Origin of the sequence: Nocardioides sp. CCNWLW216, from assembly GCF_037120545.1 — a bacterium.
Classification (GTDB): Bacteria; Actinomycetota; Actinomycetes; order Propionibacteriales; family Nocardioidaceae; genus Nocardioides; species Nocardioides lianchengensis.
Map to the genome: position 1 here is coordinate 1 of NZ_JBBBBJ010000006.1, position 113,832 is coordinate 113,832.

The window sequence follows — 113,832 nt, forward strand, 5'->3', positions numbered from 1 at the left end:
GCGCACGGGGCGCGGCTGCGCGGCGCCCCCCCCCCCCACCCTCCCCGGCCCCCCGCCCGCCGGGGGGGCCCCCCCCGGGGGCGGCCCCCCCCCCCACTCTTCTGCTCCCCCGGTTGGACTCGAACCAACAACCCTCCGATTAACAGTCGAATGCTCTGCCAATTGAGCTACAGGGGATCGGTGCAGCGCGGGAAACCCTAGCAAGACGCGAGCGGCCCGACGAAATCGAGGTGGGTGGTCAGCCGACCTCGGCCTGCGCGGCGGCCAGGGCCTCGGTGGCCGCGGCCTGCACGGTCGGGTCGTCGGGGTCGACGCCCTCGTCGTACTCGTAGAGCCAGGCGAGCGGACGGTCGCCGCGCGGCGCCCGTCGGGCGATGACCCGGAAGCCGCGACCACCGTCGACGGCGACGTGGCGCTGCAGCACGATGCTGGCCGTCACCCGCTCCCGCACGAGCTCCAGGAGCCGGCCCGGTTCCTCGATCGACAGCCGGTGCTCCCCCCTCGGGGCGCCCCAGCGGCCCACCTCGCTGACGGTCAGGGTGGACTCGTCACGGTCCCAGTCGGCGGCCTCGACCTCCTCCCAGGGCAGCCGGGTGCCGTCCGGGAGGTAGAGCGCGTCGCGGGTGGCGCCGACGACGCCCTCGGCGCTGTCCGCCGAGGCCAGCAGCCGTTCGCCGCGGTGCACCGCCACCGCCGGAGGGGTACGGCGCAGCCTCACAGGGTCGAGCCCCCGAGCCGGTCGCGCAGCGCGCGACGGTGCGCCTCCAGCGCAGCCAGCTCGCCGAACATCCGGTTGAACTCCTCCGGGTGCTCGACCGGGTTGGTCCGCTGCAGCTTGGACTTGATGTCGGCGATCCGCCGCGCGGCCGTCAGCTCCAGCAGCTTGAAGACGTGCTCGGCGACGTAGGCCGCGTCGGGCTCCTTGATGGTGCGCAGCGGCTCGACCGCGAGGGCGCTGATCGCGGCCGAGACCTCGGGGTCGCTCGCGCCGTCGCGGATCCGGCCCGCCCACCCCGGGTCGCCCGAGCCGGCCGCCGGGCCGCCGGCGGCGGCCACCAGCTCCCAGACCGCTCGGTACGTCGGGTGCAGGAAGTCGTTCCCGCCGATGTCGCCGGTGGTGCGGCCGATGGCCATCGGGTGCTGGATGACCAGCTTCAGCGTCTCCCGCTCCAGGGCGAACCGCGGGTCGCGCAGGTCGGGCACCTGCCGGCGCGGGGCGGGCGCCGGCGCCGGCTCGGGCTCCGGCTGGCGGGCCCGGCGGTCGTCGGTGCGGGGCGGCTGGGCCGGGCGCTTCGCGGCCCGTCGTACCTCGTTGCGGGCGTCCTCGGGGTCGGCGCCGACCATGCCGGCGAGCTCGCGGGCGAAGGCGTCGACCTTGGACCGGTCGCGGATGCTCGAGACCAGGCGGGCGCCCTCGCGCAGGGCGTCGACCCGGCCGTCGGCGCGGTCGAGGTCGTACTTGCCGACGACGTTGCTGAGCACGAAGCGGTAGAGCGGGACCCGCCGGGCGACCAGCTCGCGGACCGCGGCGTCGCCCTTCTTCAGGCGCAGGTCGCAGGGGTCCAGGCCGTCCGGCTCGACGGCGACGTAGGTCTGGGACACGAAGTTCTGGTCGCCGGCGAAGGTCTTCAGCGCCGCCTTCTGCCCGGCGGCGTCTCCGTCGAAGGCGAAGATCACCTCGCCCCGGAACTCCTCGTGGTCGTGCAGGAAGCGCCGCAGCACCCGGGAGTGGTCCTCGCCGAAGGCGGTGCCGCAGGTCGCCACCGCGGTGCCCACGCCGGACAGGTGGCAGGCCATCACGTCGGTGTAGCCCTCGACCACGACCGCCTGGGAGGACTTGGCCATCTCCTTGCGCGCGAGGTCGATGCCGTAGAGCACCTGGCTCTTCTTGTAGATCGAGGTCTCGGACGTGTTGAGGTACTTGGCCTCGATCCGGTCGTCCTCCAGGATCCGGCGGGCGCCGAAGCCGATGGTGTCGCCGCTGGCGTCGCGGATCGGCCACATCAGCCGCCCGCGGAACGCGTCGTACGCCGAGCGCCCGAGCTTGACCAGGCCGGCCGCCACGACCTCCTCCTGCGAGAAGCCGCGCTGGCGCAGGTGGCGGAAGAGCTCCTCGCCGCCCTGCGGGGAGAAGCCGATGCCGAACATGTCGGCGTGCGACTGGTCGAAGCTGCGCTCGGCCAGGAACTGCCGGGCCGGCAACGCCGCCGGCGTCGCGAGCTGCTCGGCGTAGAACTCCTGGGCGACCCGGTGCGCCTCCACCAGCTTGCCGCGCTGGGGACCACGCGGCCGGTCGTCGCGGTCGTCGCCCTCCTCGCGCTGCAGCTGGACGCCGTACTTCTCGGCGAGCCGCTCGACCGCCTCGCCGAAGTTGAGTCCGTCCAGCTTCATCACGAAGCTGATGACGTCGCCGCCTTCCCCGCAGCCGAAGCAGTTGCCCGTGAGGATGTTGTCCTCGAGCGTGAAGGCGTGGCCGTCCTCGACCTCCGCGCAGTACACCTCCTCGACCCGATCCGTGGCCTCGACCGACTGCACGACCCAGCCGAGTCGGGCGAACCTGTTCTCGGCCTCGACGAAGCGCTGGCGGTGCGTGTCGAGGAGGAAGAAGTCCTCGGTCAGGTCGTCGTTGACGAGGTGGACCCGGAACAGGTCCGAGGGTCCGGCACCGAGACCGACACGGGACTGGGAGGTGATCCCGTAGGTCGCGATGCCCAGCCGGGTGCAGACGGTGCGGACGAACTCGAGGTCCTCCCGACGGGCGGAGTTGAGGAGGACAGTGCCGTCCGCCGCCACGCACCCGTCCGCTGCGAAGTAACCGGCCAGCCAGCCGTAGAGGTAGGAGACCGACTCGTCGAGCGGCGGCAGGTCCTTGAAGAAGGAAGGCAGGTCGTGCACCAGCAGGTTGACGCCGGAGGCCGTGGTGCGGCTGTTGGGGAACCACTTCAGCATCGCCAGGTCCTTGGGCGGGCAGATCAGCGCCCTGCTGCCGGTCCCGGAACGCGTGCCGTCGCCGTAGGTGAACCCGTGCGCGATCCCGAACGGCGAGGGGGTCGTCCGCTGGATCCTCGACCGCGGGAAGGTCGCCGACAGCCGGTCACCCAACTTCAGATCCGTCGTGAGCACCTCGCGGCGCTTCGACCGGTCCCCACCCGCCCGCACGAACCACCGGTGCCCGTCGGTCGCGTAGAGCTCCTTGCGCTGCCGGTTGCGCGTCACCACGATCCGGTGGAGCGGCTGGACGCCGTACGACTTGAACGGCGCGTCCAGCCAGTCGCCCCGCGCTCCGAGGACTCGGTGCGTCCCGCCGGCGAGATCGCGGATCTCACGCGGGCCGTCCCACGTCAGGACCCGGGTCTCGCCCGCGAGGCAGTGGTAGAACCCCCGGCTCGGGTTGACGTTGAACGACGGCGACTTCTCGTCGTGGAAGGGGCACAGGCCCTTCTGGGAGCCCCCGCCGGCGTGGCGCAGGGTGACGTACTGGGAGACGACCTCGTCGATGCGCGCCTTCTCGCGCACCTCGACGATGCTCTGTTCGCGAATCCGGCCCGGCACGTGCCGATCCTACGGGCGCGTGGGCGCGCTAGTACTCCCCGGACATCACGTTGTGGAGCGGCTCCCCCGCGGCGAAGCGCTGCAGCTGGTCGCGGACCAGCCGGTGGGCACGCGGCCACATCGCGCTGCTGGCGCCGCCGACGTGCGGGCTGATCAGCAGGCCGGGGGCGTCGTACAGAGGGCTGTCGGGTGGGAGCGGCTCGGTGTCGGCCACGTCGACGGCCGCGGTGATGCGGCCGGTGCCGAGCGCGGCGACGAGGTCGTCGGTCACCACGACGGCGCCGCGGGCGACGTTGACCAGCAGCGCGCCGTCCTTCATCCGGGCCAGGAAGTCGGAGTCCACCAGGCCGCGGGTGGCGTCGGTGAGCGGGATGATCAGCACCACGACGTCGGCGTCCGGGAGCAGGTCGGACAGCTCCTCGACCGGGTGGACGCCGTCGCGGGCGGTGCGCGCGACTCGGACGACCTCGGTCTCGAACGGCCGCAGCCGGGCCTCGATGGCCTCGCCGATGGCGCCGTACCCGACGAGCAGGACGCGCTTGTCGGCCAGTGCGGGCCGCCAAGCCGGGCTCCACTCGCGCCGGTCCTGCTGGCGCACGAAGTCGGGGATGCCGCGCAGGCTGCTCAGGATCAGCGCGAGGGTCAGCTCGGCCGTCGACGTGTCGTGGATGCCCCGGCCGTTGCACAGCGTCACACCGTCGGGGATCCGCGAGCGGACGTTGTCGACGCCCGCGGAGAGCGTCTGGACGACCTCGAGGCTCGACATCCGGCCGAGCACCTCGCCGATCGAGGACCCCATCTGGTACGGCGGGACGTAGAAGCGCACGTCCGTCACGCTGTCCGGCACCTGCTCGGTGGGGTCGACCACCTCGTAGCGCAGCCCGCTCGGCGGGTCGCCCAGGAGCTCGGGTTCGAAGGGCAGCCAGACGAGGGGTTCGCTCACGCGCCCGAGCCTAGGCTCGCGGGCCTACCGGGATGTGAGCCGGGTGTGCCAGGCCACGGCACTGGCGTCGGTGAGCGAGGCGACCTGGTCGACCACGACGCGCAGCCGGGCGGCGTCGTCGGCTGCGGCCCGCCAGTCGTCGCCGAACGGGCGCTGGAGGACGTCGGGGCCGCGGTCCAGCAGGACGGCGACCAGCTCGGCGACCAGCTCGCGCTGGCGGACCATCAGCGCGATCCGGTCCTCGGCCTGCATGACGTAGTGCGCGGCGATGCCCTTCAGGACCGCGATCTCCAGCCGGGTCCGTTCGGGGACGACCAGGTCGGCCTCGTAGCGGGCGAAGGGCCCGTCGCCGGCCGCGAAGGTGGCGTGCTGGGCCGCACCGCAGAAGCGGCCGATCAGGTCGCTGGTGAGGTTCTTCAGGGCGGCCTGGCCGCGCCGCGACCCGTCGTACGACGTCGTCGGCCAGCTCTCCTGCGTGCGCAGCCCGGCCAGTACCTCGTCGAGCTCGTCGTCCGTGGCGTCCGGGAGGTACCAGCCGCGGACCGTCTCCCAGACCGCAGCCGGGTCGAGCCGGGTCAGGTCGACCCGCTCGGCGACGATCCCGTCCTCCACGTCGTGCACGGAGTAGGCCACGTCGTCGGCGAGGTCCATCACCTGCGCCTCCAGGCACTGGCGGGTGCCGGGCGGCGCGGGCGCCCGCAGCCAGCCGAAGACCGGCAGGTCGTCGGCGTAGACGCCGAACTTGCCGGAGGCGGGCGCCTCGGCGCGGGTCCACGGGTACTTGGTGCAGGCGTCCAGGGTCGCCCGCGTGAGGTTGAGGCCCACCGAGGCACCGTCGGCGTCGAAGGTCTTCGCCTCCAGCCGGGTCAGCAGCCGCAGCGTCTGGGCGTTGCCCTCGAAGCCGCCGCAGTCCTCCGAGACCGCGGCCAGCGCCCGCTCGCCGTTGTGGCCGAACGGGGGGTGTCCGAGGTCGTGCGCGAGCGCCGCGGTCTCGGCGAGGTCCGGCTGACTGCCCAGCGCCCGCGACAGGTCTCGCGCGACCTGCGCGACCTCCAGGCTGTGGGTGAGCCGGTTGCGCACGAAGTCGTCCGCCCGCGGGTCGACGACCTGGGTCTTCGCGGCCAGCCGGCGCGAGGCCGCGGCGTGCACGACCCGCGCCCGGTCCCGCTCGAACGGCGCCCGGGTCGGGGCGTCCACCCGCTTGGGGGGCTCCGCGACCAGGCGCTCGCGCGCTGCCTCGTCGTATCGGCTCAGGACGTCCATCGGGGACGACCCTACTGAGATGGGTCAGTAGGTCGTGACGTGGACGTGGTCGTAGTGGTTGGCGGTGGTGGACCCGCGGTCCGACATCCCGCGCCAGCCCTCGCCGGAGCGCTCGACCGACCAGATGTTCTGGGAGTAGATGACGTAGCTGACGCCGAGCTCGGAGTAGTTGGCGCGGACGAACTCCGCGACCTTCCAGCCCTCCTCGCCGCTGACCATAATGTCCACCGCGATGCCCTGGGCGTGCTCGCCGTCGCCGCGGAAGGTGCCGTACGTCGAAATGTCGGGGAACGCCGCGCAGACCGCGGCGTGCACCTTCTTGATGTTCTCGCTGACCCCGGCGGGCACGGAGGTCCCGTTGGTGCAGTCGCCGCCGATGACCAGCGGCTCCTCGTCGGTGAGGTAGCCCTCGGTGACCCAGCGGGCGACGCCGTCGACGACGACCTCGACCCGGCCGTCGAGCTCGCGCCCGGTGACCAGCAGCTTCTCGCCGGCGTCGATCTCGCCGACCTTCTCGGCGTCCTCGCCCGGCTCGGCCCACAGGTTCAGCGCCTCGCTCGTCCACAGCCGGGTGTCGGCCTGGCGGACGGCCACCCGGGTCGCGGCCGGGGAGGTGACCTTCTCCTCCTTGGACAACGGCTCGATGGTCGCCCGGCGCGAGCTGCGGGAGATGACCTGCTGCCGCGGCGCGACCGGAGCGGCGGCGGCGAGGCCGGAGGAGGCGTCGGCGGCCAGGAGGTCGCGGGTGCCGGGGTCGCTGGCCAGGACACCCAGCGTCACGGCGGAGGCGGTCGCCAGGACGGCGAGCGGGCCTGCGACGACGGCGGCGCGGGGCATACGGCGGGCCGGGGTCTCCCGCTTGTGGCGGTGTTCTGCCACAGCGTCGATCCTTTGCTGTTGCTGACAGGGGACGGCCGGGTCCGAGGTGACGGCTCCGGCTCGGTTGACGACTAAACCACAGCCCCGGTGACCTGTCCCAAAACCGGACGGCAAATGTACGGCGTGTTCCCGCTCACCCGGACTGGGTCAGCTCAGCCGCCGGTGGTCTCGCCGGCGTCCTCCTGCACGTGGCTTCCCGCCCCGTCGGCGTCGTCGAGCCAGCCCTCGGGCAGCGCGACCTTCTGGCGCGGCGAGCCCTGCCGGCCGCGCGGCGTCCCGAGCTCGGAGACGGGGAACGACTCGTCCGGGTCGAGGTCGGCGAGCAGCGCGTCCAATGCGGCGAGCGAGTCGACCAGGCCCAGCGACCGGCGCATCTCCCCGCCCGCGGCGAACCCCTTGAGGTACCAGGACACGTGCTTGCGGAACTCCTTGCAGCCCCGCTCCTCCCCCATGTGCTGACAGAGCAGCTCGGCGTGCCGGCGCATCATCGCCGTGACCTCGCCCAGCCTCGGGAGGGTCGCGACCTGCTCGCCCGCGAACGCGGCGGCCAGGTCGCGGAACAGCCACGGCCGCCCCAGGCAGCCCCGGCCGACCACCACGCCGGCCGCCCCGGTCTGCTCGACCATGCGGAGCGCGTCGGCCGCCTCCCAGATGTCGCCGTTGCCGAGCACCGGGATGTCGACGTGGGCGACCAGGGCGGCGATCGCGTCCCAGTCGGCCGCGCCGGAGTAGGCCTGCGACACCGTGCGCCCGTGCAGCGCGATCGCGGCGCAGCCGGTCTCCTGGGCGATCCGCCCGGCGTCGAGGTAAGTCAGGTGGTCGTCGTCGATGCCCTTGCGGGTCTTCATCGTCACCGGCACGTCGTACGGCGTCGCCGCGGCGACCGCGTGCTCCAGGATCTCGCCGAGCAGCCCGCGCTTCCACGGCAGCGCACCGCCGCCGCCCTTGCGAGTCACCTTGGGCACCGGGCAGCCGAAGTTCAGGTCGATGTGGGCGACGCCGTACTCGGCGCAGAGGATCTCGGCGGCCTTGCCGACGTAGACGGGGTCGGTGCCGTAGAGCTGGACCGACCGCACCGTCTCGCGCTCGTCGAAGACGAGCATGTCCTTGGTGTGCTGGTCGCCCTCCACCAGCCCCCGGCTGGTGATCATCTCGCAGACGTAGAGACCGGCGCCCTGCTCCGCGCAGAGCCGCCGGTAGGCGGCGTTGGTGATGCCCGCCATCGGCGCGAGCACCACGGGGGTGTCGACCCGCAGGGACCCGAGGGTCAGCGACACCGACGGGGGCACGGCCAGGACCATGGGTCCATTCTCCGGTCGGGCCGGCCGCCGGACGAAATCAGGAGCTCTTCTTCTTGTCCTTCGTCGAGGACGCCGCCGCCGGCTTGGTCAGCTCGCCGGTCCAGGTGATCGGATTGACCTCCTGGGTGGGCCGGAAGCTCACCGCGGTCAGGTCGCCGCGGTCGGGCACCAGGTAGACCAGGCAGAACTCGGCCGTCGTCCCGGGCGCGAACGCCTCCGGGAAGTCGGTGCTCGCGCACGGCTTGAAGGAGCTGCCGAAGCCGGAGTAGTCGACGAGCCGGTTCTCGCCGTCCACCGCGTAGAGCGGGACCCGCTGCCCGCCCAGGTCGGTCTCGCCGGTGTTGGTGATGGTCGCGCGAACGAAGTAGGGGCGCGTCTTCAACGTCGTGTCGTCGATCTTCCAGCCGGCGAACGACCGCTTGAACGAGGTCTGCTCGAGTCGGTCGACCCGGATGTCGAGGACGCCGACCGTGTCCTGGACCGGCTCCCACGCGACGGTGGCGGTGTCGCCCACCGCCAGCGAGGTGCCCTGCGCGGTCAGCTCGACCCCGTCGGGGACCGGCAGGTACGACGCCGCGGCCGACGGGCTCGCCGAGGAGCTCTTCTCGCCCGAGCCGCTGTCGGAGTCGTCCGAGCAGCCGGCCAGGAGCGTCGTACCGAGGAGCACGGCCAGGAGCGCGGCGGAGGTGCGGTTCAGCATCCGGCCATTGTGCATCGCGGATCCTCAGCAGCCGACGAGCCGCTCCGCGAAGAAGCGCGTGATCCCCTCGAGCGGGATCCGCTGCTGCTCCATGGTGTCGCGCGAGCGCACGGTGACGGCGTCGTCCTCGAGGGTGTCGAAGTCGACCGTCACGCAGAACGGCGTCCCGATCTCGTCCTGGCGGCGGTAGCGACGCCCGATCGCGCCGGAGTCGTCGAAGTCGACGTTCCAGTTCCCGCGGAGCTCGGCGGCCAGGGCCTTCGCCTTCGGCGACAGGTCGGCGTTGCGCGACAGCGGCAGCACCGCGACCTTGACCGGCGCGAGGCGCGGGTCGAGCTTCAGCACGGTGCGCTTGTCGACGCCGCCCTTGGTGTTCGGCGCCTCGTCCTCGGTGTAGGCGTCGACCAGGAAGGTCATCAGGCTGCGCGACAGCCCGGCCGCCGGCTCGATGACGTACGGCGTGTAGCGCTCGTTGTTGGCCTGGTCGAAGTAGGACAGGTCGGTGCCGGAGTGCTTCGCGTGCGTCGTCAGGTCGAAGTCGGTGCGGTTGGCGATGCCCTCGAGCTCGCCCCACTCGGACCCGGCGAAGCGGAAGCGGTACTCGATGTCGACGGTGCGCTTGGAGTAGTGGCTCAGCTTCTCCTGGGCGTGCTCGTAGTGGCGCAGGTTGTCGGGGTCGATGCCCAGGTCGACGTACCACTGGGTGCGCTGGTCGATCCAGTACTGGTGCCACTCCTCGTCCTCGCCCGGCTTGACGAAGAACTCCATCTCCATCTGCTCGAACTCGCGGGTGCGGAAGATGAAGTTGCCGGGCGTGATCTCGTTGCGGAAGCTCTTGCCGATCTGGGCGATGCCGAACGGCGGCTTCTGCCGCGAGCTGGTCACGACGTTGGCGAAGTTCACGAAGATGCCCTGCGCGGTCTCGGGGCGCAGGTAGTGCAGGCCGGACTCGTCCTCGATCACGCCGAGGTAGGTCTTCAGCAGGCCGGAGAACTGGCGCGGCTCGGTCCATGCGCCGCGGGTGCCGCAGTTGGGGCAGGCGACGTCGGTGAGGTCGACGTCGTCGGGGTTGTCGAGGCCCTTCTTCTCGGCCACGGCCTCCTGCAGGTGGTCGGCCCGGAAGCGCTTGTGGCACGACTGGCACTCGGTCAGCGGGTCGGAGAACGTCTCGACGTGGCCGCTGGCCTCCCACACCGGGCGCGGCAGGATGATGCTGGAGTCGAGGCCGACGACGTCGTCGCGGCTCTGGACCATCGAGCGCCACCACTGGCGCTTGATGTTCTCCTTCAGCTCCACGCCGAGCGGGCCGTAGTCCCAGGCCGACCTGGTGCCGCCGTAGATCTCGCCGCACGGGTAGACGAAGCCTCGCCGCTTGGCGAGGGAGACGACGTGGTCGACGGTGGATGCGGGCGGCTTGGCCACGGGGTTCAGCTCCTGGTGCAGGGGGCGGTCGGCTGGCTGCCGACCGAGGGGGAAGGTCGAGCGGTCAGCCTAGCGAGCGCGTCGCCTGGATATTGAGGTCGGCCCCGGGCTCGACCGGCTCGTAGGCGCTCGGCTCGTCCAGGGCGCGTCCGAGCAGCGGGACGGCGTGCAGCTTGACGTCGTACGACGAGAGCGCGCGGCGGTAGGCGCCGACGTGCTCCCAGGTGGTCGTGAGCACCCACAGCTCGGGATCGTCGAGGTTGCGACCGATCGCGCCGCCGACGTACCCGGGCCGTTCGGCGAGCGTCGCCCGGGCCAGCTCGACGTCGACTCGGAAGGTCTCGCCGTCGCCGACCGGGACCCGGAACCTGTTCACGACCAGCACGTCCTCACCCTACCCACGGCTGATTTGACAACGATTCTCAATCGCCATGAGAATCGTTCTCATGCAGCGTTCTCGCCTCCTCGTCCCCGCCCTCGCCGCCGTCGGCGGGCTCTCCCTCACCGGCTGCGCCGCCTTCTCCGACGACAGCGAGGCGGCCGCGGACTCGCGGACCGTGGCCGTCGGCCTCTACCCGTTGGAGTACGTCGCCGCCCGCGTGGCCGGTGACGCGTTCGACGTCCAGAACCTCACCACCCCCGGCGGCGAGCCGCACGACCTGACCCTCGACGTGAAGGAGACCGCGACCATCGCCGACTCCGCACTGCTGGTCTACGTGGACTCACTGCAGCCCGCCGTGGACGAGGCGGCCGAGGAGGTCGCGACCGGCCAGGTGCTGGACGCCGCCGACGTCGTCGACCTGCTGCCGTTCGCCGAGGAGGAGGGGCACGACCACGCCGAGGAGGAAGGCCACGAGGGCGAGACCGCTGAGGAGCACGCCGAGCACGCCGACGAGGAGGGCCACGCCGAGGAGGAGGGCCACGTGCACGGCGAGGAGGAGCACGACCACGGCGAGTACGACCCGCACTTCTGGCAGGACCCGCTCCGGATGGCCGAGCTCGGCGACGCGATCGCCGGCCGGCTCGGCGAGATCGACCCGGACCAGAAGGACACCTTCGCGGCCAACGCGGCCGACCTCCGCACCGACCTCGAGGAGCTCGACGCGTCGTACGCCGACGGGCTGGCCCAGTGCACGATCACGACGGTGGTCACCAACCACGACGCGTTCGGCTACCTGGAGAAGTACGGCCTGCACCTGGAGTCGATCACCGGCATCACCCCGGACGCCGAGCCCACGCCGGCCGCGCTCGCCGACCTGCAGGAGCTCATCAAGTCCGACGGCATCACCACCGTCTTCTCCGAGAGCCTGGTGAGCCCCAAGAGCGCCGAGACCCTGGCCTCCGACGTGGGCGTGCAGACCGAGGTGCTGGACACCCTCGAGGGCCTGACCGACGACACCGCGGACGAGGACTACCTTTCTCTCATGCGGCAGAACCTCACGAAGCTCGAGCAGGCGAACCGCTGTTGACCCGTCCGACCGAGCCCGTGGTCGAGCTCAGCGACGGCGCCGTGGCCATCGCCGGGCGGCCGGTGCTGCGACAGATCGACCTGACGGTCCGGTCGGGCGAGTTCGTCACGCTGCTCGGTCCCAACGGATCGGGGAAGTCCACCCTGGTGCGGGCCCTCACCGGCCTGCGCCCGCTCTCCCGGGGGCAGCTGAGCCTGTTCGGCACCCCGTTCGAGTCCTTCCGGGACTGGCACCGCCTCGGGTTCGTGCCGCAGCGCTCCAGCGCGGCCAGCGGCGTCCCGGCCTCGGTCGCCGAGGTCGTGGCCTCCGGCCGGCTGACCCGGCGCCGGCTGCTGCGGCCCCCGAGCCGCGCCGACCGCGCCGCGGTCGCGGCCGCGCTCGATCTGGTCGGCCTCGCCGACCGGTCCCGCGACAGCGTGGCCACCCTCTCGGGCGGCCAGCAGCAGCGGGTCCTCATCGCCCGCGCGCTCGCGGGCGAGCCCGACCTGTTCTTCCTCGACGAGCCCACCGCGGGCGTCGACCTGCCCAACCAGCACGCCCTCGCCGCCGCGCTCTCCGCCCTGTCGCGGTCCGGCAGCACGATCGTGCTCGTCACCCACGAGCTCGGCCCGCTCGCGCCCCTCGTCGACCGCACCGTCGTCCTCCGCGACGGCCGTCTCGTGTACGACGGCCCGCCGCTCGCGCTCGACGACGCGCACGGCCACCACCACCCGCCGCAGGGCCGCCACGACCACCACCCGGGCGTGATGGCGCCCCTCGACCGGACCCCGCACCCGCACGGCGAGGAGGCCTCCTGGTGATCGAGCTGCTGCAGTACCAGTTCATGCAGCGCGCGCTGCTGGCGGCGTTCGTCACCGGCCTGGCCGCGCCCGTGATCGGCACCTACCTGGTCCAGCGTCGCCTGGCCCTGCTCGGTGACGGCCTGGGCCACGTGGCCGTCACCGGAGTCGCGCTCGGTCTGCTGACCGGCGTCGCCCCGACCTGGACCGCCGTGGTCGTCGCCGTCCTCGGCGCCGTCGCCATCGAGGTGATCCGCGAGCGCGGGCACACCAGCGGCGACCTCGCCCTGGCCCTGCTCTTCTACGGCGGACTCGCGGGCGGCGTGATGATCACCGGCCTCGCGGGGCAGACCGGCGCGAAGCTGCAGCAGTACCTCTTCGGCTCGATCACCTCGATCTCGCGGGCCGACCTCTGGTTCACCCTGGGCCTGGCGGCCGTGATCCTGCTCCTCGGCCTCGGCCTGCTTCCCCAGCTCTTCACGGTCTCGCAGGACGAGGACTTCGCCCGGGTCGCCGGGCTGAACGTCCGCGCCTACAACCTGCTGGTCGCTGTGCTCGCCGCAGTGACGGTCACCGTGGCGATGCGCACGGTCGGCCTGCTGCTGGTCTCGGCGCTGATGATCGTGCCGGTCGCGGCGTCCCAGCAGCTGGCGCGCTCGTTCCGCGCGACGGTCGCGGGCGCGGTCGTGGTCGGTGCGGGCGCGGGCGTGGGCGGGCTGCTGGTCTCGGCGTACCTCTCCACCAGCCACGACCTGACCGTCGCGCCCGGGCCGGCGATCGTGCTGCTCGCCCTGGCCTGCTTCGTCGCGACCTGGCCGGTCGGCGCGCTGCTGCGACGCCGGGCCCGGCTGCGCCGGCCGTTCCCCGCGGTCGAGGCCGAGGAGCACACGGCCACCCACCAGGTCTGCGACGAGCAGCACGCCCACGAGCACGGACCGGACTGCGGGCACCCCGCCGTACCCCACGGCGACCACGTCGACTACGTCCACGACGGCCACCGGCACGCGGTCCATGGGAGGCACTATGACGAGCACTGACGCGACCCCGCCGCTGCGCCCGACCCGGCAGCGGATCGCCGTCGCGGAGGCGATGGCCTCCTTCGACGACTTCCGCTCGGCGCAGGAGATCCACGAGCTGCTCGGCCGGCGGGGCGAGCACGTCGGCCTGGCCACGGTCTACCGCACCCTGCAGCGCCTCGCCGACGCCGGCGAGGTCGACATGCTCCGCACCGAGGACGGCGAGGCGATCTACCGCCGCTGCTCCGACACGCACCACCACCACCTGGTCTGCCGCTCGTGCGGACGCACGGTGGAGGTCGAAGGCCCCGCCGTCGAGCGCTGGACGCGCGCGATCGCGTCCGAGCACGGCTTCACCGACGTGAGCCACACCCTGGAGATCTTCGGGACCTGCCCGAACTGCGGCTGAACCCGCTCAGCGCTCGAGCGGGAGCCGCACCCGGAAGACGCTGCCGGTGCCGAGGACGCTCTCGACCTCGATCCGGCCACCGTGGGCCTCCACGATCTCCTTGGTGATGCTCAGGCCCAGGCCGACCCCCGGGATGGTGCTCTCGGCCGCCGAGCGGGTGCGGAAGAAGCGGGTGAACAACCGGTCCCGGTCCGCGGAGGAGATGCCGATGCCGCCGTCCTGCACCTCCAGCTGGGCGCGGTCGCCGTCGAGGGCCACTGACACCTGGACCCGGCCGTCGCGGTGGCTGTACTTGACCGCGTTGGAGAGCAGGTTGTCGACGACCTGGCCGATCCGGCGCGGGTCGGCGGACATCGGCAGCCGGGGCGGCGCGGTCAGCTCCAGCACCACGCCCGCGGCCTCGGCGGCCGGCGAGGCGGCCTCGACCGAGTCCCGGACGATCACGGCCAGGTCGGTGTGTCTCCGCTCCAGCTGCGGGCCGCTGGCGTCGGCCTGGGCCGCGTGCAGGAGGTCGCCGATCAGCCGGAGCAGCCGGTCTCCGTTGCGTGCCACGACCCCGAGCTGGCTCGCCGCCTGCTCGGGCAGGTCGTCGCGCTCCTGCAGGATCTGGACGTAGCCGGTGATCGAGGTGAGCGGGGTCCGCAGCTCGTGGGAGACCGAGGCGACGAACTCGTCCTTCACCCGCAGCGCCCCCATGAAGTCGGTGACGTCCTTGTAGGCCAGCACCGCCCCGGCGAAGTCGCCCTGCTCGTCGCGCACGGTCCGCGCCGAGACCGAGATGGCCCGGCGGCTGCGCGGGTCGGTCCCGATCCACAGCCGGCAGTCGTCGAACTCCTCCCCCGTCATCGCGCGGAACGTCGGGGTCAGCTCCCGCGCCAGCGGGGTGCTGCCGTCCTCCTCGAAGACCGCCCCGGTCTGCCCGGCCACGCCGTCGTGACCGTCGGGGTAGCCGACCCGCATGAAATCCTCGTGCCGGCGGTTCATCCGCTCGTAGGTGCCGTCGCGCCCGAGCAGGACCAGGCCGACGTCGACGGTGTCGAAGATCGCGTCGGACATCCGCTGCTGGCGGCCGATCGCCTGGACGGCGGAGGCCTTCGCGACCGTCGCGCCGACCGCGACCAGGGCCGGGAGCACCGAGCGGGAGAGGTTGGCGCCGGCCAGCTCGCCGTACACGAGGCCGGGCAGGGCCTGGAACAGCCCGACCGCGAGGAAGCAGACGACCGCGCCACGGACGGCGCCGTACCGCCCCAGCCACAGGGCCGGGAGGAGCAGCAGGATCGCGATGCTGCTGCCCTCGGGGCTGAGCCGGCCGGTGCCGATCACCGCGATGTCGAGGACGGCCAGCACCCCGAGCGCCACCGACGGCATCCGGTCCCACGGCAGCAGCAGCGTCGCCGTGGTCACGACCGCGAGCAGCACGACGGCGAAGACCGGCCAGGAGACGAGGTCCCAGCGCGCCCCACCCTGGATCCGGAAGGCCAGGTCGAGGGTCACCAGCAGCGCGAACGCCGCCTGCAGCAGGCGCGGATCGTCGTCGTCGACCGCGCTCCAGCCCAGCTGTCGCATCATCCCCCCGGCCCCTCGGCTCAGACCTGGTTCGGCAGCGCGCCGCCGTAGCGTCGGTCGCGCCGGGCGTACTCCTCGACGGCCGCCCACAGGTGCCGGCGGTCGACGTCGGGCCACAGCACGTCGGAGTAGACGAACTCGCTGTAGGCGGCCTGCCAGAGCATGAAGTTCGAGAGCCGCTGCTCCCCCGACGTGCGCCAGACCAGGTCGGCGTCGGACTGCTCGGGCACGTAGAGGTGGCGGGCGAAGACCTTCTCGTCGATCTTCTCCGGCTTCAGCCGGCCGGCCGCGACCTCCCGGGCGATGCTGCGCGCGGTGTCGGCCAGCTCGGCCCGGCCGCCGTAGTTGACGCACATGGTGAGGGTGCAGACGTCGTTGTCCTTCGTGAGCTCCTCGGCGACCTGGAGCTCCTTGATGACCGACTTCCACAGCCGCGGCGCGCGCCCCGCCCACCGGACCCGGACGCCGAGCTCGTGCATCTCGTCGCGCCGGCGCCGGATCACGTCGCGGTTGAAGCCCATCAGGAACCTCACCTCGTCGGGCGAGCGGCTCCAGTTCTCGGTCGAGAAGGCGTACGCCGAGACCGCCTTCACCCCGATCTCGATCGCGCCCTCGACCACGTCGAAGAGCGAGCTCTCGCCCTGCTCGTGGCCCTTGGTGCGCGGGAGGCCCCGCTCCTTGGCCCAGCGGCCGTTGCCGTCCATGACGATCGCGACGTGCCGGGGCACGAGCTCCCGCGGGACCGGGGGCGGGGTGGCTCCCGACGGGTGCGGGGTGGGCTGGCGGACGCGACGCTTCACGCCCCGGAGCCTAGTGGCGCTCAGGACGCCAGCCGCTCAGCGACGTGCAGCGGGAGGACGACGCGGAACTCACTGCCGCGGCCGACCTCGCTCTCCACCTCGATCACGCCACCGTGGCTCTCGACGATGGACTTGGTGATCGACAGGCCCAGGCCCACGCCCTGGATCGCGCGCAGCGTGGCCTCGCGGGTGCGGAAGAAGCGGGTGAACAGCTGGTCGTGGTCCGCCGGGTCGATGCCGATGCCCGTGTCGCGGACCCGGATCACCGCGCTGCCGCCCTCGACGCCCGCCCGGACCTCGGCCCGGCCGCCGGCCTCGGAGTACTTGATGGCGTTGGAGATCAGGTTGTCGACGACCTGGGCCAGCCGCTGGCCGTCCCCCGTGAACGGGATCGACGCCGGCACGTCGGCGACCAGCTCCACCGCGGAGGCGGTCGCGTGCGGACGGGCCGCGGCGACGCTCTCCCGCACGATCTCGGCGAGGTCGGTGGTCTGGTCACGCAGCGAGGCCGGCCGCCGTTCGTGCTGGACCTCGTCGAGCAGGTCGCCCACCAGGCGCTCGAGGCGCCGTCCGTTGCGGGCCACCACCTCCAGCTGCTTGCGGAGCACCGGGTCGAGGTCGTCCTCGTCCAGCGCGATGGCGACGTACCCCACGATGGAGGTGAGCGGGGTGCGCAGCTCGTGGGAGACCAGCGCGATGAAGTCGTCCTTGACCTGCGCGGCCCGCATGAACTCGGTGACGTCGGTGTAGGAGACCGCCGCCCCGAGCAGGGCGCCGTCGGAGTCCTCGACGCGCCGCGCGGAGATCGACATCGCCCGTCGGGTCCGCTCCTCCGCGCCGATCCAGACCCGTACGTCGTCGAACTCCTCGCCCAGCTGCGCCCGGACCGTCGGCACGTCGTCGAGCGACAGCGGGACCCGGCCGGTCTCGTCGAACACCCGCGCGTGGCTGATGTCGCCGCCGGGGTAGGCGAGCTCCGAGAACTCGGTGAGCCGGTGGTTCATCAGCATCGGGGGCCCGTCCTTGTCGAGCAGGGCCAGCCCGACGTCGACGGCCTCGAAGATCGCGTGCGCGGATCGTCGGTTGCGCTCGATGATCTCCAGCGCCGCCGCCAGGTCGGCCTCGCGCGCCTCCGCCCGGGCCTGGGCGCTGCGCGCCGCGACCAGCCCGGCGGTGATCGACGCCGCGCCGACCCCGGCCACCACCGGCAGCACCACGAGGCGCTCCAGCGTCAGGGCGTCGACGCCGTGGGCGAGCAGGCCGGGGACCGTGATGAAGGCCAGCACCGAGCCGACCGCGAGGGCCACCCCGCGCAGGCCGAGCTCCAGGCCGAGCCAGAGGGAGGGCAGCAGGAGCAGCGGCGACGCCGTACCCAGGTCGGAGCCGGCGGCGAGCATGCCGAGCGCGGCGATGTTGACCACGGCCATCACGCGCGTCAGGAACGGCACGCAGCGGTCCGGCGCCGCCAGGACCACGGCCGCGCCGAGGACCGACAGCCCCACGCCGGCGGTCGGCCACGAGAGGACGCCCTCCGAGCGGCCACCGGCATCGCGCAGCACGAGCACCCCGACCAGGGCCAGCGTGAAGCCGATCTGGAGGACGCGGGCGTCGGGCTCGCCGTCGTTCCAGCGCAGGTGGGCGAGCACCCACCGGCCGCGTCGACCCCAGCCCCTCATGTTCTGACCCCTCATCCGTCAGGGTGAGGATCGGCCGGTCCGCGCGGGAGTTGAGGCTCAGCGCTCGACGTAGGCGAGCGAGCGCAGGCTGCGCTCCAGGTGCCAGGCGAGGTACGCCGCGACCAGGCCGCTGGCCTCCTTCAGGTGCCGCGGCTCGGAGACCTCGACGCTCGGCCAGTCGCCGGCGAGCAGCGCGCCCATCAGCCGCAGCGTCTCGGGGGCGGGGTTCGCCGAGCCCGGCACCCGGCAGGTCGCGCAGAGCACCCCGCCCATCGAGTGGTTGAACCAGCGGTGCTCGCCCTCCAGGCCGCAGCGCGCGCAGTGGTGGAACGACGGCGCGTAGCCCGCGACCGCCAGCGAGCGGAGCAGGTAGGAGTCGAGGACCTGGCTGGGGGTGCGCTCGCCGTTCGCCAGCACCCGCAGGCCGCCCACGAGGAGCAGGAACTGCTGCAGGGCCGGCTCCTTCTCCTCCGAGACCAGCCGCTCGGCGGTCTCCAGCATCACCGTGCCGGCGGTGTAGCGGTCGTAGTCGAGGCCCAGCCCGGCGTGGAAGAGGGTCAGCGTCTCCGCCTGGGTGACCGTGTCGAGGTTGCGCCCCTCGGCCAGCTGCAGGTCCACGTGGGTGAACGGCTCCAGGCGCGAGCCGAACCGGGAGGTGGTGCGTCGTACGCCCTTCGCGACGGCGCGGACCCGGCCGCGGTGGCGGGTCAGCAGGGTGATGATGCGGTCGGCCTCCCCCAGCTTGTGGGTGCGCAGCACGATCGCCTCGTCGCGGTAGAGAGGCACCTCGCCATCCTCCCGCACGGATGGTCGGCAGCCGGGACCCGTCGGGCAGACTGGGGCGCGTGTCGCCGCCACCCGCCCTCGGCCGTCTGCGGCGGCAGCACCGGATCGGCGCCGGCGCGTTCGCGACGGTGTGGCTCTACCGCGACGAGGACCTCGACTCCGCGGTGGCCGTGAAGCTGCTCGCCGACAACTGGACCGGCGACACGGCGATCCGCGAGCGCTTCCTGGCCGAGTCGCGGCTGCTGCGCCAGGCCCGCTCGCCGCACCTGGTCGACGTCTTCGACATCGGCGTGACCGACGACGACGTCCCCTACTTCGTGATGGCCTACGCCGACGGCGGCTCGGTCGCCGACCTCGTCGACCCGGCCGCGCCGGTCGCCCCGGAGGTGCTGGTCGACGTGGTCGCGCAGGCGGCCGAGGGCCTGGCCGCGCTGCACGCGCACGGGATCGTGCACCGCGACGTCAAGCCGGCCAACCTGCTGCTCACCCACGACTCCGACGGCGGCCGTCGCGTGATGGTCGCGGACCTCGGCGTCGCCTGGGCCGCCGGGCCGGAGGTCACCCAGGCCGTCGGGACGCCGTCGTACATGCCGCCCGAGCAGCGCGCCGACACCGCCGACCTGGACCCGCGGGCGGACGTCTACGCGCTCGGGGCCGTCGCCTGGGCGCTGCTCGCGGGCCGGCCGCCGCGCAGCCCCGCCGGACCCGACGACCGGGTCGAGCCGGTCGGTCGCTGGCGGCCCGTGCCGCCGGGCGTGGAGGCCGTCGTCCAGCGGGCGCTGGAGCCGGACCGCGCGCGGCGCTGGCCCGACGTACGCGCCTTCGCCGCCGCCCTGCGCGACGCGTGCGAGGGCCGGACCGTGCTGCTCCCTCCCCCGCCACCCGTCCGGCGGCGTCCGGTCTCCCCCGTCCGCCTCGCCGTCGGCGGACTGGTCCTCGCACTCGTGGCGGCGGTGGCGACCCTCGTCGTCGTCCTCACCCGGGGCGGCGACGATCCCGGCGACGGGACGGCCGCCTACCGCGACGCCGCGGTCTCGTACGTCGAGCTGCTGCAGCAGGACCGGTGCGAGGAGGCCCTGCTCTACGCCGACGGCGGCAGTGCCGACGAGCTGTGCGCGAGCGTGCACCACAGCGTCGCCCAGCGACTCGACACCAGCGGCGAGATCCGGGTGGAGATGATCGGTGAGGACCGGGCCCGGGTCGTCTTCGTCGACCAGGGGTACGTCGAGGTCGTCCGCGGGGACGACACCCTGATGCGGGTCGGCTACGTCAGCGGGTGACCCGTCGTACCCGCCCGCGAGGCCGCCAGCACTCGAGGGCGAACGCGGCCGCCTCGGCGTCCAGCCGCTCCGGGCGGAGCCGCCACTCCAGGATGCTGCGCGCCCGGACGAAGGTGGCGTTCGGCAGCTCGGCGGCCAGCATCGCCGCGTCGGCCGCCGGGTGGATCGGGTCGGCGGGGTGCCCGACGACGAGCGCCGGCGCCTGGATCGCCCGGCGCTGGCGGGAGGGCGGCGCGACCCGCCCGAAGAAGAGGCCGTGCACGACCGCGGCGACCGACGCCGGGCGCTGGTCGAGGGTGTCGAGGGCGATCCCCGCCCAGAACGGCACGATCCCGCGCGGCACCGGCCGGGTGAGCAGCCGGACGCCGGTGACGGTGAACGGCACGAAGCGGGCCGCGAGCATCAGCGACCCGAACGCGACCACACCCGCCTCCAGCGCGTTGTTCAGCACCGGCATCTCGGCGATCAGCCCCCGGACCCGCTCCGGCGCCAGCACGGCCACCTCGAGCGAGACGTTGGCGCCCAGGGAGGTCCCGCCGACCACCGCCTGGGCCGCACCCAGGTGGTCGAGCAGCGCCAGCACCTGCTCGGCCCAGGCCTGCACCGAGTAGGCGTGCGGGTCGGCCGGCCGGTCCGAGCGCCCGTGGCCGAGCAGGTCCAGGGTGACGACATGAAGGCCCTCGGCGGCCAGCGCCCGGGCCAGCGGCTGCTGCATCCGCCGCGGCATCAGCTGGCCGGGCAGCAGCACGACCCAGGCGTCGCCCGTGCCGTACTCCGTGTACTCCAGGCGGTCGCGTCCTGTCTCCGTTTCGAGGAAGAACTGACCGATCCGCTCGGATACCAACATGACCGGCAATCTAGTCCGCGCGTCCCGAGCTCCGGTGCGACACTGTCCGGCATGCCAGCCGCAGGTCACCGGTACGTCGGCTGGCCCGTCACGCTCCTCCTGCTGGCGATCGTCGTCGGGGCCGGCGTCTCGACGGTGCTGGCCGACCCGGGTGACCCGCTCGCCCTCCGCTGGCCGGTGGCCGGCGTCGCCGCGGCCGCCCTGGTCCTTGCCCCCTCCCGTCGCTGGCCGGTCGTCACCGTCGCGGTCGCCGGCGCGGCCGGCGCCACCCAGCTCGTCGACGGCCAGGACGTTCCCATCGCCGTGGCCCTGGGCGTCGCCGCGGCGGCCGGCTCGCTCACGGGCGCGGTCGTCGTACGCCGGCGACGGGACGGGGCCGAGCCGCGCCTCGCGACGCAGGAGGACTTCGTCCGGCTGCTGCTGGCCTCGACCGCCGGCGGTGTTGTCGCCGGTGCGCTGACCACCGTGGCGGTCGCGGCGCTCGCCGACCAGACCGCCCCGCTCTCGGCCTTCGGCCGGACGTACGGCGCCCACTCCGCCTCGCTGCTCGTCACCCTGCCGCTCGCCCTGACGCTGCGTGCCCGCCGCGAGTCGGACCGCACCGGCGAGCTCCTGCTCCAGGCGGTCGCGACCGCCGCGGCGACCGCGGTGGCCTTCGCCCCCGACCAGCAGCTCGCGCTGGTCTTCCTGCCGCTGCCCCTGCTCGTCTGGGGCGCCCTCCGCTTCCCGCTGCGCACCGTCGCCGCCGAGGTGCTGCTCCTGTCCGCCGTGGTCACCGTCCTCACGGCTCGCGGCTTCGGCCCGTTCAGCGCCGCCCGCGACGCCGGCCTCGTCGACCAGGCCGGGGTGATCGGCATGTCGCAGGCGTACGTCGTCTGCGCCGCCGTGCTCGCGATCCCGTTGGCCGTCGCGGTCCAGCAGCGCGCCCAGCTGCTCCAGCGCGTCTCCGCCGACGAGCGGCTCTTCCGGCGCAACTTCACCGAGTCCCTGGTCGGCATGGTCCTGATGCGCCAGCACGAGCAGGAGCTCACGATCGTCGACGCCAACGAGACCGCCGCCCGGATCCTCGGCAGCGACCGGGACTCGCTGGTCGGACGGGCGCTGGAGTCGCAGCTCACCGTGGAGGGCAGCACCCCGGCGCTGATCACCCGGGCCCGGCAGGACGGACCCCACGGCTGGCGCAGCCACGCCGAGGTCGCGGCCCGGCCCGGCAGCCGCGTCGAGGTCGCGGTCTCCCTGCTCTCCGAGGACGACGGCGCCCCGGTCTGGTCGGCCCAGCTGCTCGACGTGACCGCCGAGCACGACGCCCGCCGTCGCCACGAGACCGCCGAGAAGCTCACCAGCGCCACGCTCGACACCACCGCCTGCATCATCCTGGTCACCGAGCTCGACGGCCGGATCGTCCGGGTGAACGCGGCGACCACCGACATCACCGGCTACCCCGCGTCGGAGCTGGTGGGGCGCCGGGTCTGGGAGACCGCGCTCGACCCCGCCGACGAGGGCGAGGTCGAGGCGCTGTTCGTGTGGCCCAACCGCTCGGGGGTCCCGGTCTCGCGCGAGCGCGCCCTGGTCGGCCGGGACGGCGAGAAGCTGCGCATCGTGTGGAGCAACAACGTCGTCCGCGACGAGACCGGCACCCCGGCGTACGCCGTGATGACCGGCATCGACGTGACCGCCGAGCGCGCGGCCTCCGGCCTGGTCGACCACCTGATGCGGGCGTCGTTCACCACCGCGCTGGTGGGCATCGACCCCGCGGGCCGGGTGAGGGTCTTCAACTCCGGGGCCCAGCACATGCTCGGCTACGAGCCGGCGGAGATCGTCGGCCAGCCGTTCACCCGCCTCCTCGACGCCGAGGAGCTGCTGGCCCGCACCGGCGCCGCCAGCGTCACGGAGGCGTACGACGCCCTGGTGGCCGGCGTCGGCTCGGACGGCGAGTCACGCGCCCGCGACTGGACCTGGGTCGCGCGGTCCGGCCACCGCCAGACCGTGTCGATGACCCTCAGCGCCGCCGAGGACGCCTTCGCCTCCCAGGTCGGCCTGCTCTGCGTGGGTCGCGACGTGACCGACCAGCGGCAGGGCCAGGAGATGCTGGTCGCCGCCTTGGAGAAGGAGCGGACCGCGGTCGACCGGCTGCGCCACCTCGACCGCGCGAAGGACGAGTTCGTCTCGACGGTCTCCCACGAGCTGCGCACCCCGATCACCAGCATCGTCGGCTACACCGAGATGCTCAGTGACGGCTCGATGGTCGACCCCGACCCCGCTCAGGTGCCGTTGCTCGACACGATCGCCCGCAACGGCCAGCGGCTGATCGTGATCTGCAACGACCTGCTGCTGCTCTCCGGGCTGGACTCCGACAACCTGCAGTGGCGTCAGGAGCCGGTCGACCTCGCCGACATCCTCGGCCCGGTCGAGGAGTCGGTGCGGCCGTTGCTGGTCGGGCGCGATCTCGACGTCAGCTTCGCCGCCCCCGGCGGGCCGGTCCCCGTCCTCGGCGACCGCTCCCAGCTCGACCGGGTGCTGCTCAACCTGCTCAGCAACGCCGTGAAGTTCACCGACGACGGCGGCAGCGTGCGCTGCCGACTCGAGTCGGACCGCCGCGACGCGATCATCACCATCCGCGACACCGGCATGGGCATCCCGGTGGAGGAGCAGGACGGGCTGTTCCAGAAGTTCTTCCGCAGCTCGACGGCCCAGAAGCGCGCCATCCAGGGCACCGGCCTGGGCCTCTCGATCGTCGCTGCGATCGTCGAGGGCCACGGTGGCCGGATCTCCGTCGAGTCCGCCCACCTCGCCGGCACCACCTTCACCGTCCGCCTCCCCCTCGCCCCCTGACCCCGGTGGACAAGCTCGCCGAGTCGGCGCACAGGTGCGCCGACTCGGCGATCCGGAGGGGGTTTCCTGTGGAGAGGACGGTCAGGCGCGGCGGTTGACGGCGCTGATGACGGCCTTGAGGCTCGCGGTGACGATGTTGGCGTCGACGCCGACGCCCCAGAGGATCTCGTCGCCCACGGCGCACTCGACGTACGCCGCCGCGAGGGCGTCGCCTCCCGACGACAGGGCGTGTTCTGCGTAGTCGAGGACCCGGACGTCGAAGTCGTTCGGGAGCTCGTTGATCGCGCTGACGAACGCGGCGATCGGACCGTTGCCGGTGCCCTCGAGGGTGCGGATCTCGCCGTCGACGTAGACGTTGACGGTGAGCGCGTCCTTCTCGCCCGCGGCCGAGGAGGTGTGCACCGAGTTGAGCTTCAGCGGCGTCTCGCGGTCGAGGTACTCACCCCGGAAGATGCTCCAGATGTCGGCGGGGGTGACCTCGCCGCCCTCGGCGTCGGTGTGCTGCTGGATGACCCGGCTGAACTCGATCTGCGCACGACGCGGCAGGTCGAGCTTGTGCTCGGCCTTCAGCACGTAGGCGACGCCGCCCTTGCCGGACTGGCTGTTCACGCGGATCACGGCCTCGTAGGTACGACCGACGTCCTTCGGGTCGATCGGGAGGTACGGCGCCTCCCAGGCGATCTGGCCGACGGGGATGCCCTGCTCGGCGGCCTGCCGCTCGAGGTCCTCCAGGCCCTTCTTGATCGCGTCCTGGTGGGAGCCGGAGAAGGCCGTGTAGACCAGGTCGCCCGCGTAGGGGTGGCGCGGGTGGACCGGCAGCTGCGTGCAGTACTCGACGGTACGACGGATCTCGTCGATGTCGCCGAAGTTGATCATCGGGTCGACGCCCTGGCTGAAGAGGTTCATGCCGAGCGTGACCAGGCAGACGTTGCCGGTGCGCTCGCCGTGGCCGAAGAGGCAGCCCTCGACCCGGTCGGCGCCGGCCATCATCGCGAGCTCGGTCGCGGCGACCGCCGTACCGCGGTCGTTGTGGGGGTGCAGGGAGATGACGGTGTTCTCGCGCCGGGTCAGCTGACGGGAGAACCACTCGATCTGGTCGGCGTAGACGTTCGGCGTCGCGGACTCGACGGTCGCGGGCAGGTTGAGGATGATCTCGCGACCGTCCTCGGGCTGCCACACGTCGGAGACGGCCTCGCAGACCTCGAGCGAGAACGGCAGCTCGGTGGAGGTGAAGATCTCGGGGCTGTACTCGTAGCCGATGACCGTCGTGTCGAGGAGGTTCTCGACGTGCTTCATCACCAGCTGCGTGCCCCGGACCGCGATGTCCTTGATCTCGTCCTTGCTGGCCCGGAACACCACCCGCCGGAAGAGCGGCGCGACCGCGTTGTAGAGGTGGATGTTCGCCCTCGGTACGCCGACCAGCGACTGCACGCTGCGCTCGATCAGGTCCTCGCGGGCCTGGGTCAGCACCGAGATCGTCACGTCGTCCGGGACGTGGTCGCCCTCGATCAGCTGGCGCACGAAGGAGAAGTCGGTCTCGGAGGCGGCCGGGAAGCCGACCTCGATCTCCTTGTAGCCCATCTTCACGAGCAGCTCGAACATCTTCATCTTGCGCGCGGGGCTCATCGGGTCGATCAGCGCCTGGTTGCCGTCGCGCAGGTCGGTGGAGAGCCAGCGCGGGGCCTCGGTGATGACCTTCGACGGCCAGGTGCGGTCGGGCAGGTCGATGGGCGGGAAGGCCCGGTAGCGCTCGTGCGGCATGCCGCCGGTCTGCTGCTGCGGAATGGTCATGGAAGGTCCTCGTTGACTGGTTGCTGGGAGCCGGTCGCGCAGCACTCACCCGCAGCGAGGGGGCCCGGCGTTCAGACCTCGCTGCGGCAGCGAAGGAGGAGCAGTCGCGTCATGACCTCTCGAGGGTAGCCCACGGCCGTTGTGGGCGGGCGCCCGGGTCGAGAAAGGGCAGGTCAGGGAGCACAAGTTCGAAAATCATCCCTAAGGGTGAGGCTTCTGGAACGGGTCCAGAAGCCGCGCCACATTAGGTTCGGGGACATGACGTCGACCGCCTCCGAGCGCGCCGTGCTCGGGCCCGTGCGGCTCGGCGTGCTGGCCGAGACCGAGCTCGTGGCCACCGGCCTCGCGGGCATGCTCGGCCCCCACGGTGACCGCGTCGAGCTGGCCTTCCTGGACGAGCTCACGACCTCGACCGACGGTCTCGACGTGATCCTCATCGACCCGGTGATGCGTGATGTCGAGGCCCGCGAGCACGTGGAGCAGGTCACGAGCCTGGGCGCGGCCCGAGTGCTCGTCTACACCTGGAACACCCGCGCCGCGGGCCTCCGCGACGTCCTGGAGGCCGGCGCGCACGGCATCGTCGCGAAGTCGTCGACGACCCGAGAGCTGCTCGCGGCCGTCGAGGCCGCCCACCGGGGCGAGTCGGTCGAGACCCGCTCCCCCGAGCTCCAGCTGTTCCCGATGCTCAGCCAGCGCGAGTCCGACGTGCTCCGGCTGATCTGCCGCGGGATGAGCAACCTGGAGATCGCGGCCGAGCTCTACGTCAGCGTCAACTCGGTGAAGACCTACATCCGGCAGGTCTACCAGAAGACCGGCGTCACCCGGCGCACCCAGGCGGTCGCCTGGGCGCACCGCCAGGGCTACTCCCACTGACCACCCCTCCGGGCGGCGTGCGGCGCGACCCCCCGGGTACTCGGGAGGCATGAAGCTCTCCAACCGCGCCGCGGCCGGCTGGGCGATCGCGGTGTTCGTCGTCATCGGCCTGGTCCTGCTCCTGATCGGGGTCCTCGAGGGCAGTGACACCGGCTCCCAGCAGAAGCCTCCCGTCAACCGAAGCATGGGGTCCGTCCGATGAGCCGCAACACCCGCCTGATCCACGCCACGCCCGACGAGGTCTGGTCCGTGCTGGCCGACGGCTGGCTCTACCCGCTCTGGGTGGTCGGTGCGTCCCGCATGCGCGAGGTCGACGACCACTGGCCGGAGGTGGGCGCCCAGCTGCACCACTCGGTCGGATCCTGGCCGCTCCTGATCGACGACACGACCGAGGTGCTGGAGGCGGTCCCCGGCTCGCTGCTCAGGGTCCGGGCCCGCGCCTGGCCCGGTGGCGAGGCCGAGGTCCTCGTCCGGCTGGAGGCGTCGGGCTCCGAGACCGAGGTGGTCATCGAGGAGGACGCCGTCACCGGTCCGGGCCGGCTGGTTCCGAAGCCGCTGCGCGACGTACCCCTCGCGTGGCGCAACGTCGAGACGCTGCGCCGGCTGGCCTACGTCGCGGAGCGGCGGCCGTGAGCGAGCACGTCGCCGAGTTCGGCACCCTGGAGATCCAGTACGACGAGCGCGTGCTGCGGCCGCGCGCGTGGACCGCCGCCCAGTCGGTGTGGGGCGCGGAGCTGCTGCGCTCCGGCCCGGACGGTCCGGTCCTAGAGCTGTGCTGCGGGGCCGGCCAGATCGGGCTGCTCGCCGTCGCCCACGAGCCCCGACCGCTGGTCTGCGTCGACCTGAACCCGGTCGCCTGTCGCTTCACCCACCGCAACGCCGTGTCCGCGGGGCTGGGTGAGCTGGTCGAGGTCCGTGAGGGGGCGATCGACGCCGTCCTCCACCCCGGCGACCGGTTCGCGCTGGTCCTCGCCGACCCGCCCTGGGTACGACGGACCGACACCGGTCGGTTCCCCGAGGACCCGCTGCTGGCCATCGACGGTGGCGACGACGGACTCGACGTGGCATGGCTCTGCGTCGCCGCGGCGTCGCAGCACCTGATGGCCGGCGGGTCGGCGCTGCTCCAGCTCGGCAGCCCCCAACAGGCGGACACGATCGGCGCCGGGCTCGCGTCGTACGGCGACCTGCGACTGGGCGAGGTGCGCTCCTACGAGCGGGGCGTCGTCGCCCGCCTGGAGAAGCCCTGAGCGCCTAGGCCGGCCGCAGCTTGGCCGGCAAGACCTGGTGGGTGCCGTCGCACCACGGCTTGGTCTGCGACTTCCCGCACCGGCAGACCGCGGAGACGGGCCGGGTGGTCCGGTGCGCGACGCCGTCGGAATCCTGGACCACGTGGTCGCCGCGCAGCAGCATGGGACCGCCCGGGCAGAGGACGACGTCGGGATGGTCGTAGCTCTCCGCCTCGCTCACGCCACACCCCACTCCGCGAGCTGACGCCGGGCGAACCGGTCCTCCAGGTCGAGGCAGGTGAACGCGCCCAGGAACACGTCGCTGGCGAGCGACGGCTCGGCGGCCACCAGGGCGCCGCAGATGCTCCGCGCGGCGAGCTGCTCGTGCACCGCGTCCGCCTCCACGTGCTCGGCGTAGTAGGCCACCATCGCGTCGGCCAGGCCGAGCCGTTGCAGACCCTGGGCCATCCGGCGCGACGGCATCGAGCTGGTCATCTCGAAGGCGGCCAGGTGCCCGAGGGCCGCGCCTCGGAGCCGTCGGTGCAACCCGAAGAGGGACATGACGTTGTTCTGCTCGAGGATCTCCGACGGGACGTCGTCGATGTAGGCCCCGTAGTCGGCGCGCAGCCCGAGCGCATCCATGCCGAGCGCCCACAGGTGGCTGTGCAGCCGGTTCGGGTCGCCGTCGCCGTACTCGTCGAACTGCAGCTCCATCAGCGCGGCCTTGGGCCCGGTGGACAGTCGCGGGACCACCCAGGCCGTCGGGTCGGCCTCCTTGGCGTGGTAGATCGATCGCACCCGGAAGAGCTCCAGGACCTGCTCCTCGTCCGCCTGCGACTGCACGTGCTTCGCCAGCGAGGGCCCGTCGTGCGCCGCGACGTACGCGAACAGCTCCTCGCCCACGTCGCCCGTCGGCGTGTACGGCGTCCATCGCGACCGCAGCCGGTCCTCCAGGTCCTGCTCGAGCTCGCGGCGGACCCCCAGCAGGCCGGGGTGCCACTCCAGCGCGTCGTCGACGTCGTCGAACCCGCGGTAGTGCAGCTCGTAGAGCGTCCAGAGCGCGATCGCCGCGTCCTCGGCGGACCCGGCGTCCGGGACGTCCACCCGGTCCGGACCCGTCGCCAGCGCCTCGTTGACGGCCGCGCTCAGGGGACCGCGGGCCTTGGGGGTCAGCATGTCCGAGCGGTACCCGGGCCCTCGCGCGCACACGCGAACCCGAAAGGGTGAGCACGCGCGGCCGGCCGCATCAGAGCAGGAGACGTCGGGCACCGCCCGGACATGAGCCCCACCGAGCAGGACCCCGACGAAGGCAAGGTCGAGTCCCCCACCGACCTCGACAAGCGGTCGTGGACGTACGTCGCCGGCAAGACCGTGCGCGAGTTCGGCGACGACCAGTGCACCGACCTGGCCGCCGCCCTGACCTACTACGCCGTGCTCGCCCTCTTCCCCGCCGCCATCGCGCTGACCTCGCTCCTCGGCCTGGTCGGCCAGGGCACCAAGGCCGTCGACGAGGTGCTGGGGATCCTCGGTGACCTCGGCGCCGGCGGCATCGTCGACAGCATCGGCCCCACCCTCCGCGAGCTCAGTGCCTCGCAGGGCGCCGGTCTGGCCCTCGTCCTCGGGATCGCCGGCGCCATGTGGTCGGCGAGCGGGTACGTCGGCGCCTTCGGGCGGGCGATGAACCGCGTCTACGAGGTCGGCGAGGGTCGCCCGATCTGGAAGCTCCGTCCGGTGATGCTGATGCTCACCGTCGTGCTCGTCGTCCTGGCGGCAGCGGTGCTGCTCGCTCTGGTCCTGACCGGACCCGTGGCCGAGTCCGTCGGCAACGCGGTCGGTCTCGGGTCCACCACCGTGCTCGTCTGGCAGATCGCCAAGTGGCCGTTGCTGCTCGCCGTGGTCGTGCTGATGGTCGCCCTGCTCTACTACGCGACGCCCAACGTGAAGCAGCCGAGGTTCCGCTGGGTCAGCGTCGGCGCCGCGCTGGCCATCCTGACGTGGATCGTGCTCTCGGTCGCTTTCGGGTTCTACGTCGCCAACTTCTCGTCCTACGACAAGACGTACGGCGCCCTCGGCGGAGTGATCGCCTTCCTCTTATGGCTGTGGCTCACCAACCTGGCCCTGCTCTTCGGCGCCGAGCTCGACGCGGAGCTGGAGCGCGGTCGCGAACTGCAGTCCGGGATCGCGGCCGAGGAGACCATCCAGCTGCCGCCCCGCGACACCCGCAAGATCGACAAGGCCCGGGACAAGGAGGCCGAGGACGTCCGGCGCGGCCGGGACATCCGTCGACACCACGGAAGCCCGCCCGCATGATCTGCCTGCTGCGCGGTTCCCTGTTCGGTCCCGACGGGCACAGGTCGGAAGGACCAACGGTCTGGCGGCTCCTGCCCCGCTGAGGGGTACGGACACGAATCCGCCCCCGTCCTGGAGCTGCGTGAGTCCGTGACGGGGGCGGATCGTGTTCCTGGTCCTCAGGTGCCCGACCCGTCTCCCGGCAAACTCACATCCGATGTAGTTCACCCTCTCGGGTGACGCTCGGAGCGAGGGGTCAAAGAGCCATGAACAGGATCATGTCGCGGTCGTACTCGCGCCCGGGGTGCTCGGCGGCCAGGTGCTCCTGGGCGAGGGTGACGAGCTCGTCCTCGTCCTTGCCGACGATCGTGGTCCCGCAGGGGCAGGTCAGCCTGGTCTTCACGCTCGGGAGCCTACGCCGACGCAGCGACGCCGTGGGCGAGCTCGGCCCAGACGACCTTGCCCTCCCGGGTCTGCTCGAGGCCCCACGACACCGACAGCGCGGAGACCAGGAGCAGGCCCCGACCACCCTCCCGCGTCGGGCTGGCCGACTGCGGCTCGGGGGTCCCCGCCCCGCCGTCCCGCACCTCGATCCGGATCGTGCTGGGGTTGTGATAGATCCGCACCTGGTACGACGACCGCGCGTGGTTGAGGGCGTTCGTGGCCAGCTCGCTGACGACCAGGGACGCTTCGTCGTCGAGGTGGGCGAGGTCCCACTGGGCGAGAGTCCGCCGGACCAGCGACCGTGCCTCGCGCACGCTGCCGAGGTCCTGGGGCAGATCGAGCACGGCCACGGCCCGCTGCGGGCGCACCACCGAGACCAGGAGGTCGACGAGGTAGTCGAGGTCGTCGTTCTTCAACACGTAGCCGGCCGCCCGCTCCTCGTACCAGGAACGGTCGTCGGGATCGGCGCCCGAGAACACCACGACCTTCGTGGCAGGCGCGGCCTCGCGCACCTGGGTGAGCACGTCGCGCCCGGCCAGGTCGGGCAGCCCGAGGTCGAGCACGACGACGTCGGGCTGCAGCGCGGTCACCAGCTCCACCGCCTGAGCGGCCGTCGACGCCTCCCCGCTGAGCTCGAAGCCGCCCCGGAACCGGAGTGCCGTGCGCACCAGGCGGCGAACGTCGACCGCGTCGTCGACGAGCAGCACCCGGATCGGGATCTCCACCTCGGCATCGTCCGTCACGGGCGCCTCACCACGACTCCGAGGAGTCGGCGGTCGGTGCAGCCGGCAGGGTGAGCACGAAGGCCCGGTCCCCCGCGTCGTACGACGCGTCTCCGCCCTGGGCCCGGGCCAGCTCGCGGACGATGTGGAGGCCCAGGCCCGTACCGCCACTGCTCGCCGTGGCGAACCGCTCGAACAGTCGCGACCGCATCTCGGGGGCCACCCCGTCCCCGGAGTCGCGCACGACGAGGTCGACGAGGTCGCCGTGCGGGCGTACGTCGACGTGGATCGGCGAGCGACCGTGGCGCAGCGCGTTGGTCAGCAGGTTGTCCATCGCCTGCGTCAGCCTTCCGGGGTCGGCGAAGATCGTGGCGTCCCTGTCCCCATCAACGAGCACCTCCGCCTGAGGATGCGCCTTCAGCAGCGTCGTCGCAAGCACGGACACGTGCTGTCGGACGGAGATCTGCTCGGGCCGCAGGTCGAGCGAGCCCGCCTGGAGCCGAGACGTGGTGAGGAGGTCCGTGAGCAGACGGTTGAGCTGCCCGGCGCTGGAGCTCATCCCGACCAGGAACTCGTCGCGCTCGCTCTCGGACAGCTCCGCCCAGTGCCGGTGCAGCGTCTCCGCTGACATCGCCAGCACCCCCACCGGACCTCGCAGCTCGTGGGCGGTGACGGCGAGGAACTGGGCCTGGTCGTCGGCCACCCGCTGCAGGGTCTCGTTGGCCGACTCCAGGGCCTCGGCGGCGTGCAGCCGCTCGGTCACGTCGCGCGTCACTTTCGCGAACCCGAGGTGTCGGCCGGTCTCGTCGCGCACGGTGGTGAGGGTGACCTGGGCCCAGAACCGGCTGCCGTCCTTGCGGATCCGCCAGCCCTCCTCCTCGTAGCGCCCGTCCCGCAGCGCCATCTCCAGCTCGTGCTCGGGATGCCGGGCCTCCTGGACCTCGGGCGGGTAGAACACCCGGAAGTGCTGACCGACGATGTCGTCGGCGTGGTAGCCCGAGGTGCGCTGGGCACCGATGTTCCAGCTGGCGACCCGACCGTCCGGGTCCAGCATGAAGATCGCGTAGTCCGCGACCGTCTCGACCAGCAGGCGGAAGCGCTGCTCGCTCTGCCGCAGCCGTCGCTCGGCCCCGCGCTGCGTGCTGACGTCCTGCGCCTGGAGGAAGAGGTAGAGGGGCGCACGCGCGGCATCACGCACAGGCGTCACCGTGGCCAGCAGGGTGAGGCCCGGGCGACCGGTGACCGTGTGCTCGACCTGGACGGCGTCCTCGCCCCCGGCCACGATCCGATCCAGCACCGGGACCAGGCCCTGCGCCTGGCCGTCCATCAGCTCGGTGTAGTCGAGACCGACGAGCTCGCCCATGGTCCGCCCCGCGACCCGGGCGAGGCTCCGGTTGGCCCGGACCACCCGACCGGCGAGGGTCAGCGTCGCCATCCCGATCGCGGCGTCCTCGAAGACCTCGCGGAACCGCTCGACGTGGGCCTCGATGACCGGCTCGCCCGGCCCGGGGGCGGGAGGCCGGTCCGGCTCCGGGTTCTTGCCGTGCAGCACCGAGATCAGGTCGTCGACGAGGTTGCCCAGGGAGCCCGACTTCTGCAGGTAGGCCGCAGCACCCAGCACCCGCGCCTGGGCCTCCAGACCCTGCTCCTCGAAGCCGCTGTACATCACCACGACGGTCTCCGGCGACGCCACGCGGATGCCGCGCAGGGCCTGGAGTCCGTCCATCCCGGGCATCGACACGTCGAGCAGCAGCAGGTCGGGCCGGTGCAGGGAGACCAGGTCGATGGCCTCCTGGCCGTCGGCACCCTCGGCCAGCACCACGAGGCGTCGGGAGAGCATGATCCGGGTACGGAGAAGTCGGCGTACGTCGGCGGCGTCGTCCACGATGACGATGGTCGGCACCGGGCTCATGGGCGCAGAACGTACCGGAGCCGAGCGACCAGCGCGTGTCTGGACCGGCCTGCGGCCCGAGTCACCCATGAGGGTGAAGTTTCCCTGGTTGGAGTTTCAACTGTGCGACTCACGGGGCAGGAGGACCTCATGACCACTGGAGCGCTCCACCGCGAAACCCCCGACGACGTCCGGCGCGAGAAGACCGCTTCCCTGCTCGCGGAGGCCGCGACCTGCTCCGACGAGCGGCGTACCCAGGTGCTCGACGAGGTCGTGGTGCTCAACCTCCAGGTCGCGCACGCCGTCGCCCGCCGGTTCCGCAACCGGGGCGTCGCCCTCGAGGACCTGGAGCAGGTGGCCGCCTGCGCGCTGGTTCGCGCCGCCCGCAAGTTCGACGTCGCGCAGGAGCGCGACTTCCTCAGCTACGCCGTGCCGACCATGTCCGGCGAGCTGAAGCGCTACTTCCGCGACCACGGCTGGACCGTGCGGCCGCCGCGTCGGATCCAGGAGATCCACGCCAAGGTGCACCACCTGCGGCGCACCGGCAGCCACGACGGCTCCCCGATGCCGGCCGCCGACATCGCGGCCGAGCTCGACGTTCCCGTCTCCGACGTCCTGGAGGCGCTCGAGGCCCGCGGCTGCTTCCAGCCCGCCTCGCTCGACCACCCCGTGCGCGAGGAGGGCGACGTCACCGTCGGTGACCTGCTCACCCTCGACGACGAGGCGGACCGCGAGGCCCTCGAGGCCCGCGTGATGCTCCAGCCCGTGATGCGTCAGCTCTCCGAGCGCGACCGGCGGATCCTGCACCTCCGCTTCGCCGAGGACTGCACCCAGCAGCAGATCGGCGAGGAGCTGGGCGTCACCCAGATGCAGGTCTCGCGGCTCCTCAACCGGATCCTCGGCCAGATGCGCGACGACCTCACGGCGGACGTCCCCCAGGGCGTCGACCTGGCCTCCTCGGTGCGCTGACCTCCCTCCTCGACCCGTGGCCCGGCTGCTGGTCGTCCATCACTCCCCGACGGCGTCGGTCAGTTCTCTGACCGACGCCGTCGTGGCAGGTGCCCAGGACGACGTGATCGAGGGAGTCGAGGTCGTGGTCCGACCGGCCCTGGAGGCCACGGCGGACGACGTGCTCGCCGCCGACGGCTACCTGCTCGGTACGCCGGCGAACTTCGGGTACATGAGCGGCGCGCTCAAGCACTTCTTCGACACGGTCTTCCTGGAGACCGGCGGGTCGTTGTCGGACGACGGCTCGGCCACGGGTGGCAGCGGCGGCCGGAAGCCGTTCGGCCTCTACGTCCACGGTCGGTACGACACGACCGGGGCGGTGCGCTCGGTCCTCGCGATCGTCGGCGCCCTGGGCTGGCGCCAGTCGGCCGAGATCCTGGAGGTCGTCGGCGACATCGGCCCCGAACAGCACGAAGCCGCCTACGGCCTGGGAGGCACCGTGGCGGCTCTGCTCACGCGGTGAGGTGGGCGGGTCAGGCGACGACCGGGTTGTCGGGCGGGGTGTTCTCCTCGTCGACGGTCTCGCGGTAGGGCAGCGCACAGACCATGAGGACGCGCTGGGCGATGGTGCCCGGAGCGGCGACCAGGGACAGCGAGGCGCCGTTCTGCTCGCTGGAGCGCATCGCCGCCACCAGCACGCTCACGGCGACGCTGGGGAGGTAGTCGGCGTCGGTCAGGTCGACCGACAATGAGGTGGTGTAGTCCGCGGTCTGCTCCCGCAGGGCGTTGCGGAGCGCGATGACGGCGTACTCGTCGACGGACCCGCTGACGGTCAGGAGACCCGGGCTGGGCGTTGCCGAGAACGGCCTTTCTTCCATAGCCCGACCCTAGGCTGTCCAGACCAGGGCGTACAGCCAGGGCCCTCACCCGCCGGGGTGAAAACCTCCAGGTCCGGTGCACTTCTCGGGAAGTGCTCAGGTTGCGGGCGGTACCTCGTGGTCGGAGGCGTAGGGCAGCCGCACCAGCTCCAGGACGTGCTGGGCCGGCGAGCCGGCCGGCGCCACGAGGGTCAGGCCGGACCCGTCGTCGCGGCCCGGGATCATCTCGTCGTACAGGACCTGGACGCCGGCGCTGCCCAGGTGGGTCACGCCCCCCAGGTCGACGACGACGCCGATGGTCCCGCCCCGGGTCGCGTGGGAGAGCCGACGCCGCAACTCGTCGGCGGACCGGTGGTCGAGGGTCCCCCGCAGCCGGACGACGGCGCCGTCGTGCTCCATCTCCATCGGGGCGGAGGTGACGACCGCAGCGTGGGCGGTGCCCTTCAGCAGGTCGACCGGCGTGCTCGGTCGCTGGCGCAGCACCGCCCGGGTGCCGTGCGCGTCGTGGGTGACGTGGAGGTCGTCGGTGAAGCCGCTGGCCATCGCCAGGCCGCGACCGCGACCGCCGGCCGGCCCCGGACGCCGCCAGGTCCCGCGGTCGGCCACCTCGATCTCGACCAGTCCCCCGGGCACCAGGCAGGCCGTCACCGAGACGATCGCCTCCTGGCGCGAGCGCTCGGGCTCGTAGGCGTGCTCGACCGAGTTGCTGACCAGCTCGCCGACCGCGTGCTGCAGGGCCAGCTCGTCGATCTGGCCGACGCCGAGGTCGGCGAGCCAGTCGCCGAGGTTCTGACGAACGGCCCGCAGGGTGTCGGGGAACGCGGGCACGGTCATCTGCAGCGGCTCCGGCGGCGGAACCCGGCGCACGGCGAGCACGGTGATGTCGTCGTCGTACCCGGAGGAGGCGGTGAGCTGCTCGACGGCGGCCCGGACCAGACGCTGCACGAGGCGCTCCCCGCCGCCCGGCTCCTCCTGTCGTACGGCGTCGGCCGCCACCCGGGCCAGGTCGAGGGTGTTCTCGCCGGGCGAGCGTCCGGGCCGTTCGACCAGGCCGTCGCTGTAGAGCAGCACGATGTCGCCGACGGCGAGCCGGTGCTCGGCCAGGACGAAGGGCAGTCCCGACCCGAGGGCGCCCGAGCCCGTGACCGGGAGGTACGTCGCACCGCCGGCGGCCGAGACCACCAACGGAGGCGGGTGGCCGGCCGTGCAGTACGTCAGGGTGCCGGCCTCGGGGTCGATCAGCGCGGCGCAGACCGTCGCCGCGCGCGCTTGCGGGACCCGGCCCGCGCGCCGCTCGAGCAGCTCGAGGGCGGCCACCAGGTCGCCGTCGGGACGCACCCGCTCCTCGAAGAGCGTGCGCAGCTCGCCCATCACGACGGTGGCGCGTACGCCGTGGCCGACCACGTCGCCGACGACGACCGCGATCCGTCCGTCGGGCAGCGCGATGGCGTCGAACCAGTCGCCGCCGGCTCGGGCGCCGTCCTCGGCGAGCAGGTAGCGGGCCGCCAGCTCGACGCCCGGCGCGAGCGGGAGGCCCTCGGGCAGCAGCGCGTCGTGGAGGTCCACCAGGTTGTCGCGAGCCAGGTCGAGGCGGTGCTGCAGGTCCTGGACCTTCTGCTCCGCGCGGATGCGGAACAGCTCGCGCTCGGTCACGTCGACCGCCTGCGTCACCACGCCGTGCACGGTGCCGTCACCGGCGCGACTCGGCACCATCGAGAAGCTGAGCCAGCCGTCGACGTCGTCCCCCTCGACCGCGGGGACCCGCCACACCTGGTCGACCACCGGTCGCCCCGTCCGGAAGGTCTGCTCGGTCCAGTCGCGGATCCGTTCGGTGTCGGGGGCCTGCAGCGCCTCCGCCACGGGCTGCCCGACGCGGTCCCCGTAGACCTGTCGGGCGGCGTCGTTCAGCGCGGTGATGACCAGGTCGGGCCCCTCGCAGACGGCGAGCAGTGACGGGGCCCGCTCGAAGGCGGCGAGCACCGAGTCGGTGTCGGTGTCGGCTCCGAGCAGGTCGTCGAGCTGAGCCCTGAGCTCGTCGTCCGTGCTCACGCGCCGCTCCCTCCCTGGTCCGCTGGTCGTCTGCTGAATCCTGCCCGAACGGATCTCCCTCGGGCCCGTCGGGCGGTCGCCCTGAGGTAACCCTTGGTCGCCCCGGGGAAACGCGCCACCCGATCGGGTGGTTTCCCCGAGAACGACGGTTGTCTGGACCAGCGCCGGGGTAGGAGCGGAACAGGTGTACACCGTGTCGGGTTGCACTCCTCGCTCCCTCCGGTAGCGTCGAGGTCTGGAACGGCTGCTGCACCACCTCGCTGGAGCAGACCGGCGAGGGCACCATCTCGGGATGGGAACGCTCCATGACCGCTTCGACCGCTACGAACGACGCCACGACCGACCGTCGCCGCTCTGAGGCGCGAGCCACCGGCTCGCGGGACGGTGATCGCGGCCTGACCCGACAGCAGCGGTCCGAGCGGACCGCCGAGCTGCTCGACCTCGCGTGCGACGCCGACGAGACCACCCGTCGCGAGCTGCTCGACGAGGTAGTCCTGATCAACCGCGGGGTCGCGGAGGCCGTCGCCTCGCGCTACCGCAACCGTGGGATCGCCCAGGACGACCTGGTGCAGGTCGCCTACGAGGGCCTCACCAAGGCCGTCCTGCGGTTCGACCCGCGGCTGCGCAACGACCTGCTCACCTACGCCGTCCCCACCATCCGCGGCGAGCTGCAGCGCTACTTCCGCGACCAGGGCTGGACGGTCCGCCCGCCGCGCCGGGTCCAGGAGCTGCAGTGGCGGGTCAACCACGCCCTGGAGGACCTGGGCCAGCGGCTCGGCCGCGAGCCGACCGACGTCGAGGTCATGGACCATCTCGACATCGACGTGGACGAGTACCGCGAGGCCATCGAGGCCTTCGGCTGCTTCCAACCCACGTCCCTCGACCTGCCGATCGGTCAGGAGTCGCCCACCACCCTGGGCGCCCTGATCCCCGACGACGACCACGACCGTGACGCCGCCGACGCACGGGTCGCCCTGGCGCCCGTCGTACGCCGACTCTCGGAGCGGGACCGCCGCATCCTCTACCTGCGCTTCTTCGAGGACCGCACGCAGGAGGAGATCGGCGCCGACCTCGGGGTCACCCAGATGCAGGTCTCGCGGCTGCTGTCGCGGATCCTGCAAAACATGCGCGACGAGGTCGGCTGAGGTCGGATGAGCGACGGCATGCGGCTCGCGGCGTACTTCGCCCAGGTCGCCGAGGACCTGCTCGCCGACCCCGGCGAGGTCACGTTCGAGCGCGTGGTCCGGCGCGCCGTCGACGTCGTACCGGCCGCCGATCACTGCGGCATCACCCTGCGGCAGCGCCGCGGCCGAGCCGAGAACGTCGCGGCGACCGACGACCTCGTCGTCGCCGTCGACTCCGCGCAGTACGCCCTCGGCGAGGGGCCGTGCCTCGACGCGGCGTTCAAGGCGGGGAGCCGGATCGCCCACGACCTCCACGCCGACGACCGCTGGCCGAGGTGGTCACGGGTCGCGCTCGATCACGGGGTGCGCTCGGTCCTGGCCATCCGGCTGCACGCCGGCGACCGGACCCTCGGCGCCCTCAACCTGTACGCCGCCCGCTCGGGCGCGTTCGACACCGACACGGTGGACACGGCGCTGATCTTCGCCACCCACGCGGCCGAGGCGCTCAGCCAGGCACGCCTGGTCAGCAACCTGGAGGCCGCGCTCGAGTCGCGGCACGACATCGGGATGGCCCAGGGCGTCCTGGCCGTGCGGTACGACGTGTCGTACGAAGCGGCGTTCACCGTCCTGCAGCGCTTCTCCAACGACAACAACGTCAAGCTGCGCGAGGTCGCCCGGATGGTCCTGGAGTCCCGCGAGCTGCCGGTCCTCGACGCGGCTCGCGTCGACGCCCCGCTCGGCGACCTGGACCCCGCCTGATCAGGGCCGGCCAGGGACCCGCGGGTAGCATCGCGCCCGTGCTGCGCGACTCCCGGCTCCGGCCGCTCCCCCTGCGAGCGGTGGCGCTGGTCCTGGCCGCGGCACTGCTCGCCGGCTGCGGCGACGGCGACTCCGAGGCGAAGGCCGATCCGGCCGACACGGTCGCTGCTCCGGCCAACGACGTCTGCCGGGTGCTGACCCCTGAGGACGTCGCCGAGACCAGCAACGCGAGCCCAGTCGTCGCGTGCGCCGACCCGCACACGGCCCAGACCTTCGCCGTCGGCGACCTTCCCGAGTCCTTCGCGGACGCCGAGCAGGACGATCGGCGGCTCGGGGCCTTCGCCTACCGCGCCTGCTCGAAGGCGTTCACCGAATTCCTGGAGGCGGACCAGAGCACCGTGATGCGGACCGTGCTGAGCTGGGCCTGGTTCCGCCCCTCGGAGAAGGCGTGGGACGAGGGGGCGCGGTGGTACCGCTGCGATCTGATCGGCGGCGGCGAGCAGTCCGCGTCGTACGTCGACCTCCCCGAGGACGCCGCCGGCATGCTCGAGGGCAAGCCCGACGACCAGTGGATGGCCTGCGTGGCCGGCCCGAGCGTGCCGAACGCGCCGCGGATCCCCTGCTCGGAGAAGCACGACTGGCGGGCGGTCACGACGATCAAGGTCGGCGACGCCGACGACCCCTACCCCGGCGACCGCAAGGTCGAGGTGACGACCCGCGACTACTGCTCGAGGTCGGTGAGCGCCTGGCTGCAGTACCCGGTCAGCTACGACTTCGCCTACACCTGGTTCCGCGAGGCGGAGTGGGAGGCGGGCAACCGGCGCTCGGTCTGCTGGGCGAAGACGGCCCGATGAGGAGGTGGGCGGTCGCCGCGGCGGCCGCGACTCTCCTGGCCGGCTGCTCGGGCGGCGGGGACCCGGACCCCGGGCCCACGACCACCCCTACCCCGACCGTGCTCCCGAGCGCGACGCCGGTGCCGGGTCCGGCCGCGGAGGCCTGCTACCGCCTGGCGTACGCCGAGGCGCTGGCGCCCACCAACGACCGTCCTGCGGTCGACTGCGACCGCCGGCACACCTCCCAGACGTACGCCGTCGGCCGGGTGGACACCGTGGTCGACGGCCACCTCCTGGCCATCGACTCGACCCGGGTCCGCGAGCAGGTGGCCCGGACCTGCCCCGAGCAGCTGGGCGGGTTCGTCGGCGGTGACGAGGACGACCTGCGGCTGAGCATGCTCCGGGCGGTCTGGTTCACCCCGACCGTCGAGCAGTCCGACGCCGGCGCCGACTGGTACCGCTGTGACGTCATCGCGGTCGCCGGGACCGACGACCTCGCGACCGTCACCGGCCGCCTGGACGGCGTGCTGGACGAGCAGGAGGGCCGCGACCGCTGGGGCATGTGCGGCACCGCTGCGCCCGACGCCCGCGACTTCGCCCGGGTGCTGTGCTCGAGCGACCACGCCTGGCGCGCGGTCTCCGTCGTCGAGCTCCCCGACGGTGCTTACCCGGGCGAGGCCGACGTGCGGAAGGCGGGGCAGACGCCCTGCGAGGACGCCGGGCGCGACGCCGCCGAGGACCCGCTGGACTACCAGTGGGGCTACGAGTGGCCGACCGCCGAGCAGTGGGCCGCCGGCCAGACCTACGGCCGCTGCTGGGCTCCCGACTGACGCCGACCCGTCACTGAATGACCCGACACGCCGGCGCCAGGCGTCAGTGAGTGACGGGTCGCGGTCAGAAGCCGAGCTTGCGGAGCTGGCGGGGGTCGCGCTGCCAGTCCTTGGCGATCTTCACGTGCAGGTCGAGGTAGACCGGCGTGCCGAGGAGGGCGACGATCTGCTGACGGGCCCGGGTGCCGATGTCGCGGAGCCGGGCGCCCTTCGGGCCGATGATGATGCCCTTCTGCGAGTCGCGCTCGACGTACAGGTTGGCGTGGATGTCGAGGAGCGGCTTGTCCTCGGGCCGGTCCTCGCGCAGCCGCATCTCCTCCACCACGACGGCGACCGAGTGGGGCAGCTCGTCGCGCAAACCCTCGAGGGCCGCCTCGCGGACCAGCTCGGCGACCAGGATCTCCTCGGGGGCGTCGGTGAGGTCGCCGTCGGGGTAGAGCTGCGGGCCCTCGGGCAGCAGGGCGACCAGGAGATCCTGGAGCAGGGCGATCTGGTCGCCCTCCTTCGCGGAGACCGGGACGATCTCGGCCCAGTCGACACCGATCTCGGCGCCGAGCGCCTGGATGTCGAGCAGGTGCTTCCCGATCTGCTCGGGGGTGGCCAGGTCGGTCTTGGTCGCGATCGCGACCTTCGTCGTGCGCTTCACCTTCGCCATCTCGGTGGCGATGAACCGGTCGCCCGGCCCGATCTTCTCGTTGGCGGGGAAGCAGACGGCGACGACGTCGACCTCGCCCAGCGTGGTGGCGACCAGGTCGTTGAGTCGCTCGCCCAGCAGGGTGCGCGGGCGGTGCAGGCCGGGGGTGTCGACCAGGATCAGCTGGGCGTCGGGGCGGTGCACGATGCCGCGCACGACCGTGCGGGTCGTCTGCGGCTTGTCGGAGGTGATGACCACCTTCTGGCCCACCAGGGCGTTGGTCAGCGTCGACTTGCCGGCGTTGGGCCGGCCGACGAAGGAGACGAAGCCGCTCTTGTGCTCGTCGGTGCTCATGACTGCTCCCTCGCGTCGTCGTACTCGGCCCAGATCTGCTCGTCGGTCTTGCCCGCCGCCTTGCCGGCCCGCCAGATCGGGCCGGGGTCGACCGCGCGGGGCTGGCGCTGCGCGTTGCCGCGCCAGTAGCCCATCACGTCGTACGACGTCGACGGCAGCTGGCGCTCGCGCATCAGGTGCTTGCGGATGGCCCGCATCTGGGCGGACTCGCCGGCCATCCAGAAGTAGCCCGGACCCTCGGGCCAGACCAGGTCCTCGACCACCTCGGCGAGCGCGCTCTGCCCGTCGCCGGGCTGGGCCAGCCAGGTCACCTCGGCCCCGGCGGGCAGGTAGCCCTCCGGCCGCTCCGGGACCTCGGCCCAGATCCGCGTCGGCAGCGTGGTCTCGGAGGCGATCCGGGCCATCGCCGGCAGCGCGGTCAGGTCGCCGACGAGCATCAGCCAGCCGGCGTCGCCGGGCGGGAGGAACGAGCCCTTCGGGTCGGTGACCGTGACGGTCTCCCCCACCACCGCGTCGGCCCGCTGCGCCCACTCGGTCACCAGGCCCACGTCGTGCACGACGATGTCGAGGGTGAGCTCGCCGCCGGCCCAGGAGCGCACCGTGTAGTAGCGGCTCTGGAACTGCTCGGGCACGACCAGACCGACCCACTCGTCGGCGATCCCGGTGGAGGCGAACTCCGCCAGCCCGGGACCGCCGAGCACCAGCCGCAGCAGGTGCGGCGAGAGCGGCTCGCGGCGCAGGACCTCCGCGGTGTGCTGCTGGGCTCTCGTGCTCACCTGTGGAGGTTAGTCACCAGGACGGCCGCAGGGGGAATCCGTCGTCGCCGTCGTCCGTCGTACGCGACGCGAGGATCTGGTGGAGCTGGATCTCGTTGCGCTCGAAGCCCAGCCGGCTGCCGGCCATGTAGAGACCCCAGACCCGGGCGGTGCCCTCGCCGACCTCGGCGACACAGTCGTCCCAGTTCTCGACCAGGTTCCGGCACCACTCGCGCAGCGTCATCGCGTAGTGCTTGCGCAGGTTCTCCTCGTGCACGACCTCCAGGCCGGCGTCCTGCGCGGCCGCGATCATCGTGCCCGAGCCCGTGAGCTCGCCGTCGGGGAAGACGTAGCGGTCGATGAACGCGCCCGTGTCGGTGGAGACGTTGTCGTGGCGGGTGATCGAGTGGTTGAGCAGCCGCCCGCCCGGGCGCAGCCGGCTGCGCAGGAAGGAGAAGTACGACGGGTAGTTCTTGATGCCGATGTGCTCGGTCAGACCGATCGAGCTCACCGCGTCGAAGTCGCCCTCGAGCACGTCGCGGTAGTCGAGGTGGCGCACCTCGGCCAGGTCGCCCAGGCCCTCCTCGTCGATCGCGCGCTTGGCCCACGCGGCCTGCTCGCGCGACAGCGTCACGCCGAGCGCCTGCACGCCGTACTCCTGGGCGGCGTGGCGGACCATCCCGCCCCAGCCGCAGCCCACGTCGAGCAGCCGCTGGCCGGGCTTCAGGTCGAGCTTGCGGGCGACCAGGTCGAACTTCTCCGCCTGCGCCTGCTCGAGGGTCGCGTCGACGTCGGGGAAGACCGCGCAGGTGTAGGCCATCGAGGGACCGAGGACCATCTCGTAGAACTCGTTGGAGACGTCGTAGTGGTGGTGGATCACCTCGGCGTCGCGGGCCATCGAATGACGCAGGCCCTCCATCGCTCGGCGCCAGCGCGGGAGGTGCTCCTGGGGCGGGGGCGGCGGCGGCTTCAGGTTGGCGATGCCGAGGCCGCGCAGCAGGTGCAGCGCCTCGGCAGCGGTCGGCTTGCGGAAGCGCAGGTGGTTCTGGAGCAGCTTCATCGCGTCGTACGGGTCGCCCGGGTGGACGCCGTGCAGCTCCAGGTCGCCGGCCACGTAGGCCCGGGCCATGCCGAGGTCGCCGGGGGCGGTCAGCAGGTAGGCCAGGCCGCGCTGGTTGACCAGGTGGAGACGGATGTCGGCGTCGGCCGGACCGGCGCTGCTCCCGTCGTACGCCGTGAACCGCACGGGCATGCCGTCGCGCAGCAGCGAGGCCACCGCCTCGCCGATGCTCACCGTCGGCTTGTTCAGGAGGGTCATCGCTTCTTCACCGCCTTGTCGTAGAGGCTCGTGAGCCTGTCGTCGGGGTCGTATCGCTGCTTCACGGCGGCCAGGTGGGGGCCGTCGTAGAGCCGGTCGAAGGTCTCGGGGTCGTAGAACGCCTCGGAGTAGAGGGACTTGTGCCCGCCCAGCTCGTGGACGCGGGCCTCGATGGCCCGGTTGATCGGGCCCTCGGGCGCCTCGGGGCCGACGTGGACGGTGCCCCAGAAGCCGGCGTTGACGTAGGTCGTGCCGACCTCGAGCGGGTACGTCGGCCACTCCTTGTCGCCGCGCAGCCGCAGCGGGCACAACCACACCGGGCGCATGCCGACCGACTCGTCGAACCACTCCAGGAACTCCGGCAGCCGGTCGACCGGCACCTCGACGTCCTGGATCACCCGCTCGCGCTGCGGGCGACCGGCCCGGCGGTCGAGCCGGTCGACGATGCCGAAGCGGTTGTCGAGGCCGATCAGCCGGTGGTAGGCGTCCGAGCGACGCCAGCGCTTCGGCCACACCCGACGGACCCGCGGGTTCTGGACGCCGAACGCGCCCGAGCACCAGAACCAGTCGGTGTCCCAGCGCCAGAGGTAGTCGTACATCGTCAGCAGGTCGGCCTCCCGCGCCTGGATGCTGCGGTAGTAGATCTCCTGGCCGGTGTAGTCGCTGGTCGGGCCGGGCTCGGCCCGCCAGGTGGCCAGGGTGAGGTAGTACTCCCCCGGCGCGAACGCGACGCCGTCGAGACCGTCGACGCGGACGCCGTCGTGCTCGCCGGTCTCGATGATCTCGGCGAGCGCCTTGGTCAGCAGGCCGGCGTCGTCGTACCGCACGTGGCGCAGGGCGACGTACGACGGGGCGGGCTCGAGCTCGATCCGCAGCCGGGTGGCGTAGCCGAGCGAGCCGTAGCTGTTGGGGAAGGTGTCGAACAGGTCGTCGCCGGGGCGGGTCGTGACGACTTCGCCGGCACCGGTGAAGACGTCCATCTCGAGGACCGACTCGTGCGGCAGCCCGTTGCGGAAGCTGGTCGACTCGATGCCGAGGCCGGTGACGGCGCCGCCCAGGGTGATGGTCCGCAGCTGGGGCACGACGAGCGGGATCAGCCCGTGCGGCAGGGTCGCGTCGACGAGGTCCTCGTAGGTGCACATGCCCTGCACCTCGGCGGTGCGCGCCGCCGCGTCGACCTCGATCACGCCGGTCAGGCCGGAGACGTCCAGCCCGGGTGCGGTGGTCGCCGCCCGGGGGCGGAAGAGGTTGGACGTCTTCTTGGCCAACCGGACCGGCGATCCCGAGGGGATCGCGGTGTACGACGCACGCAGCCGCTGGACGGCCCGCTCGTGCGCCTCCCAGGCACTCGCACGACTCACGATGTGCAAGTTACTCCTGTCCGGTGACGACCCGGTTTCGGGTGGCGGCAGGGGTGGTCGTTCGTGGCGGCGGTCACCGTGCGACAGGATGCGCGGATGCTGCTCCGTGCTCTCCTGGCTCTCGGGCTCGTCGTGACCCTCACCGGTTGCGGCGACGACTCCTCGGGAAGCGGCATCGCCCACGACGACGGTGCCGTCGTGCGCGAGGCGCCGACGGACGTGACGACGCCCGAGGGACCGCGGTCCCTCGAGGAGGACTTCCTCGTCGTGGAGGGCGTGTGGTGGCTCGGGACCGACTACCCGCGCGTCACGAGCCCTTCGGGCAACCGCCTGCTGTGGTCGGGCGGCCGGTCCGGCCTGTGGATCTCGGTCCCCGGTCTCTACGGCCTCTGGCCGGTCCGTCTCGACGTACGGCGGACCGAGCCCCGGGTGCCGCGGTGGTGCGAGGACGTGGTCGAGGCTCCCTACGAGCACCACGGCGACGAGCTCCGGATGGGCAGCTTCGAGACCACGAGCGACCCGCTCCCCCTCGCCGCCGGCAGCTACCGCGTCCGGCTCTGCGCGACGGGACTCGATGCGGCGGCGACCGAGGAGGAGTTCGACGGCGAGGAGTACCACGTCTACTCCAGCCGGCACCTGATCCAGGTCTGGCCCGCACCGGCCGCCCCGGAACGGGTCCTGAGGGAGGGCTCGCGGTGGGCCCGCGACTCCCGGATCAGCTCGACGTCGAGCCGGTGACCGTCCCGCGGGCGTCGGCGAGGTGCACGGGTACGCCGGCGCCGGCGAGGTCGCGCAGCGCGGCCAGGTCGGTCTCGGCGACGGCCTCGGCACCGGTCAGCACCACCGCCGCCTCCAAACCCTTCGCCCCGGACGCGACCGCCATCGCCACGCAGACGCCGAGGGCGCTCACCTGCAGCGACGGCAGGTCGACGGTGGCGGCGGCGTAGGTCCGGCCGTCGGCGTCGCGGACGGCGGCGCCCTCCGCCGCGCCGGTGCGCGCGCGGGTCGCGCGGGCCAGGGTGACGAGCTTGCGGTCCTCCGCGGAGAGCTCGCCCGTGGTCTCAGTCATCGGCGTCGTCCTCGTTCTTGTCGTTCTTGTCGTTCTTGTCGTCCTGTCCACCGGGTCGCTCTCGTCGTCGGGCGTCTCCACGCGGGCGATGAGCACCGTGCCGATCTTGTTGCGACGGCCGGCGGCGTCCTCGGCGACGAACCGCAGGCCGTGGGCCTCGACCGCCGAGCCGGGGATCGGCACCAGGCCCAGGTGCTTGGCCATCAGGCCGCCGACGGAGTCGACGTCCTCCTCCTCGACCTGGAAGCCGAACAGCTCGTCGAGGTCGTCGACCGGGTAGCGCGAGGAGACCCGGACGATGCCGTCGACCAGCTGCTCGACCTCGATCTCCTCCTCGTCGTACTCGTCGGTGATCTCCCCGACGATCTCCTCCAGGAGGTCCTCGATGGTGATGATGCCGGCGGTCCCGCCGTACTCGTCCACGACGACGGCGATGTGCTGGCGGCGGGCCTGCATCTCGCGCAGCAGCGCGTCGACCGGCTTCGACTCCGGCACCCAGTGCACGCGCCGCATCACCGACTCGATCCGCTCGGTGGTCTCGGCGTCGGGCGCCTCGAAGTCCCGGCGGACGATGTCCTTGAGGTAGGCGAAGCCGACGATGTTGTCGAGGTTCTCGCCGACCACGGGGACGCGGGAGAAGCCGCTGCGCAGGAAGAGCGACATCGTCTGGCGCAGGTTCTTGTGCCGCTCGACGTACACGACGTCGTTGCGCGGCACCATCACCTCCCGGACCGTGGTGTCGCCGAGCTCGAAGACGGAGTGGATCATCTTGCGCTCGCCGGACTCGATGAGCGCCGACGCCTCGGCCAGGTCGACCAGCTCGCGCAGCTCGGTCTCGGTCGAGAACGGGCCCTGGCTGAACCCTCGGCCCGGGGTGAGCGCGTTGCCGATCAGGATCAGCAGCCGCGGCAGCGGCCCGAGCACCCGGGTGACCAGGGTGAGCGGACCGGCCGACCAGAGCGCGATGGTCTCGCTGTGCTGGCGCCCCATCGTGCGCGGCGCGACGCCGATCACGACGAAGGAGACGACGAGCATCACGCCGATGGCGACCAGGGTGCTGACCCAGAACTCACCGTCGAGCGCCTCGTCGACCAGCTGGGCGACCAGCACGATCGCGGAGATCTCGCACAGCAGCCGGAGGAACAGTGCGGTGTTGAGGTAGCGGGCGGCGTCGTCGAGGATGCCGAGCAGCCGCTTGGCCCCCGGCCGCTTCTCGGCCACGAGCTCCTCGGCGCGGGCGTGCGAGAACGACGCGAGCGCGGCCTCCGCGGCCGAGAAGGCGCCGGCGAGCACGACGAGGGCGGCTGCTGAGACCAGCAGCCACAGATCGCCCGAGCTCACTCCCCCGCCCGCCACTCGGCGAGCAGCCGGTCCTGGAGACCGAACATCTCGGCGTGCTCCTCGGGCTCGGCGTGGTCGTAGCCGAGCAGGTGCAGGATGCCGTGGGTGGTGAGCAGCTCGATCTCGGCCAGCGTGCCGTGACCCGCGGTCTCGCCCTGCTGGACCGCGATGGCCGGGCAGAGGACCAGGTCGCCGAGCACGCCCTCCTCGGGCTCCTCGTCGACCAGTCCGGGCCGCAGCTCGTCCATGGGGAAGGCGAGCACGTCGGTCGGCCCCTCCTTCTCCATCCACTGCTCGTTGAGCTCGGCGATGGTCGCCTCGTCGACGGCCTTGATGCACAGCTCGGCCAGCGGGTGGACCCGCATCCGGTCCATCACGAACCGGCTCAGCGACGCGAGGTGCTTCACGTCGAGGTCGTGGCCGGACTCGTCCAGCACCTCGATGCTCACGGGCGGGCCTCCTGCTGGCGCTCCTGGGCGCGCTCGGCGCGGGCGTCGTGCTCGTCGTACGCCGCGACGATCTTGCCGACCAGCCGGTGGCGTACGACGTCGCTGCTCGTGAGCCGGTTGAACGAGATGTCGCCGACCTCGTCGAGGATGCCCTCGACGACGCGCAGGCCGGACTTCTGGCCGCTCGGCAGGTCGGTCTGGGTCACGTCGCCGGTGACGACGATCTTGGAGCCGAAGCCGAGCCGGGTGAGGAACATCTTCATCTGCTCGGGCGTCGTGTTCTGCGCCTCGTCGAGGATGATGAACGAGTCGTTGAGCGAGCGCCCACGCAGGAAGGCCAGCGGGGCGACCTCGATCGTCCCGGCCGCCATCAGCTTGGGGATCAGCTCGGGGTCGAGCATGTCGTGCAGCGCGTCGTACAGCGGCCGGAGGTAGGGGTCGATCTTCTCGGTGAGGGTGCCGGGCAGGAAGCCCAGCCGCTCCCCCGCCTCGACCGCCGGGCGGCTCAGGATGATCCGGTTGACCTGCTTGCCCTGCAGCGCCTGGACCGCCTTGGCCACGGCCAGGTAGGTCTTGCCGGTGCCGGCGGGGCCGATCCCGAAGGTGATGGTGTGCTGGTCGATGGAGTCGACGTACCGCTTCTGGTTGAGCGTCTTCGGCCGGATCGAGCGACCACGGTTGGACAGGATGTTGAGGCTCAGCACGTCGGCCGGGCGCTCGGTCGTCTCGGCCCGGAGCATGGTGATGACCCGCTCGACGGTCTCGGACGTGACGCCCTGACCGGTGCGGATGATGGCGACCAGCTCGTCGAGCAGGCGGTCGGCGAGGGCGACCTCGCCCGGCTCGCCCTTGAGGGAGATCCGGTTCCCGCGCACGTGGATCTCGGCGTCGAAGGCCCCCTCGATGATGCCGAGGTGCTCGTCGCCGGGACCCAGCAGGCTCACCATGTTGACGCTGGTGGGGACGACCACGGTGTGCCGGGTCGTGGAACGGGGGGCCGGGTGGTCCCCGTGCTGGTGGCTGTCAGTCATGGATGCCCGGGCGGGCGGCCTTCCTGGAAGGGTCTGGGAGCGTCTCCATGCTACGGGAGCACTCCTCCCACATCGAGCGAGTTGCAGCCAGGACAGGAGGCAGACACGTACGGTGGTCGCATGGCCGCGCCGGACGAGCACCCTGAACCGGCCTGGGACGACGAGGACCACGGCCCCGACGACGACACCCCACCGGCCTGGTTCGCGGGTCAGCACCTCCCCGAGGACGCCCGCCGGATGGGCCTGAACCACTCCGTCCCCGACGGCGCCCTCCTCGACTTCGCCGGCCGCCTCGACTCCACCAAGCCACTTCACAAGGTCACCGCCTGGGCGATGCTCGTGGTCTTCGGCATGCCGGTCGTCTTCTACGTCCTCCGGCTGATCCGGGACTTCTCGGGCTGAGCACGGACGTACGACGACCCGGCTCGCGGTCTCCGACGACGCCCCTCCGACGGTCTCCGCCGGTGGTCGAGCAGTGAAGGACGAAGTCCTGAGCGCCCGTCGAGACCTCCGCAGCCTTGCCGCTGATCCATTCGAGCCGGTCGCGCCCCCGGTGGTCGAGCAGCGGGGCCGCGCTAGCGGTCGAGCGCCCGTCGAGACCCCCGCAGCCAACAAGCGACGTCATCCCTTCACGGGTCTCTGCCGTGGCGTCGCCGCTTGGCACCAGGTCGGTTCGAAGCCTTTTTACAGAGACAAGGGGGCTCACCGTCCACTGTGATCAAGGGCCATCACGAGCCTGCTTCTGGCTTTCGGTTACTTGGGGTCGACCGTTCGAACAAGGCTGTGAACAACCCCCGCATTCGATCACCTGTTCGACTAGAATGAGGGCATGGCTCGGGACCTCGACGACTGCGACACCGCTGCGGCGGTGCTGTCGTACGTGCGCTCCGAACGACGAGACGAGCTGCGCGCGGCCGCGAACCAGCTCGCTGCCGCCGTCACCTGGGCCGGCATGCACTCCACCGACTCACTGCAGGATGCGGCAGCCGTGTGGATCCCCGGTTGTGGGGACGAGATGGCCATAGCGGGCCCCGGCGCACCCCTCATCGCTGAGTTCTCGGTGTTGGAGTTCTCCGCTGCGCTGGGGATGTCGTCGGACTCGGGGCGGATCTACCTCGGCCATGCCGTCGAGCTCGCCCACCGCCTACCGCGGGTCTACGAACGCGTCCAGTCGTTGGACCTGCCGGTGTGGAAGGCCCGCCGCATCGCCGCGGAGACCATCGACCTCCCTGAGGACGGCGCGGAGTTTGTCGACATTCACGTCGCCGCGACCGCGCACAAGATCTCGATCGCCCAACTCGACCGGACCGTCGAAGAGGCCCGGGTCCGCTTCGACCCCGACACCGCCGCCCAGCGGGCACGTGATGCGGCGGAGGTGCGGCACTTCGACGTCGAGGTTCAGCAGGTCTCGTTCGACGGGCACGTCGAGGTCCGCGGAACGTTGGACCTGGTCGACGCACTGGATCTGGAGGACGCGGTCGCGCGGGGTGCGACCCACCTCGGCACCATCGCCGACGGGCTCTCCCTCGACGTACGCCGCTCCATCGCCGTCGGTGACCTCGCCCGACGCCAGCTCACCCTCGACCTGAACGCCGAACCCGACCCCGACCGCAAACGCCCCCGCCAGGTCGTCGTCCACGTGCACCTCGCCGACGCCGCCATCGCGCGGGTCGAGAACACCCGATCGATGGTGTCCGTCGAGCAGGTGCGGTCCTGGTGCCAGGACGGCGACAGCCAAGTCGTCATCAAGCCCGTCATCGACCTCACCGGCCACGTCCACGTCGACGCTTACGAGGTTCCCGACCGGTTGAAGGAACGCCAGGCCCTGCTCCAGCACTCGTGCGTGTTCCCGTGGTGCCGCCGCCGGGCGAGGTCCTGCGACCACGACCACAACGACCCCGCATCCAGAGGCGGGCCGACCTGCGACTGCAACATCGCACCACTCTGCCGACGACATCACCGCGCCAAGACCCACACCCGCTGGCGCTACGACAAGGTCGACGACACCACGTTCATCTGGCGCAGCCCCAACGGACTGACGTTCAGACGCGACCACACCGGCACCACCCCGCAGCCCTGACCGAGAACCTTCGGCAGGGCTACGGGCACGTGCACAGCGGCGGCACAGCGGTCGCCGGGTCCACGGATGACGGCGCCTCCTAGCGTCCGGGCCATGCCCTCCCCCACCCTGTCCCGCGAGGACGCCGCCAGCCGGGTCACGGCGTTCGTCTACGGGAACGTGGTCGCGCTCGCGAGCCTGGTGCCGCTGACCAGGGAGGACGCCGAGACCGGGCGCAGCGCGATCATCGTGCTGGGGGCAGCGGTGGCGACGTTCGTGGCTCACGCCTTCGCCGAGTCGGCGGGGCGGCGGGTGCGCAGCGACGAGCGGCTGACGGCGCGTCAGCTCGTGGACGAGGTCCGGGACTCGGCGCCGGTGCTGACCGCCGGGGCGGTGTGCGCGGTGGTGCTGGCCGCCGCGCGGGCTGGCGGGCTGCCCGGGCACCTGGCCGTGCTGGCCGCCGAGGGGTGGGTACTGCTGCGGCTGGCGGCGACGGGGCCGATCGTCGGGGCGATCCGGGGCACCGCCGTCTCGATGCGCACGCTGCTCGCCGGGGTGGGGCTCGCGCTCGCCGGGGCGTGCGTCACCGGGGCCAAGCTGGCGCTGACCCACTGACCGGGACGCCCCGGCTCAACCGAAGGCGACCGAGAGCATCCCGAGGCACATCTCGTCGGTGGTGCCGTCGGCCCAGACGACGTACTTGTCCTCACGCTGGGTCGCGAAGGCCGGCAGCCGGTCGCGCAGCCGCTGGCCGTGCGTGCAGGTGATCTTGACCGTGTCCCAGGTGTCGAGGCGTACCGGGTCGATCGGCCGTGAGCCCTGGTCGTCGAAGTCCCACACCGGGATGTCGAGGATCGTCCGTGCCTCGGGCGTGCCGGGGTTGGTCTCGATGCGGAGCTGCTGGCCGAGCAGGTGCATGTGGCCCGCCGCGCCCAGGACGGTCACCGGCTGCTGGACCCGGCGTACGCACGAGCTGCGGCGCGACGCGACCGGCTTGCCGCCGCAGAGGAAGTAGAGGAGATCGGCGGTCGAGCCCGGTCCCTGGCCGAACCGCTCCTTGGCGTCCGCCACCGCGGCGTCACGCTCGCACAGCGGCGAGGCGTCCCGCCCCTTCCGGCAGGGCAGCTCGACCGGGGCCGGCATCAGGAAGGTGTGCAGCGCGGTCAGGTCGCGCGTGCGCGGCATGGTGCGGATCTGGGTCGACGACACGTCGGGCGCGGACCCGGCCAGCAGGTTGTAGTGGACCTGCATGACGATCCGGCTGCCCTTCGGCAGGTCCGTGCCGTAGCCGTCGCGGGTCACGACCTCGTCGCCGCCGGGTGCCCAGGCTCCGAGCCACGGGGCGTCGTCGAGCTGAGCGAACTCGCCCTCCAGGGCAGTGCCGCCGAAGCAGGTCCAGCCCTGGTCGTCGGGGGTCTCGGCGTCCTTGGCCTCGGCCTTCGCGACGTCCTCCGGCAGGATCCGGAACAGGATCACGTGGTGGACGACGTCGGGGTTGCCGGGCAGCACGTTGGTGCCGGTCAGCCAGGAGTCGCGCTTCAGCTGGGGGTCGAGCAGGAAGCAGCGGTAGTCGTCGGTGCCGACGCCCGTGGGCGCGGCGGGCGTGTACGCCGCCGGCATGGTGAGCGTCCGGCGGCGCTCGCCCTTCCGCAGGGGCCGGAGCCTCCCGGGCTTCGCCGCGTGGGCGGCGTGGGCGGCGGCGGCCTCGGACGCCGACGGCTCCGCGGCAGCCGCGGACGTCCCGGGCTCGGACGGCGCGGGGTCGCCCGGCTGCAGACCCGGCTCGCTGTCGGCACTGCACGCGGCCGTCGCCAGCAGCAGCGCGGCCGCCGCGGCGAGGACGCGCAGCCGGCTCATCCGGGCGGCCACGACAGCGGCCGTCCGGCGATGACGTGCAGGTGGGTGTGGAAGACGCTCTGCCCCGCGCCTGCTCCGGTGTTGTAGACGAGGCGGTAGTCGTCGTACCCCTCGGCGGCGGCGACCGCCGCGGCGGCCGTGACGAGCTCGGCGCTGGCGGTCGGGTCGCCCGCGGCGAGCTCGGCGGCGTTCGCGTAGTGGTCGCGCGGCACCACGAGCACGTGCGTGGGCGCCTGGGCGTTGATGTCGCGGAACGCGACCGTCCGCTCGGTGACGTGCACGGTGTCGGCCGGGATCTCACCGGCCACGATCTTGCAGAACAAGCAGTCGTCCATGAAGTTCCTCCCGGGGGAGCGTAAACCTCCGGGACGGTTCGCGCGTCGCACTAGCGTGACGGTGGTGACCGAGCGGACCGCGTGGACGGCGGACGAGGCTCTCGAGCAGCTGTACGCCGCCCACTGGCGCCGGCTCGTGCGGCTCTCCGTGCTGCTGGTGCGCGACACCGCGACCGCCGAGGAGGTGGTCCAGGACGCCTTCGTCGCGGTGCACGCCCGCTGGGCCCGGCTGCGCGACCCCGACCGCGCTCTCGCCTACCTGCGCCAGACGGTGGTGAACCGCTCGAGGTCGGCGCTGCGGCACCGCATGGTGGTCGCCCGGCACCTCGCCCGGGCGCCGGAGCCGCCCGTCGTACCGGGCGCCGACGAGGCGACCCTCGACCGGGACCGTCGAGCGGGCGTGCTCGACGCGATGCGAGCCCTGCCCCGACGGCAGCGCGAGGTGCTGGCCCTGCGCTACTACCTGGACCTGAGCGAGGCCGAGATCGCCGACACGCTCGGCATCTCCCCCGGGGCCGTCAAGAGCCACGCCTCCCGCGGCGCCGCCACCCTCCGCTCCCTGCTCGAGAAGGACCTGTGATGGACGACCTGCACGCGCTGCTCGACGACGCCGTCGCCGACGTCGAGCCCGCCGACCGGCTGGGCGAGATCCGAGCGCGGACCCGGCGGCCGGCCCGACGCCCGGGACGGTACGCCGTGGGCGCCGCCGTGCTCGCGACCGCCGCGACGGTCGCGACGGTCGCGACGGTGGTCGTCGTGACGGACGGGCCGGCCTCCGACCCGGAGGTCGCCGCCGGGCCGGACCCGTCGGTGCTGGTGCCGGTCTACTTCGTCGGCGAGACACCCCGCGGCGCCCGGCTCTTCCGCGAGTTCGACCGTGTCCCCGGAGACGACCGGGGGGCAGCGGCCCTCGCCCTCCTGCAGGCGGAGCCGTCCGACCCCGACTACCGGACGGCGTGGCAGCCGGGATCTCTCCTCGACGTCACGCTGACCAACGGGACCATCGTGGTCCGGCTCGGCACGGGCGCCCCCGGCGGGGCCGATGGCGACCTGTCCGTCCAGCAGGTCGTCCACACGGTCCAGGCCGCCCTGCAGTCCCGGGCTCCGGTGCAGCTCGTCCTCCGGGACGGTGATCTTGTCGACCGGCCCGTGACGGCCCGACCGGCGCTCGACGTCCTCAGCCACGTCAACATCAGCGACCCCACCGAGGGCCGGGTGGTGAGCGGCTCGTTCACCGCCCGTGGCGTGGCCAGCTCGCCCGAGGCGACCGTGCCCTGGGAGCTGCGGCGTGGCGACGAGGTCGTGCGCGACGGCTTCGCGACGGCCGAGGGCTGGCTGGACCGCCTCTATCCCTGGGAGACCACCGTCGACGTGTCCGGGCTGGAGCCGGGCGAGTACACCTTCGTGACCAGGACGGCCGACGAGTCGGGCGGCGAGGGCCCCGGTCCCGACGTCGACACGCGTACCGTCGTGGTGGAGTAGGTCCGACGTGTTCACGCCGCTAGAGCAGAGGATGGAGCCATGACTGCGCTTCCCCGCCGTACCCGCGTCGCCGCCCTGGCGATGACCGCCGCCCTCGGGACCGCCCTCGCCGGCTGTGGATCGGACGACGGTTCCTCGAGCTCCGCGGCCTCCGACGCCACCGACAGCAGCACCGCCCCGTCCGAGCCGGCCGACTCCGCGGAGCCGACCGACGACGGCGGGTCCGGCGAGGAGGTGACCGTGCCGGTCTACTTCGTCGGCGACACCGGCACCGGTCCGCGCCTGTTCCGCGAGTTCCGCAAGGTCCCCTCCGACAACCCGCTCGAGGAGGCGGCCGCGCTGATGACCGCCGGCGACGCGCTCGACCCCGACTACCGCTCGGTGTTCCCCGAGGGCTCCTTCCAGGCCGTCACGTACGCCGACGGCGCGTTCCGGGTCGACCTCGCCGACGATGCGTGGGTGGCCCCCGCCGGCCTGAACGGCTCCGACGAGGCGATCCTCGGCGTCCAGCAGCTCGTCTACACGCTGCAGGGCGTCCAGCAGGACCGCGCACCGGTCACCGTCTACCTCGACGACGCCCCCGTCACCCTCTTCGGTGTCGACACCGCGGAGGGCGTGACCGCCGAGCCCGACATCGACATTCTCAACCTGGTCAGCGTGACCTCGCCCGAGGAGGGCGCCACGGTCGGCGACACCTTCACGGCCAGCGGCATCGCCAGCTCGTACGAGGCGAACGTCCCGTGGGAGATCCGGAAGGGCGACGAGAAGGTGCTCGACGGCTTCGCGACCGCCGAGGGCTGGATGGACGAGCTGTTCCCCTGGGAGACCGAGGTCGACGTGTCCAGCCTGGAGCCCGGCGAGTACACCTTCGTCGCGCTCACGGACGACCCGTCGGGCGGCATGGAGGGCCCCGGGGCCCAGCAGGACACCAAGACCATCACGATCGAGTAGCCCGCGGTGAGGCTCTCCCGGCAGCGCCTGAACCGCACGCTGCTGCACCGTCAGCACCTGCTGGCCCGCACCGACGCGGGCGTGGCGGAGCTGGTCGGGCACCTGGTCGGACTGCAGGCCCAGGAGAGCCTCCCGCCGTACCTCTCGCTGCACGCGCGGCTGCGGACCCTCGACCCCGAGGACGTCACCCGCGGGCTGGAGGACCGCAGCCTGGTGCGGCTGCTGACCATGCGCGGGACGATCCACCTCCTCTCCGCCGTGGACGCACAGCCGCTGCGCGCGTGGACGCAGCCGCGGATGGAGCAGGAGCTGCGCTCCAGCCAGAACGTGCGGGGGGCGGCCGACGTCGACCGAGCCGCCTTCGACACCGCGCTCCGGACGATCCTGGCCGAGGGCCCGCTGCCGCAGAAGGCGATCGGCCAGCGGCTCGCGGAGGTCTTCCCCGACCGGCCGGCGACCGCCCTCGGGCAGGTCGCCCGGGTGGCTGCTCCCCTGGTCCAGCTGCCGCCGCGGGGGTGCTGGAAGCAGGCGGGCGGCGTGGTCTACCAGTACGCCGACCGCTGGCTGGGCGGTCCGGGCGCGGAGCCCGACGTACCGGGGATCGTGCGGCGCTACCTGCGCGCCTTCGGACCGGCGTCGGCCGCCGACGTCACGGCCTGGTCGGCGATCACGCGACTCGGGCCGGTCCTCGCGGCGATGGACGACCTGGTGCGGCATGAGGACGAGGACGGCCGCCCGCTCTACGACGTCCCGGACGGCGTGCTCGCCGACGAGGACGTCCCTGCCCCCGTGCGGCTGCTGGGCTGCTACGACAACGTGTGGCTCTCCCACGCCCGGCGCGACCGGGTCACCGACCCGGAGAAGCGGACGGCGTGGATGGGCGTCAACGGCGGTACGGAGAACTCGCTGTTCGTCGACGGCTGGCTCGAGGGCCTGTGGCGGGTCGAGGACGGACGCGTGGTGGTCATCGAGACGCTGCGGACGCTGACGCGGGCCGAACGGACGGAGCTGGCCGAGGAGTCGGCGCGGGTCGAGGAGCTGCTGCGGTCCTAGCCCCAGCGGGGAGTGCGGGCGAGCAGCGCCGCGACCGCGACGACACCCGCGGTGGAGGTGCGCAGCACCTCGTCGCCGAGCCGGACCGAGGTCGCGCCGGCGGCCACGAACGCCGCGACCTCGTCGTCGGTGAGGCCGCCCTCCGGGCCCACCACGACCAGCAGCGGCCCCTCGGCGGGGACCTCCAGCGCGGCCAGCGGGAGCCTGGCCTCCTCGTGCAGCACGACCGCGAGCGCGGCCGACCCGACGAGCGCGACGACGTCGTCGGTCGAGGCCAGCGGATCGACCTCGGGGAACCAGGAGCGCCGGGCCTGCTTGGCGGCCTCGCGGGCCGTCGCGCGCCAGCGAGCGAGGGACTTCTCGGCCCGCTCGCCCTTCCACACCGCGACGCTGCGGGCGGCCGCCCACGGCACCACCCGGGCCACGCCGACCTCGGTCAGCACCTCGACGGCCAACTCGCCGCGGTCGCCCTTCGGCAGGGCCTGGACGACGGTGACCGCGGGCGTCGGGGCCGGCGCGGTGTCGACCGTCGTCGCCGTCACGGCGAAGACGCGCTTGCCGGTCGAGGCGACCTCGCCGACCACGGACGTGCCGCGGCCGTCGGTGAGGACGACCGACTCGCCGACCCGCAGCCGTCGTACGGCGACGGCGTGGTGGGCCTCGTCGCCCTCGACCGTCACCGGCGAGCCGACGCGGACGCCGTCCAACGACGGCACCAGGTGGACGGGGAGGGACATCAGCGCGGCATCAGTGCTGGTTGAACGCGTCCCGGAGCCGGCCGAAGACCGACTTGGAGCCGGGCTTCAGCTGGCCGGTCGGCTCCTCCTCGCCGCGGATCGCCGCCAGCTCGCGCAGCAGCTCCTCCTGGCGCGGGTCGAGCTTGGTCGGCGTCTCCACCGCGACGGTCACGATCAGGTCGCCGCGCCCGCCGCGCAGGCCGGGGACGCCCCGCGCGCGCAGGACCTGCTGGGTGCCGGACTGGGTGCCGGGGCGTACGTCGAGGGGGAAGGTCGTCTCGACGCCCGAGTCGCCGCCCTGCTCGACGTCGGCCTCCAGCGTCGGCAGCGTCAGCGTGGTGCCGAGCGCGGCCGCCGACATGGGAACGGTGACGGTGCAGTGGAGGTCGTTGCCCTGACGGGTGAAGACGTCGTGGGCCGCGACGTGGATCTCGACGTAGAGGTCTCCGGCCGGGCCGCCGCCGGGGCCGACCTCGCCCTGCTCGGAGAGCTGGACCCGGGTGCCGGTGTCGACGCCCGCCGGGATCTTGACGGTGAGCGACCGACGCGAGCGGACCCGACCGTCACCGGAGCACTCGCGGCACGGCTCGGGGATGACCGTGCCGAGCCCGCGGCAGGCCGCGCACGGACGCAGGGTGCGGATCTCGCCGAGGAACGACCGCTGGACGTGGGCGACCTCACCCTGCCCGCGGCAGGTCTCGCACGGCACCGCGTGGGTGCCGGGTGCGGCGCCCTCGCCGTGGCAGGTGCTGCAGAGGACGGCGGTGTCGACGGTCAGCTCGCGGGTGACGCCGAACGCGGCCTCGGCCAGCTCGACCTCGAGCCGGATCAGCGCGTCCTGGCCACGCCGCGTCCGGGGCCGCGGACCGCGCCCGCCGGCCGCGCCGCCGGGACCGGCCTGGCCGCCGAAGAACGCGTCCATGATGTCGGTGAAGGAGAAGCCCGCCCCCTGGCCGAAGCCGCCGGCGCCGCCGCCGAACGGGTCGCCGCCGCGGTCGAAGGCCGCCCGCTTCTGCGGGTCCGAGAGGATCTCGTAGGCCCGCGAGACCTCCTTGAACTTCTCCTGGGTCTCGGGGTCCGGGTTGACGTCGGGGTGCAGTTGACGGGCGAGGCGCCGGTAGGCCTTCTTGATGGCGTCGGCGTCCGCGTCGCGGGCGACACCGAGAAGCTCGTACGGGTCCTGGCTCACAGGTGGTTCCTATCGGTGGTTCGGTGGTGGTGGGTACGGCGGGGTGGGCGTCAGCCCTCGTCCAGGATGCGGGAGACGTAGCGGGCGACCGCGCGCACCGCGGCCATCGTGCCCGGGTAGTCCATGCGGGTCGGGCCGACGATGCCCAGGGTGGCCAGCGCGTCGTCGCGCGGGCCGTAGCCGGTGGCGACCACGCTGGTGGAGGCCAGCTCCTCGTAGGGCCCTTCGGCACCGATCCGGACGGTGACCATGCCGCCGGTGCTCGCCTCGCCGAGGAGCTTCAGCAGCACGACGTGCTCCTCCAGCGCCTCGAGCAGCGGCCGGACGGCCGAGTCGAAGGAGTCGCCGTACCGGGCGAGGTTGGCGGCCCCGCCGACGGCGATCCGTCCGTCGGAGCGGTGGTCGAGCATCGCCTCGACGAGCACGTCGACGACCGCGGCCGTCGCACCGCCGTCGATCTCGGGGACGGCCGCGCGGAGCGCGGTCACCGAGTCGGCGATGATCTCGCCGGTCGCGGCTCGGTTGACCCGGATGCGCAGCGCGGCCAGGTCGTCGTCGGCGAGGTCGGCGTCGAGCTCGACCAGGCGCTGCTCGACGCGGCCGGTGCTGAGGATGAGGACGACGAGCAGCCGGTTGGGCGCGAGCGAGACCAGCTCGACGTGCCGCACGGTCGAGCGGGAGAGCGTGGGGTACTGCACGACCGCGACCTGGCGGGTCAGCTGGGAGAGCATCCGCACCGAGCGCTGCACGACGTCGTCGAGGTCGACGGCGCCGTCGAGGAAGGTCGAGATCGCGCGCTTCTCGGCCGCGCTCATCGGCTTGACGGTGGAGAGCCGGTCGACGAAGAGCCGGTAGCCCTTGTCGGTCGGCACCCGGCCCGCGCTGGTGTGGGGCTGGGTGATGTAGCCCTCGTCCTCGAGCGCGGCCATGTCGTTGCGGACCGTGGCCGGCGAGACGCCGAGGCCGTGCCGCTCGACCAGCGCCTTGGACCCGACCGGCTCCTCGGTGGCGACGTAGTCCTCGACGATCGCCCGCAGGACCGCGAGCCGCCGCTCCTCCTGCATCTCGCCTCCTCCGCTGCCCGCCTGGCACTCGATTGACCGGAGTGCCAACTCTACTAGCAGGCCTCGACGGAGCACGGTTCGCGATCCGGACCACCGACTTCCGTGTCGCCGATCGATCGCGTAGGTTAGCCTTGCCTAAGTTGACCAGGAGGCGCCATGGCCGCGGATCCCACCACCCGTCCGATGCTCGACCCCGCCCAGCTCGCGGGCGAGGCCCGGAGCATCCTCGCGTGCCCGGCCGGCGTGAGCCTGGTCGTCGACGGCCACCCGAGCGTGCTCGCCGAGGACGCCCTCGGCATGCAGGACGTGCACGGCACCCCGACGTTCTCCTGCCCGCCCGGCAGCGAGCTCGCGGACGCTGCCGAGCACCACCGCAGCGCCCTGATCACGGTCGAGAGCGGCCTCGGCGGCCCCGGCTCCGACGAGCGGGCCGTCACGCTGACCCTCGCCGGTCGCCTCGAGACGCGTGGGGTCGAGGACTGTGCCTGCTGCGAGGAGACCCGCCACGTGGTCGTCCTGGAGCTCAACTTCGCACTGCTGACCCGGCCCGCGCCGACGGGCGACGACCGTCCCGACCAGCAGCACCGGGTCCCGCTCGAGCACTTCCGCTCCCCGTCCCACCACCTCAACCGCGGCTACCTCCAGCGCTCGGTTGAGCACGCCAACACCTGCCACCAGGAGGAGCTGCGCCGGGCCGTCTCCACGACGACCGGCATCCCGATGTCCCGGCTGGTCGGGGTGGCGCTCGCCGACCTCTCCCCCGCCAGCGTCCAGGTGCGGTGGATCGACGTCGACGGCGCCCACCTCACCGACATCGAGTTCCCCCGCACCGCCCGCACCACCGCGGAGCTGGGCGAGATGCTGCGCCGCGAGCTGCACGCCGGGCTCTGCTGACCCCGGTGGCCTAGCCTGCAGGCGTGCCCTTCACCGAGGTCGCGGACCGGATCTGGGTCGCGCGCTACACCTGGTTCGACGTCAACGTGACCCTCGTCGGCGGTGCCGACGGACTGCTGGTCGTCGACACGCACGCCTCCGGCCTCGCCGCGCGCGAGGTCGTCGAGGACGTACGCCGCCTCGGCGTGGGCCCCGTCGTGGGCATCGTCAACACCCACGAGCACTTCGACCACACCTTCGGCAACGACGAGTTCCGGGCGTCGTACGGCGCCGTCCCGATCCACGCCCACGAGACCGCCGCAGCCGGCACCGTCGCCGCGGGCGAGCGGATCCGGGCCCTGTACGACGCCGACCCCGACGACCCGCACCGCGAGGAGGTGCTGGCGACCCGGATCGTGCCGGCCGACCACACCTTCTCCTCGGCACTCACGCTCGACCTCGGCGACCGGTTCGTCGAGCTGGTCCACCCCGGACGCGGCCACACCGGCGGTGACCTGGTCGTCCGGGTCCCGGACGCGGACGTGCTCCTCGCCGGCGACCTGGTCGAGGAGTCGGCGGCGCGGCACGCCGTCCCCGGCTTCGGCGGCGACTGCTACCCGCTGGAGTGGCCGTGGACCCTCGACATCGTCCTGGGCCTGACCACGGCGGCCAGCGTGGTCGTCCCGGGGCACGGCGCGCCCGTGGACCGCGACTTCGTCGAGGAGCAGCGCAACGCGATCGGGATCGTGGCCGAGAACATCCGCACCCTGGCCGCGCAGGGCGTGCCGGCCGAGCAGGCCCTGGCCGCGACCCAGTGGCCCTACCCGGCCGAGGAGCTCGCCGACGCCGTACGCCGGGGCTACGAGCAGCTGCCCCGGGGCGGGAAGCGCCTGCCGCTGGCCTGAGCGGGTACTACCGGGGCATGAGCGAGCACGAGAACGAGCCCGGGGTACCCGACGAGGCGCTGCCCGAGGACCTGGTCCCGGGCGACGACAACCCGCTGGCCGAGGGCCTCGACGACGGCGAGACCGTCGAGGGCCTGTTGGACGGCGGCAAGCAGGCCGACCAGTCCTCGGAGGAGTCGGAAGAGTCACAGGACGAGTGATCCGGCGCGGCCTGCCGTCAACTGTCGGCGGTGGGACCTAGCGTGATGACGTGGCAGATCGATACGGCTCCGACGTCCTCTCCGGCGACTGGCGCGCGCCCAAGCGTGGGCGGGCCGTCGAGGCGCCGGCCGAGCTCGGCGCCGTGGTCGAGGAGGTCACCACCGACTGGGTGGGCGAGATCGTCGCGGTCGACCGCGACCTGCACACCCTGACCCTCGAGGACCGGCGGTCCCGGCGGCGCACCTTCCCCCTCGGAGCCGGCTTCCTGCTCGAGGGACGCCCGGTGATCCTGGTGGCGCCGGTGCGCCAGAGCGCCCCCGCGAAGCCGACGCGCACCGCGTCCGGCTCGGTCGCCGTCCACGACGCGAAGGCTCGGGTCGCCCGAGCCAGCCGGATCTTCGTCGAGGGGCGCCACGACGCCGAGCTGGTCGAGAAGGTGTGGGGCGACGACCTGCGCGTCGAGGGTGTGGTCGTGGAGTACCTCGACGGCGTCGACGACCTCTCCGAGCACCTCCGTGCCTTCCGCCCCGGCCCCGACCGCAAGGTCGGCGTGCTCGTCGACCACCTGGTCCGCGGCTCCAAGGAGAGCCGGATCGCCCAGGCGGTCGCGAAGTCACCGGTCGGCAAGCACGTGCTGATCGTCGGCCACCCGTTCATCGATGTCTGGGCCGCGGTCAAGCCGGAGCGGGTCGGCCTCGAGCGCTGGCCCGACATCCCCCGCTCGATCGAATGGAAGAAGGGCGTCTGCCAGCACCTCGGCTGGCCGCACCGCGACCAGGCCGACATCGCCCGCGCCTGGAAGCAGATCCTCGGCCGCGTCTCGTCGTACCACGACCTCGACCCGGCCCTCCTCGGCCGCGTCGAAGAGCTTATCGACTTCGTCACCGCCCCTCCCGCGTGACCGGGCGAGGCACGAGCCCGATCACGCGGGAGGACAGGCGGGGAGGTTGAGGGTCTCGGCTCGGACCGAGCTTGCGAGGGACGAGCGAGACGTCTCGAAACCCCATCTGATCTCGCGATCACAGACCTCGTGAACGCATCGCGGTCACCTCACGACCGCAGCATCAGCCCCTGCGCGTCCTTGCTGTCCGACGCCAGCAGGATGATGCCGTCGATGATCGGCCACAGCGAGCCGATGCCGCAGGTGAAGAGCGTGACCAGCAGCTGCGCGACGCCGATGCCGGTGTCGCCGATGTAGAAGCGACCGATGCCGAGCGGCAGCAGGATCTGCAGCAGCCCGGCGACCAGCTTGGACTTCTCGGAGTACGGGATGCCGGTCATCGGGTGGATGCCGTACGGCGCGGCGGGCGAGGCGCCGTACGGCGCGCCCGGGAAGCCGGGGTAGGCCGGGTAGCCGGGCTGCGGCTGGGTGTAGGGCTGCGTGTACGGCGGGGGCGGCTGCTGACCCCACGACTCCTGCGACGGAGGCGGCTCCTGGCCGTAGGGCCGCGCGCCGTAGGGCTGGGTGGGCTCCTCGCCCGAGGGGTCCTGCGGGCTGGGGTACTCCGGTCCCTGCGTCATGCGCACACCCTAGGACCCTCAGGGCAGCAGGTCGCGGACCACCGCGTCGGCGAGCAGCCGGCCGCGCGGGGTGAGCACCAGGCGCTCGGACGCGATCGTGAGCAGGCCGTCGGCGACCAGGCCCCCGACCGCGGCCCGGCCGGCCCGGTCGAGCACGTTCACCGGCAGCCCGTCGCGCAGGCGCAGCTCGAGGAGCACCTGCTCGACCCGGCGGTCCTCCCGGCCGAGCAGCTCGCGGGCGTGGGCGGGGCTGCGGTCGGCGGCCAGCCGGTCGGCGTACGCGGCCGGGTGCTTGACGTTCCACCAGCGGACGCCGCCGACGTGCGAATGAGCGCCGGGGCCGACACCCCACCAGTCGGCGCCGGTCCAGTAGAGGAGGTTGTGACGGCACCGGGTGGCCGGCCCGGTCGACCAGTTCGACACCTCGTACCAGCCGAGGCCGGAGGCCTCGAACCGCTCGTCGGCGAGCTGGTACTTGTCGGCGAGATCGTCCTCGTCGGGCATCGGCAGCTCGCCGCGGCGGACCTGGCGGGCCAGGGCGGTGCCGTCCTCGACGATGAGGGAGTACGCCGAGACGTGGTCCGGCGCGCACGCGAGGGCCGCCTCGACCGACGCCTCCCAGTCCGCGACGCTCTCCCCCGGCGTGCCGTAGATGAGGTCGAGGCTGACGTTGTCGAAGCCGGCCTGGCGCGCCCACTGCACCGCCGCGGGCACCCGGAGCGGGTCGTGGGTCCGGTCCAGCACCTTCAGCACGTGGTCGACCGAGGACTGCATGCCGAACGAGAGCCGGTTGATGCCGACCGCGCGCAGCTCCTCCAGGTCCCACAGCGCGACGCTGTCGGGGTTGGACTCGGTCGTCACCTCGGCGTCGTCGGCGAGGCCGAACTCGGCCGCGATCGCCGCGACCACGGAGCCGAGGTCGGCCGCGCTCAGCAGGGTGGGCGTGCCGCCGCCGAAGAAGACGGTCGAGACCGGCAGGTCGACGTCGCCGAGCACGGCCCGCGCCCGTCGTACCTCGGTGATGGCGGCCTCGGCGTACGTCGCCCGCGAGGCGCCGGGCGCCCCGCCGACCGGGCCGAGCTCCTCGGCGGTGTAGGTGTTGAAGTCGCAGTAGCCGCAGCGCACCGTGCAGAACGGGACGTGGACGTAGAAGCCGAACGGCCGCTGGCCGAGCTCCGCGAGCGCGGTCTCGGGCAGCGCCCCGTCGGCGGGGACGGGGTCGCCCGCGGGCAGGGCGGAAGGCACCAGCCCATCATCCCCCGGCGGGCGCGCACCCCGGCAATCGCCTCAGATCGGGACGTTCAGGGTGAGCGTGTAGCCCTCGTCGACTGACCCCGTCGCCTTGGCCATCTGCAGCGAGTAGCCGTCGGAGAAGATGTTGTCGCTGTCCAGCGGGGTCTGCTCCATGTTGGTCGCGCTCTGCTCGTAGCCCTCGGTCGCGTAGACCTCGTCGCAGGTCGCCTCGGGGATGGCCAGCTGCGAGGTGCGGAGCTTGTTCGTGTACGTCGTCGCGTCGGCCAGCGACTGGTAGACCTCGAAGTGCATGTGCGGCCAGCGGCCGGAGTACGCCGCGGGGAAGATCGTCGTGAACTCCACCGCCCCGTCGGCGTCGGTCTCCTGGACGCCGCGCAGGTAGTTCTCGTCCGCGATCGCCTCGGAGTACATCGAGTAGTCGCCGTTGCGGTCGCAGTGCCACAGGTAGACCGCGGCGCCGCTGAGGACGGTGATGTCGTCGCCGTTGAGGTCGTAGACCTTCAGCCGGACCGTGGTCGGGACGCCCTCGGCCACCCCGGAGGCGTCGCCGAAGCTGGTGGTGAGGTCGCTGCGGACGATCCCGGACTCACTGAGCACATTGGGCCCGTTCGAGCCGTCGCCCGGGTAGGGGCCGGCGGTCTCCTCGGGGATCTCGCCGTCGGCGACCTCCACGTCCGACTCCGCGCCCATCCCGCCGCCGCCCGGCGCACCGTCGGGCGGGGTGCCGCCGGGGCCGCCGCCGGCGGACGCCGACGCGCTCGCGGAGGAGCTGATCGTCGTGCTGCTGCCGTCGGAGCCGCAGGCGACCAGCGCCGCCGCGGCACCGACGCCGCCGAAGATCGACAGGACGCCGCGCCGGCCGAGCCGGTTGCGCTCCACGATCTTGGGGAGGTCGTGGGAGAGGCCGAGGTCGTGGTCCTCAAGCTCGTCGTGGCCATGGTGGTGATCGCTCATGGGGACCATGGAAGGCGAGGTCCCTGTGCGTCGCCTGTGCGCCACCGGTGGTGGAGCAGCGAAGGACGGAGTCCTGAGCGCCCGTCGGAACCCCCTCAGCCGACAGGTGACGGTGGTCACTGTCAGTGGAAGTCCCGTGACCGGTGCCGGGCCTTCAGGGCCGCTCCGGCGGTCGGATCGACCTCCTCCAGCGGACCGAGGCGGTCGGCGAGGAGATTGGTGGCGCCGTCCTCGTGCTCGAGCACGCCGCGGATGACCATGCCGGCCGACGAGGTGGCGACCTCGCGGTAGCGGCGCCAGACCCCGACCGTGACGATGACGTTGAGCATGCCGGTCTCGTCCTCGAGGTTGAGGAAGGTGACGCCACCGGCGGTGCCGGGGCGCTGACGGTGGGTGATCATGCCGGCGACGCTGACCCGGCGGCCGGAGTCGACCTGCTGGAGGTCGGTGACGCTGCGGATCCCGCCGGCGGCCAGGCGGGGGCGGAGGTGGACGAAGGGGTGCGCCTCGGGGGTCATGCCGGTGGCCCACAGGTCGGCGAGGGTGGTCTCGACCGCGCCCATCTCGGGGAGCTCGGGTGCGTCGGCGGTCATCCGCAGCCCCTCCAGCTGGTCGTCGCGCTCGGTCCAGCCGGCGTTCCACAGCGCGCGGCGGCGGCTCAGCCCGGCGCTCTCGAACACCCCCGCGGTGGCCAGCGCCTCCAGCTGCCGTGCGTCCAGGCCGGCGCGCCGCGACAGGTCGAGCTGGTCGTCGAAGGGCCGCTCGGCGCGGGCGGCGACGATCCGTTCCGCGACCGCGGTGCCGATGCCGCGCACGGAGTCCAGCCCCAGGCGGACGGCGTACGACGTGTCGCGCCGGTGGGTCGGGGTCGGGTCGGGCGTCCCGGGGACGAAGTCCGTCCGGTCGGGGTGGTCGCGGAGGCAGTCGGCCAGGCCGGTCGCGCCGGGGGCGGCCCCGGGCAGCAGCTCCAGGTCGGCCGTGGCCCGCGACCCGGCGAGGTCGGGGCGCAGCACGCTGACGCCATGTCGCCGGGCGTCGCCGACCAGGGACTGCGGGGAGTAGAAGCCCATCGGCTGGGCCCGCAGCAGCGCGGCCAGGAACGCCCCGGGGTAGTGCAGCTTGAACCACGAGCTGGCGTAGACGAGCTTGGCGAAGGACAGCGAGTGGCTCTCGGCGAAGCCGAAGTTCGCGAAGGAGAGGATCTTCAGGTAGATCGCGTCGGCGTCCTCGCCGACCAGCCCGCGGCGGGCCATCCCGGCGTACAGCTTCTCCTTGATGCTCTCGATCCGCTCGATGCCGCGCTTGGAGCCCATCGCCCGGCGCAGCAGGTCGGCCTCGTCGGGCGTGCAGTCGCCGATGGCCTTGGCCATGTCCATCAGCTGCTCCTGGAAGAGCGGGACGCCGAGGGTGCGCTCCAGCACCGGGACCAGGTCCTCGTGGGGGTAGGTGATCGGCTCGCGGCCGGTGGCGCGGCGGATGTAGGGATGGACGGCGCCGCCCTGGATCGGGCCGGGCCGGATCAGCGCGATCTCGATGGCCAGGTCGTAGAACGTGCGCGGCTGCAGCCGCGGGAGGGTGCCGATCTGGGCCCGGCTCTCGACCTGGAAGACGCCGATCGAGTCGGCCCGGCAGAGCATGTCGAAGACCGCCGGCTCCTCCTTCGGCACCGTGCTCAGCTCCCACGTCTCCCCGAGGTGCGCCTCGGAGATCCGCATCATGTGGTCGAGGGCGGAGAGCATGCCGAGGCCGAGCAGGTCGAACTTCACCAGGCCCATGAACTCGCAGGCGTCCTTGTCCCACTGCAGCACGGTGCGCTTGTCCATCCGGGCCCGCTCGATCGGGCAGACCTCGCCGATCGGCCGCTCGGTGAGCACCATCCCGCCGGAGTGGATGCCGAGGTGGCGCGGTGCCCCGAGCAGGTCGTTGGCCAGGTCGATGACCTGCCGGGGTACGTCGTCGCCGGCCGTCACCTCGCTCCAGGAGCTGACCTGCTTGGACCAGGCGTCCTGCTGGCCGGGGGCGTGCCCGAGCGCCTTGGCGGCGTCGCGGACGGCCATCTTGGGGCGGTAGCCGATCACGTTGGCGACCTGGGCGGCGTTGTGGCGGCCGTAGGTGTCGTAGACCCACTGGATGACCTCCTCGCGGCGGTCGGAGTCGAAGTCGACGTCGATGTCGGGCTCCTCGTCGCGGTGGGAGGAGATGAACCGCTCGAACGGCAGCCGGTAGAAGACCGGGTCGATCGCGGTGATGCCGAGGGCGTAGCAGACCGCCGAGCTGGCCGCGCTCCCCCGGCCCTGGCAGAGGATCTGCTGCGACCGGGCGAACGCGACGATGTCGTGGACGATGACGAAGTAGCCGGCGAAGTCCTTGCGGTCGATCACCTCCAGCTCCATCTCGACCTTGGCCCGCGCGTCGGCCTCGAGGTCGCGGCCGGCGTACCGCTCGGCGAAGCCGCGCTCGGTCAGCTCGCGCAGCCGGCTCATCGGCGTGTGCCCCTCGGGGATGCCGTTCTTGGGCAGCCGCGGGGTGGCCTTCTGGAGGTCGAAGGCGCACTCGTCGGCCAGGACGACGCTGCGCGGGACGGCGTCGGGATGCCGGGCGAAGCGGCGGGCCATCTCCGCGCCCGAGCGCAGGCTGGCCGCACCCGAGGGACGGAGCCAGCCGTCCATCTCGGCCAGGCTCCGCCGGGCCCGTACGGCGGCCATCGCCGCCGCGGTCCGGTGCCCGGCGGGGGTCGCGTGGTGGACGTTGTTGGTGGCGACGACCGGCAGCCCGCGGTCGGCCGCCACCGCGGCCAGCTGGTCGTTGTGGGACGTGTCGAGCGGGAAGCCGTGGTCGGTCAGCTCGACCGCGACGTGCTCGGCGCCGAAGCGCGCGACCAGCAGGTCGACCTCCTCGGCGGCCGCCCGGGGGCCGGCGCTCGCGAGGGCCTGGCGGACGGTGCCCTTGCGGCAGCCGGTGAGCACCAGCCAGTGGCCCCGCCCCCGCTCGGCCAGCTCGTCGAGGTCGTAGAGCGGGCGGCCCTTCTCGTCGCCGCGCAGCTGGGCGTCGGTGATCGCGGCGGCCAGCCGGTGGTAGCCCTCCACCCCCCGGGCCAGCACCAGCAGGTGACTGCCCTCCGGGTCGGCCACCCCCAGCTGCGGCCGAGTCAGGCCCAGCGACAGCTCGGCGCCGTAGACGGTGCGCACGTCGTGCTGCTGCGCGGTCTCGGCGAACAGCGGGGCGCCGTAGAAGCCGTCGTGGTCGGTGATGGCCAGCGCGTGCAGACCCAGCCGGGCCGCCTCGACGACCAGGTGGTCCGGCCCGCTGGCGCCGTCGAGGAAGCTGAAGCTGCTGTGGCAGTGCAGCTCGGCGTACGGCGTGACCGGACCGGACGGGCGGGTGACCACGACCTGCTCGCGCCGGTGCTTGCGCGTCGAGATCGGGGCCTCGGGGTCGGTCGGCCGCCGGCGGCCGGAGAGCCGGGCCTCCAGGTCGCCCCAGGACATGTTGGCGGGGTTGTTCCAGCCCACTAGTCGTACCCTGCCTCGGTCCACCAGACGTCGCCGTCGAGGGTGAGCAGCCAGGCGCGCCCGTCGACGCCGACCACCTGGAAGCGGGCCACCCGGCGGCCGCCGGACTCCCACCACTGCTCCTCGACCACCCACGGTCCGGCCCAGGCCCCGACCGGCTGGCGGTCCTCGTCGGGACCGGGCCGGAAGACCGCCGGGTCGGCGCTCAGCGCCCCCCGCTCGTCGAGGGCGACCGGGCGGCGGGCGGCGTCGTACACCTCGGCGGGCCAGGGGGTGCGCAGCACCCGCGCCGGGGCGGGCGGGGGCAGGCTGCCGGGCCACGGCGGGCCCGTCGGGCGCAGCCCGGTCGGCCGCTCGCCCCACGGCACCCAGGCCTGGCGGTCGGCCGGACCCCGACCGCCCTGCAGGACGGGTACGACGACCGCGTCGTGGCCGAGCATGCCCTGCACCCGGGCGATGCCGCGCTCGACCCGCTCGTCGGTGCCGCCCCACAGCACGTCGGCGTGCACCGCGTCGGGGACCACGGTCTCGGGCACGAACCGGATCCGCTCCACCGGCCGGCTCACGTCACCGGCCCTGAACCCACCCTGCAACTGCCAGTGCAGCCGGTCGACCAGGTCGGCGGCGGTGAAGAACCGGGGGTGCAGCCAGCTCCGCACCGACGCCGGCCGGCCCTCGGGGTCCTCGCCCTCGCAGCGCGCCTCGACCCGCACCTCGGTGCAGACCAGGCCATGCTGGGCGAGACCCGCCACGAACGCCTCGGCCGTACGGCGGGCGCTGAACACGATCGTCTCCGCCGAGTCGAGCGGCGGCTCGAAGTCGACGTGCCGCTCGAGCTCCGGCGGCGGCGTGCGGGTGGGGAGGTGGACCGCCCCGTCGCCGCCGACCACCCGGTGCACCCACGCGGCGTGACTGCCGAACCGGTCGCGGACGTCGGCCGCGCGCAGCCGGCCCAGGTCGCCGAGGGTGCGCAGCCCCAGCCGGCGCAGCAGGCTCACCGCGTCGGGATCGTCGAGCACCTCGACCGGCAGCGTGCGCAGGAAGTCGGGCGACCCGCCCGCGGGCACCACCAGGCTCTCCTGCGACCGGGCCCGCCGCGCGGCCTGCTCGGCGGTGAACAGCTCGTCGGCCACGCCGGTGCGGCTGTCCCAGACCCCCAGCGTCACCAGCCGCTCCGCGAGCACCGCGCCCGCCTCCTCCTCGCCGCCGTAGAAGCGGCCGGGCGAGCGCAGGGCCACCAGCCCGGGCCGCAGCGGGGCGATACCGGGGCGGAGCTGCTCGACCGCGACCAGCACGTCCTCGAAGGCGCGCGCGTCGCGCTCGGGCGACGCCGCCAGCACGGCCAGCTCGGGGCACCGGCCCTGGGCGTCGCGCCGCCGCATCCCCCGTCGTACGCCGAGGGCGCGGGCGGGCTCGTTGCAGGCCTGGACCAGGTTGGCGTGGAAGACCGCCGCGGGCAGCCGGTCGGGCAGCCCGGCCTCGCCTGCGGCCGCGACCACCGGCCAGTCCGGGCACCAGACGACCAGGACCCGCTTCTCCAGGACGCCGGTCATCCGGCCTCCTCCAGAGCGTGTACGGCGGGCTCGGCGCGGCGCGCCCCGGCCACCGGGTCGGGCAGCCACAGCTCGGAGCGGCGGGGCGGCGCCGCCCCCCGTCGTACGACGACCGCGGCCCGGCGGGCCCGGAGGTGCCCGTGGCCCTGCCCGACCCCCGACCAGACCGGCTCCTCGACGCCGAGCCGGGCCTCGCAGCGCGGCCACTCGCCCTGGACCAGCAGCACCGCGGCGCGCTTGCGCAGCCGCGCCCCCATCCGCTCGGCGACCGAGGCCGCGACCCGGCCGCCCGGGCGCACCAGCACGACCGGCGCGACGTCGACGAGCGCGGCGGTGACCTCCAGCCACTGCTCCCCCGGCTCGGGCACCAGCACGGTGCGCGACAGCTCGACGCCGGCCTCGGCCGCGGCCTCGACCCCGAAGTCGGGGATCCCGACGACCGCGCACCACTCCCCGGCCCGCGACGGCCCGGCCAGCAGGGTCATCGCCAGGCCCAGCCCGTCGACCTCGTAGCTGGCGCCGGCGTACAGCTGCACCACCCCGGACAGCGCCGGGTGGACCGGCAGCGTCGCCCGGGGCATCCCGCCGGCCATCCCCTGCATGCGCGCCCGCAGCTGGTCCAGCTGGCTCAGGTCGGGGGCGGCGGAGGACACACTCCATCATCGAACACCTGTTCGAACGAGTCAATCCGGCCCCCGAAATGCCGAGTCGGCGCGAGCTCGCGCCGACTCGGCAGCGAACTCACGCCGACTCGGCGTGGAACGGGTGGATCAGGAGTAGAACGCGGCGATGCGCTCCTTGTTGTTGCCCTCGACGATGTTGCGCTTGACCTTCATCGAGGGCGTGAGCTCGCCGGACTCGATGGTCAGGTCGTGGTCGAGGATCTCCCACTTCTTGATGGTCTCCCAGCGGTTGAGCTTGGCGTTCAGCTGCTCGACGTACCCGCCGACGAGCGCCTTGACCTCCGGGGACGACACGATCTCGGTGTACGACTTCCCGGCCTGGCCGTTCTCCTCGGCCCAGCCCGCGATCGCGTCGGGGTCGAGGGTGACCAGCGCGACCACGAAGTTGCGCTCGTTGCCGAAGACCATGAACTGGCTGGTGTAGGGGCAGATCGCCTTGAACTTCGACTCGATCGCCGACGGGGCGATGTACTTGCCGCCGGAGGTCTTGAAGAGGTCCTTGATCCGGCCGGTGATGGTGAGGAAGCCGTCGGCGTCGATGCTGCCCTTGTCGCCGGTGCGCAGCCAGCCGTCCTCGGTGAACGCCTTGGCGGTCTCCTCGGGGAGGTTGTGGTAGCCCTCCATGACGTGCGGGCCCTTGATCTGGACCTCGTCGCCCTCGCCGATGCGGATCTCCGCGCCGGGCAGCGCGGGGCCGACCGTGCCGATCTTGTACTCCTCGGGGTGGTTGACCGTCGCGCCCGCGGAGTTCTCGGTCATGCCGTAGCCCTCGAGGATGAGGATGCCGGCCGCGTGGAACCACTCCGCGATCTCGGAGTTCAGCGCCGCGGAGCCGGAGATGAAGAACCGGACCCGGCCACCGAACCGCTCGCGCACCTTGCTGAAGACCAGCTTGTCGAAGAGCCCGTGCTGCAGGTTGAGCAGGAACGGGACGCCCTGCCCCTCGCGCTTGAGCTTGTCGACCTTGATGCCGACCTCGAACGCCTTGAGGAACAGCTTCTCCTTCAGGCCACCCTCGGCCGCCTGCATGGTGACGATCCGGCCGTGGGCCTTCTCGAAGATGCGCGGCGCGGCGCCCATGAAGGTGGGCTTCACGATGCCGAGGTTCTCGACGATCTTGTCGACCCGGCCGTCGATGGCCGTCGCGAAGCCGCAGGCCAGCTGGGTCGAGAGCAGCACCTTGCCGAACACGTGGGCCATCGGCAACCACAGGAACTGCAGGTCGTCCTCGTGCAGGATGTCCTGGGCCTTGATCGCCGCGCCCTCGTAGACCCAGGAGCTGTGCTTGAGCCGCACGCCCTTGGGCTTGCCGGTGGTGCCGGAGGTGTAGACCAGCGTCGCCAGCTGGTCCGGCGGGATCGACTTGGCGGTCTGCTCGATCACGTCGGGGTGGTCGGCGAGGTAGGCCTCTCCGAGCTCGGCGAGACCGTCGAGGTCGATGACCCAGTCACCGTCGGTGGCGCCGTCGAAGGTCACGACCTTCGACAGGTGCGGCAGCTCGTTCTTGTGCTCGCGCAGCTTGGCGATCTGCTCGTCGTCCTCGGCGAAGACCACGCGGCACTCCGCGTCGCCGAGGATGTACGCCGTGTCCTCGCCGTTCGTGGTCGGGTAGACGGTGGTCGTCGCGGCCCCGGCGCACATCACGGCCAGGTCGGCGAGGATCCACTCGTAGCGGGTGCCGGCGGCGATGCCGACCCGCTGCTCGGGCTCCAGGCCGAGGGCGAGCAGCCCGGCGGCGAGCCGGGAGACCCGGTCCCCGGCCTGCTGCCAGGTGACGGACTCCCACGCCTCCCCTCGCGGGAAGCGGAACGCCTCGGTGCCGGGCGTGGCGGCCACCCGGTTGAGGAACTGCACGGCCACATTGGGCTCGAGATGGTCGACGAAGCTCGTGTCATGGTTGGCGGGCATGTCACTCCTGCAGGGGATGGCGGCGGGAGGCTGGCGGTCCCCGGCACCCTCCCAAGCGCGGCTTGTTGCGGAGTAACCTACGTCACTAGACAACTCGCGGGTAACCCGAACGGGCGAGCGTGTCCGGAATCCTCAGGTGGGTTGCCCGCGTCGCGTCGTACGGGCTGGTCGGCGCCGGGCGGGATGAGAGTTTCATCGGCTGGCCGATGAACCTGGAGCCTGGACGATGAACCTTTGTCGTCCCGGCGTGAGTTTCATCGGCCAGCCGATGAAACTCACGCGCCACCCCTCAGCCCTGCGCGGCGACGTACTCCCGGGCGCGGCGGCGCACCTTGGGCGCCAGGCCGTCGACGTCGACCAGGCGCGGGAGCAGGTGGTGGTCGAGCAGCAGGGCCCGGAAGACCAGCGAGACGGTCACGCCGTGACCGGGCTGGTGGACGACCTCGAGCGGGTCGCCGGCGGCGAGCTCGCCCTCGGCGAGCACCCGCAGGTAGGGGCCGGGGCGGGCCACCTGGGCGAAGCGGCGGACCCAGGCGGTGTCGTCGTACCCGGAGCGGCCCATCCAGACCTTGAAGTCCTGGCAGGGCGTGCGGACCGAAGCGACCTCGAGGACGACGTCGCCGATGCGCCACCGCTCGCCGATCTCGGCCTCGTTGACGTCGATGCCGGCGGTGGTGAGGTTCTCGCCGAACTGACCGTCGCGCACTTCCTGGCCCAGCTCGGCGGCCCACCCGTCGAGGTCCTCGCGGGCGAAGGCGTAGACGGCCTGGTCGGCGCCGCCGTGGTGGCGCCGGTCCGAGACCTGGTCGCCCGCGAGCCCGAGCCGGCCGACCATGACCGGTCCGGGGACGGCGAGCTTGTCGATGCTGGTGCGACCGATCATCGCCCAGTCCGCCTCGCGGGGCGTGCCGACGTTCACGGAGACGAGGTGGCTCACTCCTGCACCGCCTTGGCGATCGTCACGCAGGTGGTCAGCCAGCCCTTGTCCGGCGACCGCGGCTCCTCCAGCTCCCACAGGGCCTGGTGCAGCATCCGCACCACCACCCAGTCGCGCGCCCGGTCCTCGTCGAGCCCCGCCGCGTCGATCGTCGCGTGGAAGCGCCGTCGTACGCCGTCGCGGTAGCCGCCGGCCAGCTCGTCCCAGCGGTTCCAGAGCAGCGGAGCGACCTCGTAGTGCGGGTCGCCGCTGACCGGCTTGGGGTCGATGACCAGCCACGGCTCGCGGTCGGCGGCGAGCACGTTCTCGTAGTGCAGGTCGCCGTGGATCATCGTGCCGTCGCTGCCCGGATCGGCGACCAGGTCGCGGCCGAGCGAGACCGCCTGCTCCACCAGCCGGTGCGGGACCGGGGCGTCGCGGGGCAGGGCGGCCAGCCGTTCGGTCCAGGCCCCGACGTACGACGTAAGCGGCCGCAGCTGGGGCGGTGCCGGGAGGTGGATGCGCGCGTAGAGCCCGCCGACCACCTCGCAGGCCTCGACGTCCCACACCTGCGTCAGGTCCTGTTGGTGCAGTCGCTCGAGGAGCAGCAGCCGGCGGCCCGGGTCGGCGCGCAGCAGGCGCACGGCGCCGTCGCCCCCGATCCGCTGCAGCGCGAGCGCCTCATGCGTCTCCTCCTCGAGACCGGGCACCGGCGGGCAGGCCAGCTTCAGGACGGCCCGGGTCCCCGAGCGGTCGAGGACCGGGAGCACCAGCGCGGTCCAGCCGTGCATCGGCTCGCCGTCCCGGGTCAGCTCCCACTCGGCCAGCACGTCGTCGACGAGCCGCGGCAGCCGGTCGACCCAGGCCGCCCAGGCGGGACCCCGATCGGCGAACCCGAGGACGAACGGCGGGAGCGTCAGCGGCACCGCTCCATCCTGGCAGGCGGGACCCGGGGTTTCCCGACCCCCGACCACGGGGCATGAGTCCCCCGTTCGTCTCGGCCGAGGAACGCCGAGGAAACCAGGGGGCCCGCATGCGCGCAGGCGCACGAGACGCACTGCCGCTGCGCGGCATCCGCCCGCTGCTGGTCCTGGTCGACCCGCTCTCGGTCCTGCTGGCCGTGGTCGCGCTCCGGCCGGGCTGGTCGGCGACCGTGGTCGCCGTGGGCACCGTCGCCGCCGTGCTGGCCGCTGCCGGGACCGGGCTGCACCGCTCGCGCCTGGTCCTGTCGGTCATCGAGGACATCCCGAAGCTGGCCTTCACCGCCGCGGTGGCGGCAACCGTGCTGCTGGTCGCCGCCCCCAGCCGCCGGCTCGACACCTCGACCCTGCTCGAGCTGGCGACCACCGCCGGCGTGACGTTCGTGGCGATGGTGGTGCTCCGGACGGCGGTCTACGCGCTGGCCCACGCGCTGCGGCGCAGCGGCCGCAGCTCCCACCCCGTGATCGTCGTCGGTGCCGGGACGGTCGGGGTCCGGCTGACCCGGACCTTCCTGGCCCGCCCCCAGCACGGCCTCCGTCCGGTCGGCATCGTCGACTCGGCCCCGCAGGTCGACCCGCGCGACCTGCCGGTCCCCTACCTCGGTGGCCTGGACCGGCTCGAGAGCGCGATGGTCGACCTCGGCGTCCACGACGTCGTCTTCGCCTTCCCCGACCAGCCGGACGCGGAGACCACCGACGTCGTCCGCCGGTGCCTGGAGCGCGACCACCAGGTCTTCGTCGTCCCCCGCTTCTTCGAGATGATGGGGCTCGACCACCACCGCCGGGTCGAGGTGGTCGGCGACATCGCGCTGATGCGCCTGCGACGCTGGGGGCTGCGCCCGGTGACGCTCTTGCTGAAGCGGCTGCTCGACGTCACCGCGTCCGGGGTCGCCCTGGTGCTGCTCGCCCCGATCATGCTCGCCTGCGCCCTGGCCGTGCGGGTCGAGACCGGACCCGGCGTGATCTTCCGCCAGCTGCGGGTCGGCCGGCACGGCCGGCCGTTCCAGCTCTACAAGTTCCGCTCCCTGAAGCCCGCCTCGGAGGCGGAGAGCGCGACCGCCTGGTCCATCGACCACGACGACCGGCTCGGCCCGGTGGGCCGGTTCCTGCGGCGGACCAGCCTCGACGAGCTGCCCCAGCTGGTCAACGTGCTGCGCGGCGACATGAGCCTGGTCGGCCCGCGCCCGGAACGGCCCTACTTCGTGCAGGAGTTCACCGCCCAGCACGAGCGGTACGACGACCGCCACCGGGTCGCTGCCGGCCTCACGGGGTGGGCCCAGGTCAACGACCTGCGCGGCGACACCCCCATCGAGGCCCGGGTCCGCTTCGACAACCACTACATCGAGAACTGGTCGCTGTGGACGGACGTGAAGATCCTGCTCCGCACCGCCCGCACCCTGGCTCGACCGGCGCCCGGCGGGGACCGGCCACTGGTGCTGATGCCGGCCTCGGAGGCCGAGGAGGACGCGCGCCGGACCCCGCCCACGCGGCTCGGTGACGCCGTACCCCGCGTCCTGCACGTCGCCCAGCCCACCACCGAGGGCGTGGCCGACGTGCTGCTGGGCTACGTCCGCGACCAGGTCGCCCGCGGCTGGGACGTGACGGTCGCCTGCCCGTCGTCCGGCTGGCTGGCCGCGGCCGCCCGCGGGGCCGGCGCCCGGGTGCTGCGCTGGGAGGCCCGGCGCAGCCCGGGCCCCACCGTCCCCGGAGAGGTACGACGGCTGCAGCGCATCGTCGAGCGCGTCGACCCCGACGTCGTCCACCTGCACAGCGCCAAGGCCGGGCTTGCCGGGCGGCTGGCCGTGCGCGGCCGTCGTACCACCCTGTTCCAGCCGCACGCCTGGTCCTTCGAGGCCGTGCGCGGCCCCCTGCGCTGGGCGACGATCCGCTGGGAGCGGCACGCCCAGCGCTGGACCACCGAGCTGGTCTGCGTGAGTCGCGGCGAGCAGCTCGTCGGCGAGCAGCAGGGCATCCGTGCCGGCGCGACGGTGGCCTTCAACGGCGTGGACGTCGAGCGGTTCCACCCCCGGGGCGACGCGGCCCGGCAGGCGGCCCGCCGCCGGCTGGGCCTGCCCGACGTCCCCACCGTGCTGTGCGTGGGGAGGCTGACGGCACAGAAGGGTCAGGGCGACCTGCTCGACGCCTGGCCGCACGTCCGCGAGCGGGTGCCCGGCGCGCTGCTGGTCCTGGTCGGCGACGGGCCCGACCGCGACGAGCTCCAGCAGCGGGCCGACACGCTCGACGACGTCCGGCTGGTCGGCTCCCGCAACGACGTCGAGGACTGGCTGGCCGCCGCCGACGTGGTGGCGGCGCCCTCGCGCTGGGAGGGCATGGCGGTCGCGCCGCTGGAGGCGATGGCCGCGGGCCGCAGTGTCGTGGCGACCCGGACCACCGGCATGGAGGACAGCGTGCCGCCGCAGGCCGGGGTGCTGGTCGACGTCGGGAACGTGCGCCAGCTCGCCGACAGCATCACCGCCCGGCTGGTCGACGCCGAGCGCGCCGCCACCGAGGGCGAGGCCGGTCGCGTCCACGTCGAGTCCCACCACGACGTCCGCGCGTCGGCCCGCGAGGTGGCCCGCCAGACGCTCCGGCACTTCCGCAACGGCCGCGGGGAGGGCGACGTCCTGGTCGCCCTCCAGCCGCTCGCCCTGACCGGTCAGGTCTCGGTCGACCGCCGGCCCGCCGCCCGCTTCGCCGAGGTACGGCGGGTCCGCACTGACTGACCCGTCAGGCCGCGGCGCGCACGCTGCGCGGCGAGCGGGCCGTCTGCTTGGACAGCAGCACCGTGCCGAGCAGCCGGGCGCCGACCGAGCGGACCCGGGTCGCGGCGCGATGCAGCTGCTGCGGTGAGACCGCGCCCGAGGAGACCGTCAGCACCAGCGACCCGCCGGCCGCCATCACCCGTGCGTCGTCGCAGACGTCCAGCGCGGGCGCCAGCACCACGACGACGTCGAAGCGCCGGGTGGCCTCCTGCATGACCGCCGCGAACCGGGTCTCCAGCAGCCGCTCGGTCGGCTCGCCGCCCCAGTCCCCCGACGGGAGCACCTGCAGGCCGTCGACCGGGCCCTGGCTGAGCCCGTCGACCAGCTCGGCCCCGGTCAGGACGTCGTACAGCCCCGCGGTGCCGGGGGCGGTCGCGATCGGGCGGCCGTGGCGCGTGCCCAGCCGTCCGTCGACCAGGACCACCTGCCGGCCGGCGACGGCCAGCGAGACGGCCAGGTTGGCGCCGAGCCAGACGCTGGCGTCGTCCTCGGTGGCACCGGCGACGACCAGCAGGTCGACCGGCTCGGAGCTGGCCTCGGCCTCGAGGGCGATGCGCAGCCGGCGGAACGTGTCGGCGGCCGCCGTACCCGGGTAGAGCGACGGCAGCGTGGTCGAGTCCCGGGGCCGGGCGATCCGGGCCAGCACCGGCGCGCCGGCCGCACTCTCCGCCTCGCGGGGCGTCTCGACGCTCGTCGTACGACGGTCGCGCATCAGCGCCGCCCCGGTGGCCAGGATCAGACCGAGCACCACCGCGACGCCGCCACCGAGCAGCAGGTCAGGACTGGAGAAGGTGCGCGGCGGGACGGCCTCGTTGCTGACCGTGAACAGGAACGACCCGGTGCTGGGGTCGTAGAGCGGCAGCACGTCCGCGACCAGGTTGGCGATCTCGGCCGCCACCTCCGGGTCCGCGTCGTCCACCGTGACCTGGATCAGGATGGTGCCCTCGACCCACGCCCCGGCGACCGAGCGGCGCAGCTCGTCGACCGAGCGGTCCACGCTCAGCCGGCCGCGCACCTCGTCGAGGACGTCGCGGGAGTTGGCCAGCTCCGCGAGGGTCCCCCGCAGCGAGTCCGGGTCCGCCACGCCCGCGCCCGCGGGGTCCTCGGCGGTCGCGACCGTCGTCGTGGCGGTGTAGGTCTTGGGCGCGGCCCACAGGCCGAGGCCCGCAGCGCTCCCCGTCACCAGCAGCACGACCAGCACGAGCAGCTTGTGGCGCCACAGGGCACCACCGACGTCCTTCAGTTCCATGTCAACTCCACCGCGTGTCCCCCACGCAAGTCGGAGCGAGGGAGATCTTCCCTCGCTCGGTGCAACAGGCGACCCGGGTCACGGGCGCCTCGATCGGTTGAGCTCGTCGTAGATCCGTTGGTAGCGGGCCCGCATCGTCTCCACGGAGAAGCGGGCGGCCGCGGCCGCGCGACCGCGGGCGGCCATCTCGGCCCGCTGCGAGGCGCTGCCCAGCACGCGCAGCAGCCCGTCGGCCAGCGCGGCCGGAGACCCGGGGGCCACCAGCTCGACCGTGCGGGCGTCGAGGGAGCGCAGGCCGCCGACCGCGGACGCGACGACCGGTACGCCGGCCGCCATCGCCTCGAGCACGGTCATCGGCAGTCCCTCGCGGTCGGAGGGCAGCACCAGGACGTCGGCGGCTGCGAGCAGCCGGGCCACGTCGCGCCGCTGGCCGAGCAGCCGCACCCGGTGCTCCAGGCCGGCCGCGCGCACCTGCTCCTCGACCCGGTCGCGGTGCTCGCCGTCGCCCGCGACCAGGAGCACCGCGGGAGCCGGCACCCGCTGCCAGGCCTCGACCAGCAGGTCGTGACGCTTGGGCGGGGCGAGCCGGGCCAGACACAGCGCGACCGGGACGTCGGGCGCGATCCCGAGGTCGGCGCGTGCCCGGTCGCGGCCCGGACCGACGGCGACCCCGGCCGCGTTCTCCACGACGTCGAGCCGGGTACGACGCAGCCCGTGCTGCTCCAGGCGCGCGGCGACGTCGTCGGAGACCGCGACGACCCGGTCCGCGACCCGGTCCAGCACCCGGGCCGCGGCCGGGTAGTCGCTCTCGGCCAGGCCGTGCACGGTGCTCATCAGCGGCGTGCGTCGGGCGGGCCAGCGGGCCCCGAGGTGGGCCGCCACGGAGGCGCGCACGTTGTGGGCGTGCAGCACGTCGACGGGGCGGCGCAGCACCTCGCCCCGGATCCGCGCGGCGGCCACGCCGAGCGCGCCCGGGCCGCGCGAGCGCAGGGGTACGGCGACGGTGCGCACCCCGCGTTCCTGCAGGTGCTCGGCCCGCCAGCCCGGCTCGCTCGCCACCGCGAGGTGGTCGCCCTGGTCGGCGAGGTGGGCGACCAGGTCGCTGACCACCGTCTCGGCGCCGCCGGTGCCCATCTCGGCGATGACCATCAGCGCCCTCACGCGACCGCCCTCCCGTAGACGGCCTGGAGCCCGTCGACGCAGTGCCGCAGCGTCCAGCCCGACCCGATCCGCTCGCGGGCCGCCGCCCCCATCGCCGCCGGCCGTCCGGGGGTCCGCAGGACGTCGGCGAGCGCGGCGGCGAAGGCCACCGGGTCACCGGGCGCGCAGAGCCGCCCGTCCACGCCGTCGCGCACCAGCTCGGGCACGCCGCCCACCGCGGTCGCGACGACCGGGCGCCCGGAGGCCATCGCCTGCAGCACGACGAGCGGGCAGTTCTCGGCCGCCGAGGTCAGGGCGAGCACGTGCGCGCCGGCGAGGTGCGGGCGCGGGTCGGCGACCCGGCCGGTCAGGGTGACGCGGGCGGCCAGCGGGCCCCGGCGTACCCGGTCCTCGACGTGGGCCCGGTCGGGCCCGTCCCCCACCACGACGACCCGGACGTCGGACAGCCGCTCGGCGGCGTCGAGCAGGACGTCGAGCCGCTTGACGCCACCCATCAGACCCACCCAGACGACCGTCGGCGGACCGTCCGGCAGCGGCGTGACCGGGTAGTGGTCCGGGTCGACCCCGTTGGCGACGACGTGCACCCGGTCGGCGGGCAGGCCGACGTGCTCGACGGCGTACGACGCGACCGCGGCGCTCGGCGTCACCACGCGGGCCCGCCCCCAGCGGGTGACCAGCCGCTCGCCGGTCAGGTAGTAGAGCCGGTCGCGGCGCCGGCGCGGCCCGGCCAGCGCGTTGCCGGCGACCAGGTCGGACAGCCCGTCGGCGACGCCGTGCAGGGTGTAGACGACCCGCGTGCCCGGCAGCAGCGGCGCGGCCGCGCGGGCCAGCCAGCCGGCCCGGCGGTCGTGGGCGTGCAGGACCTCCGGGCGCAGCCGTCCGAGCAGGCGGCCGGTCGTCAGGGCGCCGTTCGCGTCGCGCTTGCTGGTCGGCGCCGCGTCGTGCCAGGTCACGCCGGCGGCGCGGGCCCGGTCGGTCCCGGGACCGGTCGGGCCGACGAGGTGGCTGTCCACGCCCCGAGCCACCAGCTCGGCGGCGACGGCGACGGCGTGGTCGACCGGTCCGCCCTCGGCCTGGGTCAGCAGCTGGACGACGCGGCTCACGTCGACACCCCCGTCTCCCGCGGCGACCGCCCGGCGAGCCCGGCGCCGAGGGCCACGAGCAGCCAGAGCGGGAGGAAGTATTGCTCGGTGACGAAGGTGGCGGCGGCCGCCGTACCGGCGAGGGCGGAGCAGACCGCGCCGGCCAGCGGATCGCGCTCGCGCCGCCAGGTCAGCAGGGCGGCCAGGAAGCCGGTGACCAGGACGGCGAGGAAGGCGAGCAGCCCGAGCAGGCCGAGCTCGCTGGACGTCTCCAGGTAGGTGTTGTGGGCGACGTCGAGCCGGTGGTTGACGTCGTCGGGCAGCCGGTCGAGGTAGTCGCTGTGGGAGAGTTGGAAGGCACCGGGGCCGAGCCCGAGCACCGGGTTCTCGAGGGTCATCCGGCCCGCGGACTCCCAGAGGTCGAGCCGCTCGGAGACGTTCTGGTCGGCGACGTGCTCCTTCTGGTCGAGGCTGGTCGCGACCAGGCCGGGGACGGCGACCAGGCTCAGCGCGACGAGCAGGCCGAGCAGCGCGGTCAGCCCGGCCAGCGCGCGCAGCGAGAGCTGCCCGAGCACGACGGCGACGAGCAGCGCCACCCCGGCGCCGACCAGGGCGCCGCGCGAGAGGGTGCCGAGCAGGGCGAGCAGGAGCAGCGCGGTCGCGACGCCGTACGGCCAGGGCGTGGTGGAGCGCGACCGCAGGCCGAGGGCGAGCGGGAGCGCGGCCAGCAGGAAGAAGGCCAGGTCGTTGGGGTCGCCGAGCGGGCCGACGACCCGCCGCTCGTCGGCGAACAGGTAGGTCAGCAGGCCGCACAGCGCGGCCGCGGTGCACGACCAGACGTAGGCCCGGGCCAGCCGGGCCGGGCTGACGAGCGCCGGCAGGCAGTCGAGGAGGACGGCGACGACGGCGAGGAAGCCGGCCCAGCGCAGCAGGACGGCGAGGCCCGCGGTCCCGTTGGTGTGCGCAACCGTCGCCGCGAGCAGCACGACGAGCAGGCCGAGCACGGACAGCAGCACCGGAGCGTGCACGGCCCCCGGCAGTGGCCCGCGGCAGCGGCGCAGCAGCCAGGCCGCGACCAGCAGCACGGCCAGCACCTTGACCACCCGCCCGTCGACCACGTGGAGGTAGTCCTCGAACACCGCCGAGGCCACCACGGCCAGAGCCGCCCACTCGACGTGCAGCAGCAGGGCGGTGCCGACGACGGCCGCCGCCAGGACACCGAGCACCAGGACCGGCTGCACGCCCGCGGCGAAGCCGAGCAGCGCGGCCAGCCCGACGACGATGACCTGGCCCCGGCTGCGCGAGCCGGAGCCGGTGGTCTCCTCGACCACGGCCAGGGAGGTCACGCGGGCCCCCGGCGGCGCCAGGTGTCGAGCGGGCGCAGGTAGGTGTAGGCGCCGTCGAGGATCAGCCGCAGGTCGGCCGTCGCCGCCGGCACGAACGACCGGCGCAGCTCCAGCGGGTGGGTGCGGGCCGTGTTGGTGCCGCGGTCGACGGTGATGCCCGTGGTGTAGCCGGCCCGCTCGGCGGCGGCGCGGACCGCGCCCGACCAGCCGCCCGTCGGGTAGGCGACCGCGCGCACCGGCCGCCCGAGCAGATCCTCCAGCCGGCTGCGCGACTCTCCCAGCTCGTGCTCCAGCAGGGCCGGGTCCAGGCCCGGCAGCCACGGGTGGGTGACGGTGTGCGAGCCGAGCGCGAGCCCCTGGCCCGCGGCCTCGACGAGCTCGTCGGCGGTGGCCAGCCGGATCCGGTCCGGCTCCCGCTCGCCCTCGTCCCAGGCGAAGCGCATCGGACCGACCAGGCTGCCCGTGACCACGAAGAGGGTGGCGTCCAGGCCGCGCTCCTTCAGCAGCGGCCAGGCCGTCTCGACCACGCTGGCGTAGCCGTCGTCGAAGGTCAGCGCGACGGCCCGCGGAGGCAGGGTCCCGGCCTGGAGCCGCGCCACGGCCGACTCCAGCGGCAGCACCTGCGCGTCCACCTCCTCCAGCACGTCGAGGTGGGCGCGGAAGTCGTCGACCCCCGTCGAGAGCCCGTCGGTACGACGGCCGTCGACCCGGTGCCAGCCGATCACGGTCAGGCCGTGCTGGCGGCGCAGCCGGCGCCCGGACCGGGCCAGCGGTCGCAGGGTCCGGGCGATCGCCCGGGTGGGAGCCTTCACGACGTCCTCCTGACGAGCCGGGCCGCGGCGAGCAGGTGCTGGCGGTCGAGCAGCCAGACCGGGACGGCGTACGCCGCGGCGCCGAGCAGCGCGAGCCCGACCAGGCTGCCGACGCTCGGGCCGTCGAGGTCGAGCAGGGTCCGGGCGGCGAGCACCACCACGACCATCGCCGCGACGCCTGCCGCAGCCGGGCGGAGCGCCCGGCCCAGGGCTCGCAGCGAGAAGCCGCGCACCAGGACCCGGGCCAGCGTGACGGCGAGCAGCGCGACGCACCCGGCGACCGCGAGCTGGGTGAGCGCGACCGGGACCACGCCGTGGTGCGCCACCACCGACAGGCTGGCGACGAGCAGCAGCAGGTGGCACAGCCGCACGGTCATCGTCACGGCGGGCCGTCCCGACGCGTTGAGGGTCACCTGCACCAGCTGACCGACGCTGAGCAGTACGGCGTACCCGGCGAGCCAGGCGACGACCGGCACGCCCGGCTCCCACTTCTCGCCGAGCAGGGTGAGGTGGTCGGCCAGCAGCGCGACGCCCGCGCAGAGCGGCAGCACCAGGGTCAGGGTCGCGGTCATCACCACGGTCGCGGCCTCGCCCAGCCGCCGCCCGCGCATCCGGCACAGGTAGGGGAACGCCGCGCCGGTGATGACGACGACGATCATCAGGTACGGCATGAACGAGAGCCGGAAGGCCAGCGAGTACTGGCCGAGCGCGACCGGGCCGAGCACCGCGGAGACGATGAGGTAGTCGACGTTGAGCTGGACCAGCTCCAGCAGGTTCGCGCCGGCGTACGGGCCGCCGTAGGTCAGCAGGCCGCGAGCGTCCTCGCGGTTCCAGCCGGGGAGCACCGGCGGGTGCACGCACCAGGACAGCAGCAGGGTGAGCACGGCCTGGACGACCTGGCCCGCGACCAGCGCCATCACGCCGCTGCCGCCGGCGACCAGGGCGATGGCGACACCCGCGCCGACGACCGAGGAGACCGTGTCCGGGACGATCCGGCGCAGGAACAGCAAGCGCCGGCGCAACAGCTCGTTGGTGACGGCGGCGACGGCCAGGCAGGGCAGGACGGCGGTCAGGCCACGGATCACCGGGGCACCGTCGGCGGCCCCGAGGGTGCGGGCGAGCCAGGGCGCCGCGGCCCACAGCAGCCCCGCGAGCGCGATCCCCATGCCCGCGCCGATCGTGACCGCCGTGCGCGCGGCGCGCTCGACGTCACCACGCCAGTAGACGAGCGCGCTCGCCGTCCCGAGGCTGGTGACGACCGCCGAGGCGTTCGCGACCAGGGTGCCGAGCGCGACCAGGCCCAGGGCCTCCGGAGCGAGCAGGGCCGCGAGGGCCAGCAGCACCACGGTCTGGGAGGTCTTGACCACGATGCCGTTGGTGGCCAGCCACAGTGCGCCGCGGGCGGTCCGCGCCGCGGCCAGTCCCTCGGTCCCGGTGGTCGGGACGGCCACGGGTGTCTCCAGACCGGTGCGCGCGGCGCTCAGGTGGGCGGCCAGCTCCTCGGGCGCGAGGTCGTGCTCGGACCGGTTGCGCAGGTAGAGCACCACCGCGGCCAGCACCAGGGCCCGGCGCTCGGCGCGGTCCCACGCGGTCCAGCGCCGGCCCGCCACCTCGGCGTCGCCGAGCAGGTCGACCTCGTCGACCAGCCGGAACAGCTCGGTCGTGACGTTGCGCCCCGGCTCCCCCGCCTCGCGCAGCGCCGGGCGGAGCACCCGGTCCAGGCCCAGCGGTGCGTCCGCCGAGGCGTTGTCCCAATCGATGACGACCCGCCGCTCGCCGTCGGCGAGCACGTTGCCGGACCACAGGTCGCCGTGGCACCAGGCCGTCGGGACGCCTCGCTCCAATACCGCCAGCTGCTCGGCCCAGGCCGCCCGCACGTCGAGCGGTACGACGTGCGCGCGCTCGCACCAGTCCGCGGCCCAGCCCGGCCCGGTCTCCCCGGTCAGCCGGGCGGCCAGCGCGTCGACGACCGCCTCCGCGCCGGCGGCCTGCGACTCGGCGGTCGGCCACGGCCACCCGCCGGTCGAGCGGCGTCGCGGCACCCACTCCACCGCGACCCAGGGAAGGCCGCGGACCGTGCCGGAGGCGAGGGTGGCGGGCAGCAGCGGCGCCAGCTCCGGCACGTCGGCGAGCACGGCCCGCGACGGGTCGGGGTCGCGGTCGGGGTGCACCATCGTCAGCCGTACGGCGACGTCGCCGTCCGCGGTGCGCACGCGCAGGACCGTGTGGCCGGCGGTCACCACGCCGACCAGTCGGCCGGGGACACCGGTGGCGTGCTCGAGCTGGGCGAGCACCTCGTCGGCGAGCGTCGGCCGGTCCGCACCGGTGACGTCGAGGAAGCTGCCGTGCCGCCGCGCGAGGGCCAGCGCCGCGCGCCGTCGTACCCACGCGGCGGGATCGGCGACGCCCGAGACCGGCCAGCCCCGGCGCCAGACCAGCTCGGGCCGGTCGGACGCCGGGTAGACGGCGTGCTGCCCGTGCGGTCCGAGCACGGCGACCGTCCCGCCGGGCGCGACCCGTCGGCGCAGCGCCTCGACGTCGTGGCCGGCCGCCTCGACGACCAGCAGCGTCCAGCCGTCGGCCGGGGCCTCGTCGAGGGTGGTCGCCTCCGGCAGCGCGGCCGCGAGGTGGGGCCGCAGGACCTCGCCGACGGCGAGCACCGGGACCGGTCCCGGGTCGGCCGGCAGCAGGACGCGGACGGCGGCCAGCCGGTCGCCGACCGTCCAGTGCGGCAGCGTCCGGGTCACCGTGTGCCTACCATGACGCCCGGCGCCGCGCGGCGCACGAGGACGGGGACACGGGTGCACACACGACGCAGGGCCGGGGCCATGGCGCTGGCGCTGACCGCGCTCGCCGCATCGCTCGCCGGATGCGCCCAGCTCACCGGCGCCGACGCCGACGTGACGGACCCGACCGCGGGCACCTCGGGGTCGACCGACGTACTGGCCACCCAGGAGTGGGGCGAGCTCGACGGTCTGGTCTCGGTGCTCGTCCGCAACGACGGCGACCGGACCCTACGGCGGGCCACCGCCGTCGTCACGGCCGTCGACGAGCGTGGAGTGACCCTGGCGTCATCGGCGGTCCAGTCGGCACGCGGCGACTGCTGCACGGTGCTCGACCTCCCTCCGGGAACGACGTACGGGCTGTACTTCGACACGCAGGTGGACCCGGCCGCGATCGCGGACGTCGAGGTTCGCTACCGCGACGTGTCGTGGGCCAACGACGACACCGCCTCGTCGGTCACGGCCGAGTCGGTCGGGATCCGCGGCACCGCCGAGGGCACGGTCGTGCTCGCCGACGTGACACCCGCGGGCACGGCCGTCGACGTGGCGACCGTGCAGGCGACGCTGGCCCGGCCCGACGGGACGTTCCTCGCCGTGGTCTCCGGGCGCTGGCACTGCTTCCCCGCCGACCAGGTGCAGCGCATCGAGATGGAGCTGCTGCACCCGGTGCCCGCCGGGAGCACGGTCACGGGCGTGCAGGTGCTCCCGATCCGCCCGCCCAACGCCGCGACGGACTACGTCGACGAGGCCACGCCCGTCGCCGGGGGTTGCGCCGACGGGCCGTGACCCGGTCACGTCCGGGGGGTGCGGAAGAGCCACCCGAGCGGGCGCTGGTCCGCCTCGGACTCGGGTCCGGACGGGTACGTCGGCGCCGGCGCCGGCTCGGTCGACAGCGTCTTCACGGCGACGGTCGGCTCGGGCGTGGGCCCAGGCGCGGGCGTCGCCTCGACGGGGTCCGGCTCAGCGGCCGGGGCCTCGTCCGCGGTCGCCGAGGAACGGGCGGCCAGGTCGTCGAGGACGGCCTCGGTGCGGGCCGCACGCTCGGCCGTCTCGGCCGCCGCGGCGAGCTCGCGCGGCGACGGACCCGCCGGCGTCTCGGGCAGCCGCTCGACGGCGTCGCTGCGGACCTGGTGCAGCGAGCGCTCCATCTCGGAGACCGACCCCTCCGCCTGCTGCAGGGTGCTCCCGAGGCCGCGCACGACCGTCTCGATGCCGGCGAGCAGCTCCTCGGCGCGCTGTCGCACCCCGTGCAGCCGCTCGCGGTTCTCGGCCTCGAGCTCGGCCAGGAACTGCTCGCGGGCCGCCTCGGCGTCGGCCCGTGCCTGCACCCGGAGCCGGTCCGCCGACTGACGGGCCTGGGCGAGGATGCCGTCGGCGCGCTCCCGGGCCTCGGCGGTGACCTGCTCGGCGCTGCTGCGCGCCTGCTGGGTCAGCTCGGCGGCGAGCGTCTCGGCCTCGGCGACCAGGCGCTCGGCGTCGACCCCGGCCTGGCGGCGCACCTGGGCCGCCTCGGCCAGGATCGCGTCGGCTTCCTGGCGTGCTCCGAGCGTGGCCCGGAAGGACTCCGCTCGGTCTCGTACGTCGGTGCTGCTGGTGGCGTGGTCGGACATGGCTCCGCCCTCGTTGTTCGGCACGGACATTTCCCCCCTGGAAACGTTCGGTCGCCCTAGGTGCCCGAGAAGGCGACACCCTGACGTCTGCTCGGAACAGCGATGGTGTAAACGTCAATCTCTCCTTGGCATCAGGCCTAGGCTCCGGGCGTGGACACCCCCCGGCCCGTCGTCGCGACCCTCGTCAGCGACCTCGGGGAGGCCGGTCCGGCGTGGGACCGGCTGGTCGACGAGAGCCCGGTCCCGTCCCCGTTCCTGAGGTCCTGGTGGTTGCGGTACGCGTGTACCGAAACAGGTTCCTACCTGGCCTTTCATCGAACGGGCGAGGGGCTGGTCGGCGGCCTCCCGATCACCCGGGACCGGCATCTCGGCGTGCCCCGGATCCGGTTCGGCGGCGCCGGCGTGCTGTGTCCCGACCACCTCGATCTGCTGTGTCGGGCCGGGGCGGAGAACGACCTGAAGGCACCTCTTATGACCTGGCTCACACAGCATCGGAACCTGATCGTTGACCTGAGTGGTCTGGTCCAGGGCTCGGTCCTCGGCCGGGTCCTCGGACGACCCGTCGAGGCGATCGACGTCGCGCCGTACGCCGCCCTGCCGGTCGCGCCCGCCGACTACCTCGCCACCCGGTCGTCGGGCACCCGCCGCAGCGCCCGGCGCTCCGACCGACGGCTGGCCGACGCCGGGGCCCGGCACCACCGCGTGCCGCGCGACGGCCTCGCCACCGCCCTCGCGGACTTCCGCCGGCTGCACGAGGCCCGTCCGGACCGGGCCCCGCTGCTGGCCGAGCTGCCCCGGCTGGCCCGCGCGCTCGACGCCGGCCTCGCGGCCGGCGAGGCCCGCGTCGACGTGCTGGAGACCGACGGTCGCGCGCGGGCGGTCTCGCTGGCCTTCGTCGTCGCGGGGCGGCTGAGCCTCTACCAGGTCGCCCGCTCGCTGGAGCGCGCCGACGACGGGGCCGGCACGGTCCTGCTCCACCGGGTCGTCGCGGACGCGGTGGCCGACGGCTGCCACGAGGTCGACTTCCTGCGCGGCGACGAGGGCTACAAGGACTCGCTCGCCGATGATCGGCGCAGCATCGGGCGGATCAGGTTCGCCCGCGGCGCGCTCGCCACCGGCGTGCTCGGCGCGCGGTCGCTCGCCGCGAGCGCGCACCGACGGGTCGAGCGGTCAGTGTGAGGCGGAGGTGTCCGGGCGCAACCGCCGGCGCAGCGCGGCGTACCCGCGCATGGCGCCGGCCTTCGCGCGGTCGCGCCGCGGCGCGTCGCCGTACGGACGGGGCGTCAGGCCGGTGCGTCGTACCTTCTCGTTGAGGGCCTGGACCAGCGACTCGTCCTCGTTGTCGCGGTTGAAGAACGTGACGGTGAGCGACAGCGACGTGGTGTCGCCGTTGCTCAGCCAGTGCGGGGTGTACGGCGGGATGTAGGCGCCGTCGCCGGGCCCGAGCGCGAGCTCGTCGGTCTGCTCGGGCATCGTCTCCAGCTTGCCGAAGGACGAGCCGCCCCAGTAGCGCCGTACCTCGCGCTCGCGCTGCTCGTCGTCGGCGAACCGACCGAACCCGAGCCGCCGGCGGCCCTGCAGCTGCAGGCAGAAGCTCTGCTCGATGTCGAAGTGCGCCGAGGTCACCGACCGCGGCGAGCTCGCGAAGACGAAGCCCATCCGGCGGCGCAGGGTGCCGGCCTCCACGCCGACCTGACGGGCGAGCTCGTCGACGATCTCGTCGACCAGCCGGTGGTACGACGCCACCCGCTCGATGTTCAGCAGCGTGAACCAGGAGTCGTTGGCCGCCAGCGAGCGGATCTGCTCGCTGATGGCCCGGACCGCGAGCGCGTCGGCCGTGCCGTCGGCGGCGACCAGCTCCTTCTCGGCCTTCTCCGCCGAGATGGAGTCCGGGCCGAGCTGCTCGGCCAGGTCGGCGATGGCGTCGAGCTGCAGCAGCGGGTGGTCCGGCAGCCGGTGCCGCAGCGCCAGCGGCCTCCGCTCGGCCAGGTGTGCTCCGAGCAGGCCGTCGCCGTCGATCAGGGGTGCGTCGCTCATCGGTGGTCCTCGCGTACGGGCGGGCCCGGTCGCCCGCCGAGACGCCCGGTCACTACCCGTCCTGGCGGACCGCCAACCGCACCGCCTACTTCTTGGCGGTCTTCTCGGTCGGCTGCGTGGTGGAGAGCGCGGCGACGAAGGCCTCCGGCGGGACCTCGACGGTGCCGATGTTCTTCATCCGCTTCTTGCCGGCCTTCTGCTTCTCCAGCAGCTTGCGCTTGCGGGTGATGTCGCCGCCGTAGCACTTGGCCAGGACGTCCTTGCGGATCGCCCGGATGTTCTCGCGGGCGATCACCCGGGCGCCGATGGCGGCCTGGATCGGGACCTCGAACTGCTGGCGCGGGATCAGGTCCTTCAGCTTGCCGGCCATCATCACGCCGTAGGAGTACGCCGCGTCCTTGTGGATGATCGCGGAGAAGGCGTCGACGGGCTCGCCCTGCAGGAGGATGTCGACCTTGACCAGGTCGGCCGCCTGCTCGCCGGACCGCTCGTAGTCGAGCGAGGCGTAGCCCTTGGTGCGCGACTTCAGCTGGTCGAAGAAGTCGAAGACGATCTCGCCCATGGGCAGCGTGTAGCGCATCTCGACGCGGTCCTCGGAGAGGTAGTCCATCCCCTGCAGGCTGCCGCGCTTGTTCTGGCAGAGCTCCATGATCGTGCCGATGTAGTCGCTCGGGCTCAGGATGGTCGCCTTGACGACCGGCTCGCGGACCTCGGAGATCTTGCCCTCGGGGTACTCGCTGGGGTTGGTCACCACGATCTCGGAGCCGTCCTCCATGACCACGTCGTAGACCACGTTCGGCGCGGTCGAGATCAGGTCGAGGTTGAACTCGCGCTCGAGGCGGTCGCGGGTGATCTCCATGTGCAGCAGGCCGAGGAAGCCGATCCGGAAGCCGAAGCCGAGGGCGCCGGAGGTCTCCGGCTCGAAGGTCAGCGCGGCGTCGTTGAGCTGCAGCCGCTCCAGGGCGTCGCGCAGCGTCGGGTAGTCGTCGCCGTCGATCGGGTAGAGCCCCGAGTAGACCATCGGATTGGGGTGCTTGTAGCCGCCGAGCGCCTCGGTGGCGCCGTGGTGCTGGCTGGTGACGGTGTCGCCGACCCGGGACTGGCGGACGTCCTTCACCCCGGTGATGAGGTAACCCACCTCACCGACGCCGAGGTCGCCGGCCTTGACCGGCTCGGGGCTGATCACGCCGACCTCGAGCATCTCGTGCACGGCGCCGGTCGACATCATCTTGATCCGGTCGCGGTGGGTGAGCTTGCCGTCGACGACCCGGACGTAGGTGACCACGCCGCGGTAGGTGTCGTAGACCGAGTCGAAGATCAGGGCCCGGGCGGGCGCGTCGGCGTCGCCGACCGGCGGCGGGGTCTCCTTCACGATGTGGTTGAGCAGGCCCTCGACGCCCAGGCCGGTCTTGGCGCTGACGCGCAGCACGTCGTCGGGCTCGCAGCCGACCAGACCGGCGAGCTCCGCGGCGTACTTGTCGGGGTTGGCGCCGGGCAGGTCGATCTTGTTGAGCACCGGGATGATGTGCAGGTCGGCGCCCATGGCGAGGTAGAGGTTGGCCAGGGTCTGCGCCTCGATGCCCTGGGCGGCGTCGACCAGCAGGATGGCGGCCTCGCAGGCCTCCAGCGACCGCGACACCTCGTAGGTGAAGTCGACGTGGCCCGGGGTGTCGATCATGTTCAGGACGTAGGTGCCGGGCTCGGCGGCCTCGTCGTTGCCGGCGGGGACCGTCCACGGCATCCGCACGGCCTGGCTCTTGATGGTGATCCCGCGCTCGCGCTCGATGTCCATCCGGTCGAGGTACTGCGCCCGCGCCGCGCGCGCGTCGACGACACCGGTCAGCTGCAGCATCCGGTCGGCCAGCGTCGACTTGCCGTGGTCGATGTGGGCGATGATGCAGAAGTTCCGGATGATCGCCGGATCGGTGCGGCCCGGGGGCGGCGCGGTGTTCGTGGGCACGAATGTCTCTCGTTCGAGTGCTCGGGGACCCGTCGATTCTCCCACACGGCCCGCACGATCACGCCTTCCGCGGTCCCGGGCGGAGCACCCGGGCGAGCACGTCGTCGGGGGCCGGCAGGGCATCGGGCCGATGGCGAGGCGATGCCCGCGCCCGGCCCCTCGGGGTTCGGGAGTGGGTACGGCGGGCACCGTGAGCACATGAGCTGGGACGTGGTGCTCGTGGACGTGGCGCGACCGAGGCCCCGGGTCTCCGAGCTCGACGAGGCCCTGGTGCGCCCGCTCGGCCCGGCCGACGACCTGCGCGCCTGGCTGTGCGAGGAGCTGCCGGGCACGGACTGGTCCGACCCGCGCTGGGGCGCCTGGTCCGACGGCGAGCACCTCTTCGAGCTGAGCATCGACGAGGACCCGGTGACGATGCTGATGATCGGGGTGCGCGGCGGCGGCGACCCGGTCGCGGTGCTCCGACGACTGGCCCGGGCGCGTGGCTGGAGCGTGATCGACACGAGCACCGGCGACTGGCTCGACCTCGACGGTCGGGACGGTGACGACGGCGGCGCCGGCTGGATGGGATTCCGGGCCTTCCGCGACCACGACGTCACTCGGGGCTCGTGACCGCCTCCTTGGTCTTGGCGATCGCGAAGCCCCACGCCTGACCGAGCGTCGGCTGGGGCGGGATCGACACCTCGTCGGGGTTGGTGAGCACGTCGAGCAGCACCGGGCCGTCGTACGCCATCGTCTCGGCGACCGCGGCCTCCAGGTCGTGGGGGTCCTCGACCCGGATGCCTCGCATGCCGACCGCCTCGGCCACCTTCGCGAAGTCGGGGTTGTGCAGCACGGTGCCGAACTCGGGCAGGCCGGCCTGCTCCATCTCCAGCTTGACCATGCCGAGCCGACCGTTGTCGAAGACCACCAGCTTCACCGGGAGGTCGTGGCTCACGGCCGTGAGCAGGTCGCCCATCAGCATCGACAGGCCGCCGTCGCCGCAGCAGGCGACCACCTGCCGCGTCCGGTCGAGCCCCGCGGCGCCCAGGGCCTGCGGCATGGCGTTGGCCATCGAGCCGAGGTTGAACGAGCCGAGGAGCCGGCGCTCGCCGGTCATCCGGACGAACCGGGCGAGCCAGGTGGTGGCCATGCCGGTGTCGACCGTGAACACCGCGTCGGGGGCGGCGTAGCGGTCCAGCAGCCCGGCGAGCAGCTCGGGCCGGATCCGCCCCTCGGGGTTGTCGACCTTCCGGCGGAGCAGGCCCTTCGGCTTCCGGTCGTACGACGGGTCGAGGAACTGCTGCTGCCGCTCCCGCCACGCGTCGTACGACGCCCGCGCCTTGTCCAGGTGTCCCCCGTCGGTCCGGGGCCGGACCTGCTCCACCAGGGCCTGCACGGCGAGCCGGGCGTCGCCGACCACGGCATGCTCCACCGGCGTACGACGGCCGACGTGCGAGCCGTCCGCATCGACCTGCACCGTCGTGGTGCCGTGCGGGAGGAACTGCGTGTAGGGGAAGTCGGTGCCGAGCATCAGCAGCAGGTCGCACTTCTCGAAGGCCACGGCGCTGGCGTGGTTGCCCAGCAGCCCGGACTGCCCGACCTCGAAGGGGTTGTCCTGCTCGAGGCCCTCCTTGGCCTTCAGGGTCAGCACCATCGGCGCCTGCAGTCGCTCGGCGAGCGCGAGCACCTCGGCCCGGGCGTGCCGGGCGCCCTGACCGACGAGCAGGGTCACCCGCTCCGCAGCGTCGATCGCCCGGACCGCGGCGGCGACCGACTCCTCCGACGGCGGGACCGGCGGCTGCTCGACGACGAGGCGCGGGACCGCCGTACCCTTCGGCACCTCCAGCTCCCCCACGTCGCCCGGCAGGGTGAGCACGGCGACCCCGCGCTCCTGCAGGGCGGCGTTCCCGGCCTGCTCAATCAGGCGTGGCAGCTGGTCGACGCTGGTGACCGTCGCGCGGAAGACCGCCACGTCGGCGAACAGGGCGTCGTTGTCGACCTCCTGGAAGAAGTCGCTGCCGATGTCCTCGCGCGGCACCTGGCCGCAGATCGCCAGGACCGGGGCGTGCGACTTCTTGGCGTCGTAGAGCCCGTTGAGCAGGTGCACGGCACCGGGTCCGACGGTGCCCATGCACACGCCGAGGCGGCCGGTGAGCTGGGCCTGGGCGCCGGCCGCGAAGGCACCCACCTCCTCGTGCCGGACCCCGATCCACTCGATCCGGTCCTCCCGCCGGATCGCGTCGGTCACCGGGTTGAGCGCATCGCCGACCACGCCCCACACCTGGGTCACGCCGTGCTCGGCGAGGGTCTCGATCAACAGCTCCGCGACAGTGGTCATCACCTCCGGTACCCGGACCCGGCAGGATGTCCCGGTGATCGCGACCACCGTGCCCTTCGGCCGCACCGCCCGCCGCCTGGAGTGGGCCCACCTGCCCCCACACGTCCGGGCGCTCGTGGAGCGGGAGTGCGGCTCGGCCGTGGTCGAGGCGACCTCGCAGGGCGGTGGCTTCACCCCCGGCTTCGCGTCGGTGCTGCGCTGCGAGGACGGCAGCCGTCACTTCGTGAAGGCGGCGTCCACGAAGGCCCAGCGGGCCTTCGCCCTCTCCTACCGCGAGGAGGCCCGCAAGCTCGGCGCCTTGCCGCCCGAGGCCCCGGCGCCGCGGCTGCTGTGGCTGCACGACCGCGACGACTGGGTGGTCCTGGGGATCGAGCACGTCGAGGCCGCGACCCCGCGGCGCCCCTGGAGGGTGGCCGACGTCGAGGGCGCGGCCGCGATGCTCGAGTCCCTGGCGGCCACCCTGACCCCCGTTCCGCCGGCCCTCGACCTGGCCCCGGTCGCCGACGACCTCGCCGACTGGCCGGCCGCCTGGGACCACCTGCGCCTCACCCGTCCGGACCTCCCCCACCTCGACGACGCCGCCGGGCTCGCGGCCAGCTTCGCCGCGGTGGGTGCCGGCGACACCGTCGTGCACACCGACGTCCGTGACGACAACCTGCTGCTCGCCGCCGACGGCCGGGTCCTGCTCTGCGACTGGAACTGGCCCGTGCTCGGCGCCGCCTGGCTCGACACCGTGCTGCTGATGGTCGGCCCGCGGGGTGACGGCCTGGACGTCGACGCGCTCCTGGCGCGACTCCCCCTGACCCGCGACGTTCCCGCCGACCACGTCGACGCGTTCCTCGCGCTGCTCGCGGGCTACTTCTGGAAGCAGGGCGACGAACGGGTGCCGCCCGCCTCGCCGTACCTGCGCGACTTCCAGCGCTGGCAGGGTGACGTGGTCTGGGACTGGCTGGCCGAGCGTCGCGGCTGGCATGACCCGGCGTGACTCCTGCGTGATTTGGGCGGCCCGCCGCGCCACTGTTAATCTCGTACGTCGCGTGTCTGGCCGTAGCCGTCCGCCGACCGCGCACCACGAACTTTCCTAGCTTCATCCACACCTACGACGAAGGCGCAGAAGTGGCGAACATCAAGTCCCAGATCAAGCGGAACAAGCAGAACGAGAAGGCGCACGAGCGCAACAAGGCCGTGAAGACGGGCCTGAAGTCTGCTGTCCGCAAGTTCCGCGAGCTCGCGGAGGCCGGTGACAAGGAGGCCGCGACCGTGGCCGGCCGCGACGCCGCCAAGAAGCTCGACAAGGCCGCCTCCAAGGGCGTCATCCACAAGAACCAGGCCGCGAACCGCAAGTCCGCGATCGCCAAGAAGACCGCCTCTCTCTGAGTCGTCCTCGCGAAGGCGCCGCCCCCTCGGGGTCGGCGCCTTTTTGGCGTGGTCTCGATACACCGCCTCGTCCCTCGGCGGCACTCGACCACCGAACCCACGACACCGCCTTGTCCCTCGGCGGCACTCGGCCACCGAGCAGCTAGCGGCCCTCGCGCAGCCCCGTGACCGTGAGCACCAGGCGCTCCAGGGTGTACGACGCGTCGGTCGCCGCGCCCTTGATGTCGGCGTCGGCCTGGGCGACCGCGCGGATCGCCCGGGCGATCCCGGCGTCGCTCCAGCCGCGGGCCTGGTCGCGCAGGGTGCGCAGCTTCCACGGCGGCACCCCGACCTCGCGGGCCAGGTCGGCGTCGCGCATCCGGCCGGGCGCGGACTTGAACCGGGCCAGCCCGCGGGCGCTGCCGGCGAAGGCCGAGGTGACCAGGACGGCGGCGGTGCCGCCTTCCAGCGCCCAGCGCAGCTCCTCGAGGGCGGCCTGGCGGCGACCGGAGAACGCGGCGTCGGCGACGGCGAAGGACTTGGCCTCGGCGCGGCCGCCGTAGTACTTCTGCACCTTCTCGAGGTCGATGGGCGCGCCCGCGAAGTCGTTGGTGAGCTGGTGGGCGGCGGCCGACAGCGAGCGCAGGTCCTGACCGACGGCCTGGACCAGGAACGCCGCCCCCTCCTGGTCGATGCTCGAGCCGTGGCTGCGCACCTCGCTGGCCACGAAGGCCGGCAGCTCGGACGGGCGCAGCTCGCCGGACTTGGACTCGGTGACCGTGGCCAGCTTGCGCAGCTTGGTCAGCACCCCGGAGCCCTTCGGGCCGCCGCCGTGGACCAGGACCAGCGCGACCTCGTCGGCGGGCGCCGCGGCGTAGCCCAGCAGTCCCTCGACCGACTCGTCCGGCAGGTTCTCCAGCGACCGCACCACGACGCAGCGGATGCTGGAGAAGAGAGACGGCGCCGCCAGCTCGCCGAGCGTGGCCAGGGGCAGCTCGGACGCGGCGGTCTCGGCCAGCTCGGCCTCGGCATCGTGGGCCCGGACGGCGGCCCGGACGGCCACCACCGTGCGCTCGTTGAGGAACTCCTCCTTGCCCGTCACCAGGGTGACCCGACCGAGGACGTCTGCTGCCTGAGGACCGCTCGCCATGATGGGTCCAGCCTCCCACACGGGACCGACGCTCAGCCCCGGGTGGCGGTCGCCGGATCACCGTCGTCGGCCACCACCGCGAGGTCGCCGTCCTCGTCGGTGCGCAGCACGTCGGCGCCGGTCTCGGACAGCGGGTCCAGGACCTCCGGGGACGGGTGCCCGTAGTCGTTGTCGGCGCCCACGGAGACCAGCACGACCTCGGCCCCCAGCGCGGCGAGGAAGGCAGGGTCCTGGTGCCGGCTGCCGTGGTGGGGCAGCTTCAGCACGTCGACCCGCAGGCCGGGCAGCGAGCGGGCCAGCCCCGCCTGGCCCGGCGGCTCGAGGTCGCCGGTCAGCAGCATCCGGATCCCCCGCACCTCGACGAGCAGGACGACGCTCGCGTCGTTGGCGGCGCTCCCGTCACCGGGACCGTCCCGCACCGGGCCAGCCGGGCCGAGCACCTGGACCGTCGCCTCCCCGATCCGCCGGGTGCCCGGGACCGCGGTCCGGACCGGCACGCCGGCCCCGACCGTGGCGTCCCGGACCAGGTCCACGCCCCCCGGCGGATCGAGCACGGGCGTGATCTCGACGACGCCGACGTCGCGCCCGCCGAGCACCCCGGACAGCCCGTCGACGTGGTCGGCGTGGAAATGGGTGAGCACGACCAGCGGCACCGCGCTGACCCCGAGCCGGTCGAGGCACCCGTCCACCGCTCCCGGGTCGGGTCCGGCGTCGACCACCATCGCCGCCGCCGGCCCGACCCGGACCACGAGCGCGTCGCCCTGGCCCACGTCGCAGGCCACGAGCACCCAGCCGTCCGGCGGCCAGCCCGGGCTCGGCAGCCGGACCACGACGGTCACCACCATCACCAGGCAGCAGGCGACGCCCCCGGCGCGGTGGCGCAGCAGCCGCGGGGCCAGGACGGCGATCGCCACGCTCAGCACCGTCAGGACGAGCAGCGAGAGCGGCCCGGTCCCCCAGTCGACCGCCGACGCCGGCAGGTCCGCGCCGCGGCGCGCGACCAGCACGATCCAGCCGACGCACCAGGACGCGAGCGTGCCCGCCACCCGCCCGAGCGGCCCCCAGACCAGCCCCACCAGACCTCCCAGCAGCCCCAGCACCGTGGCGGGCCCGACGACCGGGGCGACCAGCAGGTTGGCCACCACGGCGACCAGACTGACCTGGCCGGAGATCGCGGCGACCAGCGGTGTGCACGCCAGCTGGGCCGCCGCCGGCACCGCGACCGCCTCGGCCAGCCACCGCGGCAGCCACCGCGCGAGGGCGTCGCGCCACCCCGGCGCCAGGACCAGGATGCCCGCGGTCGCCAGCACCGACAGGGCGAAGCCGATCGACACCGCGAGCGCCGGCTGGAGCAGGAGCAGCGCCGTGACGGCCACGCCAAGGGCCCGGAAGCCTCGCCTCCGACCGTCGGTCCCCATGCCCAGCAGGCCGACCGTGCCCATCGCCGCAGCCCGGACCACGCTGGGCTCCGTGCGGGCGAGCAGCACGAACCCGCAGATGCCCGCGGCGCCGACCAGGTAGAGCCAGCGTCCGCGCACCCCCAGCCACCGGCACCCGACCAGCAGGAACCCGACGACCAGGGTCAGATTGGTGCCGGACACGGCCAGCAGGTGGGTCAGCCCGGTCGTCCGGAAGTCGTCGGCGAGCGCAGGATCGAGACCGCCGTCGTCGCCGTCGACCAGGGCCGGGACCAGCGCGCGCTGGTCGGCGGGTCGGTGGGCCACCGAGTCGCGCACCGATGCCCGCACCCGGTCGGCCGCGCGCCACCACAGGTCCGGCGCCGCCACAGGCGCCGGTTCCCCCGCCGCCCCGAGGACCGCGGCGACGTCGCCGTCGTCGGAGGGCGAGAGCCGGCCGGTCGCCCGCACCGTCGTGCCGAGCGGCACGGACCTCCAGGCGTCGTCGCCCAGCACCAGCACCGGCGTCGCCAGCGAGTACGACGACCCGCGTCCGGTCACGGCCCGGACCTCGACGCGGAGCATGACCTGGTCGGCGAACCGCCCGTGCACGACCTTCGGGTCGGAGGTCACCGTGGCGACCACCGTCGCCACGGCCCCGTCGGCCGCCAGTCGGGCCACCGGGTTGCGGGCGACCTGCTCCTGCCGCAGGAGGGCAGCACCGGCGACGGCCGTCCCGACGAGCAGCACCGCCACCGCGGTCAGCGCCGCCCGCCGCCCGCGCCTCCGGGCGAGGACCGGCACCGCACCCAGGACCCCGAGGCCCGCGGCCAGGACCGGCGACCACGAGCCGTGGTGGCCCAGGAGCCCTCCCGCCCACGCCGCCAGGCCGAGCAGCGGCATCCGGAGGTCCGGCCGGTCCCGGACCTCCCCGGGGTCGAGCCGCACCTCACACCGTGACGTGCGGAGTCAGGGTCGCGAGCGTCTTGTCGCCGATGCCGTCGACCTCCAGCAGCTCCTGGACCGCGGTGAAGCCGCCGTGCTCGTCGCGCCAGGCCACGATCGCCTGGGCGGTCACCGGGCCGATCTCGGGCAGCAGCTCCAGCTCCGCCGCGGTGGCGGTGTTGAGGTTGACCAGCGCCCCGGCCGCCGGGGCGGTGCTGCCGGGCGCCGCGGCCCCTCCGGCCCCCGCCGCCGGGCCGGTCGGCTCCCCCACCACGACCTGCTCGCCGTCGACGAGCACGCGGGCCAGGTTCAGCGACGAGAGGTCGACGCCGCGGCGGGCTCCGCCTGCGGCCTCGACGGCGTCCACGACCCGCGAGCCGGCGTCGAGGACGGCGATGCCGGGACGGCGCACCTTGCCGGTCACGTCGACCGTCACGGAGCCGCCCGCCTCCGGCGCGGTCGCCGCCCCCGAGGCGGGCGCCTCGAGGGCGGCCGGGGACGCCTCCGGGCCCTCGGCGGGCGCCGCCTCGAACCGCCCTGCCACCGGGTCGGCGTCACCGCGGACGACCCACCAGCAGGTGACCGCCAGCCCCAGCGCCACCAGCACCGCCACCACCGCGAGGTGGGCCGGCCCCAGCCCCACGGGTCCGCGCAGCGGCTCCGGCAGCAGGGTGGCCAGGGCCCGACCGGGCGCGAGCCGGCGCCGGGCGGCGTGCCGTCCGGGTCGGGGCACCTCGGGTGCGGGCTCGTCGAGGACGGGCAGGTACGACGCCGGACCCGGATCCGCAACCGGGCGAGACACGGCGAGGCGGGTGTGGTCGCTCCACCAGTCGTCGGGGCCGCCTCCGCCCGGGACCTCCGGCCCCTCGTCCTCGGGTCGCGCCGCCGCCAGCTCGGCGCTCAGCTGCGCGAGCCGTCGCGAGACGGCCTCCTGGTGCTCGGGGCTCGGGCGGCGGGTGCGCATGGCACGAACCTAGGAAGATCCGTCGCCGTCCGGGACCGGGTGGCGCCGACCTGTGGAGAACACCCGCGGGACGGTGACCTGTGGAGGCCCAGCGGCCCCTCAGAGACGAGGTGCCACGCAGACCGCGATCATGCCGGGGCCGACGTGCGCGCCGAGCACCGCACCGAGCTCGCCGCACCAGATCTCGCGGTCCCCGTCGGGCCCCGCGAGGTTGGGTGCGAGCCGGCCGGCGAGCCTCTCGACCAGCTGGGCCGCCCGCTCGGCGTTGGCGAGATGGCCCACCCACACGTCGACCTGCGCCTCGCCCGCGGCCGTCACCGCGATCTCCTCGAGCCGACCCAGCGCGCGGGCCGACGTACGCACGCGCTCGAGGGAGGCGACCTTGCCGTCCTCGATCTGCAGCAGCGGCTTGACCGCGAGGGCTCCGCCGAACAGCGCCGCGGCCGCCCCGATCCGACCGCCCCGGCGCAGGTACTCGAGGGTGTCGACGTAGAACAGCGAGGTGGAGGCGGCCGCGCGGGCGCGGGCGGCCTCGGCGGCCTGGGCGGCGCTTCCGCCCCCGGCGACGACCTCGGCGGCGGCCAGCGCGGCGTACCCGGTCGCGACGCCGACCTGGCGGCTGTCGACCGTGACGACCGGGACCGGCGACTCCCGCGCGGCCAGCTGGGCCGACTCGAAGGTGCCGCTCATGTCGCCGGAGAGGTGCACCGACACGATCTCGGTCGCGCCCTCGCGGGCCGCCTCCTCGTAGACGGCCAGCATCACCGACGGCGAGGGCCGCGACGTGCTGACCGGCGTCCAAGCCCGCAGCGCCTCGGCGAGCCGCGCGGGCGTGGCCTCCGGCGACCCCTCGTCGTGGATCTCGGCCCCGATCACCACCTGGAGCGGGACGACGACGATGCCGTGCTCGGCCGCCACCTCCGGCGGGAGGCTGGCGGTCGAGTCGGTGACGACGACCACAGGCATGCGACGAAGGTTAGAGGACCGGCCTCAGACGACCACGTTGACCAGCTTGGGGGCGCGGACGACGACCTTGCGGACGGGGCGACCGTCGATCGCGGCCACGACGCCCGGGTCGGCCAGGGCCAGGGCCTCCAGGTCGGCCTCGGTGATGTCGGGCGACACCTCCAGGCGGGCCTTGACCTTGCCCTGGATCTGCACGATCGCGGTCACCGAGTCCTCGACCAGCAGCGCCGGGTCGACGACCGGCCAGTCGGCGCGGGCGACGGTGGGCCGGTGGCCCAGGCGCTCCCACATCTCCTCCGCCGTGTACGGCGCCACCAGCGACAGCACGATCGCCACCGCCTCGGCGGCCTCGCGAACCGCCGGGTCGGCGGGGCCGCAGCCGGAGTCGATGGCCTTGCGGGTCGCGTTGACCAGCTCCATGACGCGCGCGATCACCACGTTGAAGCGGTACGACTCGACCAGCACCTCGGCCTCGTGGACGGTGCGGTGGGTGAGCTGGCGCAGCGCCCGGTCACCGGTGGTGACGTCCGCGCCGGGCTCGGAGGTCACGTCGTTGGCCAGCCGCCAGGCGCGCTGCAGGAAGCGCAGCGAGCCGGCGGGCGACACGTCGGCCCAGTCGATGTTGTCCTCGGGCGGGCTCGCGAAGACCAGGGTCAGCCGGACGGCGTCGACGCCGAACTCGTCGAGCTGGTCGCCCAGGCTGATGCCGTTGCCCAGCGACTTGCTCATCTTGCGGCCGTTGTTGATGACCTTGCCCTGCGACAGGTACGCCGAGAACGGCTCGTCCCAGTCGATCAGCCCGATGTCGCGCAGCACCTTGGTGAAGAAGCGCGCGTACAGCAGGTGCAGCACGGCGTGCTCGTCGCCGCCGATGTACAGGTCGACCGGGCCCCACGCGTTGGCCAGCGCGGTGTCGAACGCCTGGGTGTCGTCGTGCGGCGACAGGTAGCGGAAGAAGTACCAGGACGAGTCGACGAAGGTGTCCATCGTGTCCGTGTCGCGCCGCGCCGGGCCGCCGCACGACGGGCAGTCGACCTCGACCCACTCGGTGGCCGCCCCCAGGGGCGACGTGCCCTTGGGCTTCAGGTCGGCGCCGCGCAGCTCGGGCAGCTCGACCGGCAGCTGGTCCTCGGGGACCGGGACCTCGCCGCACGCCTCGCAGTGGATGATCGGGATCGGGCAGCCCCAGTAGCGCTGGCGGCTCAGCAGCCAGTCGCGCAGCCGGAAGTTGACCGTGCCCTCCCCCGTGCCGGCGGCCTGCAGCTGCTCGATGGTGGTCCGGATGCCGGTCGCCTTGTCGGCGATCCCGTCCAGGGCGCCCGAGTTGACGTAGGTGCCGTCCCCCGTGGTGGCGACGTACGACGACGCCGGGTCCTCCTCGCCGGTGTCGACGACCATCCGCACGGGCAGGTCGAACTTCCGGGCGAAGTCCAGGTCGCGCTGGTCGTGCGCGGGCACCGCCATGATCGCGCCGGTGCCGTAGTCGGCCAGCACGTAGTCCGCGGCCCACACGGGGATCCGCTCGCCGTTGACCGGGTTGGTGGCGTGCACGCCCAGGAAGACGCCGGTCTTGGGCCGGTCGGTCGCCAGCCGGTCGATGTCGGAGGCCTTGCGGATCTCCTCGACGTACGCCTCGTACGCCGGGCGCTGCTCGTCGGTGACGACCTCGGCGGCCAGCCCGGCGTCGGCCGCGACGACCATGAACGTCGCGCCGTGCAGCGTGTCCGGTCGGGTCGTGTAGACGGTGACCGGTTCGTCGCGGCCATCCAGGACGAAGTCGACGTGGGCGCCCTCGGAGCGGCCGATCCAGTTGCGCTGGGCGTTGACGACCTTGCCGATCCAGGTGTCCTGCAGCGCGTCCAGGCCGTCGTACAGCTCCTGGGCGTAGTCGGTGGTCTTGAAGTACCACTGGGTCAGCTCGCGCTTGGTGACCTCGGCGCCGCAGCGCTCGCAGGTGCCGTCGGCCAGCACCTGCTCGTTGGCCAGCACGGTCTGGTCCTGGGGGCACCAGTTGACCGGGGAGTTCTTGCGGTAGGCCAGGCCCCGCTCGCGGATCTTCAGGAACAGCCACTGGGTCCAGCGGTAGTACTCCGGGTCGGAGGTGTGCAGGCGGCGCGACCAGTCGAAGCTGGTGGCGTAGCGCTGCATGGAGTGCAGCTGGGTCTCGATGTTGGCGTAGGTGTAGGTCGCCGGGTGCTCGTCATTGCGGATCGCGGCGTTCTCGGCCGGCAGCCCGAACGAGTCCCAGCCCATCGGGTTGAGCACCTCGAAGCCGCGGAACCACCAGTAGCGCGCGATGACGTCGTGGATCGCGAACACCTCGGCGTGCCCCATGTGCAGGTCACCCGAGGGGTAGGGGAACATCGTCAGCGCGTACTTCTTCTCGCGCGGCGAGTCGTCGTCGGCGCGGAACGGCTGCAGCTGGTCCCAGACCGGCAGCCACTTGTCCTGCACGGCCTGCACGTCGTACGTCTCGGCGCCGGTCTCGGTGGTCTGCTGCTCGCTCATCTCGTTCTCTCTCGCGCTCTCTCGTCTGGCTGCTCCGGGCACAAAAAAGCCCCTCGGACACGAGGGGCGGCCGCGTCGGGTGGTGCTCGTCGACGCGGCTAGGTAAGGAGCAGGGTCCTGCGCATGACGCCCACTCTACCGGAGGGTCAGGACGCGGCGGAGTCGACGACCCGGGCCCCGAGCAGCAGCGGCATCAGGGCGCGCACCTGACCGGTGATCCGGTCGAGAGCAGCGGCCTCGCCACCCGCCAGCGCGAGCAGTGCCTGCTGGAAGACCCCGTCGAGGACGCCGTACGCCGTGTCGCTGGTCGCCACGACCTCGCGCCCGGCGAGCTCGGCGTAGCGGGTGACGACGCGCCAGATCATCTCCTCCAGGGTGCGGTCGATCATGGTGACCGCCTCACGGAGCTGCTCCTCGAACATGCTCTGGGCGCGGAGGTCGTACCAGAGGCGGTGCATCGGCGCCTCCTCGTGCAACGTCTCGACCAGCTTGGCGGCGAACGCGTCGAGCAGCCCGTCGGCGGTCGTCGACTCGGAGACGACCGCGTCGTAGCGGGTCACGCAGCGGGCCTTGTAGTAGCGCACGCAGTAGACGATCAGCTCGATCTTGTCGCGGAAGTAGTAGTGCACGACGCCATGGCTGAACTCGGAGTTGGTGGCGATCTCGCGCAGGCTCGCCCGCGCGTAGCCGAGCTCGCCGAGCGTCTTCAGCGCCGACTCGGCGAGCTGGTTGCGGCGGGCGTCGACCTTGTCGGTGGCCCGGGTGGTGAGCGCGGTCATCGGTCGCATCCTAGGACTTCCCGATTTTCTTGACAATTGTCCAGAGAAATCTTGACAGTCGTCAAGATTCTCGTAGGTTGTGAGCGGCACCACATCCACCGTTTTCCGCTGACGAAGGAGTCACGATGACCGTTCTCGACCTGACCGGCCGCAAGGCACTGGTGACAGGAGGCGCCCAGGGCCTGGGCGAGGGCATGGCCCAGGCGCTGGCCGCGGCCGGCGCGCACGTGGTCGTCGCCGACCTGCAGGACGACCTCGGCCCCCAGGTCGCGGAGTCCCTGGGCGAGGGCCACGGCTTCGTGCACCTCGACGTGACCGACGACGCCAGCTGGGAGTCGGCGGTCGCCGAGGCCACGGCGCTGCTCGGTGGGCTCGACATCGTCGTCAACAACGCCGGCATCGAGATCACCAGCCTGATCGTCGACCTCGACCCCGACCAGGTGCGCAAGCAGCTCGAGGTCAACCTGCTCGGCACCTCGCTCGGCATCAAGCACGCCTTCCGCACCATGCGACCCGGCGGCGCCGCGGGCCGGGGCGGCGCGGTCATCAACGTCGCCTCCGTCGCCGCGACCATCGCGTTCCCCGGCATCGCCGTCTACTCCGCCACCAAGTCCGGCGTCGACCGGCTGACCCGGGTGGCCGCCATGGAGTCGGGCAAGCTCGGCTACGGCGTGCGCGTCAACTGCATCTACCCCGGCCTGGTGCCCACCGCCATGGGGGCCGGCCTGGCCAACGACGTCGCCGAGCTCGGCCTGTTCGGCTCCCCCGAGGAGGCCGTCGGGGCCGTCATCGAGCTGACTCCGTCGGGCCGCCTCGGCGAGGTCGCCGACATGGCCGACGCCGTGGTCTTCCTGGCCTCCGACGCTGCGCGCTTCGTCAACGGGGCCGGTCTGCCCGTCGACGGCGGAATGGGGATGTGAGATGAGCACCGACAAGCAGGTCGTCGTCTACGGCGCCTCCGGCTACACCGGCCGGCTCATCTGCGAGTACCTCCGCGAGTACGGCGTCCCCTTCGTCGCGGCCGGCCGCGACGAGGACCGGCTCCAGGCGTCCATGGACAAGCACGTCCCCGGCATCGAGACCGCGTCGTACGACGTCGTGCAGGTCAGCCACGACGTGGACTCGCTGACCGAGCTGTTCAGCGGTGCGTCCGTCGTCCTGAACACGGTCGGCCCGTTCAGCAAGTGGGGACCGGAGGTTGTCGAGGCGTGCCTCGCCGCGGGTGCGCACTACACCGACACCACGGGCGAGCAGGACTGGCTGATCACCTGCGACGAGCAGTACGGCGCCGACTTCGCCGCCGCCGGACTCCTGCTCTCCCCCGGCCTGGCGCAGATGTACACGACCGGCGAGATCGCGGCCGAGATCGCCCTGGAGACCCCCGGGCTCGACACCCTCGACATCGCGGTTTTCTGGGGCGGCAGCCCGACGATCGCCTCGACCCAGACGATCCTGTTCAACGCGGCCCTGTCCGGGGCGCACTACCTGGAGCAGAACACCTACGTGCCGTTCGACCCGGACGGCGGGCACACCGAGCTGGTGCTGCCCGGGCAGCACGAGGTGGCGCTCGCCCTGCCGTGGGGTGGCACGTCCCACCCGGTCTGGTACCGCCGGGACCCGCGGGTCGCCAACGTCAAGGCACTGGGCGGGGTGTTCAACAAGCAGCTGATGCTGGCCGTCCCGCAGATCGTGGCGGGTGCCGTCGAGGCGACCAAGGACATGAACCCCGACGACAAGTACGCCGCGCTGGTGGCCACCGCCTCGCAGGTGATGAGCGAGATGCCGCCACGCGAGAACCCGCGGCTGAACAAGTCGCTGGACTCGGTGCACGCGTCCGGCCCGCTCGGGCGTGCGCACTGCGTGATCCACGGCAACCAGAACTACAAGCAGACCGGACTGATGCAGGCGTACGCGGCGTACTCCCTGCTCCAGCAGCCGCCCCGACGGGTCGGCTTCGCGTCGGGCTGCCAGGCCTTCGGCCACCGCGAGCTGCTCGGCGTGCTGCGCTCGTTCGGGCTCGTGCAGGCCCCCGTCCTGACCGTCGAGGGCTGACGTCGTGCGGCTCGTCGACTACCTCGACAAGGGCTGGTCGATCGGGCCGGACGCGCCCTGCCTCACGACCGACGGCACCACCAGCTCGTACGCCGAGGTGCGGGAGCTGAGCTTCCGCATCTCGGCGGGCCTGGTCGCCCGGGGCGTCCGGCCCGGCGATGCGGTCGCGATCCTGTCGGCCAACGACCCGCTGGCCTTCACCACGGTCTTCGGGATCAGCCGGGCCGGCGCGGTCTGGTGCCCGATCAACCCCCGCAACGAGGCGTCCGAGAACCGTGACCTGCTCGCCCTCTTCGGCTGCCGCGTGCTGGTCTTCCAGGCGTCGTTCGCTCCCCTGGTCGACCAGATCCGCGGCGAGCTGCCCGAGCTGACGGCCCTGGTGTGCCTGGACGGCGACGTGGAGTGGGCCCTCGACTGGGAGTCGTTCCTGGACGCCGAGCACCGGGAGGCCACCCCGGTCGACGACATCGCCATGATCGTCGGCACCGGCGGCACCACGGGCACCCCGAAGGGCGTGCTGCTCACCGGCACCAACCTCGAGACGATGACCGCGATCACGCTCATGAGCTACCCGTGGGAGGGGCGGCCCGTCTACCTCGCGCTGGCCCCCCTGACCCACGCCGCCGGCGTCCTGTGCTTCCCGGTCCTCGCGAAGGGCGGCGAGATCGTCGTGATGCGGCAGCCGGACGTCGGGGACTTCCTCGAGCACCTCGAGCGCCACCGCGTCACCCACACGTTCCTGCCGCCGACGCTGATCTACATGGTGCTGGCCCATGAAGCGCTGGAGCGCACGGACCTCACCTCGCTGCAGTGCTTCTGGTACGGCGCCGCCCCGATGTCGGCCGCCCGCCTCGAGGAGGCCCTGAGGAGGATCGGCCCGGTGATGGCGCAGCTGTTCGGCCAGACCGAGGCGCCGATGATGATCTCGACGATGTCCCCCCGCGACCACTTCCACGCCGACGGCACGGTCGCCCGCGAACGGCTGTCATCAGCGGGGCGTCCGGCTCCGCTGGTGACGGTCTCCATCATGGGCGAGGAGGGTCGCCTGCTGCCGCCGGGCGAGCGCGGCGAGATCGTCGTCCGCAGCTCGCTGGTGATGGCCGGCTACCTCCGCGATCCGGAGGCCACGGCCGAGGCGTCGGCGTACGGCTGGCACCACACCGGCGACATCGGCTACCTCGACGAGGACCAGTACCTGTTCATCGTCGACCGGGCCAAGGACATGGTCATCACCGGCGGCTTCAACGTCTACTCCTCCGAGGTCGAGCAGGCGGTGATGCAGCACCCGGCGGTGCAGGACTGTGCGGTGGTCGGCCTGCCCGACGAGAAGTGGGGCGAGCGGCTCACGGTCGTGGTGCAGCTGCGCCCCGGCCAGGCTCTCGACCCGGCCGACCTGAGGGCGTCGGTCAAGCAGCGGCTCGGCAGCGTGAAGACCCCGAAGCAGGTCGAGGTGTGGGACGACCTGCCCCGCTCCAAGGTCGGCAAGGTGCTGAAGTCGGAGATCAGGAGCGCCCTACAGTGACCGCATGACCGTTCCCGACATGTTCCGACTCGACGGCAAGGTCGTCGTGGTCACCGGTGCCTCCAGCGGCCTGGGGGTCGCCTTCGCCCAGGGCTTCGCCGAGGCGGGCGCCGACGTCGTGCTCGGCGCCCGCCGGGTCGACCGGCTCGCCGACACCGCCGCCCTGGTCGAGGCGACCGGCCGGAAGGCCCTGGCGGTGGAGACCGACGTCGCCGACCCGGAGGCCTGCACGAACATCGTCGCCCTGGCCGTCGAGGAGTTCGGCCACGTCGACGTGCTGGTCAACAACGCCGGCGTCGGTACGGCGGTCCCCGCCACCCGCGAGACGCCCGAGCAGTTCCGCGGCGTCATCGACGTCAACCTCAACGGCTGCTACTGGATGGCCCAGGCCTGCGGCCGGGTGATGCAGCCGGGCTCCAGCATCATCAACATCTCCTCGGTCCTGGGCCTGACGACCGCCGGACTGCCGCAGGCGGCGTACGCCGCGTCCAAGGCGGGCCTGATCGGCCTGACCCGGGACCTGGCGCAGCAGTGGACCGGACGCAAGGGCATCCGGGTCAACGCGATCGCCCCGGGCTTCTTCACCTCCGAGATGACCGACCAGTACCCTCCCGGCTACCTGGAGTCGCAGAACCAGCGCAACCCCAGCGGCCGCAAGGGTGACCCGCGCGAGCTGGCGGCGACCGCGGTCTTCCTCGCCTCGGAGGCCGGCGGCTACATCACCGGCCAGACCCTCGCCGTCGACGGAGGCATGACCATCGCATAGGTCGTGACTGCGGAATGCTCACCTTCACCGACGAGCAGTTCCGCGACCAGCTGACGACCGACACCCGCGTCGAGCCGACCTGGGCGGCCCACGCGTCCAGCGACCTCGACGCCGACGTGCGCGAGTCGCTGCGACGGACCCACCCTCGGTGTAACGCGATGTTCGCCGCACTAGGTACGCGCTGCAGCGCGTACCTAGTGCGGCGAACATCGCGTTACAGCTCGGCGGCCGCGGCCCCGGGTCAGCCGCGATAGGCGCCCGGCGTCGTCCCCGTCCACCGCCGGAAGGCGTGGGTGAACGCGGCGGCATCGGCGTACCCCAGCCGGGCCGCCACGTCCGCGACCGGGATGGTCGCGCGACCGCCGAGCAGCGAGCGGGCCAGCGCCGAGCGGACCTCGTCGAGCAGCGCCTGATAGCTCGTCCCCTCGGCACTGAGCCGCCGCCTCAGGCTGCGCTCGGTGAGCCCCAGCTCGGCGGCGACGGCGCCCATCGGCGACCCGTCCGGCAGCTGCTGGGTGATCAGGACCCGTACGTCGCCCACCACCCCGGCCCGTTCGCGACGAGGGGCCACCACGTCGCGGCACAGCGCCTCGGCGACCTCCGCCGAGCCGCGCGTCGGCAGCGGTCGGTCCAGCTCGCCGACGGCCAGCGAGATCCGGGCGACGTCCTCGCCCGGCACCAGCCGGGCCCCCACCCCGCCCGGCACCAGCCCCGCCAGCACCACGTCGATCGCGGTTGCGTCGCGTGCGACCAGGAACGACCGCACGTCGCGCGGCAGCCGGGTGCCGTCGACGGTGATCTCGACGCGGTCGCCGACGACGTCCGCCCGCGGGATCGCGAAGGTGTAGCTGAGGTCGATGAATCGCAGGGCCAGGTCCATGGCGTCCAGGACGGTGCGGCTCGCCAGCAGGCCGAAGCCGAAGACGCCGAAGCTGGCCGGGCGGTACGTCGCCCCCACGTCGGCGCCCGCGCCGGGGAAGTGCCGCTGCAGGGTGCGCACGACCCGCAGCTCCTGGGCCGCGGTCACCTCGCGGTCGGGGACGTCGAGGTCGGCCAGGCCCAGCCCGGTCCCGGCCAGCAGGGCCGCAGGCTCGGCGCCGCGCGCCGCGGCGTACCGGACGAGGTGGGCGATGCCGGCGACGGCGCGCGGGAACTCCCAGTCCTCGGCGGCCGGCGGCGGGAGACGCATGTCCGGAATTATCAACCATGAGGGCAACACCCCCTCCCCCCGACCCGCGCGGATTCGTAGCGTCCTCGTCATGGGACAGCCGCGCGTGGTCGTGATCGGGGCCGGCTTCGGCGGCCTCGGCGTCGCGCACGCGCTGCGCGAGCAGGGCCTGAGCGACGTGACCGTGCTCGAGCGGGCCGACGGGGTCGGCGGGGTGTGGCGCGAGAACACCTACCCGGGCGCCGCGTGCGACGTGCCGTCGCCGCTCTACTCCTGGTCATGGGCGGTCAAGCCCGACTGGAGCCGGCGCTACGGCACCCAGCCGGAGATCCTCGACTACCTGCGCTCGGCCGCCGCGGACGACGGGCTGCTCGACCTGGTCCGCACCGGCGTCGAGGTCACCGCCGCGACGTACGACGAGAGCACCGGGCGCTGGCGCGTCGACGCCGCCGGCGGGACGTCGTACGACGCCGACCTGGTCGTCGCCGCGCTCGGTCAGCTGTCCCAGCCCGTGGTGCCGCGGATCCCGGGCCGGTTCGACGGCCCGGCCTTCCACTCCGCCCAGTGGCGCCACGACGTCGACCTGACCGGGAAGCGGGTCGCGGTCATCGGCACCGGCGCGAGCGCGATCCAGCTGGTGCCCGGCATCGTCGACCGGGTGGCCGCGATGACGGTCTTCCAGCGGTCCGCGCCGTACGTCGTCCCGAAGCCGGACCAGGCCTACGACCCCCGCCACCACCGGCTGTTCCGCCGCTTCCCGGCCCTGGTGCGGGCCGAGCGGCGCGCGTGGTTCTGGCTGACCGAGCGGTTCAACGCGGCCCTGTCCGGCGACTCGCCGATCAGCCGCCCGCTGCTCGCGACCCTCCGGCTGGCGTGGCGCGGGCACCTGCGCCGCCAGGTCTCCGACCCAGCGCTCCGACGACGGCTGGTCCCCGACTACGCGCTGGGCTGCAAGCGACTGCTCTTCTCCAACGACTGGTACCGCGCGCTCGACCGCCGGCACGTCGACGTCGTCACCGAGGAGGTCACCGGCCTGGAGCCGACCGGCGTCCGCACCGCCGACGGCCGGTTGCACGAGGTCGACGCCGTCGTGTGGGGCACCGGCTTCGCCGCGACCCGGTTCCTGGACCCGCTGACGGTCACCGGCGTCGACGGGCGCGACCTGCACGAGGCCTGGTCCGACGGCGCCCGCGCCCACCTCGGGCTGAGCGTGCCCGGCTTCCCCAACCTGTTCTGCATCTACGGCCCCAACACCAACCTCGGCGGCAGCTCGATCATCAACATGCTCGAGGCCCAGGCCGGCTACGTCGCCCAGGTCGCGCGCCGGATCGCCGACGGCGGAGCCCGGGTGGTCGGCGTCCGTGCCTCGTCGTACGACGCCTACGACCGCGAGATGCAGGAGCGGCTGGCCCACAGCGCGTTCGCCGGCTGCGACAGCTGGTACGTCGACGGCCGCCGGATCACCACCAACTGGCCGGGCCTGGTCGCGGAGTACCGCGCCCGGCTCGCCGCCGTCGACTGGAACGACCTCGAGGAGGTCTCGTGACCGCCGCCTACCCCCCCGAGCCCTGGGACCTGACCGGCGTCGGACACGTGACCCTGTGGCGCGTCCCGGTCGACGCGCTGCCCCCACTGCCGTTCTCGGCGACGCCGCTCGCGGTGCGCGGCACGGCCCTGGCCGCCACCGCGTTCGTGTCGTACGACGACCGCGGGCTGATGGCCTACGACGAGCTGCTCGCCGGCGTGGTCGTCCGCACCGGCCGGAAGGTCGGGATCTCGATCACCGACATCTGGGTCGACAGCGAGACCTCGATGCTCGGCGGGCGCGCCCTGTGGGGCATCCCCAAGGACCTCGCGACCTTCGGGCCGCTCTTCGCGGAGACGGCCACCGGGCCGATCGCCTCCGCCTCGTTCTCCCCGCGGCGGGGACGGGTCCCCGTCCCGCCCCTGCTGCGGGGTACCACCGTCCAGACACGCGCGGGACGCACCCTCGTCAGCCCGATCCGCGCCGGCGGCCGGGTCCGCTCCGCGCAGGCCACGTGGTCACTGGACGCCGACGGCCCGCTCGCCTGGGTGCGAGCGGGCCGTCCGGTCACCTCGGTCGTGGCCGAGGACTTCTCGATGCGCTTCGGGTCGCGGGTTGAGGTGCCCCGAAGCGACGAAGGAGCGGAGGGGCCTCGAAACCCCCGCAAGCCGAGAAGCAGGCTGACGTAGACGCCACCGCTCGGCTCACCGGGTTTCGAGGCTCAGGACTTCGTCCTTCGCACCTCAACCAGCGAGGGCCAGCGAGGGCCAGCGAGGGCCAGCGAGGGCCAGCGAAGGATCAGCGGTGCACGGGGCGCGGCAGCGACTTGCCGGCGACCCGGTTCTCGGAGTCGATCATCCAGGCGAGCTGCTCGAGGCGCTCAAGGATGGCGTGGATGATGTCGGCCGAGGTGGGGTCCTCGGCGTCGACCTCGTCGTGGATGCGACGCGCGGTGCCGGCGACGGCGTAGAGCGCGCTGCCGATCAGGTCGACGGTCTCGGAGGTGTTGACCTCCGCGGCCGGGAACTCGGCGAGGCTGGTCTGCGCGGCCACGGTGGCGGCGCGGGCGTCGGGCTCGGCGTAGATGGCGCGCATCCGCTCGGCGACGGTGTCGGAGAACTCGCGGGCGGCGTCGACGACCTCGTCGAGGGCGAGGTGCAGGTCGCGGAAGTTGAGGCCGACGACGTTCCAGTGAGCCTGCTTGCCCTGCAGGTGCAGGTCGGTCAGGTCCACGAGCAGCTGCTGCAGGTGGGCGGCGAGGGTGGGCGAGGCCTGGAAGGCGGGACGGGCGACGTGGGTGGGGGCGCCGGCGTGCAGGAGGTCGGACACGTGTGGTTCCTTTCGATCGGTGACGTCCTCACCTAACCACCTTTTCTGGATCGATTCCAGAAAGGTGAGGCTAGCCTCAGCGGGATCCCGACGACCGCCGTCCGGAATCTGTCGTACCGTCCCGGCATGACCGCCCACGACTACGACGTGCTCGTCATCGGCTCGGGATTCGGGGGCAGCGTCACCGCCCTGCGCCTCACCGAGAAGGGGTACGACGTCGGCGTGCTCGAGGCCGGGCGCCGCTTCGCCGACGACGAGTTCGCCGCGACCTCCTGGGACAGCAGGCGGTACCTCTTCGTCCCTGCGCTGCGGATGTTCGGCATCCAGCGCTTCCACCTGCTGCGCGACGTGCTGGTGGTCAGCGGCGCGGGCGTCGGGGGCGGCTCACTGGTCTACGGCAACACGCTCTACCAGCCCGGCCGCTCCTTCTACGACGACCCGCACTGGCGCGACCTCACCGACTGGGAGGCCGAGCTGGCGCCCTGGTACGACCAGGCCCACCGGATGCTCGGGGTCACGACGTACGACCGGGTCACGCCCGCGGACCGGGTGATGCAGGCCGTCGCCGACGACCTCGGGGTGCGGGACGGCTGGCGCCCGACCGACGTGGGCGTGGTGCTCGGGCCCGAGCCGGGCACACCGGTCGGCGACCCGTTCTTCGGCGGCGTCGGACCGGAGCGGCACACCTGCCGCCACTGCGGCGAGTGCATGACCGGCTGCCGCCACAACGCCAAGAACACCCTGGTCAAGAACTACCTCCACCTCGCCGAGCGCGCCGGGGCGGTGGTGCACCCGCTCACCACCGTGACCGCCGTACGACCGCTGCCCGGGGGCGGGTACGCCGTCGACACGCACCGCACCGACCGGCGCCGGGCCCGGCGTACCTTCACGGCCGGACACGTCGTCCTGGCGGCCAGCTCGCTGGGCACCCAGCGGCTACTGCATGCCCAGCGCGACGCCGGCAGGCTGCCCCGCCTGTCCCCGCGACTGGGCGAGCTGAGCCGGACCAACTCCGAGGCCGGGCTGGCGGTGCGCGCCCGCGGCGACGACGTCGACTACACCGAGGGCGTGGCCATCACCTCCTCGATCCACCTCGACGAGCGGACCCACGTCGAGCCCTGTCGCTACGGCCGCGGGTCGAACACGATGGGGCTGGCGATGGCCACGATGACCGACCCCGAGCCCGGCCGGAGCCGGCTGGGAGTGATGCTGCGCGCGATGTGGCGCGGACGCCGCGACCTGCGCCGGCTGCACGACCCGCGCGGCTGGTCCGAGCAGACGATCGGGCTGCTGGTCATGCAGACCGACGACAACTCGCTCACCACCTACACCCGGCGTCGACGGCTGGGCCGCGGCCGGGTGATGACGACCCGCCAGGGCATCGGCGAGCCGAACCCCACCCACCTGCCCGAGGCCAACCTGGTCAGCCGGCAGGTGGCCGAGCGGATGGGCGGCATCCCCGGGGCCGGCTGGAACGAGGCGTTCGACGTCCCGATCACCGCGCACTTCCTCGGTGGCTGCCCGATCGGCCTGACCCGCGAGACGGGCGTCGTCGACCCCTACCACCGCGTCCACGGGTACGACGGGCTGCACGTGATGGACGGCTCGGTCGTCGCGGCCAACCTCGGCGTGAACCCGTCGCTGACCATCACCGCGATGGCCGAGCGGGCCGCCTCGCTGTGGCCCAACAAGGGCGACGCGGACCCGCGGCCGGCCAGCGGCTACGTCCGGCTGCCCGCGGTCGCACCACGGGCGCCCGTCGTACCCCCGACGGCGCCGGCGGCGCTGCGGCTGCCGCTCTACGTCG

The 113,832-nt window shown here is 73.2% G+C and carries 103 protein-coding genes, 1 tRNA gene and 2 pseudogenes (2 of these 106 cut by a window edge); 42 read left to right on the plus strand and 64 right to left on the minus strand.

Annotated features, from left to right (window positions below):
* Positions 1-104 precede the first annotated feature (104 nt).
* The 11 genes and pseudogenes from V7S47_RS14505 to V7S47_RS14550 all read right to left on the minus strand — a co-directional run bounded on the left by V7S47_RS14505 (position 105) and on the right by V7S47_RS14550 (position 10,445).
* Positions 105-177: transfer RNA gene (locus V7S47_RS14505), tRNA-Asn, on the minus strand.
* Between the two features lie 61 nt (positions 178-238).
* Entirely contained in the window at positions 239-718 is a 480-nt protein-coding gene (locus tag V7S47_RS14510; protein ID WP_336562213.1) for a hypothetical protein, read from the minus strand.
* Positions 715-2,949, minus strand: a complete 2,235-nt coding sequence (gene dnaG / locus V7S47_RS14515; protein WP_442945354.1) for a DNA primase — start codon at positions 2,947-2,949, stop codon at positions 715-717. Before dnaG ends, V7S47_RS14510 begins: the two co-directional genes overlap by 4 nt.
* A 417-nt stretch (positions 2,950-3,366) precedes the next feature.
* Positions 3,367-3,552: pseudogene (locus tag V7S47_RS25685) on the minus strand (CHC2 zinc finger domain-containing protein); the annotation flags it as partial.
* Positions 3,553-3,580: 28 nt separating this feature from the next.
* A complete protein-coding gene (locus tag V7S47_RS14520) occupies positions 3,581-4,495 on the minus strand; it encodes a 2-hydroxyacid dehydrogenase (protein ID WP_336562216.1) in 915 nt (304 codons plus the stop codon).
* Between the two features lie 24 nt (positions 4,496-4,519).
* A complete protein-coding gene (locus tag V7S47_RS14525; RefSeq protein WP_336562217.1) occupies positions 4,520-5,758 on the minus strand; it encodes a deoxyguanosinetriphosphate triphosphohydrolase in 1,239 nt (412 codons plus the stop codon).
* A gap of 24 nt (positions 5,759-5,782) precedes the next feature.
* Positions 5,783-6,637, minus strand: a complete 855-nt coding sequence (locus tag V7S47_RS14530) for an SH3 domain-containing protein (RefSeq protein ID WP_170867120.1) — start codon at positions 6,635-6,637, stop codon at positions 5,783-5,785.
* A gap of 152 nt (positions 6,638-6,789) precedes the next feature.
* Entirely contained in the window at positions 6,790-7,938 is a 1,149-nt protein-coding gene (gene dusB, locus V7S47_RS14535) for a tRNA dihydrouridine synthase DusB (RefSeq protein WP_336562219.1), read from the minus strand.
* A 37-nt stretch (positions 7,939-7,975) separates the two neighbouring features.
* A complete protein-coding gene (locus V7S47_RS14540; RefSeq protein ID WP_336562220.1) occupies positions 7,976-8,638 on the minus strand; it encodes a hypothetical protein in 663 nt (220 codons plus the stop codon).
* Positions 8,639-8,662: 24 nt separating this feature from the next.
* The gene (locus tag V7S47_RS14545; protein WP_336562221.1) at positions 8,663-10,060 is read right to left on the minus strand and encodes a glycine--tRNA ligase; all 1,398 of its coding nucleotides are present in this window, start codon (positions 10,058-10,060) and stop codon (positions 8,663-8,665) included.
* A gap of 64 nt (positions 10,061-10,124) precedes the next feature.
* Positions 10,125-10,445 (minus strand): antibiotic biosynthesis monooxygenase family protein, encoded by a 321-nt coding sequence (locus tag V7S47_RS14550; RefSeq protein ID WP_336562222.1) that lies wholly within the window; start codon positions 10,443-10,445, stop codon positions 10,125-10,127.
* Positions 10,446-10,506: 61 nt separating this feature from the next.
* On the opposite strand from V7S47_RS14550, the gene V7S47_RS14555 reads away from it, so the two are divergent.
* The 4 genes from V7S47_RS14555 to V7S47_RS14570 are packed head-to-tail and all read left to right on the plus strand — an operon-like array spanning position 10,507 to position 13,733.
* The gene (locus V7S47_RS14555) at positions 10,507-11,529 is read left to right on the plus strand and encodes a metal ABC transporter substrate-binding protein (RefSeq protein WP_336562223.1); all 1,023 of its coding nucleotides are present in this window, start codon (positions 10,507-10,509) and stop codon (positions 11,527-11,529) included.
* Positions 11,526-12,329: a metal ABC transporter ATP-binding protein gene (locus V7S47_RS14560; RefSeq protein ID WP_336562224.1), complete on the plus strand. Its 804-nt coding sequence runs from the start codon at positions 11,526-11,528 to the stop codon at positions 12,327-12,329. The genes V7S47_RS14555 and V7S47_RS14560 overlap by 4 nt, the downstream gene beginning before the upstream one ends.
* Complete coding sequence (locus V7S47_RS14565; RefSeq protein WP_442945355.1) at positions 12,329-13,345, plus strand: metal ABC transporter permease; 1,017 nt, start codon at positions 12,329-12,331, stop codon at positions 13,343-13,345. The genes V7S47_RS14560 and V7S47_RS14565 overlap by 1 nt, the downstream gene beginning before the upstream one ends.
* Positions 13,332-13,733 (plus strand): Fur family transcriptional regulator, encoded by a 402-nt coding sequence (locus V7S47_RS14570; RefSeq protein ID WP_336562227.1) that lies wholly within the window; start codon positions 13,332-13,334, stop codon positions 13,731-13,733. Before V7S47_RS14565 ends, V7S47_RS14570 begins: the two co-directional genes overlap by 14 nt.
* Before the next feature lie 6 nt (positions 13,734-13,739).
* On the opposite strand, the gene V7S47_RS14575 is transcribed toward V7S47_RS14570, so the two are convergent.
* Genes V7S47_RS14575 through recO form a run of 4 tightly spaced genes read right to left on the minus strand, consistent with a single transcriptional unit; the run spans position 13,740 to position 18,561 of the window.
* Positions 13,740-15,302: an ATP-binding protein gene (locus tag V7S47_RS14575; RefSeq protein WP_336562228.1), complete on the minus strand. Its 1,563-nt coding sequence runs from the start codon at positions 15,300-15,302 to the stop codon at positions 13,740-13,742.
* Positions 15,303-15,319: 17 nt separating this feature from the next.
* Positions 15,320-16,099, minus strand: a complete 780-nt coding sequence (locus tag V7S47_RS14580; protein ID WP_336562229.1) for an isoprenyl transferase — start codon at positions 16,097-16,099, stop codon at positions 15,320-15,322.
* Positions 16,100-16,119: 20 nt separating this feature from the next.
* Complete coding sequence (locus tag V7S47_RS14585; protein WP_336562230.1) at positions 16,120-17,775, minus strand: ATP-binding protein; 1,656 nt, start codon at positions 17,773-17,775, stop codon at positions 16,120-16,122.
* 57 nt (positions 17,776-17,832) lie between these two features.
* Complete coding sequence (gene recO, locus V7S47_RS14590) at positions 17,833-18,561, minus strand: DNA repair protein RecO (protein WP_090859237.1); 729 nt, start codon at positions 18,559-18,561, stop codon at positions 17,833-17,835.
* 59 nt (positions 18,562-18,620) lie between these two features.
* Between recO and V7S47_RS14595 the strand changes: the two genes are divergently transcribed.
* Entirely contained in the window at positions 18,621-19,841 is a 1,221-nt protein-coding gene (locus V7S47_RS14595; RefSeq protein WP_336562231.1) for a serine/threonine-protein kinase, read from the plus strand.
* On the opposite strand, the gene V7S47_RS14600 is transcribed toward V7S47_RS14595, so the two are convergent.
* The gene (locus tag V7S47_RS14600) at positions 19,831-20,688 is read right to left on the minus strand and encodes an alpha/beta fold hydrolase (RefSeq protein WP_336562232.1); all 858 of its coding nucleotides are present in this window, start codon (positions 20,686-20,688) and stop codon (positions 19,831-19,833) included. The genes V7S47_RS14595 and V7S47_RS14600 overlap by 11 nt on opposite strands.
* Positions 20,689-20,739: 51 nt before the next feature.
* Here V7S47_RS14600 and V7S47_RS14605 point away from each other — a divergent pair, with 51 nt between their 5' ends.
* Positions 20,740-23,520: a PAS domain S-box protein gene (locus V7S47_RS14605; protein ID WP_336562233.1), complete on the plus strand. Its 2,781-nt coding sequence runs from the start codon at positions 20,740-20,742 to the stop codon at positions 23,518-23,520.
* An 81-nt stretch (positions 23,521-23,601) separates the two neighbouring features.
* Here V7S47_RS14605 and leuA read toward each other — a convergent pair whose 3' ends face one another.
* On the minus strand, positions 23,602-25,311 hold the full coding sequence (gene leuA / locus V7S47_RS14610; protein WP_090859245.1) for a 2-isopropylmalate synthase: 1,710 nt from the start codon (positions 25,309-25,311) through the stop codon (positions 23,602-23,604).
* 258 nt (positions 25,312-25,569) lie between these two features.
* Here leuA and V7S47_RS14615 point away from each other — a divergent pair, with 258 nt between their 5' ends.
* The 4 genes from V7S47_RS14615 to V7S47_RS14630 are packed head-to-tail and all read left to right on the plus strand — an operon-like array spanning position 25,570 to position 27,431.
* Entirely contained in the window at positions 25,570-26,184 is a 615-nt protein-coding gene (locus V7S47_RS14615) for a helix-turn-helix transcriptional regulator (RefSeq protein ID WP_336562234.1), read from the plus strand.
* A 49-nt stretch (positions 26,185-26,233) separates the two neighbouring features.
* Positions 26,234-26,386 carry a hypothetical protein gene (locus V7S47_RS14620; protein ID WP_336562235.1) on the plus strand — a complete coding sequence of 51 codons (153 nt, stop codon included), beginning with the start codon at positions 26,234-26,236 and terminating at the stop codon, positions 26,384-26,386.
* Entirely contained in the window at positions 26,383-26,817 is a 435-nt protein-coding gene (locus V7S47_RS14625) for an SRPBCC family protein (protein ID WP_336562236.1), read from the plus strand. Before V7S47_RS14620 ends, V7S47_RS14625 begins: the two co-directional genes overlap by 4 nt.
* Positions 26,814-27,431: a methyltransferase gene (locus tag V7S47_RS14630; protein ID WP_336562237.1), complete on the plus strand. Its 618-nt coding sequence runs from the start codon at positions 26,814-26,816 to the stop codon at positions 27,429-27,431. The genes V7S47_RS14625 and V7S47_RS14630 overlap by 4 nt, the downstream gene beginning before the upstream one ends.
* 4 nt (positions 27,432-27,435) lie before the next feature.
* Here V7S47_RS14630 and V7S47_RS14635 read toward each other — a convergent pair whose 3' ends face one another.
* Positions 27,436-27,651, minus strand: coding sequence for a CDGSH iron-sulfur domain-containing protein (locus V7S47_RS14635; protein WP_244509462.1), 216 nt, complete (start codon positions 27,649-27,651; stop codon positions 27,436-27,438).
* On the minus strand, positions 27,648-28,586 hold the full coding sequence (locus tag V7S47_RS14640; RefSeq protein ID WP_336562238.1) for an iron-containing redox enzyme family protein: 939 nt from the start codon (positions 28,584-28,586) through the stop codon (positions 27,648-27,650). Before V7S47_RS14640 ends, V7S47_RS14635 begins: the two co-directional genes overlap by 4 nt.
* A gap of 102 nt (positions 28,587-28,688) precedes the next feature.
* Here V7S47_RS14640 and V7S47_RS14645 point away from each other — a divergent pair, with 102 nt between their 5' ends.
* Positions 28,689-29,720, plus strand: coding sequence for a YihY/virulence factor BrkB family protein (locus tag V7S47_RS14645; RefSeq protein ID WP_336562240.1), 1,032 nt, complete (start codon positions 28,689-28,691; stop codon positions 29,718-29,720).
* A 235-nt stretch (positions 29,721-29,955) separates the two neighbouring features.
* Here the strand turns inward: V7S47_RS14645 and V7S47_RS14650 are convergent, their stop codons facing one another.
* From V7S47_RS14650 to V7S47_RS14660, 3 genes are read right to left on the minus strand one after another with little or no spacing between them, the layout of a single operon-like run.
* Entirely contained in the window at positions 29,956-30,102 is a 147-nt protein-coding gene (locus V7S47_RS14650) for a DUF1059 domain-containing protein (protein ID WP_090859256.1), read from the minus strand.
* 10 nt (positions 30,103-30,112) lie between these two features.
* Positions 30,113-30,868 carry a response regulator gene (locus tag V7S47_RS14655; protein ID WP_336562241.1) on the minus strand — a complete coding sequence of 252 codons (756 nt, stop codon included), beginning with the start codon at positions 30,866-30,868 and terminating at the stop codon, positions 30,113-30,115.
* Positions 30,869-30,893: 25 nt separating this feature from the next.
* On the minus strand, positions 30,894-32,777 hold the full coding sequence (locus V7S47_RS14660; RefSeq protein ID WP_336562242.1) for a PAS domain S-box protein: 1,884 nt from the start codon (positions 32,775-32,777) through the stop codon (positions 30,894-30,896).
* A gap of 129 nt (positions 32,778-32,906) precedes the next feature.
* Here V7S47_RS14660 and V7S47_RS14665 point away from each other — a divergent pair, with 129 nt between their 5' ends.
* Both V7S47_RS14665 and V7S47_RS14670 read left to right on the plus strand, forming a co-directional pair.
* Positions 32,907-33,725, plus strand: coding sequence for a sigma-70 family RNA polymerase sigma factor (locus tag V7S47_RS14665; RefSeq protein WP_336562243.1), 819 nt, complete (start codon positions 32,907-32,909; stop codon positions 33,723-33,725).
* 16 nt (positions 33,726-33,741) lie between these two features.
* The gene (locus V7S47_RS14670; protein ID WP_336562244.1) at positions 33,742-34,227 is read left to right on the plus strand and encodes a flavodoxin family protein; all 486 of its coding nucleotides are present in this window, start codon (positions 33,742-33,744) and stop codon (positions 34,225-34,227) included.
* Between the two features lie 10 nt (positions 34,228-34,237).
* On the opposite strand, the gene V7S47_RS14675 is transcribed toward V7S47_RS14670, so the two are convergent.
* Together V7S47_RS14675 and V7S47_RS14680 are read right to left on the minus strand one after the other, a co-directional pair.
* Positions 34,238-34,582 (minus strand): STAS domain-containing protein, encoded by a 345-nt coding sequence (locus V7S47_RS14675; RefSeq protein ID WP_090859267.1) that lies wholly within the window; start codon positions 34,580-34,582, stop codon positions 34,238-34,240.
* A 96-nt stretch (positions 34,583-34,678) separates the two neighbouring features.
* Entirely contained in the window at positions 34,679-36,631 is a 1,953-nt protein-coding gene (locus tag V7S47_RS14680) for a SpoIIE family protein phosphatase (protein WP_336562245.1), read from the minus strand.
* A 305-nt stretch (positions 36,632-36,936) separates the two neighbouring features.
* Between V7S47_RS14680 and V7S47_RS14685 the strand changes: the two genes are divergently transcribed.
* The 4 genes from V7S47_RS14685 to V7S47_RS14700 are packed head-to-tail and all read left to right on the plus strand — an operon-like array spanning position 36,937 to position 40,177.
* Positions 36,937-37,776: a sigma-70 family RNA polymerase sigma factor gene (locus V7S47_RS14685; protein ID WP_336562246.1), complete on the plus strand. Its 840-nt coding sequence runs from the start codon at positions 36,937-36,939 to the stop codon at positions 37,774-37,776.
* Between the two features lie 6 nt (positions 37,777-37,782).
* The gene (locus V7S47_RS14690; protein ID WP_336562247.1) at positions 37,783-38,514 is read left to right on the plus strand and encodes a GAF and ANTAR domain-containing protein; all 732 of its coding nucleotides are present in this window, start codon (positions 37,783-37,785) and stop codon (positions 38,512-38,514) included.
* Between the two features lie 38 nt (positions 38,515-38,552).
* On the plus strand, positions 38,553-39,368 hold the full coding sequence (locus tag V7S47_RS14695; protein ID WP_336562248.1) for a septum formation family protein: 816 nt from the start codon (positions 38,553-38,555) through the stop codon (positions 39,366-39,368).
* Entirely contained in the window at positions 39,365-40,177 is an 813-nt protein-coding gene (locus tag V7S47_RS14700; RefSeq protein WP_336562249.1) for a septum formation family protein, read from the plus strand. Before V7S47_RS14695 ends, V7S47_RS14700 begins: the two co-directional genes overlap by 4 nt.
* Positions 40,178-40,241: 64 nt before the next feature.
* Here V7S47_RS14700 and era read toward each other — a convergent pair whose 3' ends face one another.
* From era to V7S47_RS14720, 4 genes are read right to left on the minus strand one after another with little or no spacing between them, the layout of a single operon-like run.
* A complete protein-coding gene (gene era / locus V7S47_RS14705) occupies positions 40,242-41,165 on the minus strand; it encodes a GTPase Era (RefSeq protein ID WP_336562251.1) in 924 nt (307 codons plus the stop codon).
* Positions 41,162-41,941, minus strand: a complete 780-nt coding sequence (locus V7S47_RS14710; RefSeq protein WP_336562252.1) for a siderophore-interacting protein — start codon at positions 41,939-41,941, stop codon at positions 41,162-41,164. Before V7S47_RS14710 ends, era begins: the two co-directional genes overlap by 4 nt.
* Positions 41,942-41,954: 13 nt before the next feature.
* On the minus strand, positions 41,955-43,238 hold the full coding sequence (locus V7S47_RS14715) for a class I SAM-dependent methyltransferase (RefSeq protein WP_336562253.1): 1,284 nt from the start codon (positions 43,236-43,238) through the stop codon (positions 41,955-41,957).
* Positions 43,235-44,599: an FAD-binding oxidoreductase gene (locus V7S47_RS14720; protein ID WP_336562255.1), complete on the minus strand. Its 1,365-nt coding sequence runs from the start codon at positions 44,597-44,599 to the stop codon at positions 43,235-43,237. Before V7S47_RS14720 ends, V7S47_RS14715 begins: the two co-directional genes overlap by 4 nt.
* Positions 44,600-44,695: 96 nt before the next feature.
* Between V7S47_RS14720 and V7S47_RS14725 the strand changes: the two genes are divergently transcribed.
* Positions 44,696-45,337, plus strand: a complete 642-nt coding sequence (locus V7S47_RS14725) for a hypothetical protein (RefSeq protein ID WP_090859282.1) — start codon at positions 44,696-44,698, stop codon at positions 45,335-45,337.
* A gap of 385 nt (positions 45,338-45,722) precedes the next feature.
* Here V7S47_RS14725 and V7S47_RS14730 read toward each other — a convergent pair.
* From V7S47_RS14730 to V7S47_RS14740, 3 genes and pseudogenes are all read right to left on the minus strand, one after another.
* Positions 45,723-47,009: pseudogene (locus V7S47_RS14730) on the minus strand (hemolysin family protein); the annotation flags it as partial.
* Positions 47,006-47,458, minus strand: a complete 453-nt coding sequence (ybeY, locus tag V7S47_RS14735; RefSeq protein ID WP_090859288.1) for an rRNA maturation RNase YbeY — start codon at positions 47,456-47,458, stop codon at positions 47,006-47,008. The pseudogene V7S47_RS14730 and the gene ybeY, both read right to left, overlap by 4 nt.
* Entirely contained in the window at positions 47,455-48,489 is a 1,035-nt protein-coding gene (locus tag V7S47_RS14740; RefSeq protein ID WP_090859290.1) for a PhoH family protein, read from the minus strand. Before V7S47_RS14740 ends, ybeY begins: the two co-directional genes overlap by 4 nt.
* 120 nt (positions 48,490-48,609) lie before the next feature.
* On the opposite strand from V7S47_RS14740, the gene V7S47_RS14745 reads away from it, so the two are divergent.
* The 3 genes from V7S47_RS14745 to V7S47_RS14755 all read left to right on the plus strand — a co-directional run bounded on the left by V7S47_RS14745 (position 48,610) and on the right by V7S47_RS14755 (position 51,163).
* A complete protein-coding gene (locus V7S47_RS14745; protein ID WP_336562257.1) occupies positions 48,610-48,891 on the plus strand; it encodes a hypothetical protein in 282 nt (93 codons plus the stop codon).
* Positions 48,892-49,318: 427 nt separating this feature from the next.
* A complete protein-coding gene (locus tag V7S47_RS14750) occupies positions 49,319-50,569 on the plus strand; it encodes an HNH endonuclease (protein WP_336562258.1) in 1,251 nt (416 codons plus the stop codon).
* A gap of 93 nt (positions 50,570-50,662) precedes the next feature.
* Positions 50,663-51,163: a hypothetical protein gene (locus V7S47_RS14755; RefSeq protein ID WP_336562259.1), complete on the plus strand. Its 501-nt coding sequence runs from the start codon at positions 50,663-50,665 to the stop codon at positions 51,161-51,163.
* 15 nt (positions 51,164-51,178) lie between these two features.
* Here the strand turns inward: V7S47_RS14755 and V7S47_RS14760 are convergent, their stop codons facing one another.
* Both V7S47_RS14760 and V7S47_RS14765 read right to left on the minus strand, forming a co-directional pair.
* Positions 51,179-52,405 carry a hypothetical protein gene (locus V7S47_RS14760; RefSeq protein WP_336562260.1) on the minus strand — a complete coding sequence of 409 codons (1,227 nt, stop codon included), beginning with the start codon at positions 52,403-52,405 and terminating at the stop codon, positions 51,179-51,181.
* Positions 52,402-52,740, minus strand: coding sequence for an HIT domain-containing protein (locus V7S47_RS14765; protein ID WP_090859298.1), 339 nt, complete (start codon positions 52,738-52,740; stop codon positions 52,402-52,404). Before V7S47_RS14765 ends, V7S47_RS14760 begins: the two co-directional genes overlap by 4 nt.
* Before the next feature lie 64 nt (positions 52,741-52,804).
* Between V7S47_RS14765 and V7S47_RS14770 the strand changes: the two genes are divergently transcribed.
* The 4 genes from V7S47_RS14770 to V7S47_RS14785 are packed head-to-tail and all read left to right on the plus strand — an operon-like array spanning position 52,805 to position 56,226.
* Positions 52,805-53,320 (plus strand): SigE family RNA polymerase sigma factor, encoded by a 516-nt coding sequence (locus tag V7S47_RS14770; RefSeq protein ID WP_336562261.1) that lies wholly within the window; start codon positions 52,805-52,807, stop codon positions 53,318-53,320.
* Complete coding sequence (locus tag V7S47_RS14775) at positions 53,320-54,222, plus strand: Gmad2 immunoglobulin-like domain-containing protein (RefSeq protein WP_336562262.1); 903 nt, start codon at positions 53,320-53,322, stop codon at positions 54,220-54,222. Before V7S47_RS14770 ends, V7S47_RS14775 begins: the two co-directional genes overlap by 1 nt.
* Positions 54,223-54,261: 39 nt before the next feature.
* Positions 54,262-55,173, plus strand: coding sequence for a Gmad2 immunoglobulin-like domain-containing protein (locus V7S47_RS14780; RefSeq protein WP_336562263.1), 912 nt, complete (start codon positions 54,262-54,264; stop codon positions 55,171-55,173).
* Between the two features lie 6 nt (positions 55,174-55,179).
* Entirely contained in the window at positions 55,180-56,226 is a 1,047-nt protein-coding gene (locus V7S47_RS14785; RefSeq protein ID WP_336562264.1) for a winged helix DNA-binding domain-containing protein, read from the plus strand.
* Here V7S47_RS14785 and V7S47_RS14790 read toward each other — a convergent pair.
* From V7S47_RS14790 to hrcA, 3 genes are read right to left on the minus strand one after another with little or no spacing between them, the layout of a single operon-like run.
* On the minus strand, positions 56,223-56,963 hold the full coding sequence (locus V7S47_RS14790) for a 16S rRNA (uracil(1498)-N(3))-methyltransferase (protein ID WP_336562265.1): 741 nt from the start codon (positions 56,961-56,963) through the stop codon (positions 56,223-56,225). The two genes, V7S47_RS14785 and V7S47_RS14790, sit on opposite strands and share 4 nt — an antisense overlap.
* 10 nt (positions 56,964-56,973) lie before the next feature.
* Positions 56,974-58,152, minus strand: coding sequence for a molecular chaperone DnaJ (dnaJ, locus tag V7S47_RS14795; protein WP_336562266.1), 1,179 nt, complete (start codon positions 58,150-58,152; stop codon positions 56,974-56,976).
* Between the two features lie 50 nt (positions 58,153-58,202).
* Positions 58,203-59,216: a heat-inducible transcriptional repressor HrcA gene (gene hrcA / locus V7S47_RS14800; protein WP_336562267.1), complete on the minus strand. Its 1,014-nt coding sequence runs from the start codon at positions 59,214-59,216 to the stop codon at positions 58,203-58,205.
* A gap of 156 nt (positions 59,217-59,372) precedes the next feature.
* On the opposite strand from hrcA, the gene V7S47_RS14805 reads away from it, so the two are divergent.
* Genes V7S47_RS14805 through V7S47_RS14820 form a run of 4 tightly spaced genes read left to right on the plus strand, consistent with a single transcriptional unit; the run spans position 59,373 to position 62,096 of the window.
* The gene (locus tag V7S47_RS14805; RefSeq protein ID WP_336562269.1) at positions 59,373-60,110 is read left to right on the plus strand and encodes a hypothetical protein; all 738 of its coding nucleotides are present in this window, start codon (positions 59,373-59,375) and stop codon (positions 60,108-60,110) included.
* Between the two features lie 23 nt (positions 60,111-60,133).
* The gene (locus V7S47_RS14810) at positions 60,134-60,994 is read left to right on the plus strand and encodes an MBL fold metallo-hydrolase (protein WP_336562271.1); all 861 of its coding nucleotides are present in this window, start codon (positions 60,134-60,136) and stop codon (positions 60,992-60,994) included.
* A 17-nt stretch (positions 60,995-61,011) separates the two neighbouring features.
* On the plus strand, positions 61,012-61,194 hold the full coding sequence (locus V7S47_RS14815) for a hypothetical protein (RefSeq protein WP_336562272.1): 183 nt from the start codon (positions 61,012-61,014) through the stop codon (positions 61,192-61,194).
* Between the two features lie 50 nt (positions 61,195-61,244).
* The gene (locus V7S47_RS14820) at positions 61,245-62,096 is read left to right on the plus strand and encodes a DUF3097 domain-containing protein (RefSeq protein WP_336562273.1); all 852 of its coding nucleotides are present in this window, start codon (positions 61,245-61,247) and stop codon (positions 62,094-62,096) included.
* 149 nt (positions 62,097-62,245) lie between these two features.
* Here V7S47_RS14820 and V7S47_RS14825 read toward each other — a convergent pair whose 3' ends face one another.
* The 9 genes from V7S47_RS14825 to V7S47_RS14865 form a co-directional block, all read right to left on the minus strand.
* Positions 62,246-62,716 (minus strand): TM2 domain-containing protein, encoded by a 471-nt coding sequence (locus V7S47_RS14825; RefSeq protein ID WP_336562274.1) that lies wholly within the window; start codon positions 62,714-62,716, stop codon positions 62,246-62,248.
* Between the two features lie 18 nt (positions 62,717-62,734).
* Positions 62,735-63,961 carry a radical SAM family heme chaperone HemW gene (gene hemW / locus V7S47_RS14830; protein ID WP_336562275.1) on the minus strand — a complete coding sequence of 409 codons (1,227 nt, stop codon included), beginning with the start codon at positions 63,959-63,961 and terminating at the stop codon, positions 62,735-62,737.
* A gap of 42 nt (positions 63,962-64,003) precedes the next feature.
* On the minus strand, positions 64,004-64,924 hold the full coding sequence (locus V7S47_RS14835) for a dioxygenase family protein (protein WP_336562276.1): 921 nt from the start codon (positions 64,922-64,924) through the stop codon (positions 64,004-64,006).
* Between the two features lie 122 nt (positions 64,925-65,046).
* Positions 65,047-68,436 (minus strand): error-prone DNA polymerase, encoded by a 3,390-nt coding sequence (locus tag V7S47_RS14840; RefSeq protein ID WP_336562277.1) that lies wholly within the window; start codon positions 68,434-68,436, stop codon positions 65,047-65,049.
* Positions 68,436-69,989, minus strand: coding sequence for a DNA polymerase Y family protein (locus tag V7S47_RS14845; RefSeq protein WP_336562278.1), 1,554 nt, complete (start codon positions 69,987-69,989; stop codon positions 68,436-68,438). The genes V7S47_RS14840 and V7S47_RS14845 overlap by 1 nt, the downstream gene beginning before the upstream one ends.
* The gene (locus tag V7S47_RS14850) at positions 69,986-70,642 is read right to left on the minus strand and encodes a hypothetical protein (RefSeq protein ID WP_336562279.1); all 657 of its coding nucleotides are present in this window, start codon (positions 70,640-70,642) and stop codon (positions 69,986-69,988) included. Before V7S47_RS14850 ends, V7S47_RS14845 begins: the two co-directional genes overlap by 4 nt.
* A 117-nt stretch (positions 70,643-70,759) precedes the next feature.
* Positions 70,760-72,580 carry an AMP-dependent synthetase/ligase gene (locus V7S47_RS14855; RefSeq protein WP_336562280.1) on the minus strand — a complete coding sequence of 607 codons (1,821 nt, stop codon included), beginning with the start codon at positions 72,578-72,580 and terminating at the stop codon, positions 70,760-70,762.
* A 289-nt stretch (positions 72,581-72,869) separates the two neighbouring features.
* Positions 72,870-73,517 (minus strand): MOSC domain-containing protein, encoded by a 648-nt coding sequence (locus V7S47_RS14860; protein ID WP_336562282.1) that lies wholly within the window; start codon positions 73,515-73,517, stop codon positions 72,870-72,872.
* Positions 73,514-74,422, minus strand: a complete 909-nt coding sequence (locus tag V7S47_RS14865; protein WP_336562283.1) for an aminoglycoside phosphotransferase family protein — start codon at positions 74,420-74,422, stop codon at positions 73,514-73,516. The genes V7S47_RS14860 and V7S47_RS14865 overlap by 4 nt, the downstream gene beginning before the upstream one ends.
* Before the next feature lie 107 nt (positions 74,423-74,529).
* Between V7S47_RS14865 and V7S47_RS14870 the strand changes: the two genes are divergently transcribed.
* Positions 74,530-77,199 (plus strand): exopolysaccharide biosynthesis polyprenyl glycosylphosphotransferase, encoded by a 2,670-nt coding sequence (locus V7S47_RS14870; RefSeq protein WP_336562285.1) that lies wholly within the window; start codon positions 74,530-74,532, stop codon positions 77,197-77,199.
* Between the two features lie 4 nt (positions 77,200-77,203).
* Here V7S47_RS14870 and V7S47_RS14875 read toward each other — a convergent pair whose 3' ends face one another.
* The 6 genes from V7S47_RS14875 to V7S47_RS14900 all read right to left on the minus strand — a co-directional run bounded on the left by V7S47_RS14875 (position 77,204) and on the right by V7S47_RS14900 (position 85,635).
* Positions 77,204-78,487: a Wzz/FepE/Etk N-terminal domain-containing protein gene (locus tag V7S47_RS14875; protein ID WP_336562287.1), complete on the minus strand. Its 1,284-nt coding sequence runs from the start codon at positions 78,485-78,487 to the stop codon at positions 77,204-77,206.
* 78 nt (positions 78,488-78,565) lie between these two features.
* Entirely contained in the window at positions 78,566-79,648 is a 1,083-nt protein-coding gene (locus V7S47_RS14880) for a glycosyltransferase (RefSeq protein ID WP_336562288.1), read from the minus strand.
* Positions 79,645-80,751 carry a glycosyltransferase family 4 protein gene (locus V7S47_RS14885; RefSeq protein ID WP_336562289.1) on the minus strand — a complete coding sequence of 369 codons (1,107 nt, stop codon included), beginning with the start codon at positions 80,749-80,751 and terminating at the stop codon, positions 79,645-79,647. Before V7S47_RS14885 ends, V7S47_RS14880 begins: the two co-directional genes overlap by 4 nt.
* Positions 80,748-82,076: an O-antigen ligase family protein gene (locus V7S47_RS14890; RefSeq protein WP_336562291.1), complete on the minus strand. Its 1,329-nt coding sequence runs from the start codon at positions 82,074-82,076 to the stop codon at positions 80,748-80,750. Before V7S47_RS14890 ends, V7S47_RS14885 begins: the two co-directional genes overlap by 4 nt.
* On the minus strand, positions 82,073-82,888 hold the full coding sequence (locus V7S47_RS14895; RefSeq protein ID WP_336562292.1) for a polysaccharide deacetylase family protein: 816 nt from the start codon (positions 82,886-82,888) through the stop codon (positions 82,073-82,075). Before V7S47_RS14895 ends, V7S47_RS14890 begins: the two co-directional genes overlap by 4 nt.
* Positions 82,885-85,635: an oligosaccharide flippase family protein gene (locus tag V7S47_RS14900; protein ID WP_336562293.1), complete on the minus strand. Its 2,751-nt coding sequence runs from the start codon at positions 85,633-85,635 to the stop codon at positions 82,885-82,887. Before V7S47_RS14900 ends, V7S47_RS14895 begins: the two co-directional genes overlap by 4 nt.
* 81 nt (positions 85,636-85,716) lie before the next feature.
* On the opposite strand from V7S47_RS14900, the gene V7S47_RS14905 reads away from it, so the two are divergent.
* Positions 85,717-86,457, plus strand: coding sequence for a hypothetical protein (locus V7S47_RS14905; RefSeq protein WP_336562294.1), 741 nt, complete (start codon positions 85,717-85,719; stop codon positions 86,455-86,457).
* A 5-nt stretch (positions 86,458-86,462) separates the two neighbouring features.
* On the opposite strand, the gene V7S47_RS14910 is transcribed toward V7S47_RS14905, so the two are convergent.
* Positions 86,463-87,281 (minus strand): hypothetical protein, encoded by an 819-nt coding sequence (locus tag V7S47_RS14910; protein WP_336562295.1) that lies wholly within the window; start codon positions 87,279-87,281, stop codon positions 86,463-86,465.
* 150 nt (positions 87,282-87,431) lie between these two features.
* Here V7S47_RS14910 and V7S47_RS14915 point away from each other — a divergent pair, with 150 nt between their 5' ends.
* The gene (locus V7S47_RS14915) at positions 87,432-88,460 is read left to right on the plus strand and encodes a GNAT family N-acetyltransferase (RefSeq protein ID WP_336562296.1); all 1,029 of its coding nucleotides are present in this window, start codon (positions 87,432-87,434) and stop codon (positions 88,458-88,460) included.
* Here V7S47_RS14915 and V7S47_RS14920 read toward each other — a convergent pair.
* Positions 88,452-89,318 (minus strand): JmjC domain-containing protein, encoded by an 867-nt coding sequence (locus V7S47_RS14920; protein WP_336562297.1) that lies wholly within the window; start codon positions 89,316-89,318, stop codon positions 88,452-88,454. The genes V7S47_RS14915 and V7S47_RS14920 overlap by 9 nt on opposite strands.
* 85 nt (positions 89,319-89,403) lie before the next feature.
* Positions 89,404-91,278 (minus strand): translation elongation factor 4, encoded by a 1,875-nt coding sequence (gene lepA, locus V7S47_RS14925; protein ID WP_090859351.1) that lies wholly within the window; start codon positions 91,276-91,278, stop codon positions 89,404-89,406.
* A 198-nt stretch (positions 91,279-91,476) separates the two neighbouring features.
* On the opposite strand from lepA, the gene V7S47_RS14930 reads away from it, so the two are divergent.
* Positions 91,477-91,890 carry a hypothetical protein gene (locus tag V7S47_RS14930; protein WP_336562298.1) on the plus strand — a complete coding sequence of 138 codons (414 nt, stop codon included), beginning with the start codon at positions 91,477-91,479 and terminating at the stop codon, positions 91,888-91,890.
* Here the strand turns inward: V7S47_RS14930 and V7S47_RS14935 are convergent.
* On the minus strand, positions 91,874-93,598 hold the full coding sequence (locus V7S47_RS14935) for a thiamine pyrophosphate-dependent enzyme (RefSeq protein ID WP_336562299.1): 1,725 nt from the start codon (positions 93,596-93,598) through the stop codon (positions 91,874-91,876). The two genes, V7S47_RS14930 and V7S47_RS14935, sit on opposite strands and share 17 nt — an antisense overlap.
* A gap of 34 nt (positions 93,599-93,632) precedes the next feature.
* On the opposite strand from V7S47_RS14935, the gene V7S47_RS14940 reads away from it, so the two are divergent.
* Positions 93,633-94,583 carry a phosphotransferase family protein gene (locus V7S47_RS14940; protein ID WP_336562301.1) on the plus strand — a complete coding sequence of 317 codons (951 nt, stop codon included), beginning with the start codon at positions 93,633-93,635 and terminating at the stop codon, positions 94,581-94,583.
* A 131-nt stretch (positions 94,584-94,714) separates the two neighbouring features.
* On the plus strand, positions 94,715-94,975 hold the full coding sequence (gene rpsT / locus V7S47_RS14945) for a 30S ribosomal protein S20 (RefSeq protein ID WP_090859359.1): 261 nt from the start codon (positions 94,715-94,717) through the stop codon (positions 94,973-94,975).
* A 142-nt stretch (positions 94,976-95,117) separates the two neighbouring features.
* Here rpsT and holA read toward each other — a convergent pair whose 3' ends face one another.
* From holA to V7S47_RS14975, 6 genes are all read right to left on the minus strand, one after another.
* Complete coding sequence (gene holA / locus V7S47_RS14950; RefSeq protein ID WP_336562302.1) at positions 95,118-96,104, minus strand: DNA polymerase III subunit delta; 987 nt, start codon at positions 96,102-96,104, stop codon at positions 95,118-95,120.
* Between the two features lie 32 nt (positions 96,105-96,136).
* Positions 96,137-98,449: a ComEC/Rec2 family competence protein gene (locus tag V7S47_RS14955; protein WP_336562303.1), complete on the minus strand. Its 2,313-nt coding sequence runs from the start codon at positions 98,447-98,449 to the stop codon at positions 96,137-96,139.
* A 1-nt stretch (position 98,450) separates the two neighbouring features.
* Positions 98,451-99,410, minus strand: a complete 960-nt coding sequence (locus tag V7S47_RS14960) for a ComEA family DNA-binding protein (RefSeq protein WP_336562304.1) — start codon at positions 99,408-99,410, stop codon at positions 98,451-98,453.
* A 99-nt stretch (positions 99,411-99,509) separates the two neighbouring features.
* Positions 99,510-100,376, minus strand: coding sequence for a DegV family protein (locus V7S47_RS14965; RefSeq protein WP_336562305.1), 867 nt, complete (start codon positions 100,374-100,376; stop codon positions 99,510-99,512).
* 24 nt (positions 100,377-100,400) lie between these two features.
* On the minus strand, positions 100,401-102,884 hold the full coding sequence (gene leuS / locus V7S47_RS14970; protein ID WP_090859365.1) for a leucine--tRNA ligase: 2,484 nt from the start codon (positions 102,882-102,884) through the stop codon (positions 100,401-100,403).
* 146 nt (positions 102,885-103,030) lie between these two features.
* A complete protein-coding gene (locus V7S47_RS14975) occupies positions 103,031-103,663 on the minus strand; it encodes a TetR/AcrR family transcriptional regulator (RefSeq protein ID WP_336562306.1) in 633 nt (210 codons plus the stop codon).
* Positions 103,664-103,788: 125 nt separating this feature from the next.
* Here V7S47_RS14975 and V7S47_RS14980 point away from each other — a divergent pair, with 125 nt between their 5' ends.
* Genes V7S47_RS14980 through V7S47_RS14995 form a run of 4 tightly spaced genes read left to right on the plus strand, consistent with a single transcriptional unit; the run spans position 103,789 to position 108,003 of the window.
* The gene (locus V7S47_RS14980; protein ID WP_336562307.1) at positions 103,789-104,583 is read left to right on the plus strand and encodes an SDR family NAD(P)-dependent oxidoreductase; all 795 of its coding nucleotides are present in this window, start codon (positions 103,789-103,791) and stop codon (positions 104,581-104,583) included.
* Between the two features lies 1 nt (position 104,584).
* Positions 104,585-105,715 carry a DUF5938 domain-containing protein gene (locus tag V7S47_RS14985; protein WP_336562308.1) on the plus strand — a complete coding sequence of 377 codons (1,131 nt, stop codon included), beginning with the start codon at positions 104,585-104,587 and terminating at the stop codon, positions 105,713-105,715.
* A gap of 4 nt (positions 105,716-105,719) precedes the next feature.
* Positions 105,720-107,237: an AMP-binding protein gene (locus V7S47_RS14990; protein WP_336562309.1), complete on the plus strand. Its 1,518-nt coding sequence runs from the start codon at positions 105,720-105,722 to the stop codon at positions 107,235-107,237.
* Between the two features lie 4 nt (positions 107,238-107,241).
* Positions 107,242-108,003: an SDR family NAD(P)-dependent oxidoreductase gene (locus V7S47_RS14995; protein ID WP_090859375.1), complete on the plus strand. Its 762-nt coding sequence runs from the start codon at positions 107,242-107,244 to the stop codon at positions 108,001-108,003.
* A 241-nt stretch (positions 108,004-108,244) separates the two neighbouring features.
* Here the strand turns inward: V7S47_RS14995 and V7S47_RS15000 are convergent, their stop codons facing one another.
* Entirely contained in the window at positions 108,245-109,192 is a 948-nt protein-coding gene (locus tag V7S47_RS15000; protein WP_336562310.1) for a helix-turn-helix transcriptional regulator, read from the minus strand.
* 70 nt (positions 109,193-109,262) lie between these two features.
* Here V7S47_RS15000 and V7S47_RS15005 point away from each other — a divergent pair, with 70 nt between their 5' ends.
* Positions 109,263-110,717: a flavin-containing monooxygenase gene (locus V7S47_RS15005; protein WP_336562312.1), complete on the plus strand. Its 1,455-nt coding sequence runs from the start codon at positions 109,263-109,265 to the stop codon at positions 110,715-110,717.
* Positions 110,714-111,385, plus strand: a complete 672-nt coding sequence (locus tag V7S47_RS15010) for an acetoacetate decarboxylase family protein (RefSeq protein ID WP_336562313.1) — start codon at positions 110,714-110,716, stop codon at positions 111,383-111,385. The genes V7S47_RS15005 and V7S47_RS15010 overlap by 4 nt, the downstream gene beginning before the upstream one ends.
* 109 nt (positions 111,386-111,494) lie before the next feature.
* Here the strand turns inward: V7S47_RS15010 and V7S47_RS15015 are convergent, their stop codons facing one another.
* Positions 111,495-112,025, minus strand: coding sequence for a Dps family protein (locus tag V7S47_RS15015; RefSeq protein WP_244509467.1), 531 nt, complete (start codon positions 112,023-112,025; stop codon positions 111,495-111,497).
* A gap of 126 nt (positions 112,026-112,151) precedes the next feature.
* On the opposite strand from V7S47_RS15015, the gene V7S47_RS15020 reads away from it, so the two are divergent.
* On the plus strand, positions 112,152-113,832 hold the 5' portion of the coding sequence (locus V7S47_RS15020; RefSeq protein WP_336562314.1) for a GMC family oxidoreductase. 17 nt of this gene lie beyond the right edge of the window; only the first 1,681 of its 1,698 coding nucleotides appear in the window; it begins with the start codon at positions 112,152-112,154; its stop codon lies off the right edge, out of view.
* Positions 113,825-113,832, minus strand: partial view of an acyl-CoA synthetase gene (locus tag V7S47_RS15025; RefSeq protein WP_336562315.1) — the end only. 1,654 nt of this gene lie beyond the right edge of the window; only the last 8 of its 1,662 coding nucleotides appear in the window; its start codon lies off the right edge, out of view; it ends in the stop codon at positions 113,825-113,827. The genes V7S47_RS15020 and V7S47_RS15025 overlap by 25 nt on opposite strands.

What these genes read in the sequence shown, in the direction of transcription:
- dnaG (WP_442945354.1), bottom strand. Translation starts at nt 2,949, where the DNA reads ATGCTGAAGTGGTTCCCCAACAGCCGCACCACGGCCTCCGGCGTCAAC.
- V7S47_RS14525 (WP_336562217.1), bottom strand. Translation starts at nt 5,758, where the DNA reads ATGGACGTCCTGAGCCGATACGACGAGGCAGCGCGCGAGCGCCTGGTC.
- dusB (WP_336562219.1), bottom strand. Translation starts at nt 7,938, where the DNA reads ATGGTCCTGGCCGTGCCCCCGTCGGTGTCGCTGACCCTCGGGTCCCTG.
- V7S47_RS14540 (WP_336562220.1), bottom strand. Translation starts at nt 8,638, where the DNA reads ATGCTGAACCGCACCTCCGCCGCGCTCCTGGCCGTGCTCCTCGGTACG.
- V7S47_RS14555 (WP_336562223.1), top strand. Translation starts at nt 10,507, where the DNA reads ATGCAGCGTTCTCGCCTCCTCGTCCCCGCCCTCGCCGCCGTCGGCGGG.
- V7S47_RS14570 (WP_336562227.1), top strand. Translation starts at nt 13,332, where the DNA reads ATGACGAGCACTGACGCGACCCCGCCGCTGCGCCCGACCCGGCAGCGG.
- V7S47_RS14575 (WP_336562228.1), bottom strand. Translation starts at nt 15,302, where the DNA reads ATGATGCGACAGCTGGGCTGGAGCGCGGTCGACGACGACGATCCGCGC.
- V7S47_RS14585 (WP_336562230.1), bottom strand. Translation starts at nt 17,775, where the DNA reads ATGAGGGGCTGGGGTCGACGCGGCCGGTGGGTGCTCGCCCACCTGCGC.
- V7S47_RS14600 (WP_336562232.1), bottom strand. Translation starts at nt 20,688, where the DNA reads ATGTTGGTATCCGAGCGGATCGGTCAGTTCTTCCTCGAAACGGAGACA.
- V7S47_RS14605 (WP_336562233.1), top strand. Translation starts at nt 20,740, where the DNA reads ATGCCAGCCGCAGGTCACCGGTACGTCGGCTGGCCCGTCACGCTCCTC.
- leuA (WP_090859245.1), bottom strand. Translation starts at nt 25,311, where the DNA reads ATGACCATTCCGCAGCAGCAGACCGGCGGCATGCCGCACGAGCGCTAC.
- V7S47_RS14615 (WP_336562234.1), top strand. Translation starts at nt 25,570, where the DNA reads ATGACGTCGACCGCCTCCGAGCGCGCCGTGCTCGGGCCCGTGCGGCTC.
- V7S47_RS14620 (WP_336562235.1), top strand. Translation starts at nt 26,234, where the DNA reads ATGAAGCTCTCCAACCGCGCCGCGGCCGGCTGGGCGATCGCGGTGTTC.
- V7S47_RS14625 (WP_336562236.1), top strand. Translation starts at nt 26,383, where the DNA reads ATGAGCCGCAACACCCGCCTGATCCACGCCACGCCCGACGAGGTCTGG.
- V7S47_RS14640 (WP_336562238.1), bottom strand. Translation starts at nt 28,586, where the DNA reads ATGCTGACCCCCAAGGCCCGCGGTCCCCTGAGCGCGGCCGTCAACGAG.
- V7S47_RS14645 (WP_336562240.1), top strand. Translation starts at nt 28,689, where the DNA reads ATGAGCCCCACCGAGCAGGACCCCGACGAAGGCAAGGTCGAGTCCCCC.
- V7S47_RS14660 (WP_336562242.1), bottom strand. Translation starts at nt 32,777, where the DNA reads ATGAGCCCGGTGCCGACCATCGTCATCGTGGACGACGCCGCCGACGTA.
- V7S47_RS14665 (WP_336562243.1), top strand. Translation starts at nt 32,907, where the DNA reads ATGACCACTGGAGCGCTCCACCGCGAAACCCCCGACGACGTCCGGCGC.
- V7S47_RS14675 (WP_090859267.1), bottom strand. Translation starts at nt 34,582, where the DNA reads ATGGAAGAAAGGCCGTTCTCGGCAACGCCCAGCCCGGGTCTCCTGACC.
- V7S47_RS14685 (WP_336562246.1), top strand. Translation starts at nt 36,937, where the DNA reads ATGACCGCTTCGACCGCTACGAACGACGCCACGACCGACCGTCGCCGC.
- V7S47_RS14690 (WP_336562247.1), top strand. Translation starts at nt 37,783, where the DNA reads ATGAGCGACGGCATGCGGCTCGCGGCGTACTTCGCCCAGGTCGCCGAG.
- V7S47_RS14700 (WP_336562249.1), top strand. Translation starts at nt 39,365, where the DNA reads ATGAGGAGGTGGGCGGTCGCCGCGGCGGCCGCGACTCTCCTGGCCGGC.
- era (WP_336562251.1), bottom strand. Translation starts at nt 41,165, where the DNA reads ATGAGCACCGACGAGCACAAGAGCGGCTTCGTCTCCTTCGTCGGCCGG.
- V7S47_RS14715 (WP_336562253.1), bottom strand. Translation starts at nt 43,238, where the DNA reads ATGACCCTCCTGAACAAGCCGACGGTGAGCATCGGCGAGGCGGTGGCC.
- V7S47_RS14725 (WP_090859282.1), top strand. Translation starts at nt 44,696, where the DNA reads ATGCTGCTCCGTGCTCTCCTGGCTCTCGGGCTCGTCGTGACCCTCACC.
- V7S47_RS14740 (WP_090859290.1), bottom strand. Translation starts at nt 48,489, where the DNA reads ATGACTGACAGCCACCAGCACGGGGACCACCCGGCCCCCCGTTCCACG.
- V7S47_RS14745 (WP_336562257.1), top strand. Translation starts at nt 48,610, where the DNA reads ATGGCCGCGCCGGACGAGCACCCTGAACCGGCCTGGGACGACGAGGAC.
- V7S47_RS14750 (WP_336562258.1), top strand. Translation starts at nt 49,319, where the DNA reads ATGGCTCGGGACCTCGACGACTGCGACACCGCTGCGGCGGTGCTGTCG.
- V7S47_RS14755 (WP_336562259.1), top strand. Translation starts at nt 50,663, where the DNA reads ATGCCCTCCCCCACCCTGTCCCGCGAGGACGCCGCCAGCCGGGTCACG.
- V7S47_RS14760 (WP_336562260.1), bottom strand. Translation starts at nt 52,405, where the DNA reads ATGAGCCGGCTGCGCGTCCTCGCCGCGGCGGCCGCGCTGCTGCTGGCG.
- V7S47_RS14765 (WP_090859298.1), bottom strand. Translation starts at nt 52,740, where the DNA reads ATGGACGACTGCTTGTTCTGCAAGATCGTGGCCGGTGAGATCCCGGCC.
- V7S47_RS14775 (WP_336562262.1), top strand. Translation starts at nt 53,320, where the DNA reads ATGGACGACCTGCACGCGCTGCTCGACGACGCCGTCGCCGACGTCGAG.
- V7S47_RS14780 (WP_336562263.1), top strand. Translation starts at nt 54,262, where the DNA reads ATGACTGCGCTTCCCCGCCGTACCCGCGTCGCCGCCCTGGCGATGACC.
- V7S47_RS14790 (WP_336562265.1), bottom strand. Translation starts at nt 56,963, where the DNA reads ATGTCCCTCCCCGTCCACCTGGTGCCGTCGTTGGACGGCGTCCGCGTC.
- hrcA (WP_336562267.1), bottom strand. Translation starts at nt 59,216, where the DNA reads ATGCAGGAGGAGCGGCGGCTCGCGGTCCTGCGGGCGATCGTCGAGGAC.
- V7S47_RS14805 (WP_336562269.1), top strand. Translation starts at nt 59,373, where the DNA reads ATGGCCGCGGATCCCACCACCCGTCCGATGCTCGACCCCGCCCAGCTC.
- V7S47_RS14815 (WP_336562272.1), top strand. Translation starts at nt 61,012, where the DNA reads ATGAGCGAGCACGAGAACGAGCCCGGGGTACCCGACGAGGCGCTGCCC.
- V7S47_RS14825 (WP_336562274.1), bottom strand. Translation starts at nt 62,716, where the DNA reads ATGACGCAGGGACCGGAGTACCCCAGCCCGCAGGACCCCTCGGGCGAG.
- V7S47_RS14835 (WP_336562276.1), bottom strand. Translation starts at nt 64,924, where the DNA reads ATGAGCGATCACCACCATGGCCACGACGAGCTTGAGGACCACGACCTC.
- V7S47_RS14845 (WP_336562278.1), bottom strand. Translation starts at nt 69,989, where the DNA reads ATGACCGGCGTCCTGGAGAAGCGGGTCCTGGTCGTCTGGTGCCCGGAC.
- V7S47_RS14855 (WP_336562280.1), bottom strand. Translation starts at nt 72,580, where the DNA reads ATGCCCGCCAACCATGACACGAGCTTCGTCGACCATCTCGAGCCCAAT.
- V7S47_RS14870 (WP_336562285.1), top strand. Translation starts at nt 74,530, where the DNA reads ATGCGCGCAGGCGCACGAGACGCACTGCCGCTGCGCGGCATCCGCCCG.
- V7S47_RS14875 (WP_336562287.1), bottom strand. Translation starts at nt 78,487, where the DNA reads ATGGAACTGAAGGACGTCGGTGGTGCCCTGTGGCGCCACAAGCTGCTC.
- V7S47_RS14905 (WP_336562294.1), top strand. Translation starts at nt 85,717, where the DNA reads ATGGCGCTGGCGCTGACCGCGCTCGCCGCATCGCTCGCCGGATGCGCC.
- V7S47_RS14910 (WP_336562295.1), bottom strand. Translation starts at nt 87,281, where the DNA reads ATGTCCGACCACGCCACCAGCAGCACCGACGTACGAGACCGAGCGGAG.
- V7S47_RS14920 (WP_336562297.1), bottom strand. Translation starts at nt 89,318, where the DNA reads ATGAGCGACGCACCCCTGATCGACGGCGACGGCCTGCTCGGAGCACAC.
- V7S47_RS14930 (WP_336562298.1), top strand. Translation starts at nt 91,477, where the DNA reads ATGAGCTGGGACGTGGTGCTCGTGGACGTGGCGCGACCGAGGCCCCGG.
- V7S47_RS14935 (WP_336562299.1), bottom strand. Translation starts at nt 93,598, where the DNA reads ATGACCACTGTCGCGGAGCTGTTGATCGAGACCCTCGCCGAGCACGGC.
- holA (WP_336562302.1), bottom strand. Translation starts at nt 96,104, where the DNA reads ATGGCGAGCGGTCCTCAGGCAGCAGACGTCCTCGGTCGGGTCACCCTG.
- V7S47_RS14960 (WP_336562304.1), bottom strand. Translation starts at nt 99,410, where the DNA reads ATGCGCACCCGCCGCCCGAGCCCCGAGCACCAGGAGGCCGTCTCGCGA.
- V7S47_RS14965 (WP_336562305.1), bottom strand. Translation starts at nt 100,376, where the DNA reads ATGCCTGTGGTCGTCGTCACCGACTCGACCGCCAGCCTCCCGCCGGAG.
- leuS (WP_090859365.1), bottom strand. Translation starts at nt 102,884, where the DNA reads ATGAGCGAGCAGCAGACCACCGAGACCGGCGCCGAGACGTACGACGTG.
- V7S47_RS14975 (WP_336562306.1), bottom strand. Translation starts at nt 103,663, where the DNA reads ATGACCGCGCTCACCACCCGGGCCACCGACAAGGTCGACGCCCGCCGC.
- V7S47_RS14980 (WP_336562307.1), top strand. Translation starts at nt 103,789, where the DNA reads ATGACCGTTCTCGACCTGACCGGCCGCAAGGCACTGGTGACAGGAGGC.
- V7S47_RS14985 (WP_336562308.1), top strand. Translation starts at nt 104,585, where the DNA reads ATGAGCACCGACAAGCAGGTCGTCGTCTACGGCGCCTCCGGCTACACC.
- V7S47_RS14995 (WP_090859375.1), top strand. Translation starts at nt 107,242, where the DNA reads ATGACCGTTCCCGACATGTTCCGACTCGACGGCAAGGTCGTCGTGGTC.
- V7S47_RS15000 (WP_336562310.1), bottom strand. Translation starts at nt 109,192, where the DNA reads ATGCGTCTCCCGCCGCCGGCCGCCGAGGACTGGGAGTTCCCGCGCGCC.
- V7S47_RS15005 (WP_336562312.1), top strand. Translation starts at nt 109,263, where the DNA reads ATGGGACAGCCGCGCGTGGTCGTGATCGGGGCCGGCTTCGGCGGCCTC.